The following is a 111899-nucleotide window of genomic DNA, read 5'->3' as shown; positions in this document are numbered from 1 at the left end:
AGCCCGCGCGGTTGGGCCGAATGACGACGCATGTACGGTCTCGCGCCGGACGGCGTCTGTCCTGGTGCTGGTGAACAGGGGGGAGGGTGTTGTATAACCGGCCGGATTCGCGGATCGCCGGTTGCGTGGCATCGCTCAGGGGCGGGGATGACGAAGAACGGCAGCACGACGGACATCACGTCGGACATCAGGCACCAAAAGGAAGCCGGCCTCGGAGAAGCCGGTCTTGGGGAAACCGGCCTGGGGGAAACCGGCCTGGGGGAAGTCGTCGTGCCCGAGGACCCCGACGATCCGACCGTGGTCGGCGAGGTCTCGGACCGCCGCGTGCTGGCCGCCGGTGCGGTGCTGCTCGGCATCTGCGCCGGATTCATCGCGTACGGCTTCCTCGGCGGCGACGAGCGGGAGAGCCACTCCGCCCCCACCGCCCCGGTGACCTGCCGCGTCACCGACACGGGTGCCGTCAAGGCCGGCCGCCCCCTCGTGATCCGTGGCGAGCCGTCCGCGCAGCGCGAGTGACGAGGCGGCCCCGTCAGCCACACCCCCGCGCCCGCCGCGACACCACCGCCCGCAGCACCCGCCGCCCCTCCAGCGAGATGTCCAGCGCCTGCCGCAGGCCGCCCACCGGCCCCGCACCCTTGTTGGCCAGGAGCTCCAGGATCTGGATCTGGCGCCGCAGTTCGGCCTCGACCAGCGGCGTCATGCCGTCCGTGCGGCCCTCGCGGCGCGCCGACACCGGGCGGCCCCCGCCCCACGGCGCGGTGGCGGTGGCGGTATCCATGAGTCGGTGCACCTGAAGGGCCGCGACGGAGCAGCCGTCCGCCCACTCCCGCACCGCGGGGCCCGTGTGCGCGGCGGGAACGGCGTCGAGCATGCGCCGGGTCAGCACCGTGGCCTCGTCCGGCGGCGCACCGGCGTCCGGCGGCGCACCGGCGTTTGCCGGGGGCGCGAGCGCCGACCGGGCCTCGGCCAGCGCCTCGCCCCAGTCACCGCCCTCCGCGAGCCGCGCCCACAGGGGCCGCAACAGGTCGTCGCCGCCGCCGAGCACCGGCACGCAGCGGTCGAGGCAGGCAAGCCCACTGGCCGCGAGACCCCGGTCGTCGGCCTGTGCGATCAGCTCCACCAGGCTCATGCTGTACGTCTCCCGTCACGGACCCTGCGCTTCACCTGTACTGCGTGCGCTGCGCCGGGAACGTCACTGCCGTCACTGCGGCACGACACCGAGCCGGTCGAGGAAACGGAAGAAGAGCTGCTCGGCCGAGGGCTCGGCGTCGGCTTTCAGTACGTCGAGGAGGGCCGCCGCCCGCACCGTACGGCCCGCCTCGGCGGCCCAGGCGACCGCGCGTGCGGCGGCGTCGGGCGGCTCCAGGAAGTAGTCGTCGACGGTCAGCCCGCCGTCGCCGAGGTAGCCGGCCATCGCGCGCCGCGCCAGGCAGGTCGTCCACGCCCCGCTCTGGGGGGCCGCCGCCTCGACGACCACGCAGTCGCTGGCCATCACGTACCCGAAGAGCGCGGGCGCGCCCGTCTCCAGGGCCAGCGTGTTCATGTTGCCGACGTCGCGTGTGCCGTCGCCGCCCGGCACCTCCCACACCTGCCAGCCGTCGGCCCGCCGTTCGAGCAGGGACAGCTCGTCCCGCACACCCGCGACCGCCGGGAAGTGTGCGAGGGGCCGCTCGCTCCTGCCCACGACGTAGTACCCCCAGTAGCCCATGGCTCGTCCCCCGTCGTACTCCGTGGCGCGTTCGAGCCGTCGGCCGTTCCGGCTCTTGGGACCGTTCTGCCCCGTCCCGGCCGAATACACCACAGAAGCGGGCGAGTCCGCCACCGGATGGGGGACATCACGGGGCGGGGAAGGGCACCGCCTGCTGTGCGGGGGCCGGGCCCGTGCGGGCCTTGGTGTCCTGCATGCGCGTGAGCCGCAGCACGAAGACGATGGCGAGGACGGCGGCCGCGATGTCGAGGGCGTCCACGAACATCATGTTGGCGACCGCCGCCTTGATCTCGTCGGCCTCCTCGGCCCGCGTGTACGACCGGGCCGCCCACCGCCCGGCGAAGGTGTTCGCCACCCACAGCGTCCACCAGACATTGACGAGCCGGTGCGGGCCGCGCTCCGCCGCCGGGTCCAGTGGCATCATGCCGTCGGGTGTCGCGGTCCGGGTGCCGCTCGCGTCCCAGATGTCGATGGCGATCCGCCGCGGGAACCAGAGGTTCACGACCGGCACGAACCAGCCCCACACCGTCCAGCCGCGCTTCTTGCGGTGGCCGTGCGGCTCGAACACCTCGGCGTTCACGCGCGCCCGGTGGAACCAGACGAGGAAGACGACGCAGGTGGCGAACAGCGCGACCGTCTGCACGGTGCCGGCGTTCGCGTACAGCGTGTCGGCGTTGTCCGCCTCCCGCTCGATGTCCGCCCCGTACCGCCCGATGATGAGGTCGTTCAGGACGTCCTGCATCTCGGTGCCGGCCCACAGCGCGTACACGTCGGTGGCGATGACGACGCCGAGCAGCGCCGCGGCGGCCCGGCCCAGCCCGACGGGCGAGCGCAGCCGGGCGGGGCGTCCGTCGACCATGGCGTGACCGGGCGGCGGCGGGGCCGCGGCGGCGGCCTGGACGCAGACGCCGCAGTACCCCTCCGACGTCATCGCCGTATTGAACTGACATGCCTTGCACAGCATCGCTGAGCGCCCCCCCACGGGTTCACGTACTTGGTAGGACGTATCCAGAAAAAAGCCGCCCGTCCGTGTCCCTCCCCAGGGCGCCGGGCGGCGGCTAACGGACCGTATCAGCGAGTTTCACGAATTCGCTCCAGGAAATCGTGGGCGTGCGCGGGTCCCAGAGCTTCTGGACGGTGGCCCGCAGCGGCATGCGGATGCCCCGCGCGACCTGCTCCTGGGTCTGCGAGCGGGCCAGGTCGCACCAGACCGCGAAGGACCCGCCGAGGATCTGGTCGTCGTACTCCGCGCTCACCGGCCGCGTGCCGCGGATCACCCGGGGCGTCCAGCTCTCGTAGATCCGCTGCCCGGTGGGATAGCGGAACGTCTGCGGTTCTCCGAGGACGTAGTAGAGGTACTCGTCGTTGTAGTTGACCAGCTCGCGCCCGGCCTTCAGGTACTCCACGGGGTCGCGGGCGCCGATCTCCTTGCCCGTCCAGTACGCGACCTCCAGGTCGTCGGCGGCCTCGGCCCGCCCGCCCCGGAAGAAGCCGTCGTTCCACGCCTTGAGCTTCTTCTCGAACGGGCGCACCGTGTCGGCCCGGTCGTTGAGCCACCCCGTCGCCAGGTCCTGCACGCGGCCCCTCGGTCCGTACCGCTCACGGGCCGCGGCGGCCAGTCGCGGGAAGGACGCCTCGGGGTTCTCGACCGTCAGGGCGCTGTACTCGTCGGCGCCGAGGTGCCAGTAGCGGCCGGGGAAGAGCTCGGCGTACTCCTTCAGGAGGTCGTCGACGATCCGCGCGGCCCGCGGCTCGGAGATGTCGACCGCGCCGCGCGCGACGGCGCCCCGCGCGTCACGGAGCTGGAGCGAGGGGTGCGCGCGGATGACGGCGCCGAGGTGGCCCGGTGAGTCGATCTCCGGCACGACGGTGATGTGCCGGCTCGCGGCGAGCTTCAGGATGCGGCGGACCCGGTCTTTGGTGAGGTGGTCGGCGGAGACGATCTCGGGGTGCGAGTCGGACTCGATGCGGAAGGCCTGGTCGTCGGAGAAGTGCAGGCCGAGCTGGTTGAACTTCAGGTCGCCCAGCTCGCGGACGCGGTCCTCGATCCACTCCGCGTCGAAGTGCTTGCGGGCGATGTCCAGCATGAAGCCCCGCTGCGGCTTGGCGGGCCGGTCCCGCACGACGCCCTCGGGGGCCGTCCGGCCGGCCGCCACCTCCTGCTTGAGCGTGCGGGTCCCGTAGAACACACCGGCCTGGTCGGGCGCGGTGATCCGCACCGTTCCCGCCTTCACGGAGAGGGTGTACGACTCCGGGCCGCCGTCCGCCCCGGACGCGAGCGCCAGTTCGACGTCGCCCGCGCGGGCGCGCCCTCCCCCGCCGTACCGGAGCTTCAGCTCACCGGCGAGGAGGCGGGCCTCGTCGGCCAGGCCCTCGTCGCGCACGACCACGCGGCCCTTGCCCTCGGCGGGGCGCCAGCCGGGCCCGCGGGCGGCGGTGTGCTCCCGCACGGCGGGGATGGTCGCCGGGGCCTTCGACAGCGGGTAGCTCCTGCTGGGGCTCGGCGCGCGCGAGGCGGCGGCCGACTTCCCGTCCGACGGGAGCGAGGGCGGGTCCGCGGCGCCGCTCCCGTCACCGCCGGGCCAGAGCGTGACGGTCAGCGCGACGGCTCCCGCGACGACGGCGCCGCCCGCGGCGAGGACGGGCCCGCGCCTCACCGCCGCCCCCGGGCCCCGGGCGCGCCCCCCGTCCTCGCGGGATCACCGCCCGGCCCTGTGGCGGGTCGCTCCCGCACCGCACCTGAAGCACCAGAAGCACCCATAGCAGCAGTAGCAGCACCAGAAGTCAGAGCCATGACGCCACGCTACGACGGGCCCCCGGCAGGCATCCGTCCACACCACGGGGCGAAACTCTCCCGTCCGGATGAAATTCGCTCATCCATCGGACGGCCCCTCGCCCGCCTCGCTACCGTTACGTCCCACCCCACGCCCACACCACCTGTACCACCGGCGCCGCTCCCACCACCGGCGCCACCAGCACCGTCCTCCCCCACCTGTTCCCGCCCGTCCCAGCCGCCCCCTGCCCAGGAGCGCCCGCTGTCCCCGCACCGTTCCTCCCGACTCCCCGGCGCCGGCGCCCCCGCCGCCGCCCCTGTCGTCACGCCGGAACAGCTGAACTCCGCCACGCCGCACGCGGCCGAAGCCGCCCTCCTGACCTGCTGCGGAAGCCTGAGCTGGGCCCGCCGCGTCGCCGCCCACCGCCCGTATCCGGACCTCGACGCGCTGCTCGCCGCCTGCGACGAGGCGGCGTACGACCTCTCGCCCGCCGATCTCGCCGAGGCCCTGGCCCACGAGCCCCTCGACCCGCCGGTCAGCCGCCCGGAGGCACCCCAGGTCACGTACGGCGCCGCGCACACCGCCCTGCGCGCCGCGCACGCCGCGTACGAGAGCCGCTTCGGTCACACGTTCGTGATCTGCCTCGATGAGGTGGCCCCGGACGAGGCCCTGGACCAGCTGCTCTCCGCTCTTCGGTCACGCCTCGGCAACGATCCGGAGGAGGAGCGCGCCATCGCCGCCGACGAACTGCGGCGCCTGGCCCGCGGCCGGCTGACCCGCCTGACCCTGCGCCACGCCGCCGAAGACAGTGCTGACGCCGCCGCCGGGCGCATTCGTCCCGCCGCACGCCCTGATAGCCCGTACGTGCCTGTTTGACTGCCTGTTTGATCACACCTGAGGACCCGGGGCAGGCCCACCGACAACTCGTCGATACGATGACGGGCGGCCGGTGGACCGTACCCGGCCGGGCTCGTCCGACACCGAAGCCGGCCGGCCCCAACCCCCGCTCCCGGAGGAACTTCCGTGCCGGCTGGAACGCTGTACCGCGGCCGGGAAGGAATGTGGTCCTGGGTGGCTCATCGAGTCACCGGCGTCCTCATCTTCTTCTTCCTGTTCGTGCATGTGCTGGACACCGCTCTCGTCCGCGTCTCCCCGGAGGCGTACGACGACGTCGTCAGCACCTACAAGACGCCCCTCGTCGCACTCCTCGAGTACGGCCTGGTCGCCGCCATCCTCTTCCACGCGCTCAACGGCCTGCGCGTCATCGCCGTCGACTTCTGGTCGAAGGGACCCCGCTACCAGAAGCAGATGCTCTGGACCGTCGTCAGCATCTGGATCGTCCTGATGATCGGGGCGCTCTACCCGGTCCTCGGCCACGCCGTCCGCGAAGTCTTCGGGAGCTGACGCCAGACATGTCTGCTGACACCACGCTCGATAAGTCCGGTACGTCCGGCGTGAGCCCCGTCGAGGGTGCCTCGCTCTACGACGTGGACCACCCGGCCCCCCTCATCGAGGCGCCGCGCAAGCGCACCTCCAAGACCCCGCGCTCGACCCGCGGCAACTTCGAGATGGCCGCATGGCTCTTCATGCGCCTGTCCGGTGTCGTCCTGGTCGTCCTCGTCCTCGGCCACCTGCTGATCCAGCTGGTGCTCGACGGCGGCGTCTCGAAGATCGGCTTCGCGTTCGTCGCGGGCCGCTGGGCCTCGCCGTTCTGGCAGGTCTGGGATCTGCTGATGCTGTGGCTCGCGATGCTGCACGGCGCCAACGGCCTGCGCACGGTCATCAACGACTACGCCGAGCGCCCGAACACGCGTCTGTGGCTCAAGGGCCTGCTGTACACCGCCACGGTGTTCACCATCCTTCTGGGCACGCTGGTGATCTTCACCTTCGACCCGAACATCCGCTAAAGCCGAGGCGACCCCAGTGAAGATTCACAAGTACGACACCGTCATCGTCGGCGCGGGCGGCGCCGGCATGCGCGCCGCCATCGAGGCGACGAAGCGCAGCCGCACCGCCGTGCTCACCAAGCTGTACCCCACCCGCTCCCACACGGGCGCCGCGCAGGGCGGCATGGCCGCCGCGCTCGCCAACGTGGAGGAGGACAACTGGGAGTGGCACACCTTCGACACGATCAAGGGCGGCGACTACCTGGTCGACCAGGACGCCGCCGAGATCCTCGCGAAGGAGGCCATCGACGCGGTCCTCGACCTGGAGAAGATGGGCCTGCCGTTCAACCGCACGCCGGACGGCACCATCGACCAGCGCCGCTTCGGCGGTCACACCCGTAACCACGGCGAGGCCGCCGTGCGCCGGTCCTGCTACGCGGCCGACCGCACCGGCCACATGATCCTCCAGACCCTCTACCAGAACTGCGTCAAGGAGGGTGTGGAGTTCTTCAACGAGTTCTACGTCCTCGACCAGCTCATCGTCGAGGTGGACGGGGTCAAGAAGAGCGCGGGCGTCGTCGCGTACGAGCTGGCGACCGGCGAGATCCACGTCTTCCAGGCGAAGTCCGTGATCTACGCGTCCGGCGGCACCGGCAAGTTCTTCAAGGTGACCTCGAACGCGCACACGCTCACCGGTGACGGCCAGGCGGCCTGCTACCGGCGCGGGCTGCCGCTGGAGGACATGGAGTTCTTCCAGTTCCACCCGACCGGCATCTGGCGCATGGGCATCCTGCTGACGGAGGGCGCCCGCGGTGAGGGCGGCATCCTGCGCAACAAGGACGGCGAGCGCTTCATGGAGAAGTACGCGCCGGTCATGAAGGACCTCGCGTCCCGTGACGTCGTCTCGCGCTCCATCTACACGGAGATCCGTGAGGGCCGCGGCTGCGGCCCCGAGGGCGACCACGTCTACCTCGACCTCACGCACCTCCCGCCGGAGCAGCTGGACGCCAAGCTCCCGGACATCACGGAGTTCGCGCGTACGTACCTCGGCATCGAGCCCTACACGGACCCGATCCCGATCCAGCCGACCGCGCACTACGCCATGGGCGGCATCCCGACGAACGTCGAGGGTGAGGTCCTGGCGGACAACACCACGGTCGTCCCGGGCCTGTACGCGGCGGGCGAGGTGGCCTGCGTGTCGGTGCACGGCGCCAACCGCCTCGGCACCAACTCGCTCCTGGACATCAACGTCTTCGGCAAGCGCGCGGGCATCGCCGCGGCCGAGTACGCGGCGAAGGCCGACTTCGTCGAGCTGCCGGAGAACCCGGAGGAGCTGGTCGTCTCCCAGGTCGAGCGCCTGCGCGACGCCACGGGCAACGAGCGGGTCGCCGAGCTGCGCAAGGAGCTCCAGGAGACCATGGACGCCAACGTCATGGTGTTCCGCACGGAGCAGACGATCAAGACGGCGGTGGAGAAGATCGCGGAGCTCCGCGAGCGCTACCTCAACGTCTCGATCCAGGACAAGGGCAAGCGGTTCAACACCGACCTCCTGGAGGCCATCGAGCTGGGCAACCTGCTCGACCTGGCCGAGGTCATGGCGCAGTCCGCGCTGGCCCGCAAGGAGTCGCGCGGCGGTCACTACCGCGAGGACTACCCGAACCGCGACGACGTCAACTTCATGCGCCACACCATGGCGTACCGCGAGGTCGGCGACGACGGCACGGAGACGATCCGTCTCGACTACAAGCCGGTCGTCCAGACCCGCTACCAGCCGATGGAGCGTAAGTACTGATGGCTACCCCGACCCTTGAGAAGGAAGACGCCAAGCCCGAGGCTGGCTTCGCCGACTCCCCCTACATCACGATCACCCTGCGTGTGCGCCGCTTCAACCCCGAGGTCTCGGCGGACGCCACGTGGGAGGACTTCCAGCTGGAGATCGACCCCAAGGAGCGTGTCCTCGACGCCCTCCACAAGGTCAAGTGGGACATGGACGGCACGCTGACGTTCCGTCGCTCCTGCGCGCACGGCATCTGCGGCTCGGACGCCATGCGGATCAACGGCAAGAACCGTCTGGCCTGCAAGACCCTGATCAAGGACATCAACCCGGGCAAGCCGATCACGGTCGAGCCCATCAAGGGTCTGACGGTCCTGAAGGACCTGGTCGTCGACATGGACCCGTTCTTCCAGGCGTACCGCGACGTGATGCCGTTCCTCGTCACGAAGGGCAACGAGCCGACGCGCGAGCGTCTGCAGTCCGCCGAGGACCGCGAGCGCTTCGACGACACGACGAAGTGCATCCTGTGCGCCGCGTGCACGTCCTCGTGCCCGGTGTTCTGGAACGACGGCCAGTACTTCGGCCCGGCCGCGATCGTGAACGCGCACCGCTTCATCTTCGACAGCCGTGACGAGGCGGGCGAGCAGCGCCTGGAGATCCTCAACGACAAGGACGGCGTGTGGCGTTGCCGCACGACGTTCAACTGCACGGACGCGTGCCCGCGTGGCATCGAGGTCACAAAGGCGATCCAGGAGGTCAAGCGCGCGCTGATCACGCGCCGCTTCTGATCCTCCCGCGTCCCCGTACGCGTACGCCGTCATGGGCCCCGCTCCTGCGAAGGAGCGGGGCCCGGTGCGTGACCGCGACCCTGTCGTCAACGACCGCCGTCGGTTCCCCGATGCGGGCCAGATGGGGGCCCTCGCGGCGGCGCGCTCGCGCGTCTGCGCTCCTGGCGCCGCCGCCGTCCTACGCTGACGGAATGTCAGACAACCAGTCGGTCGGCCTGTCCGTTGACCAGTTCACCGGCCCGGCCACAGGCCGCGGCGCCGACCCCGCCGCGGAGCTCCTCGGCTTCGACAACGTCCTGCTTCCCGTGGGCGACCTCGGCGAGGCCGTCGGCTTCTACGAGCGGGCCGGCTTCCCGGTCGCCCACCGTATCGACGAGATCGGGCTCGCCATCCTGAAGGTGGGCAAGGAGACCCCGGGCGTCCTGCTGCGCGTGGAGGACGGCATCGTGGCGCGTACGCCGCCGTGGCCCTCGCCGCGCGTGTGGCTGGAGGTCCCGGATGCCCGCGCCAAGGGCCGGGCCCTCGCCGACGCGGGGATCGTGCTGCTCGCCGAGCCGTTCTCCGTCGCCACCGGATGGACCGTGGAGATCGCCGACCCGTGGGGCAACGTCATCGGCTTCACGGACTACCTCAAGCGCCCTGAGCTGGCCCGCAGTTCCTGAGGCGCGGGCAAGCGGCAGCGGGCGGTCAGCGCCACCCCGCTCCCCCGTCCCGCTCCGCCACCAGCATGATCCGGCGCAGCATGTCGGACAGGAGCGCCCGCTCCCGCGCGGGGAGCGCGCCGAGCAGGCGCTCCTCCTCGTGACCGACGACGGCCATCGCGCCGCGCCACGTGGACCGGCCCGCCTCCGTCAGCTCCACGTCGACCCGGCGGCGGTCCTTGCGTGAGGGCGTACGGCGGACCAGCCCGCGGCGCTCCAAGCCGTCCAGGCGGCCGGTGACGGAGGCCGGGGCGAGGTCCAGGTCCGCGGCCAGCTCCGAGGGGCTCGCGGCGCCCCCGCGGCCCGCCAGCTTGTGCAGGGTGTCGAACTCCTGGCGGTCCAGTTCGAAGTCGGCGAGGGACTGTTCGCGTACGCGGCGCAGGTGGACGGTGAGCTTGCTCATGCGGGTGACCGCGCCCTCGATGTCCGGGTCGAGGGTGGGCAGCACCGGCAGCCACCGCTCGACGTGACCGTCGGTCCAGTCCCGGTCCTGCTCGTTGCGCTTCTCCGCCATGGACCGACCCTAACCGTCCTCACTCGGGGCCATGTCTTTCGTTACCGAATATTTCGTTGACGGATAGTTCGGGAGCGAAATACTGTCCCCGCATGCCGCTGCCGCTGCCCCGCCCGCCGTCCGCTCCCCTCCTGCGCGACCGCCCCTTCCGGCTGCTCTTCCTCGGCCGCACGCTCTCCCTCATCGGCGACGCCGTCATTCCCGCGGCCCTCACCCTCGCCGTGCTCCGCGCCACCGGATCCAGCTCCGCCCTCGCCCTCGTCCTCGGCTGCGCGATGGGGCCCCGGCTGCTCCTGCTGCCGCTCGGCGGAGTCGTCGCGGACCGCTTCGACGCCCGGACCGTCGCCCTCGTCACCGACCTGGTGCGCTGCGGCACCCAGCTCTTCGTGGGCGTCGAACTGCTGGGCGGCGATCCGCGGTTGTGGCACATCGCCGCCGCGGAGGCCGTCGGCGGCGCCGCCTCCGCCTTCGCCATGCCGACCCTGCCGCGGCTGATCACCGGCACGGTCACCGAGAAGGACCGGCACGGCGCCAACTCCCTGTTCGGTGTCGTCAGGAGCGCCACCGCGCTCGCGGGGCCCGCCCTCGCCGGACTGCTGATCGCCTCGGCGGGCCCCGGCTGGGCCTTCGTCCTGGACGCCGTCACCTTCGCCGTCAGCGCCTGCCTGCTCTCGGCCGTCCGCATCCGCCACGAGGCGCCCGCGGGACCACACCGCTCGCTGCGCAAGGACCTCATCGAGGGCTGGCAGGAGGTCCGCCGCCGGGACTGGTACTGGACGAGCCTGGTCGCCCACGCCGCCTGGAACGGCGCCGCCGCGGTGCTCATGACCCTCGGCAGGCCCTCGCCGTCGCGGAGCTGGGCGGCGAGGAGGTCTGGATCGGCATGCTCCAGGCGGGCGCGGTCGGGCTGCTGCTCGGCTCGCTGCTCGCCGGGCGGGCCCGGCCCAGGCGGCCCGTCCTGACGGCCAACCTGGGCCTGGCGACGTACGCCCTGCCGCTCGCGCTGCTCGCCGCCGAGGCCCCCGCGCCCGCCGTCATGGCCGCCTACGGCCTCGCGCAGGCCGGGCTCGGCTTCCTCAGCCCCGTCTGGGAGACGTCGGTACAGGCGGCGATACCGCCCGGGGTGCTGGCCCGCGTCACGTCGTACGACTGGCTGCTGTCGATGGCCGCGATGCCTCTCGGCTACGTCCTGGCGCCGCTCATGGCGAGCGCCTGGGGCACCGGCCCGCCGCTGTGGATCGCCGCCGCCCTGGTGGGCGTGGTCTGCGCGGGGACGGCGGCGGTGCCGGGTGTCCGCCGGTTCACCCTGCCCGTCCGCCCGGCCCGGCCCGCCGTTTCACGCGCCGCGTGACGCCAGTTCCACCACCGTGATGTCCGACGGCGCCCCGACCCGTACCGGCGGCCCCCACGCGCCCGCGCCCCGGCTCACGTACAACTGCGTGTCGCCGTAGCGCTCCAGGCCCGCGAGCGTGGGGTTCGCCAGGTCCGCGACGAGGTTGCCCGGCCACAGCTGACCGCCGTGGGTGTGGCCGGAGAGTTGCAGGTCGACGCCGTGCCGCACGGCGTCGTGGATGACGACCGGCTGGTGCGCGAGGAGCACCGAGGCCCGTGAGCGGTCCCGGTCGCCGAGGGCCCTGGCGAAGTCGGGGCCCTCACCCTCGTCCTCGCCCGCCACGTCGTCGACACCGGCGAGGTCGAAGCCCGGCAGTTCCGTACGTGCGTTCCGCAACGGGTGCAGCCCGAGTTCGCGTACGTGGTCGACCCACTGCTCGGCTCCGGAGAAGTACTCGTGGTTGCCCGTGACGAAGTACGCGCCGTGCCGCGACCGCAGCCCGGCGAGCGGGGCGGCGGCCGGGCCGAGGTCCTCGACGCTGCCGTCCACCAAGTCGCCCACCACGGCGATCAGATCGGGCTGCGTGGCGTTGACGGTGTCGACCACGCGCTGCGTGAAGCCGCGCCCGAGGATCGGCCCGAGGTGGACGTCGCTGACGACGGCTATCCGGAATCCGTGCGCCCCGCGCGGCAGTTTGGCCAGCGGCACGGTGACCCGCTTCACCTTGGGCCCGCTGAGCACGCCGTACGCCCCGTACCCGACGGTCCCCACAGCGGCGGCGGCGACGCCACCTCCGACGATCCGGGACACGAAGAGACGGCGGGAGGGGGAGGGAGCGGGAGTGGTTGTACGGGTCGGGGTGACCGTCGGGGCGGGGGTGGCCTCTACGGAGCCGGGGCCTTCGGAAGCAGCCTCTACGGAGGAGGCGCTCTCGCCCAAGTCACCCTCTACGGAGTGCGCCGCTTCCTCACCGGACCGCCTCCGTCCGAGCCACCATCCCAGCAGCGGCCGCACCAACTCCCCCACCAGCAACGCCAGCAGCAGGTAGAGCGAGAGGGCCAGCCACAGGTAGCCGGGCCAGGCGAGGATCCGCTGGAGCGGGAAGGGCACGCCGGCGCGTCCGCCCACGAGCGCGGCGAACGTCAGCAGCGGCCCGGCCACGAAGACGACCGTGCCGGCACGTCGCGCACGCCCCGGTCCGGCCGTCGTGTCGCGCACGAGGCGGCGCCACGCGTACCAGTGGAGGGCGGCGAAGACCGCGAGCACGGCCAGGCCCACGAGGACCCCGAGAACGGCCACGGCTATGACGTACGGCGCAGAGCGCGAATTCCACGGAACCCGATGGTCCCTACCACCGTCCCCAAGACAAAGGAGACAACGGCGAGCGTCAGGTGCACCCAGAAGTACCCGGTCGGGTCGCCCGCGTCATCGAAGGCGAGCCCGCTGCCGTCCTTCCACAGGTTCTTGACGAAAGTGATCCAGATGAACCAGCTCCACACCCCGAAGGCGAGCAGGAACCAGGAGACTGGGCGGCTGAGCTTCATGCGTTCAGTATCGCGAGGTCTTCCCGCGGGCCGCCGCCGGGGTGGGGCCGACGGGACGCGGCGCACCTCGGCGGCGGCCGCCACAGCCCCGCCCTGTACGTTCTCGTCCGTGTGTGCCACCAGAAGAGCCGCTGTGCTGCTCGCCTCCGCGACCGTGCTGACCCTTTCGGCCACCGCCCCCGCCTTGGCGGACGGCAAGCCGGGTGACGACCAGCCGAAGCCGCCCGCTTCGATGTCGACCGTCGGCGGCGCCCTGCTCGGCAAGCCCGGCACCCAGGCGAAGCTCAAGCCGGGCGTCCCGGTGCTGCCCAAGGACCTCACGGCGCGCTCCTGGATCGTCTCCGACGCGGAGACCGGTGAGGTCCTCGCCGCGCACAACGCGCACTGGCGGCTGCCCCCGGCGAGCACCCTCAAGATGCTGTTCGCGGACACGGTCCTGCCGAAGTTCCCCAAGACGCAGAAGCGCACGGTCAAGCTCTCCGACATGGAGGGCATCGGCGCGGGCAGCAGCATGGTCGGCATCAAGGAGAACGAGACGTACACCGTCCACGACCTGTGGCTCGGCGTCTTCCTGAAGTCCGGCAACGACGCGGTGCGCGTCCTGTCCGCGATGAACGACGGCGTCGAGAACACCGTCAAGGACATGCAGAAGCACGCCGAGGACCTTCAGGCCCTGGACACCCACGTGGTCTCGCCGGACGGGTACGACGCCAAGGGGCAGGTGTCCTCCGCGTACGACCTGACGCTGATCGCCCGCTCCGGACTGCAGAAGAAGGACTTCCGGGAGTACTGCGCGACGGCCGTCGCCCAGTTCCCCGGCGAGACCAAGAAGATCAAGAAGGGCAAGGACAAGGGCAAGACGAAGCGCGGGACCTTCGAGATCCAGAACACCAACAAGCTGCTCACCGGTGCGCCCGGCATCAGCCCCTACAAGGGCATCGCCGGCGTCAAGAACGGCTACACCTCGAACGCGGGGAACACGTTCACCGGTGTCGCCGAGCGCGACGGCAAGGTCCTCCTTGTCACCGTCATGAATCCCTCCTCCGGAGAGACGCACGCCGTCTACAAGGAGACCGAGCGGCTGTTCGACTGGGGCTTCAAGGCCGCGGGCAAGGTCGACCCGGTGGGTGAGCTGGTCGCGCCGAAGGGTGCCACGGGCGCCGGCAAGGGCGCGCCGGGTGGTGACGGCAAGAACGGCGCCGCCGCCGCGAACATGTCGCACTCCTCCGACGGGGGGTCGGGCGGCATGGGCACCGCGCTGGCCATCACGGGCGGCGTGGTCGTGGTGCTCGCCGCGGGGGTGTTCCTCGTCAGGCGCCGGCTGCCGCTGCCCGGTCAGTCCGGCCGGGGGCCGCGTCAGGGCTGACGTCGGGGCCGTCCGCTGCTCGTGACGTTCGTGACGCCTTCCGCGTCGCCGTCCAGGCGGCGCAGAACAGCAGCAGCTTTGCCGTGAAGTTGATCCACAGGAGCAGCGCGACGGGCACGCCGAAGGCGCCGTACATGCTCTTCGCGGCGACGCCCTTCATGTAGCCGCCGAGCAGCACCTTGAGCAGTTCGAAGCCGGCCGCGCCGATCAGTCCCGCGGTGATGAGGTCGCGGCGGTGCGGCTGGACGCCGGGCAGCAAGGTGAGGACGTACAGGAGCAGCAGGAAGTCCGCGAGGACGGCGATCGCGAAGGCGGCCGCCTGGAGCAGGACCGCGCCCCAGCCCGTCTCGTCGATGCCGAAAAGGTCGGCGGTCCAGCCGACGGCGGTCGAGGCGAGCGCGGAGGCGGCGAACGAGGCGAGGCCCGCGCCGCCGAGACCGATGAGCACCCCGGCGTCCTTGGCCTTGCGCAGGACGGGGTTCCCCTCCTCGTCCGGCAGCTCCCAGACGGCCCGCAGGCACTCCCTCATGGAGCCGACCCAGCCGATGCCGGTGAAGAGCAGCAGGGCGCCCGCGACGATGCCGACGGTGCCCGCGTTGGTGACGAGGGCGTCCAGGTTCAGCTGGTCGGAGATGCCCGGGACCTGCTCGGCGAGCTTGTCCTCCAGGGTGTTCTGCTGCTTCTTGGAGAGGGTCGCCGCGGCGACCGCGGCGGCGACGGTGATCAGCGGGAAGAGCGCCAGGAAGCTGATGAACGTCATCGCGGCCGCGAGGCGCGTCCAGTGGACCTGGTCGAGCCGTTCGTACGCGCGCCACGCGTGCGTCCCCATGCCCTTCTCGACGAGCGGCCCGATCCCGGGCAGTTTCTTCAGCCAGTCCATGTCGCCTCCGTCGCCTCCCTGCCTGCCGTCCTCTCCGAAGACGTGCCCGAAGTCCCGCCCGACACGCGGAATACCAGAGTCCGGGTTCCCCAGAACCGTAGGACGGTGGCGAGAACCATGCCGACCCCGGCGCCCGACACGGTGTCCGCGCGCTGCGAGGTGAGACCGAGCCCGTAGTGCGACACGGCGATGCACAGCAACTGCACGAGGGCGCCGGCGATGTTGACGACGAAGAACACCGCGTACTGGCGCAGCCGCGAGACACCCGCCGCCTTGCGCCGGTAGGTGCCGAGCGCGTTGCCCGCGTACGCCACGGAGCAGCCCGCCACGAAGGAGAGCGACTTGGCGGTCAGCGGGTCGAGTCCCACCGGTCCGCGCAGCCAGATGAAGAGGCCGAGGTCGGCGGCGTAGGCGCAGATCCCGGCGGCGGCGAAGCCGAGCAGTTCGGGCCCGAGCGACCGCAGACGCGCGCGTAGGGAATCGCGACTCACCAGTTCGCGACCGCGAGTCCGTACATGGCCAGCCACACCAGGCCGATCACGGCGAGCGCCCTGTCCCGCAGGACGACGTCCTCGGGCTCACCGGCGGTGCCACGGTCGGCGAAGACGGCGTAGCGCAGGATCGCGAGGATGAAGGCCGTCATGGAGAGCTGACGCCACGGCAGAAGGCTGCCGCCGGTCGTGCTGCCGCCCGCTTCCATGGCCCACAGGCAGTACGCGAGGACCGCGACCCCGGCGGCCAGCTGCCATACGAAGCGCAGGTAGCCGGTGGTGTATTCGGTGAGCAACGCGCGCGTGGCGCCCAACTTGCCGGAGCTCCCGGACATCTGGACGGCTTCGGAGTAGCGCTTGGCGGAGACCATGAAGAGGGCGCCGAAGCCGGTGGTGATCAGGAACCAGCGGGAGAGCGGGATGTCGAGCGCGATGCCGCCGATCATGGCGCGCATCAGGAAGCCGGTCGTGACGATCGTGAGGTCGACGACGAGGACGTGCTTGAGGGAGACGCAGTAGGCGAGTTGCATGCCGACGTAGGCGGCCAGGAGCGCGGCCGTGAGCGGGGTGCACAGGACCGCTGCGGCCGCGGGCGCGAGGACCGCGAGGAGGCCTCCCACGGCGTAGGCGACGGGCACCGGCACCTGCCCGGCCGCGACCGGTCTGCGGCACTTGGTGGGGTGGGCGCGGTCGGCGTCCGCGTCCCGCGCGTCGTTGATCAGATAGACGGCGGAGGCGGCGGCCGTGAACAGCCCGAAGACGATGGCGAGTTGCGCGGCGGCGTGGCGCGAGAACAGCTCACCCGCCGCCGCGGGGGCGGCGACGACCAGGACGTTCTTCACCCACTGGCGCGGGCGCGCGGTCTTCAGGAGGCCGAGCGGCAGGCCGAGGGCGCCCGGGCGTGACGACTGGGGCGGCTGGGGCCGCTCCAGGACGCTGGAGATACGTTCAGGCATCGGCGCGGCCGCCCTTCATCCAGGCGGCTCCCGCGCGCGCGGTGAGCGCGCCGAGGGCCGCGCCCGCGGCGACGTCCGAGGGGTAGTGGACGCCGACGACCATCCGGGAGACGCACATCGCGGCGGCCAGCGGCGGCACGAGACGGGCCCCTGCGGGGCGCAGCGCGCCGTACGCGACGGTGGCGGCGGCGGCCGACGTGGCGTGCGAGCTGGGGAAGGAGTGGCGTCCCACGGTCCGTACGAGCGGTTCGGCGCCGCAGGGGCGCGGGCGACGGACGATCCGCTTGACACCCATGCTGGCCAGATGGGCGGCGGCGGTCAGCGCGGTGCCGCGCAGCCAGGCGCCGCGCCGCTCCCGGTCGGCGGCGGCGCCCACGAGCCCCGCCGCGATCCACAGAGCGCCGTGTTCACCGCTCCAGGAGAGGGCGCGCGCGGTGGCCGCCACGCGGGGGTCGGTGCCGCAGTCGCGCAGGGCCGACAGCAACCTGTGGTCCATGTCGTGCATGTGGCCTCATTTTCGAAGACATTCGAAGACGTTCGACATTCGACGTTCGAGAGCTGGGCACCTCGACCCTTCTAGCCAACCTGTCAACCTGCCAATAATTCCGGCAATGTTGAATGACACTCCCTCAATCACCCATTTCGGTGAGAGTACGGATGATTTATGCCTAACCGCCCTTCTCGGAGCGTTACGGTCGTTGCCATGCCTGTCGACACCCCCGCCCCGCCCCCGGCCGAAGCCGTGTCCGTCTCCGGCTGGGGCCGCACCGCCCCGACCACCGCCTTGCTGGTGAGGCCCCGCACACCGGAGGAGGCCGCGGCGGCCGTGCGCGACTGCGGCGAGCGCGGCGGCATCGCCAGAGGCCTCGGCCGGGCGTACGGCGACGCGGCGCAGAACGCGGGCGGCGCCGTCATCGACATGACGGGCATGGACCGGGTGCGCACCATCGACGCCGAGGCGGGCGTGGTCGTCTGCGACGCGGGCGTCTCCCTGCACCGTCTGATGGAAGTCCTGCTTCCCCTCGGCTGGTTCGTGCCGGTGACTCCCGGGACCCGCTATGTCACGGTCGGCGGGGCCATCGGCGCCGACATCCACGGCAAGAACCACCACGTCTCGGGGTCCTTCTCCCGCCATGTGCTCGCGATGGACCTGCTGACCGCCGACGGCACGATCCACACCGTCGTCCCCGGTACCCCGCTGTTCGACGCCACGGCGGGCGGCATGGGGCTGACCGGCGTCATCCTGTCGGCGACGGTCCAACTGCAACCGGTCGAGACGTCCTTGATGAGCGTCGACACCGAACGCGCCACTGATCTCGACGACTTGATGGCCCGCCTGACCGCCACCGACCACCGCTATCGCTACTCGGTGGCCTGGATCGACCTTCTCGCCCGCGGCACCTCCATGGGCCGCTCGGTCCTGACCCGCGGCGACCACGCCCCCCTGGACGCGCTTCCGGCACGGGCACGCGCGCGTAGAGCCCCGCTCGCGTTCCGCCCCGGACAGCTCCCCGCGGCTCCCTCCTTCCTGCCGGAGGGCCTGCTCGGCAAGACCTCGGTGGGCCTCTTCAACGAGCTCTGGTACCGCAAGGCGCCCCGCTCGCGCACCGGTGAGCTCCAGAAGATCTCCACCTTCTTCCACCCCCTGGACGGCGTCCCGCACTGGAACCGCGTCTACGGCCGCAGCGGCTTCGTGCAGTACCAATTCGTCGTCGGGTACGGCAAGGAGGAAGCCCTGCGCCGCGTCGTGGGCCGCATCTCCGAGCGCGGCTGCCCGTCCTTCCTCGCCGTACTGAAGCGCTTCGGAGAGGGCGATCCGGGCTGGCTGTCGTTCCCGATGCCCGGCTGGACACTGGCCCTCGACATCCCGGCCAACCTGCCGGGGCTCAGCGCCTTCCTCGACGAACTCGACGAGGAGGTGGCCGCCGCCGACGGGCGCGTCTACCTCGCCAAGGACTCGCGGCTGCGGCCGGAGATGCTCGCCGCCATGTACCCGCGGCTGGGCGACTTCCGCGCGCTGCGAGCCGATCTCGACCCGCGCGGCGTGTTCCGCTCGGACCTCTCGCGCCGCCTCGCCCTCTAGGAGACCGGACCTCATGAAAGACGCCTTCGGCACCCCCCAGTCCCTGCTCGTCCTCGGCGGCACCTCCGAGATCGGACTCGCCACCGCACGCCGCCTCGTCGCCCGCCGCACCCGCACGGTGTGGCTGGCCGGACGGCTCTCCCCCACCCTGGAGAAGGCCGCCTCCGGACTGCGCGAGCTGGGTGCGGACGTGCGCACCGTGGCCTTCGACGCGCTCGACCCCGAGGCCCACGAGGAGAGCCTCGGCAAGGTCTTCGCCGAGGGCGACATCGACATGGTGCTGCTCGCCTTCGGCGTCCTCGGCGACCAGGCGCGCGACGAGGACGACCCCCTCGCCGCGGTCCGCGTCGCCCAGACCAACTACACCGGGGCGGTCTCCGCGGGCCTGATCTGCGCCCGTGCGCTCCAGTCCCAGGGGCACGGCTCCCTGGTGGTGCTCTCCTCGGTGGCCGGCGAGCGGGCACGCCGCTCGAACTTCATCTACGGCTCCAGCAAGGCCGGCCTGGACGCCTTCTCCCAGGGCCTCGGCGACGCGCTCTACGGCACCGGGGTGCACGTGATGGTCGTCCGCCCCGGCTTCGTGCGCTCGAAGATGACGGCGGGCCTGGAGGAGGCCCCCATGGCGACCACTCCGGAGGCGGTGGCGGAGGCCATCGAGACCGGCCTGCGGCGCCGCTCGGAGACGGTGTGGGTGCCCGGAGCACTGCGGGTGGTCATGTCGGCGCTGCGGCACGTGCCGCGGCAGGTGTTCCGGCGCCTGCCGCTCTGAGCGGCCCGCAGCCGGGGGCGTGAGCGGCTGCCGCGGCGCCCCCGGTCTCAGCGAGCGGGCAGCGTGCCCCGGGCGGCCGGGGAGGGCGTCTGAGGGGGCACCACCGGGCCGCCGCCGAAGACGAAGTCGCGCAGCTTGCGCCAGACGCCGTCGGAACCCTGCTCGTACAGGGCGAAGCCGGTGCAGGGCCACTCGGCCTCGTACTCCGAAAGCTCCTCGTACGCCCGGTCCATGGCCTCCTCGGCGATGCCGTGCGCCACGGTGACATGCGGGTGGTAGGGGAACTGCAGTTCGCGCGCCATCGGCCCCGACGCGTCCCGCACCTGCTCCTGCAACCAGGAGCAGGCCGCCGCGCCCGACACCACCTGTACGTAGACGACAGGTGACAGCGGGCGGAAGGTGCCCGTCCCCGAAAGACGCATCGGGAAGGGACGGCCGGCCGCCGCGACCGAGAGGAGGTGCGCCTCGACCGCGGGCAGCGCGGAGGCCTCCACTTCAGTGGGAGGCAGCAGGGTCACGTGCGTGGGGATGCCGTGCGCCGCGGGGTCCCCGAAGCCCGCGCGCCGCTCCTGGAGCAGGCTGCCGTGTGGCTCCGGGACCGCGATCGAGACGCCGATCATTACGGTCCCCACGTCGTACTCCTGTTCGTCGTGTCGATGGGCAGGGTGCGCGGCCTTCTGGGCAGCGCGGTGCGCTTGTCGTGCTCGGTCCGGTGAGGCTCAGTGCTTGGCGGGCAGGAAGCCCACCTTGTCGTACGCCTGCGCGAGGGTCTCGGCGGCGACGGCACGCGCCTTCTCCGCGCCCTTGGCCAGGATCGAGTCGAGCGTCTCCGGGTCGTCCAGATACGCCTGGGTGCGGTCCCGGAACGGGGTCACGAACTCGACCATGACCTCGGCGAGGTCGGTCTTCAGCGCACCGTAGCCCTTGCCGGTGTACTTCTGCTCCAGTTCCGCGATACCGGTGCCGGTGAGCGTGGAGTAGATGCTCAGGAGATTGCTGACGCCGGGCTTCTCGGCCACGTCGTAGCGGATGACCGTGTCCGTGTCGGTGACGGCGCTCTTGACCTTCTTGGCGGTCGCCTTGGGCTCGTCGAGGAGGTTGATGAGCCCCTTCGGCGTGGACGCCGACTTGCTCATCTTGATCGACGGGTCCTGGAGGTCGTAGATCTTCGCCGTCTCCTTGAGGATGTACGGCGCCGGCACCGTGAACGTCTCCCCGAACCGGCCGTTGAAACGCTCGGCGAGGTCACGGGTGAGCTCGATGTGCTGGCGCTGGTCCTCGCCGACCGGGACCTCGTGGGCCTGGTACAGCAGGATGTCCGCGACCTGGAGGACGGGGTACGTGAACAGGCCGACCGAGGCGCGGTCGGCACCCTGCTTGGCGGACTTGTCCTTGAACTGCGTCATGCGGGAGGCCTCGCCGAAGCCGGTGAGGCAGTTCATGACCCAGGCCAGCTGGGCGTGCTCGGGCACGTGGCTCTGGACGAAGAGCGTGCAGCGCTCCGGGTCGAGACCGGCGGCGAGCAGCTGGGCGGCGGCGAGGCGGGTGTTGGCGCGCAGCTCGGCGGGATCCTGGGGGACGGTGATCGCGTGCAGGTCGACCACCATGTAGAAGGCGTCGTGGGTCTCCTGCAAAGCCACCCACTGGCGGACGGCGCCGAGGTAGTTGCCGAGGTGGAACGATCCGGCGGTGGGCTGGATCCCGGAGAGCACACGTCGTTCAGAGGCCATGGGGCCCATTCTCTCAGGTGACTCTCATAGCTCGGAAACAGGCTGGGAACGGGTGGGAACCGATCACACCCGTCCGGTGTATCAAGAGTGTGAGGGCACAGGGGGAGGTCCTGGAGGGGGGCCGCGTCGTCGACGAGGGTGCGGTGATCGCCCGCGTGCGCGCCGGAGAAGCGGAGGCGTACGCGGAGTTGGTGCGCGCGTTCACCGGCATCGCACTCAGGGCGGCGGCGGCACTCGGCGCGGGACCGGACGCGGAAGACGTGGTGCAGCAGGCGTTCTTCAAGGCGTACTGCTCACTGGGGCGCTTTCGCGACGGCTCGGCGTTCAAGCCGTGGCTGCTCGCGATCGTGGCCAATGAGACGAGGAACACAGTGCGTTCGGCCGTCCGGCAGCGGTCGGTCGCCGGCCGCGAGGCCGCGCTGGCGGAGGCGGAGCCGCTGATACCGGAATCGGCCGACCCGGCGGTGGCGGCCCTGCGGGACGAGCGCAGGTCGGCGCTGCTCGCTGCCCTGGACCAGCTCGGCGACGATCACCGCATGGTCGTCACGTACCGCTATCTGCTGGAGATGGACGAGGCGGAGACGGCGCAGGCGCTCGGCTGGCCGCGGGGCACGGTGAAGTCCCGGCTGAACCGCGCCCTGCGCAAGCTGGGCCTGCTGCTGCCCGGGGAAGGAGGTGAGGGGCGACATGACTGAGCGGCACGGCGAGACCGAGGCGCGGGAGCGGGCACGGCTCCTCGCGGAGCTGCGGGCGCTCGGCCGCTCGATGGGCGGGGCGGACGCGGGCGGCGCGACGATGGCCGAGCGGGTCATCGCGCAGATCGTCGCGGAGCGCATACCGCCCCCGGCGCCCGAGCCGGCCGGTCCCACAGAGCGGCTGCGCCGACTGCGGCGCGCGCTGACCCGCGGGGTGCGGGCGCGGTGGCGGGCGGTGACAGCCACGCTGTGCGGGGTGCTCACGGTGCTCGCGCTCACGCCTCCGGTGCGGGCGGCGGTCTTCGAGTGGTTCGACTTCGGCGGCGTCGAGGTGCGGTACGACCCGTCGGCGTCCCCGTCGGCCGGGCGCGGCGTGCCCGGCTGCGGTGATCCGGTGACGCCGGCGCAGGCGCGGAGCCGGGCCGGGTTCACCCCGGTGGTGCCGGGGGTGCTCGGCGCGCCGGACGCGGTGTCGGTGGCCCGTCAGGGGGCGGCCGGGTCCTGGTCAGCCTCTGCTGGCACGAGGGCGGCGGGACGATACGGCTCGATGAGTTCAGGGCCGTCCTCGACCCGGGCTTCGGCAAGACGGTGCGGGAGCCGCCGGACTTCGTCGATGTCGGGCGGGATCACGGTTTGTGGTTCGGGCGGGCGCACCGGCTGACGTTCTGGATGCGGGACGAGGACGGCGGGCGGTGGACGCGTTCGGAGCGGACGGCGGGCCCGACGCTGCTGTGGACGCACGGCCATGAGCTGACGCTGCGGCTCGAAGGGGTGGCGTCCCGGGAGCGGGCGCTGGACATCGCGGAATCCGTTCCGACCGGTTCGCCCGGATCGGGAACCTGAACGGCTCGGGCGGTGTACCAGAAGTGAATCGGCGCGCAGGGGCCGCGCCGACGGGCGGCTGGGGGATCGGACATGCGGATGGTGAGGCGGCTGGCGGCGCTCGCGGCGGGTGCGGCCATGGTCCTGGTGTGCGCACCGCAGGCAGCGGCGGGCGGGGTGACGAGCGTGGTGGTGGCCTCGCCCGAGACCAGCCAGATCAAGGCGCTCCACGGCACCGACGAGGAGTACGGCAAGCTCCAGACCCTGCTCGGCCCACCCGGCCTCGGCCGGGACGACATGCCACCGGGCCTGGAGGTGGGGGACGGGGCCCGGCAGATCAGCGTCACCTGGCTGATTCACGACGTGCGGCCGGGCCGGGTGGACCGGGTGTATCCGAGGACGGAGCCGGCGAGGGGCGCCGGTGCCGATGCCGAGGACATATGGATCCACACGTCGACGGACGTGGCGACGATGGACGGCTCCTGGCACAAGGCCGATGACCCGGCCGCGCTGCGCGCACTGCTGAAGAAGATCGGTGTGCTCGGCAAGGCGTCGGCCGACGGCAGGGCCGGGGTACCGCCGCCGACGTGGTCCCGGCCCGATGCGCGGCCCGCTCCGACGCGCGCGGCCGACCGGGTGGAAGACGTGGCGGAGGGTTCGGCGGATGGCCCGGCGGGTGGCTCGGCGGCCGACGGCGGCATGGGCTGGCGGTGGGCGATACCGGGCGCGGCCGGCGGCGCGGTGGCGGGGGCCGCGGGGGTGCTGCTGCTCCGGCGCCGGGAGCCTGGGGCGGCGGCCCCGGGCTCCCGGCAGGAGGTCATAGACGTCCATGAGGTCGGGGACGTCCAGGAGGTCTCCTGGCGCCGGGAGTGAGGGGCGGGCGTCAGTCCGTCGGCAGACCCGGGGCCGGGTAGGCGGACATCAGGTCGGCGACCTCGGCCCTGATCTTCGCCAGGGCGATCTCGTCGCCGGCGCGCGCGGCGGCGACACCGCGGTCGATCCAGTCGGCGACGGTCGCCATGTGCTCGGTGCCCAGGCCGCGGGAGGTGAGGGACGGGGTGCCGATGCGGACGCCCGAGGGGTCGAACGGCTTCCTCGGGTCGAACGGCACGGTGTTGTAGTTGACGACGATCCCGGCCCGGTCGAGGGCCTTGGCGGCGACCTTGCCCGGGACGTCCTTGGGGGTGAGGTCCATCAGGATGAGGTGGTTGTCGGTGCCGCCCGAGACGAGGTCGAAGCCGCGGGCGAGAAGGGCCTCGGCGAGGGCCTTGGCGTTGTCGACGACCGCGTGGGCGTAGTCGCGGAAGGAGGGCCGGGACGCCTCGTGGAGGGCGACCGCGATGGCCGCGGTGGTCTGGTTGTGCGGGCCGCCCTGGAGGCCGGGGAAGACCGCCTTGTCGATGGCCTTGGCGTGTTCCTCGCGGGACATGAGCATGGCGCCGCGCGGGCCGCGCAGGGTCTTGTGGGTGGTCGTGGAGATCACGTCGGCGTGCGGCACCGGTGACGGGTGGGCGCCGCCCGCGATCAGGCCGGCGATGTGCGCGATGTCGGCGACCAGGACGGACCCGGCCTCGCGGGCGATCTCGGCGAAGCCGGCGAAGTCGATGGTGCGAGGAAGGGCGGTGCCACCGCAGAAGATCAGCCTGGGGCGTTCCTTCAGGGCGAGGTCGCGGACCTCGTCGAGGTCGATGAGCCCGGTGTCCTGGCGGACGCCGTACTGCACGCCGCGGAACCACTTGCCGGTGGCGGAGACGCCCCAGCCGTGGGTGAGGTGGCCGCCCATGGGCAGGGCCATGCCCATCACGGTGTCGCCGGGCTCGGCGAAGGCGAGGTAGACGGCGAGGTTGGCCGGGGAGCCGGAGTAGGGCTGGACGTTGGCGTGCTCGACACCGAAGACGGCCATGGCGCGGGCGACGGCCAGGCGTTCGACAGGGTCGATGTTCTGCTGGCCCTCGTAGTAGCGGCGGCCCGGGTAGCCCTCGCTGTACTTGTTCTGCAGGACGGTGCCGGAGGCTTCGAGGACCGCGGAGGAGACGTAGTTCTCGCTGGGGATGAGCCGCAGCGTGTCGGCCTGGAGCTGTTCCTCGGCGTCGACGAGTGCGGCGAGTTCCGGGTCCTCGGCGGCGAGGGCGGGGTGGTGCTGAGCGGAAGCAGAAGGGAGAGTCATGGCGTCCTCCGGGGCGAGCGGTGAGTGTCCGGTCGTGGTCCCGGGGTGCCCAGGCGGGCGGCACCTCGAAGGTTCTGCCTCGCACGGCTTCCTCGGGGTTCATTCCCCGTGCGCCAGTCGCCGTGCTGTTGGATCCACCATAGCTGGCACGCCGTTACGGCAGGTTTCTTCGTCCGCGATGCGAGCGACGATAGAAGTGGGAACGCGCACCACTTGTCAGAACTTGCACCATCCGGCAGACCATCGGTCACCCTACGGAACATCGGACCACCCGGCCGCGACCCTCGCGCCACGCCGCAGGACGAACGGAGAACCCGTGTCGACTATGCCAACCCCCTCTGCGTCATCCGCGTCAGCCGCTTCACCTGCGTCATCCGCGTCATCAACCTCAGCGGGGGCGGTCGGCGGTCCGGCGACCGAGAAGTTCATCGCGTCGGCCGAGGCGCACAGCGCGCACAACTACCATCCGCTGCCCATCGTGGTCGCCTCGGCCGAGGGTGCGTGGATGACCGATGTCGAAGGGCGTCGCTACCTCGACATGCTCGCCGGGTACTCCGCGCTCAACTTCGGGCACGGCAACCGCCGCCTGATCGAGGCCGCCAAGGCGCAGCTGGAGCGCGTGACGCTGACGTCGCGGGCGTTCCACCACGACCGTTTCGCCGAGTTCTGTACGCGCCTGGCCGAGCTGTGCGGCAAGGAGATGGTGCTGCCGATGAACACGGGCGCGGAGGCCGTCGAGACGGCCGTGAAGACCGCGCGGAAGTGGGGGTATCAGGTCAAGGGCGTGCCGGACGGGCGGGCGAAGATCGTCGTCGCCGCCGGCAACTTCCACGGCCGGACCACGACCATCGTCAGCTTCTCCACGGACGAGGAGGCCCGGGCGGACTTCGGTCCGTACACGCCCGGGTTCGAGATCGTGCCGTACGGCGACCTGTCGGCGCTGCGGGCCGCGGTCACCGACGAGACGGTGGCGGTGCTCCTTGAGCCGATCCAGGGCGAGGCCGGGGTGCTGGTGCCGCCTCCCGGGTACCTGGCGGGCGTCAGGGAGTTGACCCGTGAGCGCCGGGTGCTCTTCATGGCGGACGAGATCCAGTCGGGGCTCGGCCGGACGGGACGAACGTTCGCGTGTGAGCACGAAGGCGTGGTGCCGGACGTGTATCTGCTGGGCAAGGCGCTCGGGGGCGGCGTCGTGCCCGTGTCGGCGGTGGTCGCGGACGCCGATGTCCTCGGGGTGTTCAAGCCGGGTGAGCACGGGTCGACGTTCGGCGGCAACCCTCTTGCCTGTGCCGTGGGTCTTGCGGTGATCGACATGCTCTCGACGGGCGAGTTCCAGGAGCGGGCCACGGAGCTGGGCGATCATCTGCACGCCGAGCTGGGCCTGCTGAGCGGGACCGGCAAGGTGACGGAGGTACGCGGACGCGGGCTGTGGGCGGGCGTCGACATCGCCCCGTCGCACGGCACGGGCCGGGAGGTCTCCGAGAAGCTGATGGAGCGCGGGGTGCTGGTCAAAGACACGCACGGCGCGACGATCCGTATCGCTCCCCCGCTGGTGATCAGCAAGGAGGATCTGGACTGGGGGTTGGATCAGCTGCGGGCGGTGCTGAGCCTTGGCCAGGGGCCGGTTGCCGGGGTTTGCCGCTAGGCCGTGGCCGGGCCTGGTGCTCAGCTGTGGCCGGGCTTGGGCCTTTGTGACTGCGTGCCCGTTGCTCCGTACCGGGGGCCTCGCAGCCGGGCCCCCGGGGCGGGGACGCGTGGTGCGTGCTCCGCTGTCGCGTTACTTGCGGGCCACTCCGGCGAACATTGCCACCTCGTCCGGGGCATCGGACGTCTCCGGTCGCCAGCGGTTGCAGGACACCACGCCCGGCTCAAGGAGGTCCAGGCCGTGGAAGAACTGGGCGACTTCGGCCGGGGTGCGCTGGGTGAGTTTTGGGGTTCCGTGCTCGTTCCAGAAGGCCACGGCCGCGTCCACGTCGGGCATCGCCGGGCTGGTGACGGTGTGGCTGAGCACCAGGTGGCTGCCGGGCGGCAGGCCGTCGAGGAGGCGCCGCACGATGTCATACGCCTCGGCGTCGTCGTCGATGAAGATGACGACGCCGAGCAGCATCAGGGCGACGGGCTCGTTGAAGTCGAGGGTGTGGGCGGCGTGTTCGAGGATGGTGTCGACGTCACGCATGTCCGCGTCGAGGTAGTCGGTGCGGCCCTCAGGGGTGCTGGTGAGCAGGGCGCGGGCGTGGGCGAGCACCAGCGGGTCGTTGTCGACGTAGACGATGCGGGATTCGGGGGCGAGGACCTGGGCCACCTCGTGGGTGTTGTCCGCGGTGGGCAGGCCGGTGCCGATGTCGAGGAACTGCCGCATACCTTCGTTCGCCACGAGGTGACGGACCGCGCGGCCCAGGAAGAGGCGGTCGGCGCGGGCGTATTCGCCGATGCCGGGGTGCAGGTCGCGGATGCGGTCGCCTGCCTCCTGGTCGACCTCGTAGTTGTCCTTGCCGCCGAGCCAGTAGTTCCAGATGCGGGCCGTGTGGGGCCGGGAGGTGTCGACCCTGCTGATCGCCGACGTGGAGGTGGACGTGGACACAGAGGCGGAGGCGGGCTCAGGTACGGGCACGGTGGGCTCCTGGGGCGGGGGACGGTGGCACGGCACGCGAGGGCGCGGAGGGCAACAGGCAGCTTAGCCGGGGAAGTTGAGCCGAGCGCTCACTGAATCACATGGGGGATGAATCGCGCGTACTCGTCCGTGATCAGGCCGCTGGACTCCCGGATGCCGAGGCCCGCCGCCTCGTCCTCGACGACCCAGGCGCCGAGGACGACGCGGTTGCCGTCGAAGTCCGGCAGGGGGGACAGCTCCTGGTAGCAGCAGGGTTCTTCGCGCAGGGCCGGGGCGGTGCCCGGCTCGTGGACCGTGACGCCGGCGCCCTCGCGGCCGAGGAGGGGCTTGGCGACGTAGCCGCGTTCCCGGGTCAGTTCGCGGGGGCCGTCCAGGTAGGCGGGGAGCAGGTTCGGGTGGCCGGGGTAGAGCTCCCAGAGGATGGCGAGGAGCGCCTTGTTGGAGAGGAGCATCTTCCAGGCGGGTTCGATCCACAGCGTGGAGCCGGTGCCGCCGCCGTTGTCGAGGGTCTTTAGGACGTGCGGCGCGAAGCGGTCCGTGGTCAGCCACTCCCACGGGTAGAGCTTGAAGCAGGAGCGGATGAAGCGGAGCTTCTTGTCGACGAAGCGGCGTGAGAGGCGGTCCCAGCCGATGTCCTCCATGGCGATGGAGTCCGTGGCGAGGCCGGCCTGTTGAGCCGTCTCGCGCAGGTACGCGACGGTCATCAGGTCCTCGCCGAGTTCGTCGGCGGCGGAGTGCGCGAAGTAGAGGGGGCTGCCGGGCGGGAGCAGGGCGGCTTGTTTCTTCCAGGCGTCGACGAGGCGTTCGTGGAGGGAGTTCCACTGGTCGGCGCCGGGGAAGCGGTCCTCCATCCAGAACCACTGAGGGCTCGCGGCCTCGACGAGGGAGGTGGGGGTGTCGGCGTTGTACTCCAGCATCTTGGCCGGGCCCGTGCCGTCGTAGCGCAGGTCGAAGCGGCCGTAGAGGGAGGGGAGTTCGGCGCGGCGGTGCCAGGCCTCGGTGACGGCGTCCGCCACCCGTGGGTCCGTGACGCCGAGGTCGGCGAGGCGGTCGTGGTCGACGATGTGCGCGGCGGCGGCCAGGCACATCGCGTGGAGTTCCTCGACGACCTCCTCCAGCGCCTCGACTTCGGGGAGCGAGAAGACGTAGTAGGCGCTCTCGTCCCAGTAGGGGCGCAGGGTGTCGTCGGGGTAGCGGGTCAAAGGGTAGATGAGGCCCTGGTCCTCGACGGTCTGCTGCCAGCCCGGGCGGGGTTCGATGGTGCGGCGTTCCATGGTGTGCGTTTCGTGGTGCGCGTTTTGTGGTGGGCGTTTTGTGGTGTGGGGCCCTGTCTGTCAGCCGCCGCTGCTGCCGCCGCTGCCGCCCGAGCAGCCGAAGCCGTCGCGGTCCACGGCCTCGCTGCGGCTGAAGGTGCCGTCGTCGGCGTAGCGGCCGTCGACCTCGGCGTCGTAGTACCAGGCGGGGTCGGTGCGGCCCGAGGTTTTTCCGGTGCCGTAGGAGCCGGTGCCGTACGAGCCGGAGCCGTGGGAGCCGGTGCTCGGCTGGCGGCCCTTGCCCGTGGAGGAGCCGGCGGTCGTCTTGCAGTTCTTGTCGCTGACGATCTTGTAACCGAGGAAGCCGTCGTAGCTGTCGCGGTCCACGCAGCGCCGGTCCGGTTCCGAGCCGCAGGAGGTCAGGGCCGCCGCGAGGACGCCCATGCCGCCGAGTACGACCGTGCTGGACCGCAGGCGCCGCGGCTTCTGCTGCCGGTCGGCCTGCTTGGCCACCGTCTGTTGCTGGGTCATCCGCTCTGCCACTCCCCCGTGGACGTTCGTGCGTGTGATCGACGGTCAGCGTAGTGGTCGGCGCCTCTGTGGCCTCTTTGACCTCCCTTGACTCGCCTTCCTCTACAGTCACTTCGTGTCTCTTGGGATGATTTGCGCGCTCGGTTCAGCGGTCTGCTTCGGCACGGCCTCGGTCCTCCAGGCGGTCGCCGCGCGCGCCACCGCGCCGGGAACCGGCTCCGGGGTCGACCCGGCGCTGCTGCTCCGGGTCCTGCGTCAGTGGCGTTACCTGGCGGGGCTCGCGTTCGACGGGCTGGGCTTCTTGTTGCAGGTCGTGGCGTTGCGCTCCCTTCCCATCTACGCCGTGGGGGCGGCGCTCGCCGCGAGCCTCGCCGTCACCGCGGTGGTCGCCGCCCGGCTGCTGCGGGTGCGGCTCAGCGGCGTCGAGTGGGCTGCGGTGGCCGTGGTCTGCGCGGGCCTCGCGATGCTGGGGCTGGCGGCGGGCGACGAGGGGCACCACGGCGGGTCCACGGCCCTGCGGTTCGTGATGCTGGGCGTCGCGGTGGCCGTGCTGCTGCTCGGGGCGGTGGCGGGCCGGCTGCCGGACCGCACGCGGGCGCTGGCGCTGGGCCTCGGCGCGGGGTGCGGGTTCGGGGTGGTCGAGGTGACCGTACGGCTCGTCGACTCCGTCACGCCGGAGGCGCTGCTGACGAACCCGGCGACGTATGCCCTGCTCGTGGGTGGCGGGGCGGCGTTCCTGTTGCTGACCTCGGCGCTCCAGCGGGGGTCGGTGACGGCCGCCACCGCCGGGATGGTGATCGGGGAGACGATCGGGCCCGCACTGGTGGGCGTGGTGTGGCTGGGCGACCGGACACGGGAGGGGTTCGGGTGGCTGGCGGTGCTGGGCTTCGCGGTGGCGGTCGCGGGGGCGTTGGCGCTGGCGCGGTTCGGGGAGGCGCCGGTGGAGGTGGCGGAAGAGTCGTCGGCGGAGTTGACGGAGTTGGCGGAGGAGGCCGGGGAGGGGGAGCGGAGGGCGGCCACCGCCGAGGCGGTGCGAAACGCGACGCCCTAGGCCCGTGGCACCCCGCGGCACCCCGCGGTGCCCCGCGGTCGGGGCGTCCGTCCTCTGGTCCTCTGCGGACGCGTCGTGGCTGAGCGCGCAGTTCCCCGCGCCCCATAGGGGCGCTCGCCCCCGCCCGGCCAAAACCGCCCCGCCCCCCTACAGCCCGGGGTGCCCGACCCCCGTACAGGCACCTCGTGGCTGAGCGCGCAGTTCCCCGCGCCCCATAGGGGCGCTCGCCCCCGCCCGGCCAAAACCGCCCTGCCCCCCTACAGCCCAGGACGCCCGACCCCCGTACAGGCACCTCGTGGCTGAGCGCGCAGTTCCCCGCGCCCCCAAAGGGCTCCGTCCTCACTTCCCCAGCAGTTCGAACAGGCTGGAGAAGCCCTGGTCGCCGTGGCCGGTGGCTATGCGCTCGTCCATGAGTTTCTTGACCTCCCGCATCCGTACCGACTCCACGCCGACGGATTCCCGGTGGCTGATCAGGTCGTCCATCAGGGCGGCCTGGACGTCGAGCGAGCCGAGGTCCGGCCCGTACTCGCCGCTCTTGACCGCCTGGGCCATCGAGGTCAGCAGGGGCGGGTAGGCGGCGACCGAACCCGCGAGGCGGTCGGTGAACTCGGCGACGTCGACGCCCTCCGCCTGGACCAGCTTGAGCGTGTGCAGGAAGCCGATGAGCAGTTCGAAGCCCATCGCGACCTGGGCCATGAACTCCACGGCGGCCGCCCCGGCGTCCTCGCCGTGGTACGCGACGCCGCCCAGCACCTGGAGCGTCGGCTCGTAGGCCTCATAGGCGGCGCGGGAGCCGCTGAACGGGAACACGATGTGCGGCTTGCCCACGTCCGGCGGGTCTCCCATGACCTTGCCGTCGATGTACTCCGCGCCCCGCTCGGCCGCCCAGCGCGCGTACGTCCGTGCCTGGGCGGGAGAGCCGCTCGTGACGTTCACCAGGACCTTGCCCGCGACCGCCGTGTCGACGGAGGCCAGCACCGCGTCGACCGCCGTGCCGTCGAGCAGGCAGACCACGACGAGCGGGCTCGCCGCCACCGCCTCCGCCGCCGTCGCCGCGGCCGTGGCCCCGGCGTCGACCAGGGGCGCGGCCTTGGAGGCGGTCCGGTTCCAGACCGTGGTCCGGAAACCGCGCTCCACGAAGGTCCTGGCGATCGCCGAGCCCATGTCGCCGAGCCCGAGCACGGTGACCTTCCCCGCGGCCGCCGTCGCCGCTGCCGCTTCCGTCGCTGCTCCCGCTTCCGTCGCCGTCGACGCTGATGCTGACGTTGCCGTCATGGTGTCCCCCTTCTCCGTCGGCCGGGCCAGGAGCCCGATCCGCTTGTGGAGGACGCTAATCGGGAGACTTGAGGGGCCGTATCGGCCGTAAGGCCGAGGGGCCCTACGGCTTTGGACGCGGGGCGGACGGCCGAGGACGCCCCCGCCCACACGGCGTCACGGCAGCACCCGGCACAGCGCCTCCAGCGCCCCCGCCCACGCGTGCTCCGCGGGCGTCCCGTACCCCACGACCAGCGCGTCCCGCCGCCGCACCTCCGCGAACGGATGGCGGAAGCGGGAGAGCCCCTGGACCGCGAGGCACTCCCAGTTGGCGGCCTGGACGACGGACTGTTCGGTACCCGGCGGGAGTTCGAGGACCGCGTGGAGGCCCGCCGCGATGCCCGTGGCGCGCGTCTCGGGGGACCGTTCGGCGAGGGCGGCCACGAGCTGGTCGCGGCGGCGCCGGTAGCGCAGGCGGGCGCCGCGGACGTGACGGTCGTACGCGCCCGAGTTCAGGAACTCCGCGAGGGTCAGCTGGTCGAGGGCGCTGCCCGACCACCCGGCGGCGTCCTTCTCGCCGAGGACCTCGTCGCGCAGCCCCGAGGGCACCACCATCCAGCCCAGGCGCAGGCCGGGGGCGAGGGACTTGCTGGCCGTGCCGAGGTAGACCACGCGTTCGGGGTCGAGGCCCTGGAGCGCGCCGACCGGCTGGCGGTCGTAGCGGAACTCGCCGTCGTAGTCGTCCTCCAGGATCAGCCCGCCCTCGCGCCGCGCCCACTCCACGACCGCCGCGCGCCGGTCGGGGTGCAGCGGCGAGCCCATCGGGAACTGGTGCGCGGGGGTGAGCAGCACCACCTTCGCCCGGCCCCGCGCCAGCCCGGCGACGTCCGTGCCGAGTTCGTCGAGGGCGAGCGGCGCCGTGCGCAGGCCCGCGCGGTGCAGCAGGTTCCAGTGGATGTCCAGGCCGTACGACTCCACGGCCGCCTCCCGCAGCCCGCGCGCCCGCAGGACCCGGCCGAGGAGCGACAGGCCGTGCACGAACCCCGAGGTGATGACGGTCCGGTCGGGGTCCGCCGACACGCCCCGGGCCCGCGCGAGGTCAGCCGGCGAGGGCCTCGCGCAGTTCGATCCGACCGCGCGGATCGCCGTACCCGAGGGCGGCGTCGGGCGCCGCCGCGAGCGCGCGGCGGGCCGCCTTGAGCCACTCCGCGCGCGGGAAGGAGGAGAGGTCGGGCGTGCCGGGGTGCAGGTCGTACGTCGGCGCTCCGGCGGGCCTGCGGGCCGGCGCGGGCCGCACCGGCGGCGCGACAGAACGCTCGGCCACGCGCGTCCCCGAGCCCTGGCGTGCGGTGAGCCAGCCCTCGGCGACCAGGTCGGCGTAGGCGTCGGCGACGGTGTTGCGCGCGATGCCGAGGTCGACTGCGAGGGAGCGGGACGAGGGCAGCCGGGTGCCGGGGGCGAGGCGCCCGCCGCGCACCGCCTCGCGCAGGGCGTCGGTCAGGCCCTTGCGCACGCCGCTGCGTGCGGCTGTGTCGCCGCCCGTTTCCAGGTGCAGGTCGACGCCCAGAGTGGCCCACGATTCTTCCATGGAAATGGACCATACCGGTGGGCTACCCCGACCGTAGGGTCGTGGACATGACGACGAATGAGAACCCCGCCGCCACCACCGCCACCACGGACGCCAAGGAGTACGTCCACGAGCACACCCCCCGCCTGGCCTGGGCCCAGCACGCGCCCGAGGTCTTCAAGGCGATGATCAAACTCGACGCGGCGGCCCGTAAGGGGCTCGACCCGGTGATCTACGAACTCGTCAAGATCCGCGCGTCGCAGATCAACCGCTGCGCCCTCTGCCTGGACATGCACACCAAGGACGCCCTCGCGGCGGGCGAGAGCGTCGAGCGGATCGTCCAGCTCAGCGCGTGGGAGGAGTCGCGGCACTTCTACACGGCCAAGGAGGTCGCCGCGATCGAGCTGACCGAGGCGGTCACCGTCCTGACCGACGGCTTCGTGCCGGACGAGGTGTACGAGCGGGCCGCCCAGCACTTCGACGAGGCGGAGCTGACCCAGCTGATCGCCGCGATCACCGTCATCAACGCCTGGAACCGCTTCGGCGTCTCGACGCGCCAGGTGCCGGGCCACTACAAGGCCGGGGACATCAAGTGACCGCTCGTACCGCCGCCCACTTGGAGCCTCGTACCACCTATTTGGACAAGGGTGTCGCCTCCGCGATGTCCGCGCTGAGCGCCGCCGCCAAGCGGGGCCTCGGCGACCCGGACCTCGCCGAGCTGGTGATGGTGCGGGCCTCGCAGATCAACGCCTGCGCGTTCTGCCTCGACATGCATGTGGACATCGCCCTCAAGAACGGCGAGAGCCCGAAGCGTATAGCGCTGCTCAACGCCTGGGTGGAGGCCGGTGAGCTGTTCGACGAGCGGGAGCGCGCGGCCCTCGCCCTGACCGAGGCCGTCACCGTCCTCACCGAAGGCTTCGTACCGGACGCGGTGTACGAGCGGGCCGCCCAGCACTTCGACGAGGCCGAACTCGCCCATATGCTCGGCCTGATCGCCGTCATCAACAGCTGGAACCGGCTGATGGTCAGCCGCCGCATCGAACCTGGGGGGACCTTCTCATGAACGCTGCCGACACCGCTGCCGACAACGCCGTCGACATACTGCGCGCCCTGCACCACGACCGTGCGCCCGGCGACCCGCTGATCCTGCCCGGGCCGTGGGACGCCGCGAGCGCCCGGGTCTTCGAGGAGGCCGGCAGCCCCGCGCTCGCCACGCCGAGCGCGGGGATCGCACTCTCCCTCGGGTACGAGGACGGGCAGGTGCCGCCCGACGAGATGTTCGCGGCGGTCAGCCGCGTCGTGCGGTCCGTCTCCGTACCCGTGAGCGCGGACATCGAGGGCGGCTACGGCCTGCCCCCGAAGGAGCTGGTGGAGCGGCTCCTGGAGACCGGGGCGGTCGGCTGCAACCTGGAGGACTCCATCAAGGGGGAGGACGGGACGAGCACGCTCAAGGACCCCGCCGAGCACGCCGACTTCCTCGCGGAGGTCCGTGCCGCCGCGGGGGACCGGCTCTTCGTCAACGCGCGCGTGGACACGTTCCTCAGGGGTGTCCCCGAGCCGGAGGCCGCGATCGAGCGGGCCCGCCTGTACGTGACCGCCGGCGCGGACTGCGTGTACCCGATCCTGGCCCCCGCCGAGGCGATCCCCGCACTGCGGGCGGGCATCGAAGGCCCCCTCAACATGGTGGCGGAGCCGGTCGGCCCGTCCCCGCGGAAGCTGGGGGAGCTGGGCGCCACGCGGATCACGTTCGGGCCCGGCCTGCTGCACCGGAGCCTGACGGCACTGCGGGACATCGCTGACGAGCTGGCCTAGACGAGGCTGTGCCGGGCGCCTCGCTCAAGAAGCGCCCGGCACAACACAACCGGCACAACCGGCACAACCGGCATAACCGGCACAAAAAAGGGGGGGACGGGCCTACGTGGACGTCTATTCAGGAATCCACGCCCGCCACTTCGCCTCGTTCTTCTCGACCCACTTCTTCGCCGCCGCGTCCGGCGACATCTTCTGGTCCGCGATCATCAGGGAGACCTCGTTCTGGTCCTCCTCCGACCACTTGAAGTTCTTCAGGAACTTCGCGGCGTCGCCGCCCTTCTTGGCGAAGTCCGCGTTGAAGTACTTCTGGAGCGGCGTGTGCGGATACGCGCACTTGATCTTGGCGGGGTCGGCGTCGCAGCCCTCCTTGTACTCGGGCAGCTTCACCTCCGTCATCGGCACCTTCTCGAACAGCCACTGCGGCTTGTACCAGTACGTCAGGAACGGCTTCCGCTGCTTGGCGAACTGCTCGATCTGGGTGATCTGCGCCGCCTCGGAGCCCGCGAAGACGACCTCGTAGTCCAGGCCGAGGTTCTTGACGAGGGCCTTGTCGTTCGTCACGTACGACGGGGAGCCGTCCATGAGCTGGCCCTTGTCGCCGCTCTCGGAGGTGCGGAACCGGTCGGCGTACTTGTTGAGGTTCTTCCAGTCGGTGACGTCCGGGTGCTTCTTGGCGAAGTACGTGGGGACGTACCAGCCGATGTGGCCCGTCACGCCGATGTCGCCGCCGGGGACGATCGTCTTCTTGTCCTTGACGTAGCGCTGTTCCTGCTCGGGGTGGCCCCAGTCCTCCATGATCGCGTCGACGCGGCCCTGGCTGAGGGCGTCCCAGGCGGGCACCTCGTCGATCTGGACCTTGTCGACGCGGTAGCCCAGCTCGTTCTTGAGCAGGTACTCGGCGACGGCGACGTCCGCCTGCGCGCCGACCCAGGACTGGACCGAGAGGGTCACCGTCTTGGCCCCGGCGGCGTTCGCGTACGGCGACGCCTGCTTGGTCATGTCGGCGGCGCCGCAGCCGGAGAGCGCGAGCAGCGCCGCGCCCGCCGTGACGGCGCTCAGGACACGCGTACGCATCACATGTGTACGGACCCGCATGTCACGCTCCCTTCTTCACACGGCGCTCGGTGGGCTGCGTCACCCGGTCGAGCATCAGGCCGAGGCAGACGATCGCGGCACCGGCCACCAGGCCGGTCGCCAGGTCGCCCTGGGCGATGCCGAACACCACGTCGTAGCCGAGCGCGCCACCGCCGACCAGGCCGCCGATGACGACGACGGCCAGGACCAGGACGACGCCCTGGTTGAGGGCGAGCAGGAGTGCCGGGCGGGCCAGCGGCAGCTGGACCTTGCGCAGCTGCTGCCAGCTGGTGGCGCCCAGCGAGCGCGAGGACTCCATCGCGGCGCCGTCGACCTGGCTCAGGCCCTGCGTGGTGATGCGGACGACGGCGGGCAGCGCGTAGACGACGGCCGCGGCGACCGCGGGGGCGCGGCCGATGCCGAAGAGGGCGACGACCGGGATCAGGTAGACGAACTGCGGCATCGTCTGGAAGACGTCGAGCACCGGGCGGAGCATGCGTTCGAACCGCTGACTGCGGGAGGCGAGGACGCCGATCGCGAAGCCGAGGACCAGCGTCACGGCGACACCGGCGAGGACCTGCGAGAGCGTGTCGAGGGACTTGTTCCAGACGCCGAGCACGCCGATCGCGGCCATCGCGGCGACGGCGGTGAGCGCCGTCTGCCAGGTGCCGATCAACCAGGCGAGCGCGGCGACGATGAGCAGCACGGACCACCACGGCAGGCCTTGGAGCCCGTCGCGGACGGGGTTGAGAATCCAGGTGGTGAAGTGGGCCGCCCAGTCCGCGGTGCCGCCGACGACGGGCACGTCGGTGTACAGGTGGTCGACCATCCAGTCCTTGGCGGTGTTGACCGACGGGGCGATGTTGACGACCCAGCCGGTCGGCCAGTCCACGCGGTCCGCGAAGCGGGCGGCGAGCGCGGCGACGACCGTCACGGCGGCCACCAGCGACCAGCCGCGCCAGCCGCGCAGCGGCGACGCGTCGGCCTCGGCGGTCTGCGTGCCCATGCGCTCACCGGCGGCTCCGGTCACCCGGTCCAGGACCACGGCGAGCAGCACGATCGGGATGCCGGCGGCGAGCGCCTGGCCGACGTCGACGGTGGAGAGCGCCTGGTAGACGCGGTCACCGAGGCCGCCCGCACCGATCACGGAGGCGATGACGGCCATGGAGAGCGCCATCATGATCGTCTGGTTGACGCCGAGCAGGAGTTCCTTGAGGGCCAGCGGCAGACGCGCGGAGAACAGCCGCTGGCGCGCGGTCGCGCCGAGCGAGCTGACCGCCTCCATGACGCCGCTGTCGGCGCCCCGCAGGCCGAGCGCGGTGAGCCGGGCCATGGGCGGCGCCGCGTACACGACGGTCGCGAGGACGGCCGCCGGGACGCCCATGCCGAAGACGAGGGCGAACGGCAGCAGGTACGCGTACGCGGGCAGCACCTGCATGGTGTCGAGGACCGGCCGCAGGATGCGGAAGACGCGGTCGCTGAGTCCGCCCGCGAGGCCGAGGAGCAGGCCGACCACGACCGAGGCGAGGACCGCCACGATCATCAGGGCGAGGGTCTGCATGGTCGGCACCCACATGCCGAGCAGCCCGCACACGGCGAATGACACCGACGCCATGACGGCCAGTCTGACGCCCGCGACGCGCCAGGCGATGAGCCCGGCGGCGACGGTCACGCCGGCCCAGCCGGCGCCGAGCAGCAGCAGGTAGACACCGCGCACGGAGAGCACGATGGCGTTGCTGATGTACCCGAAGAAGTAGGTGAACAGCGGGTGGCTGTCGCGGTTGTCGATGATCCAGTCGGTGGTCCTGCCGAGCGGCTCGGTCAGGTCGACGGTCAGCGCGTCGGGCCAGGCGCCGGAGGCCCACCTGGCGTTGAGGACCGGCACGATCACGGCCGCGGCGACGGCGAGGAGCAGGACCTTGCCGACGGCACGGTGGCGGAGCAGGGCGCCGATGCCCGTGTCCCTGACGGGCCCGGAGGCGGTGGCGGTGGCCATCAGGCGACCACCTCGCCCTGGCCGGGGACGTTTGGCGCCGGGGCGGCGGTGGTACCCGCGACCACGGCGAGCAGACCGGCGTGGTCCACCACGCCGAGGCAGCGCGCGCCGTCCATGACGCGCACCGGGGCGCCGGTGCGGGCGACGGCCTCGATGGCCTCGGTGACCTTGGCGTCGGGGGCGAGGGCGGCGCCCGTGGTCTCCTCGGCGGCCTCGGCTGGGCGCATGGCGCTGCGTACGCTGATCACGTCGGCGCGCGCCACGTCGCGCACGAAGTCGCGGACGTAGTCGTCGGCCGGGGAGCCGACGATCTCCTCGGGCGTGCCGAGCTGGACGACGCGGCCGTCGCGCATCAGGGCGATGCGGTCGCCGAGCTTGAGGGCCTCGCTGAGGTCGTGGGTGATGAAGACCATCGTGCGGCCCTCTTCACGGTGCAGGCGGACGACCTCCTCCTGCATGTCGCGGCGGATCAGCGGGTCGAGGGCGCTGAACGGCTCGTCGAACAGGAGGACTTCGGGGTCGACGGCGAGGGCGCGGGCCAGGCCCACGCGCTGCTGCTGGCCGCCGGAGAGCTGGCCGGGCTTGCGCTGTTCGAGCCCTTCGAGGCCGACCTTCGCGACGACTTCGAGGGCCTTGGCGCGCCGCTCGGCCTTGCCGACGCCCTGGATCTCCAGGCCGTACGCGACGTTGTCGAGGACCGAGCGGTGCGGCAGCAGGCCGAAGTGCTGGAAGACCATGGCGGCGCGGTGGCGGCGCAGTTCGCGCAGGCGGGCCTTGTCCATGGCGAGGACGTCCTCGCCGTCGATGGACAGCTCGCCGGAGGTGGGCTCGATGAGCCGGGTCAGGCAGCGTACGAGGGTGGACTTGCCGGAGCCCGACAGGCCCATGACGACGAAGACCTCGCCCTTGTTGACCTCGAAGGACACATCGCGCACGGCGGCGGTGCAGCCGGTCCGCTCACGCAGCTCGGCGGGGCTCAGGCCGTGCAGCTCCGTGTCGCCGGGTATCCGCTCGGCCTTGGGGCCGAAGACCTTCCAGAGGTTCTTGACGGCGAAGACGGGACCCTCGGCGGGCGCCTTCTCCGTGTCCGCGATCACCGCGGTGGCCTCGCTCATCGGCCGTCACCACCCAGCATCTCGGCACATTTCTCCCCGACCATGAGCACTCCGATCATCGGGTTCACGGCGGGCATCGTCGGGAAGACGGATGCGTCCGCGATACGGATTCTTGCCAGGCCCCGGATCTTCAGCTCCGGGTCCACCACGGCGAGTTCATCACCGGAAGCACCCATTCGGCAGGTGCCGGCGGGGTGGTAGACGGTGTGCGCGGCCTTGCGCACCAGTTCGCTGATCTCGGCGTCGTCGGTGACGTCGGGGCCGGGGAAGACCTCGCGCTTGAGCCACTTCTTGAACGGCTCGGCCTGCGCGACCTTGCGCGCCAGCTTGATGCCGTCGACAAGGGTCTGCCCGTCGTAGTCGACCCCGTTCTCGTCGTACTCGAAGTACTTGAAGTCGAGGGCGGGCTTGACCTCGGGGTCCGCCGACGTCAGGTAGAGGCGGCCGCGGGCGCGGGACTTGGGGATGTTCGGCGTCATGGACACGCCGTGCTCCGGGCGCTCGTACCCGAGCCGCTCCGGGTTGTCCGTGAACGGGATCTGGTAGAAGTGGAACATCAGGTCCGGGCCCTTGTGGTCCGGGTCCCGCTTCACGAACAGACCGGCGTCGGAGTCCATCGCGGAGTTGCCGGGGATCGGCCCGTTGGTCTCCCAGACGATGACCGACTCCGGGTGGTCGATGAGGTTCTCGCCGACGCCCGGCAGGTCGTGCACGACCGGGATGCCGAGGGCTTCGAGGTCCTTCTTCGGGCCGATGCCGGAGTGCATGAGCAGGCGCGGGGTGTCGACGGCGCCGGCGCAGACCAGCACCTCGCGGCGGGCGGTGAGCAGCGCCTCCTCGCCGTCCTTCATCCGCACGTGGACGCCGCGCGCGGTCTTGCCGTCCAGCTCCAGCCTGGTCGCCCAGGTCTCCAGGAACAGGTGGAGGTTCGGGCGGTCACCGGCCTCCATGTGGGGGTGGAGGTAGGCGACCGAGGCGGAGGAGCGCTTGTTGTTCTCCGGGTGGTACGCGAGGTCGAAGAAGCCGACGCCCTCGTCGAAGGGCTTGTCGTTGAAGCCGACGACCTCGGGCACGCCGAGAGCGGTCTTGGTCGCCTCGACCCAGTCGGTGGCGATCTGGTTCTGGTCCTTCTTGGCGACGCGCACGATGTTGTTGCGCAGCTTGCCGAAGTAGGGGTCCATGGCCTTGGCGTTCCAGCCGGTGGCCCCGGCCTCCTCCCACTCGTCCCAGTCGGACGGCAGCGGCTTGAAGGAGATCAGGGTGTTGTGCGAGGAGCAGCCGCCCAGCACCTTGGCACGGCTGTGCAGGATGTGGGAGTTACCCCGTGGCTGTTCCGTGGTCGTGTAGCCGTAGTCGAGCTCGCCGCCGAGCAGGCCGAGCCAGCGGCGGAGCGTGAGGACGTCCTCACGGTCGAGGTCGCTCGGGCCGCCCTCGATGACGGCGACGGTGACGTCCGGGTTCTCGGTGAGGCGGGAGGCGATCACCGATCCTGCGGTGCCGCCGCCGACGATGACGTAGTCGAACTCGGTGGCGGGCTGGGGGGTTTCGGCCATGGGGTGGCTACTCCTCTTCCTGCGAGGTCGTGCAAGGTGCTTGCGCGTAATGGGGTGGGTGGCCTCAGCCCGCGAACCAGCGGACGGGGCGCGGCGCCAGGTTCTGGTAGATGTGCTTGGACTCGCGGTACTCGGCGAGTCCGGCGGGGCCGAGCTCGCGCCCGACGCCGCTCTTGCCGAAGCCGCCCCACTCCGCCTGCGGCAGGTAGGGGTGGAAGTCGTTGATCCAGATGGTGCCGTGGCGCATCCGGCGGGCCATGCGGCGGCCGCGGCCCGGGTCGGCGGTCCACACGGCGCCCGCGAGGCCGTACTCGGTGTCGTTGGCGAGCGCGACGGCCTCGTCCTCGGTACGGAATGTCTCAACAGTGAGAACCGGCCCGAAGACCTCTTCCCGTACGACCTTCATCTCGCGGTGGCACTGGTCGAGCACGGTCGGCTCGTAGAAGTAGCCGGTGGCGGGCCGGACATCGCTCGGCTCGGGGCGCTTGCCGCCGCAGCGGAGCACGGCGCCCTCCTCCAGCGCGGAGGCGACGTACATCTCGGTCTTCTCGCGCTGCTGCTGGGAGACGAGGGGGCCGCACTCGACGCCGTCCTCGGTGCCGCGCCCGAGCTTGATCTGCTGAGCCCTGCGGGCGAGTTCGGCGACGAAGCGCTCGCGGACGGACTCCTCGACGATGAGGCGGCCACCGGCGGAGCAGACCTGCCCGCTGTGGATGAAGGCGGCGTTGAGCGCCTGGTCGACGGCGGTGTCGAAGCCCTCTTCGGTGGCGCAGGCGTCGGCGAAGACGACGTTGGGGTTCTTCCCGCCGAGCTCCAGGGCGACCTTCTTCACGCCGAGCGCGGCGGCCTGGGCGACCTTGGTGCCGGAGGCGAGGCCGCCGGTGAAGGAGACCAGGTCGACGTCGGGGTGGTCGGCGAGGCGGGCGCCGACGGTGTGGCCGGGGCCGGTCACGAGGTTGGCGACACCGGCGGGCAGCCCGGCCTCGACGAGCAGCTCGACGAGCGCGACCGTCGTCAGCGGGGTGATCTCGCTGGGCTTGATGACGAAGGTGTTGCCGGCGGCGAGCGCCGGGGCGATCTTCCAGCTGGCCTGAAGGAGCGGGTAGTTCCAGGGCGTGATCATCGAGCAGACGCCGACGGGCTCGTGCACGACGACGCTGTGGATGTCGTCGCTGCCCGCGTCGACGACGCGCCCGGCGCCCTCTCCGATGACGAGGTCGGCGAAGTAGCGGAAGGCGTCGGCGACGCAGTCCACGTCGACGCGCCCCTCTTCGAGGGTCTTGCCCGCGTCGCGGCTCTCCAGGAGGCCGATCTCCTCCCGGTCGCGTACGAGGAGGTCGGCGACCTTGCGCAGGAGGGCGGCACGCTCGGCGACGGGCGTGGCGGGCCACGGCCCCTCGTCGAAGGCCTTGCGCGCGGCGGCTATGGCCGCGTCGGCGTCCTCGGTCCCGCCCTCGGCGATCAGCGCGAACGGCTTGGCATCCGCCGGGTCGAGGATCTCGCGAGTGGCGCCGGAGGCGGCGCTCAGCCACTCTCCGCCCACATGGATGGTCTGTTGTGCGGACACGTCCCGTTCGCCTTCCGTTCCTGTCATATGCCCCGCCTGTCACTCACGGCAGCCGGGGGCACCTGCCCGGGCGCGGGCAAAGCATGCGCTCCGGTGGCTGAAAGTGCGCTGTGTCACTGCGCGGGTGGGCACTCGGTACGAAACGTACGGTCGGCGCACGGTCGATGCACGGCCGGTACACGTTCTGTCACCGGAGGTGGGTACGCGATGAGTCGAATGTCCCGTAAGCGCGTCTGGAGCGGTGCGGTGTGCTGCGCGGTCGCCCTGCTGGCCGCACCCGCGTGTTCGTCGAACGGCGGCGACGGTGATGGCGGCGACGGCGACAAGGCCGGAGGCGGGAGCGGCAACGGCGTCGCGGACATGAGCGCCCGGAAGATCTCCGACAAGGCGAAGCAGGAGTTGCTGGACGCGAAGTCGGTGCACCTCTCGATGAAACGGACGGGCGGGGACAGCGCGGCGAAGGGCGCCGGCCGCGAGGCGGACTCGGACGACCCGACGTCCCTCGAACTGACCCTCGACCGCGACGGCAACTGCGCCGGCACCATGAAGGAGGCCGGCGGCGCCTCCCTGGAGCTGGTCAAGCGCGGCGACAAGGTGTGGATGAAGCCGGACGCGACCTTCTGGAGGACCCAGGTCCCCGGCGGCGACGGCAAGGCCGCCGCCGAGCTCTTCAAGGGCCGCTACATCCACGGCACGACCGGGGACGCGATGCTCAAGGACGTCGCCGAAGTCTGTGACCTCACGGAATTCCAGCGGGAGATCCAGGATGCCGACGCCGCCGAGGACGCCGACGACACGAAGTCGCTGAAGAAGGGCGATCCCACGACGGTCGACGGCATCGACGTCATCCCGTTGACCGAGACGGAGGACGGCAAGAAGAACACGATGTACATCGCCACCGAGGGCAAGCCGTACCTGGTCAAGTCGGTGGAGCGGGACGACGGCGACGAGCGGACGACGACGGGCTTCACCGACTACGGCGACCCGGTGCCCGCCGGGACACCGTCGCCGAAGGAGTCGGTGGACGTGGCGAAACTGAAGGAACGCCTGCGGAAGGCGTGACTCAGGCGGCTCCGGTGGGCCCCCAGGCCTCGACGACGGCGTCATCGTCGTCGTCGAGGTCCGGTTCGTCACGTGCCGTGAGGCCCGCCACCCAGAGCGGCATCAGCCAGTGCACGACGAAGACGCTGAAGAGGGCGGGGAAGACGAGGCCCTTGATCTGCGGACCGGCGACCGCGGCGCCGCCCGCGCCGATGGTCGCCGCGAGCAGCACCCACAGCATGGCGCGGTGAGCGAGGGCCGCCACCCGGATCCTCTCGGCGCGCTGACGCTCGTCCAGCGCACGCACCCGCAGTTCGAGCAGGCCGCGCGTCGAACTGTTGATGACGCCGGTCGCGAAGCACCACGGCAGCAGCAGACCGAGCATGGTCCACGTGGCCCAGCGCTGATCGCCGACGACGGCGCACAGCCAGGCCACGACACTCACGGCGGTCAGGACGATGTGCACGACGACCCAGGTGCGCCTGCGGGCAGCCGTGGCGTGGAACGGCGCCGCCTCCCGCCGGTTCATCAGCCGGTACATCCGCCGGTCGTAGTTCGTCAGAGGGCGGTGGTCGCTGGTCGTCATCACTGGTTCCTCCCGTAAACCTGATCCGTGAGCGGGCGAAACGGTTCGAGGGAGAACAGGGCCTCGACCGGCAGCTCGAAGAACTTCGCGATCTTCAGCGCGAGGTCGAGGCTCGGGTTGTACTGCCCCCGTTCGATATAGCCGATGGTCTGGTAGTGGGCTCCCACTGCCTCGGCCAGGCTCTGACGCGACACCTTCCGCTCGGCGCGCACCATCGCCAATCTGTTGTGCACTTGCTCGCTCATGTATAAGAAGTACTACATTCATGAGCAGGTCAGCAAGAGCGGTCGACGCCGGACACCTTCAGACGTCGGACGCCTTCAGGAGGGAAGCCAGTCCCGGGACGCGTCGCACTCCAACCAGCGATGCTTCTCGGCCAACTCCGCGCATACGGACAGGAGTTCTGCCAGCGGCTCCGGCTCCCGGTCCTTCGGCCAGACAAGTGACCAGGCGTAAAGGGGAGTCGGGTCCGTCAGCGGGACGACGCGGACGCCCGGCACGGCGGGCAGCGGCAGATCCGCCGGGAGCAGCGTGAAGTGGGTGGGTGTCGCGGCGAGGCGGGCCAGGAGCGGGGACAGGCCGAGGTTCGGGCCGCCGGCACGGTGCTCGACGCCGAAGCGGTCGGCGAAGCGCGTGAGGAAGTCCAGGCGGGCCGCGTCCGCCGGGTAGCGCAGGACGCTGTCCCGCAGGTCGGCCGGGCGCAGCGCGGGGGCGGCGGCGAGCGGGTGCGCGTCGCTCAGGAGCACGTCGACCGGTTCAAGGCGGACCGGGCGGTGGGCCAGATCCGGGGCATCTTCGCAGGCGGAGGCGGGGAGACGTCCGAAGCCCGCGTCCGCGTCCCCGCGCCGCAGCGCCTGAACCACGGAGGCGAGATCGCGGGCCGCGCCGGGCTCCACGACGAGGGCCCCGGCTCCCGTGGCGCTCGCCTCGATGACCGCCGCGAGGGTACGCATCGGCTCGTACAGATGCCCCCACGTATCGATCCGCAAGGGGCGGCGCGTGGCCGTCCTCGCCGCGTCGACCGCCGCGCGGCCCGCGGTCAGGGCCCGCCGGGCCGGTTCGAGGAAGCGGTGCCCCTCGGCGGTGAGGGTGACGCCGCGGCCGGTACGGGTGAAGAGGCGTACGCCCAGGGTGGTTTCGAGGCGGGCCACCCGCTTGGAGAGGGCCTGTTGGCTGAGGCCCAGCCGCCGCGCCGCCCGCCCGAAGTGCGGCCCACCGCTCTCGGCCGCCGCCTCGACGAAGGCGCGGACCTGGGCGAGGTCGAGGTCGAGGTCCTGGCCCTGGCCCTGGCCCTGGCCCTGGCCCTGGCCCTGGCCCTGGCCCTGGTCAGGATCTTCCGGCGCTGCTTCCATGGGCCGCAGCGTAGTGGGACAGAGCATGCCACCTGCGCTGACAACCAATAGATGTCGATCTGCCGGAACGGCTGTTGGACCTCCCTGGGCCGCCCGCGATGTGCTGTCCCGATGACCGACCCCCAGCAAGGCAACGCCCCCGCCGGCCACCTTCTCACCACCCCCGGCCTCCTCTGCGACTTCATCGCGCAGAACCGCTCCCGGGCCTTCGGGGCCGGGCTCGACCCCTTCGCGTACGAGCGGGTCACCGGCACCCTGCGCGATCTGCTGGAGTGGCCCGCCGCCTTCCGCGCCGAGGGACAGCGGCTGGTGGCCGCCGCCGAGGCGTACGCGGGAGACGGCGCCGGTGTCTCCGCGGGCGAGACCTTCCGGGCCGCCGCCCGCTGGTTCCACTACGCGGTGCTGCTCCCTCACCCCGACCGCGCCCTGGCCGCACGGGCCGCCGCCGAGGCCGACGCGGCGATGGGGCGCGCCTTGGCACTGCTCGACCCCGGGCACATACGGGTCGAGGAGGAGTCGTACGCCGGGTGGCTGCGCACAGCGGACGGCGGGGATGGCAGGGACGGTGGGGACGGCGGCCGCAGCCCGTCCTCGCTGGTGATCGTCGTCCCGGGGCTCGACTCGTCCAAAGAGGAGTTCCACGACGTGACCGAGGCGCTGCTGCGGCGCGGCACCGCCGTCTTCACGATGGACGGCCCCGGCCAGGGCGTGCGCGCCGCCACGACCGTCTTCGAGGCGGACTACCAGCGGGTTCTGTCACGCGTGGTCGACGCCTTGGAGGAGCGGCTCGGCCCCGTGCCGGTGGGCGTGCTCGGGCTCAGCCTCGGCGGGTACTTCGCGGCGACGGGCGCCGCGCACGAGCCCCGCGTCCGCGCGGCGGCCACGGTCAGCGGCCCCTACCGCCTCACGGGATGGGACGACACGGTGCCGTTCGTCCGCGCGACACTCGCCCAGCGGGCCGGATCGCCGGACGCGGCACGGGAGTTCGTACGCCGCGTCGACCTGCGCGGCACCGCGGCCCGCATCGCCTGCCCGCTGCTCGTGGTCGACGGCGGCGAGGACGTCATCCCGGGCGTCGTGAACGGCGCGCCGCTCGCCGCCGAGGCCCCGCGCGGCGCGTACCTCCTCGTCCCGCACGGCGACCACCTCCTCGGCAACGCCCGCGCCGACTGGCTCCCGCGCACGGCCGACTGGCTCACCGCCCGCCTCAGGTGAGCAGCTCCCGCGCGCATCCCCGCAGCCACGCGTGCGCCGGGTCCGCGTCGTGCCGGGGGTGCCAGGCCATGCCGAGCGGGAGCGGCGGCAGGTCGAGGGGGATCTCGAAGGTGACGAGGCCCAGCGTGTCCGTCAGGGGGCGGGCCCACGACGTGACCAGGCCGACCAGGTCCGTGCGCAGCAGCATGAAGGCGGACGCGGCGAACGTCCCCACGCTGCCCACCACCCTTCTGCTCAGGCCGTGTTCGGCGAGTGCGGCGTCCAGCGGCCCGGCCAGCCGCCCCCTGCGCGAGACGGTCACATGGTCGGCCCCGGCGAAGCGACGTACCGTCAACTCGCCCTCCAGCAACGGATGCCCAGGTCGTACGACACCCAGCATCCGGTCGTCACGGAAGTGCTCCACGCGCACCTCGGGCGCGGTCGCACCGATCACGCCCAGTTCCAGGTCGGCGGTGCCCTGCCGCAGCAGAGGCGCGTCCTCGTGGCTCTCGCCGAGGAAGCGGAGCCGGACGCCCGGTGCCTCCCGCGCGGCGCGGGCGAAGAGCGCGGGGCCGTAGGCGGCGGCGAGCGCGTCGTTGCTGAGGATCGTCAGGGTGCGGGAGACCGTGCGCAGGTCGACCGCGCCGGGCCCGGCGAAGAGCGCGCGGGCCCGCTCCACCACGGCGCCGACCTCGGCCTGGACGGCCAGCGCGTGCGGCGTCGGCACCATCCGCCGCCCGGCCCGTACGAGGACGGGGTCGCCGAGGGCCTTGCGGATGCGGCCGAGCGTGCGGCTCATCGCGGGCTCCGAGAGGTGCAGGCGGCGGGCCGCGCCGGACACGCTCTGCTCGTCGAGGAGGACGTCGAGGGCGAGGAGCAGATTGAGGTCGAGCCCCGCTCCGCCCGGACCGGGTCCGCCGATGGATTGCGTCACACGCATTCATTCCTTGCGAAAGTTGCACTGGAAAGCAGGTAGGTGCCGAGCCTACGGTGGCGGCACATCCCACGTCACGACGCTCCCAGGAGGAGCCTTGCCTTCGCCTGCCCGCACCACGCCCCGGCCGCCCGCACCCACACCCGAACCCACTCCAGCACCCACTCTGCGGCGCCCGGCCCTGCTCACCCTCTGCGCCTGCGTCCTCGTCGCGCAGGGCATGGTCGCCGCCGTCAACCTCCTCGTCCCCCAGCTGACTTCGTCCGCCCTGCACCCGTCGTCCACCGAACTGCTGTGGACGGTCGACGCGTACGTCATCGTCTTCGCCGGGCTCCTCATCCCGGCGGGCGCGCTCGGCGACCGGTACGGCCGCAAGGGCGCGCTGCTCTGCGGGCTCGGGCTGTTCGCGGCCGGGGCCACGCTCAGCGCGCTCGCCGCCACCCCGGCGGTGCTGATCGCCGGGCGCGGTGTGTCCGGCGCGGGGGCCGCGCTGGTCCTGCCCGCGACGCTGTCGATCCTGCTGCGCGTCACCCCGCCCGAGCACCGCCCGCGCGCCCTCGCCGCCTGGACGCTCGCCGCCGGACTCGGCGGCCTCGCCGGCAACGTCGGCGGCGGACTCGCCGGCCAGTATCTGTCCTGGCGCGCCCTGTTCTGGGCGGTGGTGCCGCTCGCCGCCCTGCTCGCCCTGGCGGCGGCCCGCACCACACCGCGCACGGACAAGGACGCCGCGGCACCCTCGCCGGACCCCGTGGGCACACTCCTGCTGACCGGCGGGCTCTTCGCCCTCCTCTTCGGCATCATCGAGAGCCCGCTGTACGGCTGGGCGTCCGCCCGCGTCCTGGCCGCCTTCACGGTGGGCGCCGCCCTCGTCGCCCTGTTCGCGGTCCATGCCGTGCGCTCGCGCGCCCCGCTCTTCGACCCCCGGGTCTTCCGCTCCCGTCAACTGCGCGCGGCGACGCTCGGCACGGCCGTGTGCTTCTTCGGGCTCTTCTCGCTCTTCTACGTCAACTCGCAGTACCTGCAGTACGTGAAGGGGTACGGCGCCGCCCGCGCGGGCCTCGCCATCGTTCCCCTCACGGTCGGCATGGCCCTGGTCCCGCGCCTCTCGGCCCGCTGGTCGGACCGGCCCCGGCCCGTGGTGGGCGGCGGGCTGCTCCTGATCGGCCTCGGTCTGCTCGGCACGTCCACCGCGGGGGCGTCGACCCCCTACGCGGTGTACGCCTGCTGGCTGCTGGTCATCTCGGCGGGCACCGGACTGTGCATGCCCGCGCTGACGCTCAGCGTCGTCAGCTCGCTCCCGGCGCGCCAGGCGGGGCTCGGCTCCGGTCTCAGCACCTCGGCCCGTGAGGTCGGCGCCGCGCTCGGCGTGGCCGTCACCGGAACGACGCTCGCCGCGCACACCTCGGGCGGCTTCGCGGACGGCATGGCGGCGGCGCTGCGCGTGGTGGCGCTGGTAGTGGTCGCCGCGGCGGCGGTGGTGACGGCGGGGTACGGCAAGCCCGGGTCAGGCGCGGGACAGAAGTCGCAGGGCGGGCAGAACCACTCCGGCGCGGTGGTCGATGGGTCCCCCGATCCCGCGAACCGGTGATCGCCCGACAACGCGACCGCCCCCGGCGGCCGGTGAACGGCTGCCGGGGGCGGAGCACCCCGCGGGGTGTCGTCAGATGAGGCCGAGACCGCGCACGGCCTCGCGCTCCTCGGTGAGCTCCTTGACGGACGCGTCGATGCGCGCACGCGAGAACTCGTTGATCTCCAGGCCCTGGACGATCGAGTACGCGCCGTCCTTGACCGTCACGGGGAAGGAGGAGATGAGCCCCTCCGGAACGCCGTACGAACCGTCGGACGGGATGCCCATGGAGGTCCAGTCGCCCTCGGCCGTGCCGTTGACCCAGGTGTGGACGTGGTCGATGGCGGCGTTGGCGGCGGAGGCGGCCGACGAGGCGCCACGGGCCTCGATGATGGCGGCGCCGCGCTTGGCGACGGTCGGGATGAACTCGTCGGCGAGCCAGGCCTGGTCGTTCACGACCTCCGCGGCGTTCTTGCCGGCGATCTCCGCGTGGAAGATGTCGGGGTACTGCGTGGCGGAGTGGTTGCCCCAGATGGTGAGCCGCTTGATGTCGGAGACCGACGAGCCGGTCTTCTTCGCGAGCTGCGACAGGGCGCGGTTGTGGTCGAGCCGGGTCATCGCGGTGAAGCGCTCGGCCGGTACGTCCGGGGCGGCGGCCTGCGCGATGAGCGCGTTGGTGTTGGCCGGGTTGCCGACGACGAGCACCTTGATGTCGTCGGCGGCGTGGTCGTTGATGGCCTTGCCCTGCGGCTTGAAGATGCCGCCGTTGGCCTCCAGGAGGTCACCGCGCTCCATGCCCTTGGTGCGGGGGCGGGCGCCGACGAGCAGCGCGACGTTGGCGCCGTCGAAGGCGACGTTCGGGTCGTCGCTGATCTCGATGCCCTTGAGCAGCGGGAAGGCGCAGTCGTCGAGCTCCATGGCGGTGCCCTCGGCGGCCTTCAGCGCCGGCGTGATCTCAAGAAGGCGCAGGTTGACCGGCACGTCAGCGCCGAGCAGGTGGCCGGAGGCGATGCGGAAGAGCAGCGCGTAGCCGATCTGGCCGGCCGCGCCGGTGACGGTGACATTCACGGGAGTGCGGGTCATGGCGATCTCCGTAAGACAGCTGGCGGTGGGGGTCCCTGATCCTCGTACAGATGTTTCGGATCCCCTATTTCCTGGATCCCCGCCGACGCCTCGTCGAGTCCTCGATCGCCTCTCGATGATCGATCTCTTGGCATCAAGAGAGATCCGCCGTCAGGCTATCGCGCCCCGTCCACCCCTGACCCCCGGGCCGGTGTGGCCCCGCCCACAGCGTCACCCCAAGGGGCGGCCGCCACCTCGGGGGAGGGAGCGTGGCGGCCGCCGTGGGGGTGTCGACCACTCCCGTGGGGGTACGGTGCGTCTGCCCCGGCACCTCGTTCCCATGCGCGAGCCCCCCAACTTTCTCCCCCACCGAACGAGCCGCCCACGCACAAAGGGGACGACCCGCCCACCCGCAGAGGCCCACGCACCCCGGAGGGAACACCCCACCCACCCGCACGCGCGTACGCACCGAAGGGGCCGCGGGGGTATGTGCGCGCGGAGCACAGTGGTGGTGCTCCTCGGGCCGATGAGCACCCGGGGTCCAGGGCCAAGATGGCGAGCACGTACATACCCCCGCGGCCCCGCCCCCGAAAGACGACCCACGGCGACGACGGCACCCAAGGCACCGCCCCGGCGTCGCCTACTCCGTGCAGCCGGTCTCCCCGGAGGCCAACACCGCGCAGGCCTTGGCCTTGCCCCCCGCCTTGACCGCCACCATCGGCGTATACGCGTCGAAGTCCTCGTCCACCGTGCCGTTCTGCTCGGCGGACGCACCCCGGCCCGACCCCGTGATCGTGACCTCGTCCCCGGGCGACGCCCGGGTGATCCGCGCCCACGCCGCCCCGCACGTCTTGCTGTACCGCACCTCGATCAGCGTGCGGCCCACCGTGGCCCGTGAGGCCGTCTTCGCCAACTCCCCGCCGCAGCCCATGTTCTCGGGGTCCTTGCCCGCGCAGTCCGCCCCCCGGCACTCCACCCCGTCCGGCAGCTTCGCCTCACCCGTACCGCTCGGCGTCACAGACGACTCGGCCGCGTCGCCACCGCTCTTGCCGTCGTCCCCGAACCCGGGGAGGAAGACGGCGACCGCGATGACGACGAGCGCACCGACCACGCCCGCGAGGAACATCGCCACCTTCCGCCGCCGCTGCCCGTCGGGCGAGCCCTCGGCCCGCACGGGCCCGGCGGCCGAACCCTCGAAGGGCGACGCGGAGGCATCACCGTACGAAGAGGACGAGACCTGCGGCGGCACGGTGGGCGACACTCCCGCCGGCCCGGCGACTCCGGTCAGCCCCCCGAAACCCGCGGAGCCGTTGCGCGCGGGCCGCCCGGCCTTCTTGCCACCCCCCGCGCCCGAACCGGAACCAGAACCAGGACGCGCACCCGCACCCGCACCAGAACTCGCACCCCCACCCCCACCCCCGGACGCATCACCGCCCAACTCCCCCAACGCCGCCCGCGCCTGGGAGATCCGTATCGCCTGCATGGTCATGTCGTGCCGCATCTCGGAACGGCTCCAGGCCCGCTCCGCGAGCTCCCACAGGGTGATGAGATGCACCGGCTGCGTGCCCGTGACCTCGGCCAGCGCGACGACCGCGCCCTTCGGCGCGAGCAGCCGCCCGTTCAGATAGCGCTCCCACGACGTCTTGCTGTAACCGGTCCGGTCCGAGACCGCCGCGACGCTCAGACCGCTGTGGTCGACGAGCGCGCGCAGCCGGTCGGCGAACTCCCGTACTTCTGGGTCGAGTTCATCCGGTAGCGCCTTCCATCGAGGCATTGCTCCCCCTCTTCCCCCGAGTGCGTACCTGTCCTCAGGGATGCGCAGAGCCAGGATGGCAGTTCCCGCCGCGCGGGCGCATGGGTTCGTTATGGGCCACTGGTTCGCACACACATCGGATCAAGGTCGTTGCACACCGAGAACACCGTTGCGGAATGGTCACCTCCGTGCCACAGGGACCAGGCATCCCTTGAACGAGATTGGCGCGTCCATGACTCTGGATCTCAAGCGGAACGCACCGCTTACATCGGGAGATTCCAGCAGGAAACACACCTCCCCGAACGGCGGCGCCCGTCCTCCCACGGGGGAGAGGACGGGCGCCGTCTCCCTTCGCGCCACCCCTGAGCCGCCGGTGTACCCGAAAGGACGTACTCCGGCCGAGTGGGTGGCACCGCACCCGAGAGCGTCGGCACAGTCGTGAGGCGGCACCCGCAGCAGCGGACCGCGCCTCCTCACGAAGGGAACCCGGACCCATGCACTACGGCAAACGCCTGGCCGGCGGCCTCATCACCGCGGCCGCCCTCCTCGGCACCGCCTTCGCCACCTCCCCCGCGGCCACGGCGGCCCCCACCGCGTCGGCCACGACCACGGCCGCGATCACTACCACGGCCACGGCCGCCCACGCGATCCGCGGGACGGCCCCGGCCTGCGTCAAGCGGGACGTCATCAAGCACCGCAAGTACGTGAAGGTGACCAACCTCTGCGGCCGGGCCATGCACCTGAAGGTCGTCATCGACTGGGGCCCCGACTCGCGGTGCCTCACCTACCAGCACAGGGAGCAGTGGGAGTGGCACTGGGGCCGCGGCTCCTACGGCAAGGTCGTCACCTGCTGATCAGCCGCCCGCCCCGCCCGTACGGGGCGTGACGAGCCCCGTCTCGTACGCCACCACGACCGCCTGCGCCCGGCTGTCCAGGTCGAGCTTGCTCATCGTGCGGTTGAGGTGCGTCTTGACGGTGGCCTCGCTGATGTAGAGCCGCTCGGCGATGTCCGCGTTGGTCAGGCCGCGCGCGATCAGCTTCAGGACCTCGACCTCCCGCAGGGTCAGGGCCGCGAGATCCGGCGGCGGCGGGCACTCGTCGCCGCCGGGCCCCGCGGTCTGCCGCGAGAACGCCTCGACGAGCCGCCGCGTCACGCTCGGCGCGAAGAGCGCGTCACCGCCGCCGACCGCGGCCACCGCGGCCAGCAGCCGTTCGGGGCCGGAGTCCTTGAGCAGGAACCCGGAGGCGCCCGCGCGCAGCGCCCCGTACACGTACTCGTCGAGGTCGAAGGTGGTCAGGACCAGGACGCGCGGCGCCGGTTCGGCCGCCTGGGCGAGGATCTTCGCGGTGGCCGTGATGCCGTTCATGCCGGGCATCCGGATGTCCATGAGGACGACGTCGGGCCGGGTCCGCCTGGCGAGTTCGACGGCCTCGTCGCCGTCGCCCGCCTCGCCGACGACCTCGATGCCGGGCGCGGCGCGCAGCAGGCCGACCAGCCCCGCGCGGATGAGGAACTGGTCGTCGACCACAAGTACCCTGATGGAGCCGGTCATCCGGTCATTCCGCCCCCGTTGCTCCCGGCGTCACCCTGAGCCGCGGCCTGCGCCGAGGTCGGCAGGGTGAGCCGTACGGCGAATCCCCCCTCGCTCAGCGGGCCGATGCTGATCGTCCCGCCGTAGAGCTTGGCCCGCTCCCGCATCCCAATCAAGCCGTGTCCGCTGCCGGTTCGCATTCTGTCCTGAATCACCCCCTTCCCGTCGTCGATGACCGAGACCTCTATGTGCCGTGCGCGGTAAGCGAGTTCGACGGTCGCGCCCGCTCCGCGCGCGTGCTTCATCACGTTGGTCAGCGCCTCCTGCACCACCCGGTACGCGCACAGTTCGACACCGGGGGCCACCGGCCGCGGGGTCCCGGTGACGCGCAGGGTGACGGGGACGCCGCCGGCGCGGACCCGCTCGACCATGTCGTCCAGGCGGGCGAGCCCCGGCATCGGCGCCTCGGGCGCCGCGTCGCCGCCGCCCGGCTCGCCGCCCTCGGCGCGCAGCACCCGCAGCATGCGGCGCAGCTCTTCGAGGGCCTCGCCGCTGGTCCCCGAGATGGTGCCGAGCGCGGCGCGCGCCGTGGCCGGGTCCGAGCCGAAGACGAACGTGGCGAGGCCCGCCTGCACGGATATCACCGACATGTGATGGGCGACCACGTCGTGCAGTTCGCGGGCGATGCGGCCCCGCTCCTCGGCGACCTCGCGGCGAGCCCGCTCGTCCTGCTCCAGCTTCAGCTGCCGGGCCAGTTCGGCGGTGCGGCGGGCCGCGTACCCGAAGCGCCAGATCACCAGCGGGAATCCGATGGCCTGGGCGGCGACGGCCCCCATGTTCGAGCCGGCGGTCACCACACCGGCGTAGATCCACACCGAGCCCATCAGCGCCGCGCAAGGCAGGGACACACGGGCAGGCCGCAGGGAGGCGACCGTGTAGACGGTGAGCATGGGCGCGAAGGTGTTGAGGACGGGCCAGTAGCCCGCCCTGACGTACACGATCCACACCACGAGGACGAAGAGGAGCACGGCGACCGGCGCCTTGCCGCGCAGCACCGCCGGAGCGTTGGCCAGTACCACCAACGCGTACCCGCTGGCATCGAGTTCGGGCCAGCCCTGCCGTACGGACTCCTGGCCGAGCAGCACGGCCACCGTGGTCAGGGCGACCGCGATGAGCGCGTCGACGACGAGGGGGCGGATCCGCATCGCCGCAGCGTAACCCCGGTGCGGGCGGTGGAACGTCAACCATGCGCGGTACCGCGGAAGTTGCAGGAACCGCGCGGCTACGGCGTGGGGTGCAGCCGAATGTCAACCGAGTGCGGGACGACGTCCACCCGGCGGCTCCGTAACTTCTTGTTCAGCACCAACGGCACCGGCCAACCGCCGGCGCCACCACTTCGGACCGCGGGCCGTCGGGGGACCCAACGGGGGACCCGGCCCGCGGACACGGGAAGGAAGTCATGATCGTTCGCAAGCGCATCGCTCTCGCCGTCGCGACCGCGGCCCTCGGCTCGGGGCTGGCCCTCGCACCGGCGGCCACCGCCGCGCCCGCCCCGCAGGAGGTCGGCGCCGCGTACTCCTGTGGGTACTACAACGGGACCGCGCTGACCAAGTCGGGGCAGACGGGCAGCGCCGCGGTGAAGCGGATCAAGGAAGTCCAGTGCCTGATCAACCGGAACACGAGCTACCCGACCATCCTCGGCGTGGACGGGAAGTTCGGCACCAAGACGTACAACGCGGTGAAGACAGTCCAGAAGAAGGCCAGGATCAGCGTCGACGGGCAGGTCGGCAAGAACACCTGGGCCAAGCTCCGCGCGGGCGTCTGGTGGTGACCCTCACCTGCGGCCGGTGAAACGACGGCGGCCCGTCCCTCGGGGGGAGGACGGGCCGCCGTCACGCCATGCGCGCCGCACGCGGGGCCGGTGTCGCCCTAGCTGTCGATCGTGAAGTGCAGGGTGTCGTCCAGGAACGGGATCTCCAGCCACGGCTCGGGCTGCGCCATCATCGCGAGCAGCACGATGGCGACGCCGAGCGCCCCGTACGTGACCATGTCCGTGAACCGGGAGCGCACCGCCAGCATGCCGACGTCCGGCACCGCCCACCGCAGCACGGCACCGGCGACGAGCGCGAGGCCGACCAGCATCGTGCCGACGCGGAACACGTCGAGCGCGGTGAGCAGCAGCCCGAGCCCCACCAGGGCACACACGCCGAGCAGCGGCCACTGGCGCGCGGGGGCGGGCGCGTCCCCGGAGGCCGCGCGACCGCCGCCCTCGGGCCGCGCGGTGTCCCGCGTGAACAACGGAAACCGCCGAGACACCTTCCGCGGCTGCCCATCGGGCCCGGGGGCACTGACGGCGCCTTTGGCTTCGACGGTTTCGGGGGTCTCCGGCGTTTCGGGGGCCCTGGTGGACCCGGTCGGCCCGGTGAACCCGGTCGCCCCGCTGGGGGTTTCCGGGGTTTCCCGGGATTCCGGGGCCTTGGTGGACCCGGCGACCCGGGTGGGCCCGGTGACCTCGGCGGCCCCGAGGGTCTCCGCTGTCTCCCGCGCTCCGGCGTTCTCGGCGGCCTCAGCCGTCCCAGCCGCCTCAGCCGTCCCAGCCGCCTCAGCCGTCCCAGCCGCCTCAGCCGCCTCAGCCGCCTCAGCCGCCACGGTAAGCCCCGGCGCCCCGGGGATCTCTCCCGCTTCCAGCGCCTCGGGCACTCCCCGGGCCTCTGATGCCTCGGGCATCCCCCGCTCCTCCGATACCTCGGGCACCTCCCGCTCCTCCGATGCCTCAGGGCTTCCCTGCGGCTCCAGGGCCTCCGGTGCCTGCGATGCCTCCGGTGCCGCAGAGACGCCCCGCGCCTCCGAGCCCGTCCGACCGCCAGGCGTCGACCGGCCCTCCGGAGTCGATGGGCCCCCAGGCGTCGACCGGCCCTCCGGAGTCGCCCGACCCCCCGGCTCGGGTTCTGCGTTCATGAGCTCGTCCCTCTTCCGGGTCAGCTCGCGGCAGCGATTCGCTCGGCGGCCTCGACGACGTTCACCAGGAGCTGGGCGCGGGTCATCGGGCCGACGCCGCCCGGGTTCGGGGAGATCCACCCGGCGACCTCGGCGACGCCCGGGTGGACGTCACCGACGATCTTGCCGCTCTCGTCGCGCGAGACGCCGACGTCCAGGACGGCCGCGCCCGGCTTCACGTCCTCGGGCTTGATGAGGTGCGGGACGCCCGCCGCGGCCACGATGATGTCGGCCCGCTTCAGGTGCGCGGCCAGGTCACGCGTACCGGTGTGGCACTGCGTGACCGTCGCGTTCTCCGACTTGCGGGTGAGGAGGAGCGGCATGGGCCGGCCGATGGTCACGCCGCGTCCCACGACCACGACCTCGGCGCCCTTGATCTCCACGTCATGCTGCCGCAGCAACCGGATGATGCCGTACGGGGTGCACGGCAGCGGCGCCGGCTCGTTCAGGACGAGGCGGCCGAGGTTCATCGGGTGCAGCCCGTCGGCGTCCTTGTCCGGGTCCATGAGCTCCAGGACGCGGTTCTCGTCGATGCCCTTGGGCAGCGGCAGCTGGACGATGTAACCGGTGCAGGCGGGGTCTTCGTTCAGCTCGCGGACGACCGCCTCGATCTCCTCCTGGGAGGCGGTGGCGGGCAGTTCGCGCTGGATGGAGGCGATGCCGACCTGCGCGCAGTCGCGGTGCTTGCCGGCGACGTACTTCTGGCTGCCCGGGTCGTCGCCGACCAGGACGGTCCCGAGTCCGGGCGTGACGCCCTTCTCCTTCAGAGCCGCCACGCGGGCGGTCAGTTCGGACTTGATCGCGGCTGCGGTGGCCTTGCCATCGAGAATCTGGGCGGTCATGACCCCATCTTCCCGGATGAGGCCCGCCCGGTACCAATCAGGGCGCTCCTCCGGCCTCACGGCGGCCCCCGGCTGATCAACGAGGTTGCACTTGCACAACACATACCGCATGCGGCTGGACAAATAAGCCGCGCCTAAAGAACGATAAGCGCACAGTGCCGCGGGCAGTGTCGGGGGGACGGACCGCATCTGTAAGACCTACCTCCGTGATGTGCCGCGTCGTCCCCGCATTGACCCACGGAGGATCTGCGCCATGAGCTTTGGCGACCCCAACAACCCGTACGGCCAGCAGCCGCCGCAGGGCCAGCCTGGTTACGGCCACCCCCAACAGACACCGCAGGGTGTCCCGCCGCAGGGTTACGGCTACCCGCAGCAGCCCGCCCAGCCCTATGGTGCCTACCCGGAGCAGGGCGCGCAGCCCTACGGCGCGTACCCGCAGCAGCCTTCCGGATACGGCTTCCCGGGCGGTGGCCCCACGGTGGCATCCATGGGCCGCCGCTTCGGCGCCCGTGTGATCGACGGTGTGGCCTTCACGGTCATCTACATCGTCCTCGGCCTCATAGGAGTGGCCGGTTCCTTCAGCGCGGCCAGCGACTGCGACCCGGGTTCCACCACCTACGACTCCTGCATGAACGACGCCACTTCCGACATGATGGGCTCCGTCGGCGCGGTGTTCGGCGTCCTCGCCGTCGTGGGCCTGCTCTACGAGTGGCTGATGACGGCCCTGGTCGGCGGCACGCTCGGCAAGCTCGCCGTCGGCATCCGCGTCATCGACGCCGAGACCGGCCAGAAGCCCGGCATCGGCGGGGCGTTCATCCGCTGGATCATCCCGATGGTGGGCGCCCTGGCCTGCGGCATCGGCCAGCTGCTCGTCTACCTGTCGCCGTTCTGGGACAAGTCGGGCCGCCAGCAGGGCTGGCACGACAAGGCCGGCAAGACCATGGTCATCCAGCGGTCCAACAACTGACCGCAACGGGCCATGCCTGACCGCGCCTGGTCGCCTCTGATCGCGCGCGAATGCCTGAACACCTGAACATGCGCATACCCCACGGGCCGTGCCCCTCCGGATGGAGGGGCACGGCCCGTGGGGTATGCGCATGTTCAGGTGGTCGGCTCAGTGGAAGAAGTGCCGCGTCCCCGTGAAGTACATCGTGACGCCCGCCTTCTTCGCCGCCTCCACCACCAGCTCGTCACGGACCGAACCGCCGGGCTGGACCACGGCCTTGACGCCCGCTGCGGTCAGGATCTCCAGGCCGTCCGGGAAGGGGAAGAACGCGTCGGACGCGGCGTACGAGCCGCGCGCCCGCTCCTCGCCCGCCCGCTCGACGGCGAGCTTCGCGGAGTCGACGCGGTTGACCTGGCCCATGCCGACGCCGACCGAGGCGCCGTCCTTGGCGAGCAGGATCGCGTTGGACTTGACCGCGCGGCACGCCTTCCAGGCGAACGCCAGCTCGGCCAGCTCGCCCGCGTTCAGGGCGTCGCCCGTGGCCAGCGTCCAGTTGGCGGGGTCGTCGCCGTCGGCCTGGAGACGGTCGGTGACCTGGAGCAGCGCGCCGCCGTCGATCTGCTTGACCTCGACCGGGTTCGCCGGTGCCCGGTGGGCGCGCAGCACGCGGATGTTCTTCTTCTTGGTGAGGGCTTCGAGCGCGCCGTCCTCGTACTCGGGCGCGACGATGACCTCGGTGAAGATGTCGGCGACCTGCTCCGCCATCTCCTTGCTCACCGGGCGGTTGACTGCGATGACGCCCCCGAACGCCGAGAGCGGGTCGCAGGCGTGCGCCTTGCGGTGCGCATCGGCGACGTTCGCGCCGATCGCGATGCCGCACGGGTTGGCGTGCTTGATGATGGCGACACAGGGCTCGTCGTGGTCGTACGCGGCACGGCGCGCGGCGTCCGTGTCCGTGTAGTTGTTGTACGACATCTCCTTGCCGTGCAGCTGCTCGGCCTCGGCGAGGCCGCCCGTGCCGTCGACGTAGAGGGCGGCGCCCTGGTGCGGGTTCTCGCCGTAACGCAGGACGTTCTTGCGCTCGTACGTCGAACCGAGGAACCCGGGGTGGCCCGAGTCGTCCGCGGCGGCGTACCCCTCGGCGAACCAGCCGGCGACCGCCACGTCGTACGCGGCCGTGTGCTGGAACGCTTCTCCCGCGAGCCGCTTGCGCGCGGCCAGGTCGAAGCCGCCGGTCTTGACCGCCGCGAGGACGTCGGCGTAGCGCTTCGGGTCGGTGACGACCGCGACGGAGGGGTGGTTCTTGGCGGCGGCGCGGACCATCGAGGGGCCGCCGATGTCGATCTGCTCCACGCACTCGTCGGGAGTGGCGCCCGAGGCGACGGTCTCCTTGAAGGGGTAGAGGTTCACGACGACGAGCTGGAAGGGCTCGACGCCCAGCTCGGCGAGCTGGTTGCGGTGGTCCTCCAGGCGCAGGTCGGCGAGGATGCCCGCGTGCACCTTGGGGTGCAGGGTCTTGACCCGGCCGTCCAGGCACTCGGGGAAGCCGGTGAGCTCCTCGACCTTGGTGACGGGCACCCCGGCGGCGGCGATCCTCGCGGCCGTCGAGCCGGTGGAGACGAGCTCGACGCCCGCCTCGTGCAGCCCGCGCGCGAGGTCTTCGAGGCCGGTCTTGTCGTAGACGCTGACGAGCGCGCGCTTGATGGGGCGCGGCGCGGCGTTCGCGTTCGTAGCTTCGGCGTTTGCGACTTCGGCGTTCGTAGCTTCGGCGTTCGTAGCTTCGGCGGTCACGGGATAAGAACCTTTCGTCCCTCAATGCGGTAGCCGTGCCGGGCCAGACGCCCCACGACATCGACGAGCAGCGTGCGCTCGACTTCCTTGATGCGCTCGTGCAGAGCGCTCTCGTCGTCCTCGTCCCGGACCTCGACCACGCCCTGGGCGATGATCGGGCCGGTGTCGACGCCGTCGTCGACGAAGTGGACGGTGCAGCCGGTGACCTTCACGCCGTACGCGAGTGCGTCGCGCGCGCCGTGGGCCCCCGGAAAACTGGGCAGCAGAGCGGGGTGTGTGTTCACGAACCGCCCGCCGAAGCGCGCGAGGAACTCCTTCCCCACGATCTTCATGAACCCGGCGGAGACCACCAGGTCCGGTCCGTGCGCGGCCGTCGCCTCGGCCAGGGCCAGGTCCCACTCGCCGCGGGTCCCGTGGTCCTTCACCCGGCAGACGAAGGTCGGGATCCCGGCGCGCTCGGCGCGCTCCAGGCCCGCGATGCCGTCGCGGTCCGCGCCGACGGCGACGACCTCGGCGCCGTAGGCCCGTGCGCCTTGGGTGCGGATGGTGTCGAGCAGGGCCTGGAGATTCGTCCCCGACCCGGAGACGAGCACGACGAGCCGCTTGGGGCGCGGGTCCACGACGCTCTCACCCACAGCGCTCTCGCCCACGGCGCTCTCGGCGGCGGCGCTCTCGGCGGCGCTTTCGGCCACAGCGGGGCCCTTTCTCGGAAGGTGCGTCTTTGTGCGGTCGTACGAAGGCTTCGAGCCCCGCGATACGGGGAACTCTACGAAGCGGCCGACCGTCAGCAACGATACCGGCACACGGAACCGCCCCTCACGGGACGTGGGCGCGCGCGGAAGGTAGCGTCTGCGGAAAAGGCGCCAATACCGACGATCGCCGGGTGGCCGAGCCGCACGCGGTGCCGCATGCGGGCTCCACGGCTCTCCACCACGGCTCTACCAAGGGGAAGACGCACACCTGATGCCGGACCGTAGCCGCCCTTCGTCTCCACCGCAGGACCCCGACTCCCAGGGGCCGGAGTCCCGGGGCTCGGGCTCCCAGGGCGCGGGCAAGGACGACGACAACCCCTTCGCGCCGCCACCGGAGGGGACGCCGGACCGCCCGTGGCAGCCGCGTCGCCCCTCCCACAGCCCTGACGGCGCCGACGGCCCTGCCGGCTCCCCGCCCGAGGGCTCCGGTGACGGCCACGGCTGGGGCAGCCAGTGGAGCGACCGCCAGCCCGGCCGTTCGCCGGGCGGCTTCGGCGAGCGCCCCGGTCAGCAGGGCGGCCCCGGCAAGGAAGGCCCCTCCGGTAACGGCGGCCTGCGCTGGGACCCGACGGACCCGGCCCAGCGCCGCGCGCGTTACGCCCTGCTCTCGGGCATGTGGGCCTTCTTCTTCGCACTGTTCGGCTGGCGGTACGTCGCACTGCTGCTCGGCGCCCTCGCGGCGATGTGGGCCGTCCAGTCGCTGCGGGCGAAGCCGCGTACGCCGGACCCGACGCGGCCCGCGGCCGCGACCGGTGCGGGCGCCCCGGGCGGCGCGGCACGCGGCGGAGCACAGGGTGGGCCGCAGTCGACGCGGCCGCAGACGACGGCCGCGATCAGTGGCCTGGTCACGGGCGCGCTGGCGCTGGTCATGGTGGCGGGGACGTTCACGGCGCAGCTGGTGTACCGCGACTACTACACGTGCGTGGACGACGCGCTCACCACGACGTCGAAGCAGTCCTGCGAGGACCTCCTGCCCGAGCAGCTGCGTCCGCTCCTGGGCGAGCAGGACGACTGACCCACCTGCCGGCTGCCCCTCCCGGCCTCCCGTCTCACGGCTCACGTCTCGGTGTCACGGCTCGGTCTCACGTCTCGGTCTCACGTCTTAGTCTCACGTCTCGCAAGGCCGCTCCTCGGCGGCCTCCTCGGCGGCCAGCACCCGCCGACGGGCCTCCAGAGCCGCCTCCTCGCGCCGGACGGCCGCGTCATAGGGAGTCTCCGGGGCCGAAGCGGGGCCGGGGGCCGAAGCGGGCCCCGGGACCGAGCCTGGCCCCGGAGCAGCGGTCGGCACTGAGGTCTGGACTGCGGCCGGGGCTGCGGCCGGGGCTGCGGCAGCAGCGGAGGGTGTCGCGTCGGCCGGGGGGCCGCCCCGCCACGGCAGCGTGACGCGAGTGAGTCCTCCGTGGGAGCGCCCGAGGCCGGGCCTTCCCCAGCGCGGCAGCCGAGGCCGCGGAAGCCGAGGCCGCGGCAGCCGCAGCCCTCGCGGAGACGGCAGCGTGAACCCCGGCCGCACGAGCCCCGGCAACGTGAACCGCGACAACGTGAACCGCGGCATCCACGCCCGGTGTCCGGCGCCGGAGCCCTCCGCGCCCTCGGCCGACACCGCCTCGCGCACACCCCCCGCCCCGCTTGTCGCTCTCCCGCTCCCGCTCCCGCTCCCGGCCACCTTCCCCGCCCCGTGCGCCACAGCCTCGCCCCCGCTCCCCGCCCCCACCGCATGCCCGGCGGCGCCCGAACGCCGCCGGAGGCGCCACGCGCGGAGGAGCAGTGCCGTCGGCAGCCCGATCAGCAGGGTCCAACCGAGCGCCGCCGCTCCCGTCCGCCACCACACCGGGCCGAACTCCGCGAGCACCGCCACGCCCAACGGCCCGCCCGCCAGAGCCGCGAGCACCGCCGTGGCCGCCCCGCACAGCACCGCCGCGCCCGTCGCCCCCAAGGCCGTGCGCCCCAGTGACCAGGCCTCGTCCCGCTCGCCGAAGGCAGGCGCCGCCGACTGGACCGTGCACCACGCCACCACGAGCCCCGCCACCACCGGCACCACCCCTACCCCCCACCCGAGCGGCGTCCCCGGCCCCGCCTCAGGCACCGCCTCCAGGAGCGGAAACCGCGGCAGCTCCGGACCCGCGTCCACGGCGGCGGGCGTCGCGAAGCTCCCCGCGCCGAGCGCGAAGCCGGGGCCGAGGCCGTACGCCGCCGCCCACACCGCCGCGTTCGGCACCAGCGCGAGGGCCAGCATCAGTACCGCGAACTGCCCCGACCTCACCTCCGTGATCTTCGCGAACGACTCCGTCACCGGTCCCGCGTGCAGCACGAGCGCCACCGCGACCAGCAGCGCGCCACCGCCGACGAGCGCCACCGCCCCCGCCGCCCCGGCCCGCGCCACGGCCAGCGTTCTGCCGCGTACGAAGAACCCGCGCAGGAGATGGGCCCGCAGCGCGCCGGGAAGCACGCCGAGCGCGGGCCGCAGGGGCGCCGGGAGCGGGCCGCGCGGGCAGCCGTGCGCCGCCCACACGCCGCACGCCGCCGCGCCCGCCGCGAGCACCGGCAGGTGCAGCACCGCGTCGAGAAGGTCGGGCCGCAGCTCGCCGCCCGCCGCGTACAGCATCGCGGCGACGCCGACCAGCAGATAGCCGCTGACCACCCCGTAGAACGCCGTGCCCGCCGGGTGCCCCCAATCCTCGGGATCCGTCGCGTCCCGCGCCGCCCGGTACACAAGCCAGCCCGGCAGGGCGGCGAGGAGCAGCGGTGTCACACCGACCGGCGCGGACGCCCCCGACAGCGTGTCCGCCCTGACCAGCTCCGTGCCGTGGGCGAGCAGCCACAGGCTCGCCGCGATGTGCAGCGCCCCGTCGGGGCCGCTGTCCGGGTACGGCGAGCTGATCCACAGGGCGATCACCAGCACGGCGAGCGAGCCGAGACCGAGGCCCGCCGCGACGGCCCCGCCCGCCAGACAGGTGGCCAGGCCGGAGGAACGGTCCCGGGACCGTTCGCTCAGCAGTTTCACGAGGGGCGGCGGGTCGCTGTGATCGGTCGTCTGAGTCACCCGGCCATGCTCCCAACGACACGCGCTTTCTCCTCGTAACAGGCGAATACCGGATGTGTCGCCCAATATATATTTATGTACTTTTTCGTTCGGCGGCTCGGCTGCGCCCGGCAGTCCGCCGCACGTCGGCCCACGGTGCGGAGAGTCCGACATGCCCCAGAGCCCTGCCACGTCTCTGCCGTCCCCCAAGGAACGCCGCAGGCTGCGCGAGGCGAAGTCGCTGAGCCAGGCCGCCCTCGCCGCGAAGCTGGGCGTCTCGCGCGAAACGGTCCGCTCCTGGGAAAGGGGCCGCACGAACCCCCGGGGCCGCATCCATGAGGCGTACGCGAGATTCCTGAACGCGGCCGCCGAGGAACAGAGCGAAAAGGTCTCCCCCTCCAAGGCCTCACCTCCTAAGACCTCACCCTCCGATACCGCACCCCCCAAGACCGCACCGTCCAAGACGGCACTGCCCTCGTCGCCCAAGGCCACACCCGCCTCTCCCGCCCGGCGCACGCCACGGACGCAGCCGGCCGAGAGCGCCAGGTCCACGACGCGGCCCGAGCCCCCGGCGAAGCGCGCGGCCAAGCCCCATACGCCGACCGCGGTGGCCGCCGCCCCGGCCGCGGTGACCGGCCACCCCCACCGCCTGCCCGCCCCCGCGCGCCGGGCGGACCACACCCCGGCCCACGCCTTCGACGCCCTCTGCCAGGACACCGCCCCCGCCCTGGTCCGCCAGACCTATCTGCTCACCGGGCGCCGCACCCTCGCCCAGGAAGCCGTCGAACGCGCCTTCCAGCAGGCCTGGCAGCGCTGGCCCGAGGTGGCCGTGGACCGCGACCCCGCCGGCTGGGTCCGCGCCGCCGCGCACGAGTACGCGATCTCGTCCTGGCACCGCTTCCGGCCGGGCCTGCACTTCCCGGACGCCCCGCCCGCCGAACTGGCCGACCGTGTCCTCTTCGGCGTACTCCTGAGCCTGTCGCCCGCCCAGCGCCGCGCCCTGCTGCTCTACGACGGCATCGGCCTCGACCTGCCCGACACGGCGGCCGAGACCGAGGCGAGCACGCCCGCCACCGCCAACCGTCTGCTGTACGCGCGCGAGGCGATCGCCGAGCGGCTGCCCGACCTGGCCGATCCCGCGACCCTGCACCGGCGCCTCGGCGAACTGGGTGCCGCGGAGAAGCTGGGGGTACCGAACCCGGAACGCGTGCGGGTCACCGGTGAGCGCCGCGCCCGCCTCTGGACCCGCGCGGCCATCGCGCTCACGACCTTGATCGTCGGGGCGACGGCCCTGACCCTGCGCACGGCCCCGACCCACTACGAGCCGCCGCAGTCACCGGGCAGGGCCGTCAGCGGCGTACCGGCCCGGATGGGCCCGGGCCCCCTCACGTACGAGGACACGGAACTGCGCGAAAAGCTTCGCGCGGAACTGACGACGGGACCGCACCGTCTGACCCCGCGGCCGCAGTAGCGCCCCTGCAACGGCCTCTGAAGGGGCGCGGGGAACTGCGCGACCGGCCCCCACCGACCCGCACGTGAAAAACAAGAAGCGGGCCCGCACCTCGACAGAGATGCGGGCCCGCGACACAGCGGCCGGGGGTCAGCCCGCCAGGATGGCTCGCGCCAGCTTCGCCGTCTCGGTCGGCGTCTTGCCGACCTTGACGCCCGCGGCCTCAAGGGCCTCCTTCTTGGCCTGCGCGGTGCCGGAGGAGCCGGAGACAATGGCGCCGGCGTGGCCCATGGTCTTGCCCTCGGGCGCCGTGAAGCCCGCGACGTAGCCGACGACCGGCTTGGTCACGTGGGCCTTGATGTAGTCCGCCGCACGCTCCTCGGCGTCGCCGCCGATCTCGCCGATCATGACGATCAGGTCGGTGTCGGGGTCGGCCTCGAACGCCTCCAGGGCGTCGATGTGCGTCGTACCGATGACCGGGTCGCCACCGATGCCGACGGCCGACGAGAAGCCGATGTCACGGAGCTCGTACATCATCTGGTACGTCAGCGTGCCGGACTTCGAGACCAGGCCGATGCGGCCCGGCTTCGTGATGTCGCCCGGGATGATGCCGGCGTTCGACTGGCCCGGGGTGATGAGACCGGGGCAGTTCGGGCCGATGATGCGGGTCTTGTTGCCCTTCGACTTCGCGTACGCCCAGAAGGCGGCGGAGTCGTGGACGGCGATGCCTTCGGTGATGACGACGGCGAGGGGGATCTCGGCGTCGATCGCCTCGACGACGGCGGCCTTGGAGAAGGCCGGCGGCACGAAGAGGACGGAGACGTTGGCGCCCGTCTTCTCCATGGCCTCCTTGACCGTGCCGAAGACCGGTACCTCGGTGCCGTCGAAGTCGACGGACGTGCCGGCCTTGCGCGGGTTCACGCCGCCGACGATGTTGGTGCCGTCACCCAGCATGAGCTTGGTGTGCTTCATGCCCGTGGCACCGGTCATGCCCTGGACGATGACCTTGCTGTCCTTGTTGAGGAAGATAGCCATGGTGGTGTCTTAACCTCTTCCCTTACTTCGCAGCCGCGAGCTCGGCGGCCTTGTCGGCCGCGCCGTCCATGGTGTCCACGCGCTGCACCAGCGGGTGGTTGGCGTCGCTCAGGATCTTGCGACCCAGCTCCGCGTTGTTGCCGTCGAGGCGCACGACCAGCGGCTTCTCGACCTTCTCGCCCTTGGAGGCGAGCAGCTCCAGGGCCTGCACGATGCCGTTGGCGACCTCGTCGCACGCGGTGATGCCACCGAAGACGTTGACGAAGACGGACTTGACGTCCGAGTCGCCGAGGATGATCTCCAGGCCGTTCGCCATGACCTCGGCGGAGGCGCCGCCACCGATGTCGAGGAAGTTGGCGGGCTTCACGCCGCCGTGCGCCTCACCGGCGTACGCGACGACGTCGAGGGTGCTCATGACGAGACCCGCGCCGTTGCCGATGATGCCGACCTCGCCGTCGAGCTTCACGTAGTTGAGGCCCTTGGCCTTGGCAGCAGCCTCGAGCGGGTTGGCTGCGTCCTTGTCCTCAAGAGCCTCGTGCTCGGGCTGGCGGAAGTCGGCGTTGGCGTCCAGGGACACCTTGCCGTCCAGGGCCAGGATGCGGCCGTCCTTGGTCTTCACCAGCGGGTTGACCTCGACGAGGAGCGCGTCCTCGGCGACGAAGGTCTCCCACAGGGTCACCATCGCCTCGGCGACGCCCTCGGCCACCTCGGCCGGGAACTTCGCCTGGGCCACGATCTCGCGGGCCTTCTCGATGGTCACGCCCTCGACGGCGTTGACCGGGACCTTCGCGAGGGCCTCGGGGGTCTTCTCCGCGACCTCCTCGATGTCCATGCCGCCCTGCACCGAGGCCATGGCCAGGAAGGTGCGGTTGGTGCGGTCGAGGAGGTACGAGACGTAGTACTCCGCCTCGATCTCCGGAGACAGCTCGGCGATCATCACCTTGTGGACCGTGTGGCCCTTGATGTCCATGCCGAGGATGTCCGTCGCGCGAGCGACGGCCTCGTCCGGGTTCGCCGCCAGCTTCACGCCGCCGGCCTTGCCGCGGCCACCGACCTTCACCTGCGCCTTGACGACCGACTTGCCGCCAAGCCGCTCGGTGGCCTCGCGCGCCGCCTCAGGCGTGTCGATGACTTCACCGGCCAGCACCGGTACACCGTGCTTGGCGAAGAGGTCCCTCGCCTGGTACTCGAACAGGTCCACGCGCGTCCGTCCCTAATCCGTGATCTCGCTGCGATCTCGCTGCTTTGGTGTCAGCTGTCTGCGTGGGCGTGCCGCGAAGGGCAACGTGACTGCGCTGTCACAAGGGAGGCGTAGGACGGAGTCCGATACGCGGCATGTCCGTCTCGCAGGTTATCGCCGTGGGCCGTGGGTCCCTAAATCGCAGGTCACATTTGGGCGGTGATGACGGTCACAGAGCCGCCCCCCTTGGGCGCGCCGGCCGCGACGGTCGCCACAGTGGCGACGGTCGCCACGGCAAACGTGCGGCCCCTGCCGCGTCAGGAGCCGCGTCAGGAGCCGCGTCAGGGGCCGCACGTTTGCTTCAGTTGCTCCCGCGATCAGGCGGTGTACGGGGCGTGGGGGGCCTGCGGAGTGTTCGGTGTGCGCGGGGCGTGCGGGGTGTACGACGCGATCGAGTCGTACGTCGGCAGATAGTCCGGCGTGACGTCGGCGCCCACGCCCTGGACGCCGGTGAGGGCATTGTCCGCGAGCGCCCGGGCGTCGGGGGCGACGGTGCCGGTCAGGTCCTGCGCGAAGGGCTGGACCTGCGAGGCGACGCCGCCGGCGAAGGGCCGCACGTCGCCCGTGACGCCCTGCGCCAGGTCGTCCGCGCTGCCGCCGACGCCCCGCACGACGGGGTTCACCTGGTCCACGACGGTCCGCACGAGCGGCGTGACCGAGCCGACGACGCCGCCCGCGAACGGCCGCACGTCCTCGTCCACGACCGCCTGCGCGAACGGCGGCACCTGCCCGACGACCCCGCCCGCGAACGGCTGCACATCCCGCACATCCCCGACCACACCCTGCGCCAGGTACGACACGTCCCCGACGGCCTGACCGGCGACGGGCAGGAGCCCCTCGACGGCGGTCGCGGCGATGGGCGGCAGCACGGCGGCCGCGATCTCGTCGACGATCGGCGAGGCGGCGGTCGCGGCGGCGGCTGCGGCGCCCTGGGCGTGGGCGACGGTGTCCGCGGCGTAGGCCGGGACGTGAGCGGCGGTGCCCTGCGCGTAGGCGACGGTGTCGTGGCCGTAGACGACCGTGGTGTCGCCGTAGGCGAGGGCGCCGTGGGCGTGAGCGTGGGCGTGGGCGTGGGCGTGAGCCTGAGTGACGGCCTCGGCGGAAGCCTGGGTGAGGTCCGGGGCGAAGGCGGCGAGGGGACCGAACAGGTAGTCGACCTCGGCCGCCACGTCGGCCTGCGGGAGCTCGGCCTGGTCCTGGAGGTGGTTCGGCAGCTGGACCTGGGCCGCGACCTTCTTGGCCTGCGGCGCGGTCTTCTGGGCCTGCGGCGCGGTCTTCTGGGCCTGGGTCACGGTCTTCTGGGGCTGGGTCACGGTCTTCTGGGCCTGAGCCAGGGTCTTCTGGGCCGGGGCCGCGGTGGAGCCGCCGGTGGCCTTGGAGACCTCGCCCTGGACGCCGGGCACCTTGGCCTCGGAGACCTTGTCCGTGACGTCGGAGACCGCGTCGGACGCCTGGTCCGGGAGCGCGACGGAGTGCTGGGGCAGCTCGTCGGCGCTGGCGACGGCGGAACCGAGCGCCCAGGCACCGGTGACACCGGCGGCTATGACGATGGAACGGCGGATGTTCTTGTTCATGCTTGCGTGATCCTTCGAATTCTTGCTCTGGCTGTGGATCCGGTCGGCGGGATTCCTTCGCAGGAGTCCAGCGACCGGCGGGCAGACCTGTCCCGCCCCCGCGCGGCAGGTCATCGCGGGGAAAGGGCTGCCCTAGCCAGGGAATTCGGGGACGTCGCGGTGCCGGTCGCGGAGCGGCGCGGAGTCCGCGGGGCACCCGGGCCCCGCGAGAAGCCGGACCGGCGCGCGGCTGTCGAGCGCGGCGGCGTGCGGATCGCCGTGGCGCGACGCGTTGCCGTCCACGGCCGTGGCGTTGCCGAGGCTGCCTCCGGGAGCGGCGGGCGCGGGCAAGGGCGCCTGGCCCGCGCCGTTCTCGGCCACGGCCTTGCCGGCGCCGCTGTGTGCGCCGACGCGGTGGCCCGGGAGCCCGCCCCCGGCGGCATGCGGCGACTCCGCCCGCGGCCCGGCCGACCGCTCGGCCAGGTGCTCGCGCCCGGAAACGGAACCGTCCTCGCCCCGTGCCCCGCCCTCGGCAGCGGTGCCGGGCACGGGCGTGGGCGTAGGCATAGGCGTGGGCATGGCTCCGGGGGCGGGTGCGGGGTCGGCGTCGCGGCCGGGCCCCTCCCCGTCGCCGGAGCCCGGCAGCCCCGGCTCCGGGATCCACCGCGCCGGAGGCGGCGTACGGCGCAGGGCGTCAGTGACGTCATCCACGGCGACGTCCACGGCGTCGTCCACGGCCTTGTCGACCGGGAGTTCGGCTCGCGGCACCTCGGGCTTCCCGACCGGCACGGCGCCTGCGCCCGGTCCCACCACCGGTTCGGCGATGTGCCGCGGGGCGGCGGCCTGGGGCACCGGGGTGGCGACGGGGTCGGCTGCGGCTCCAGGCCGGGATTCGGCCCGCTGAGCGACCGGGACGGGCTCGGCGGCCCGTGCCGACTGGACCCGCTCCAAGGGACGCGACGGAACGCCCTCCGCCGCCTGCGCGCGCTCCCCGAAGAGGAACCCGAGGACGAGCAGGACGAGCAACCCACCCAGCACCAGTGCCACACGCAGCCCACGTCGTCGTCCGGTCACCGTGCGCGCGAAGCGCACGGCGGCTCCGGACGGAGCGGCTGCGGAAGCGGGAGTCAAGGCGGGGAAAGTCCTCTGCTGAGGGGAGGGTCCGGCTCACGGCGCGGCGGAACGCATCGCTCCGCGGGTGAGGCGCGTCGATCCTCGCACGCGCCGCCCACCGTCGCGCAAGCCCCCTGCCACCGATGGGCAGTCATGTCCGGTTCCCTGCCCCGCTGTCCGGTATGGGAAGCGGGCGCCTCTCGATCGCCGCGGCCATCACCTCCGGGAAGAGGTCCGGCGTACACGCGAAGGCCGGCGCGTCCAGCGCGGCGAGCGCCGCCGCGTGCTCGCGGTCGTACGCGGGTGTCCCTTCGTCGGAGAGCGCGAGCAGCGTCACGAACTGCACACCGGAGGCCTTCATCGCCGTGACGCGCTTCAGCATCCCGTCGCGTATGCCTCCTTCGTAGAGGTCGCTGATGAGGACGACGACCGTGTCGGCGGGCCGGGTGATCTGCGACTGGCAGTACGCCAGGGCGCGGTTGATGTCCGTCCCGCCGCCCAGCTGTGTGCCGAACAGGACGTCCACCGGGTCGTCGAGCTGCTCGGTGAGGTCGACGACGCTGGTGTCGAAGACGACCAGCCGTGTCTTCAGCGAGCGCATGGAGCCGAGGACCGCGCCGAACACCGAGGCGTAGACGACGGAGGCCGCCATCGAGCCCGACTGGTCGATGCAGAGGATGACTTCCTTCTTCACGGACTGCGACGCCCGCCCGTACCCGATGAGCCGTTCGGGAACGACCGTCCGGTACTCCGGCAGGTAGTTCCTGAGGTTGGCCGCGATGGTGCGGTTCCAGTCGATGTCGTGATGGCGGGGCCTGCTGACCCGCGCGCTGCGGTCGAGCGCGCCGGTGAGCGTGGAACGGGTCCGCGTCGCGAGCCGCTTCTCCAGGTCCTCGACGACCTTGCGTACGACGGCCCGCGCGGTCTCCTTGGTCGTCTCCGGCATGGCTTTGCCGAGGGACAGCAGCGTGCCGACGAGGTGCACGTCCGCCTCGACGGCCTCCAGCATCTCGGGCTCCAGGAGCAGCGTGGAGAGCCCGAGCCGGTCGATGGCGTCGCGCTGCATGACCTGGACGACGGACGCGGGGAAGTACGTACGGATGTCGCCGAGCCAGCGCGCGACGGACGGCGCGGACCCGCCGAGCCCAGCCGAACGGTCCCGCCCCCGGCCCTCCTTCTCACCCCCCGCTCCGTACAGCGCGGCGAGCGCGCCGTCCATCGCCGCGTCCTGCCCGTCGAGCGCGCACCCCGTCCCGTCGGCGCTCTTCCCACCGAGCACGAGACGCCACCGCCGCAGCCGCTCATCCGTCATGGGCCGCTCGTCCGTCACAGCCCGCTCAACCTTCCTGCCGGTCATCCCGCCACCCCCACCAGGCCGCCGTTTCCCGCGTCCGTATCCGCGTCCGCTTCCGCCATGCCGAGCAGCAGCCGCACGGTCGGCACGACGGCGTTCGCGCGCGCGGCGTCGATCTCGTCGGCGAAGCCGGGCACGCCGCCCCCGCCGAGCGCGGGCCCGGCCCCCGGCGTCCCACGCCGCACCAGTTCCCCCAACGTCCGACGCACCCCCGGCTCGTACGCCGAGAACGTGCGCCGCAGCAACGGCAGTACGTCGATGAAGGCCTCGTCCGACACACCGCTCAGCCAGTCGTCGATCAGGCCGAGCAGCCGCGCGTCGTGCACGAGGAGCATCCCGCCCCCGGATCCGCCTCCGGACCCGCCCCCGACGAAGCCCTCGATCCAGGCGGCGCCTTCGGCCGGTTCGCTCCCCCGGGACAAGGCGAGCCCCATGAGTCGGGCGACCTCTTCGTCCGCCAATTCCCCGCCGTCCAGCAGCAACCGCACGCACCGCCCCCGCACGACCCCGGCGACCGCCTCCCGCCGCGCGAGCACGCGCAGGACGGAGAACCACCGCGCCCGTATCCCGCGCGCGCCGTCCCCGCCGGGGGCGGCCGGGGACTCCTCCGCAGGGCCCGCGCGGAACTCCCCGAGCAGCCCCACCGCCCGGTGGACGGCGTCCACATGCCCCCGCATCTCCAGCGCCGCGTCCGCATCGAGCCCTACGCAGGCACCCGGCAGCCCCACGAAGACCCGCTCCGCGAGCCCGAGAGCGACCTCGCCGAGAGCTCCGGTGTCCGTCCCCCGCACGTCCCCGTAGCGGAGCGAACGCACGAGGGCGGGCAGGGCCTGCGCGAGATGCCCGACGTCCGCGTCCAGCGCCGCCCGGTCGGCGAGGACCCGCATCACCACGGGCAGCGCGTCCGGCAGCTCCGCCAGCAGACACCGCTCGGCGAGCGCGGTGACATCGGCGAGACCCGCCGCCCCGGCCGCGTCGGCCGACGCCTTGCCCGTGGCCGCTCCGATGACGGTGGTGCCCCACACCCCGGCCTCCGCGACCCGTACGGACAGCTCCGGCTCCCACCGCAGCCGCCAGGTCTCCCGGAACGTCCCCGTGCTCCCCCGGGAGCGCGCCGGCCGGCCCCAGTCGACACCGAGGAGCCGCAGGCGGTGCAGGAGGGTGCTGCGCGCCGCGTCCGTCTCCTTGCGGAGGTCCAGCTCGACCTCCCGCTCCAGCGCCTCAGGTTTGAGCCGCAGCTTGCGCTGCGCGCGCGTGAGGTCGCGCTGGAGCGGCACGGCGGGCGCCGACTCGGGGACCTCTCCCAGCACGTCCCCGACGACGAGCTTGTCGTGGACGAGGGCGAGCGGTACGTCCGAGCCTTCGCACATCACCGCCCGCACGGCGTCGGTCGTCTCGCTGAGTCCGGCCAGCGGCCGCCCCCGCATCGCGGCCAGCGTGTCGGCGAGCCGGACCGCCTCGATGACGTGCGCGGACGAGACGAGCCGGTCCTCGTCGCGCAGCAGCCCCGCGACCTTCGTCATCCACCGCTCGACGGGCCGGTCGACGGCGGCGAACAGGTGGCCGTACCAGCCGGGGGAGGCGATCCCCGCGCCGTACCCACTGGCGCGGGAGAGCCGGCGGTGGGTCCAGGGGACCCACGTCATCTCGGCCTTCACCTTGGGGAGCCCCTTCAGCAGCGCCCGGTCGGCGGCCACGGTGACGTCGCGCCGCAACGCGGGCACGTGCCACGCGCCGCACACCACCGCCACGCGGTCAGGGCCGAACTCCTTCTGGACGGCCCGCAGCTGGAGCCGCATGTGGGCCTCGCGGACCAGGTCGCGGCTGTGCCCACCGTCTCCGTAGACCTCGCGCAGCGCCTCCATCGCGTCGCTCACCGCCTCGAACGGCGCGAACGCGTCGCCGCCCGCCCCCCGGTGCTCGACGACGTCCTCCCACCAGCGCTCGGGGTCGTCGTACCCGGCGGTCTCGGCGAGCACGGCGATGGGGTCGATCCGTACGGCGTCCTCCCTTGCGCCCCCTTCGTTGAGCTCGTCGTGCTCGTCAGGCTTGTCGGGCTCGTCGGGCGCCCCCTTCGCCCGCGCCAGCGAATGCGCCGCCGGGAGGTCGATGAAGCGGACCGGCACCTCCCGCTCCACGGCCCACCGGATGGCGACCCACTCCGGGGAGAACTCGGCGAGCGGCCAGAACGCCGAGCGGCCCGGCTCGTCCGCCACGTGCGCGAGCAGCGCGACTGGCGGCCGCATCCCCTCATCGGCGGCCAGCGGCACCAAGGGGTCGGCCTCCGGCGGCCCCTCGACGAGGACGACGTCGGGCCGTGCCTCGTCGAGCGCGGCCTGCACCGCGCGGGCCGACCCCGGCCCGTGGTGCCGCACCCCGAGCAGCAGCGTCCCGCCCGCCCCCGTCGCACCCCGCGTCTTCACTCCAACCCCCGTCATGCGCTCACCTCACGGCACGCGCGGTAGAAGTCCTTCCAGCCGTCCCGCTCCCGCACGACCGTCTCCAGGTACTCCTGCCAGATCACGCGGTCCGCCGCCGGGTCGCGCACCACGGCACCGAGGATGCCGGCCGCGACGTCACCGGGGCGCAGGACGCCGTCCCCGAAGTGGGCCGCCAGGGCGAGGCCGTTGGTGACGACGGAGATCGCCTCGGCCGTCGACAAGGTGCCGCTGGGCGACTTCACCTTCGTACGGCCGTCGACCGTGACGCCGGCACGCAACTCGCGGAAGACGGTGACGACACGGCGTATCTCGTCGATGCCCTCGGGGCCCGCGGGCAGGTCGAGCGAGCGGCCGATCTGGTCGACACGGCGCGAGACGATGTCGACCTCGGCGTCGGCGCTCTCCGGCAGGGGCAGGACGACGGTGTTGAACCGGCGGCGCAGGGCACTCGACAGGTCGTTGACCCCGCGGTCGCGGTCGTTGGCGGTGGCGATGAGGTTGAAGCCCCCTACGGCTTGCACCTCTTGGCCCAGCTCAGGGATGGGCAGGGTCTTCTCCGACAGGATCGTGATGAGCGTGTCCTGTACGTCGGCGGGGATGCGGGTCAGCTCCTCGACGCGTGCCGTCATCCCCTCGGCCATCGCCCGCATGACGGGGCTGGGCACGAGCGCGTCGCGGCTCGGGCCGTGCGCGAGGAGCTGGGCGTAGTTCCACCCGTACCGGATGGCCTCTTCCGGGGTGCCCGCCGTGCCCTGCACGAGCAGCGTCGAGTCGCCGCTGACCGCGGCCGCGAGATGCTCGGACACCCAGGTCTTGGCGGTGCCGGGCACGCCGAGCAGCAGCAGGGCGCGGTCGGTGGCGAGTGTGGTCACGGCGACCTCGACGATGCGGCGCGGCCCCACGTACTTCGGTGTGATCACGGTGCCGTCGGGCAGCGTGCCGCCGAGCAGGTATGTCGCCACGGCCCACGGGGAGAGCTGCCACCGCCGCGGCCTCGGCCGCTCGTCCTGCGCGGCGAGCGCGGCCAGCTCGGCGGCGAAGGCGTGCTCCGCGTGCGGCCTCAGAACCGTGTCCTGATTCGCGGGCGCGCACGTCGTCGAGTCGACGGAAACGGTCATGGAGCGATCCCCCTCCAGCTCGTCCGGACACGTCTGGCCCGGATGTGTCTCCACCGTGCACCACGCCACTGACAATCGACCCTCACGCGGCTCTGGCCTGGGAAAACAGCCGGGCCCGGGTCGATTGTCAGTGGCGGGACCTACCTTCGAGACATGACTCAGCAGGGGGTGCGCTGGACGGCGGATCAGGTGCTGGCGCTGGCGCCTGACGCCTCGTCACGCAAGGCGGGAAGCAGACTCGGCGTCGTCGGCCCATGGTCGGAGGCGGGCAGTTCGGGCGAGGGGGCGGTGTGGGGGCTGTGCGAGGGGAGCGGCAGCAAGCCGTATCGGACATGCGTCGACATCGCGGCCATGAGGGCCGTCACGGGCAGCGGCGACGCGGCGGGCCCTGCGTACACATGCAGTTGTCCGAGCCGCAAGTTCCCGTGCAAGCACGCGCTGGGACTGCTGTTGGTCTGGGCGGCCGCGGACGGCACCGTGCCGGACGGGGAGCCTCCGGCGTGGGCCGGGAAATGGCTGGCGTCCCGCCGCAAGAGAGCGGAGGACGAGCGGAGTTCGACCGCGACACCCGACGCTTCGCCCGGCGCGTCGGCCGACCCTGAGGCGGCGCGGAGAAGAGCGGAGAGGCGGGCCGAGCGCATCACCGCCGGGGCGACGGAGCTGGAGCAGCGCCTGTCCGACCTGCTGCGTTCCGGCACGGCCTCCACCGAGCAGGCGGGGTACGGCCTGTGGGAGGAGACAGCGGCCCGCATGGTCGACGCGCAGGCGCCCGGACTGGCGGCGCGCGTGCGGGAGTTGGCGGCCATACCCTCCTCGGGACCCGGCTGGCCGGTGCGCTTTTTGGAGGAGTGCGCCCTGCTGCACCTCCTCGACCAGGGCTGGCTCCACCGTGACGCGTTGCCGTCAGGGCTGGCCGCCACGGTCCGCTCCCGCGTCGGCCTGCCCGCCCAGCCGGAGGGGCCGCAGCTGCGGGACCGCTGGCTGGTCCTCGCGCAGTGCGACACCGCCGACAGCAAGCTCACCACGCGCCGCGTCTGGCTGTACGGCACGGACTCCGGCCGCACCGCCCTGCTCCTCTCCTACGGGGCGGCGGGCCGCGCCCCCGCGCTCGCCCTGCCGGTGGGCCTCGCGCTCGACGCGGAGCTGGCGGGATATCCGGGCGCGCGGCAGCTGCGGGCGGACCTGGGCGAACAGTTCGCGGCCCCGGCGCCCACGGCGGAGCGGCCACCGGGCGTCCGGACGGACGAGGCCGCCGCGCGGTACGGAGAGGCGCTGCGCGACGACCCCTGGCTGGAGTCGTGGCCGGTGACGCTCTCCGAGGTCATACCGGCCCAGGCCGACGGCAGGTGGCAACTGGCCGACGCGGGCGGCGACTCCGCGCTGCCCATGGCGCCGACCGCCGCGTCCGGTCCAGGTCTGTGGCGGCTGGTCGCCCTGTCCGGAGGAGCACCGCTGACGGTGTTCGGCGAGTGCGGCCACCGGGGCTTCACTCCCTTGGCGGCCTGGCCGCGGGACGCGGGAGAGACGGTGCCGCTGTGCTGACGAACGAACGCCAGGAGGAACAGATGGCCACCACGCCTACGGCGTCCACCAAAGCTACGGCGCCCGAGGCACCCTCGGCACCCGGGGCGCCCCCGGCACCCGAGGCCTCGCAGGCACCCCGCTCCGACTCCGCGCCCCCGCACGCGGCCTGGGAGGAGCTGGTCACGTCTGCGCTGCTCGGCACCGACCGCCGCGCCCTGCCGGCCCCTTTCCACACCCCCGGCAAGGAGGCACCGCTCGCCCTCCTCGACGAGGCGGCGGTGCAGACGGTCCGCCGCAGGGCCGGCCTGCGCCCGGCACCGGCCGCCACCCCGCCCGAGCCCGCGGCGCGGGACCCCAGGCCACCGGTGCCGCCCGCGGCCCGGCGCAGGCTCGCCACGCTGCTCGCCGACCAGCCGGGCCTCGGGAGCGGCGGCAGACGGGGCGCGACACCGGACCTGATGGAGCTGCTCCCCCAGTGGCTGGCCCTGGCCAACGCCCGGGGGTACGGCGCGCCGCCCGAGCTGCTGCCCGCCCTCCTGAACGCGGCGCGCGGCCGTACGGACCTGCGTCCCCAGGCGCTCGCCTTCGCCGGCCCCAGGGCGCTGTGGCTGGCCCGCCTCAACCCTGACTGGAAGTTCGCACTCCGGGCCACCCCGGGAGGCGGCGTGGCCCTGCCCTCCACGGACGACGCACCGAAGGTCCGGCAGTTGTGGGAAGAGGGCCTCTTCGCCGAACGGGTCGCCCTCCTGACCACGCTCCGCGCCCACGACACCCGAGCCGCGCGGGAGCTGCTCGCGACGACCTGGCAGACGGAGCGCGCGGAGGACCGCCTGATGTTCCTCGATTCGCTCCGCACGGGCCTGTCCGCCGCGGACGAGCCGTTCCTGGAGCAGGCCCTCACCGACCGCAGCCGCAATGTCCGCTCCACCGCGGCGGAGCTGCTCTCCGCGCTCCCCGACTCGGCGCTGGCCGGGAGGATGGCGGCCCGGGCGGCCTCCTGCGTGGCCGTGGACCATGTGTCGAGCACACCGACCCTCGCGGTCGAGGCCCCGCACGAGTGCGACGCGGGCATGGAGCGGGACGGCGTCGTCGCCAAACCCCCGGCCGGCCGGGGCGAGCGCTCCTGGTGGCTGGGTCAGCTGGTGGAGGCCGCCCCGCTCGCCACCTGGCGGACCCGGCTCGGCAACCGCACGCCGGCCGAGATAGTGGCGCTCCCGGTCGCCGACGACTGGCGCGGCGAGCTGCACGGCGCGTGGTGCCGCGCGGCCGTGCGGCAGCGGGACGCGACCTGGTCCAGGGCCCTGCTCGGTGCGCCCGCCTCCCCGGACGCCGCGGGCCCCGGAGCCGTGTCGCTCGCCGAGCGCGCCAAGCTCCTGGCCGCGCTGCCCGCGGCGGACCGGGCGGAGTGGGTCGCCGGTTTCATCGCCGCGCACGGCCTGTCCGAGGCGTTTCAGCTGCTCGGCGTGTGCGCGGTGCCCTGGGCCGAGCCGCTGGGGCGCGCGGTCGTGGACGCGTTGAACATCGCGCGGGACGCGGGCAGCTATCCCTGGAGCTTCAGCGGGGTCATGGGCCTCGCGGAGCGCTGCCTGGACCCCGCCGAAGCGGTCCGCCTGGAGGCGCTCACCGCGATCCCGGACGAACCGGAGGACGCGTCGCCGGGCGCGGGCAGCTACTGGTCGGAGGCGTTTCAACGCCTGGTCACCACACTGCGCCTGCGCGCGGCGATACGCGACGAACTCCCGCCACTGCCGCGGCCCCGCACGGAGCGCGGGCGGGCGTGAGGGGACCACCGCCGTTCAGCCCCCGGCGTACAGGCCCGGGCCTCGGGCCTTCGGGCTCCGAACTCCGGCCTCCAAGCTCCGGGCCTCGGGCCTTCGGGCTCCGGGCTCCAAGCTCCAGGCCTCGGGCCTTCGGGCTCCGGGCTCCGGGCTCCGAACTCCGGCCTCCGGGCTCGGTTCTCCGGCGTACAGGCTTCGGGGCCAGGCGTCGGCTCGGCGTACAGGCCTCGGGAATCAGGCCCCGGCAGGCTGCTGTACGTTGGCCCGCACCCACTCCACGATCGAGGTCGTGGTGGCCCCAGGGGTGAAGATCTCCGCGACGCCCTTCTCCTTCAGCGGCGCGATGTCCGCCTCCGGGATGATGCCGCCGCCGAAGACCAGGATGTCCTGCGCGTCCCGCTCCTTCAGAAGCTCCAGCACCCGTGCGAACAGCGTGTTGTGCGCCCCGGACAGGATGGAGAGGCCGATCGCGTCGGCGTCCTCCTGGATCGCGGTGTCCACCACCTGCTCGGGCGTCTGATGCAGCCCGGTGTAGATGACCTCCATACCGGCGTCACGCAACGCCCGCGCGATCACCTTGGCCCCGCGATCGTGCCCGTCGAGCCCCGGCTTGGCGACCACCACGCGGATCGGCCCGGCTGCCACACCCATCACTGCCTCCATGTACCGATATCCGTACCGACAACCATCTGTCCAAGCACAGATACCCCGCACCACACCGGCCGGGGAAGTGAACGAACGTTATCCACAGCATCCCGCAAGCGGCAGTTTCGCGGTGGAGAGGGAGGGGGAAATCACACGTTGGGACACGTTCGCTGCGCGCCGTCCTCCGACCAGGGGTTCACGCTCCGCATCCGGACCCGGCGCGAGGGGAGCCGCAACGAGAACGCCGCACCACCATGCCGTCAGCCGCACGGCGTGGTGGTCCGGTGCACCGGCGACGTCACGGGGGGCACCGAGCCGCCGCACCACCGGGCGGCAGTCACGCCCTTGCAGAGCCGACTCATCGCCCACGACTCCCCCTAGGGCACATGGGGGACGAAGACGCCCTCCCGTGCGCCGTCGGGAGGTCGACCATGCCGCTCACAGGGGCCCGCCCCTTTCGCCTTCGCAGCTTCGCGCTGCCCAAACCGACCGGGCGGCCGGCGAAACCGCCCGGCCTTCCGGCACCGCCCCCGCCGCCTCCCCTGGCCGCCCCGCGCTCCAAAGCGGCGGGCCGCATCTCCCTGGCCCTCCTGAAGGCGACCGCCCTGGAAGCGGCAATCCTCGCGGGCCACCTCGTCCTCTACCCCTCCGGCATCACCCAGGAGCGCCGGGCGGCCCCCGTCCAGCCGCCCCCCGACGCCCCACGCCTCCCGCCGGACGGCAGGCCTCCGGTTCTTCTCCTGCACGGCTTCATAGACAACCGCTCCGTCTTCGTCCTGCTCCGCCGTGCCCTGGCCCAGGACGGCGGACGCCGCGTGGAGTCCCTCAACTACTCCCCGCTGACCTGTGACATCCGTACCGCCGCCGAACTGCTCGGCCGCCACGTCGAGGAACTCTGCGAGCGCACGGGCCACCGCCGGGTGGACATCGTCGGGCACAGCCTCGGCGGCCTGATCGCCCGCTATTACGCGCAGCGCCTCGGCGGGGACATCCGCGTACGCACGCTGGTCACGCTCGGCACCCCGCACGCGGGCACGCGGGTCGCGCCGCTCGCGGACGCGCACCCCATCGTGCGGCAGATGCGCCCCGGTTCCGCCGTGATCGAGGAGCTGAAGGAACCGGCACCGGACTGCCGCACCCAGTTCGTGTGCTTCTGGAGTGATCTGGACCAGATCATGGATCCGCTGGAAACGGCGTGCGTCGACCACCCCGACCTGCTGGCGCAGAACATCCAGGTAACCGGAATCGGCCATCTCGCATTGCCGGTGCACCCGGCGGTCGCGAACGGCATACGCCAGGCGCTCGACCTGACGAATCCAGGAGCCGACGCGAGGGAAAAATCGGGCGGGCTCACGGTCGCCTGACCACGCCCGGGCATCGGCCACGGACCCGATTCGCACTCCCGAACCTCGAACGCAACTCGAACGCAGAGCCAAGGCTGTGCCCGCCGTCCCCCGAAAGACGGCCGAATGCCCGTTTCCTGAGAGGGTGAAACCTGCCGAAGATTGTCGCGCCCGTATACCGCCGGGTACAGTCGCCGCACTGCTCTGCCCCTGCTGCCGAGGCGAAAGAGAAGTTGGTGAACGACCGTCACCCGTCGGGGAGCTCGACTTCCCAGCCCTCGGCACCTGGCGCCGACTACGCGCACTACGCGACGTACGAACCGCCAAGCGTCCAGCCCGGCGGTTACGGCTACGACGCCTACTCCACCGGCAGTTTCGACACCGGCAGCCTCAGCACCGGCAGTTTCGACACCGGTACCTTCGCCGCCGATCCGCTCTTCGGTGACATGCCCGGTGCCGAGTACGAGACGGGTCAGTGGGCGACCGCCCCGGACGCCCAGCAGCAGCCGGCCGCCTATGACACGTACGCCGGGCAGCAGCACGCCGCCGCGTACGACACCGGCAGCTTCGACACCACCTCCGCCTGGCCGACCGGCGGTTACCAGCAGCTCGCCGACATCCCCGCCCAGGCAGGCCCGGACAACTCGGGCCAGTGGGACGCGACCGCCTGGAACCAGGGCCCGTCGACCGGCCAGTGGGAAGCGCAAGCCTTCGAGACGGCCACGTTCGACACCGGCGCATTCGACGCCACGGCGTGGAACTCCCCCGACGAAACACCCGGGGCGCACGAGGGACACGAGGCGAACGGAGCGCACGAGGCGAACGGGGCGCACGCGGACAGTGGGGCGCACGACTCGTCACACGAACCGCACGAACCGCACGACGCGCCCCACCCGTACGAGCCCGCGGAGTCCGAGGATCCGCAGCCGTACGAACTCACCGAGCAGTACGAGATCGCCGCCGACGCCCCGTACACCGCCACGGAGCCCGAAGTGACCCCGGAAGGCCCGGCCCCCGGCTCCCGCGCCGCCGCCCGCGGCAAGAACGGCGGATCCGGTGCGGGCCGCTCGCGGACCCGCCGCCGCACTCCCGCCAAGCGCTCCGCCCTGTTCACCGTCGCTGTGCCCTCGGCCTGCGTGATGGGCGTCGCCGGTGTGGCCGCCGCATCCGTGGGCAGCTTCGGCGGGGACGAGCGCAAGGACACGACGGCCTCGGCCCCGGACTCCGCGCCGGTGAAGCCCTCCACCGCCAACAGCAAGCTGGACACCCAGCTGGCGAACCTCTCCGCGGACGCAGGTGACTTCGCGGACCGCGCGAGCCGCACGCAGGAACGTATCGATCTGAAGGCCGAGAAGGTCGCCGCCCAGAAGAAGGCGGCCGCGGAAGCGGCGCGCAAGGAGCGGCTCCGCCCGAAATTCGCGCTGCCGGTGAAGCAGCACGGTCTGAGCGCGCAGTACGGCCAGGCCGGCGTCAACTGGATGTCGGCGCACTCCGGCATCGACTTCCCCGTGTCGTACGGCACGGAGGTCTTCGCGGCGACGGACGGCACTGTGACCACGAAGTGGAACAGCGCCTACGGCAACATGGCGATCGTGACCGCCAAGGACGGCACGGAGACGTGGTACTGCCACCTCTCCTCGCACAAGATCTCCAGCGGTCCCGTGAAGGCGGGCGAGACGATCGCCTTCTCCGGCAACTCCGGCAACTCCACGGGGCCGCACCTGCACTTCGAGGTGCGCCCCAGCGGCGGCTCGGCGATCGACCCGCTGCCGTGGCTGCGCAGCCACGACCTCGACCCGACGTAACTCCAGATTCCGGCCGCCGGGCTCCGGCCGCCGGGCTCCGGATCCCTGCCGCCGCCCCGGGCGTTACAGCTTCTCGACCGGTGCGTACCGCAGCAGGAGCCGCTTCGGCTTGGGCTCGCCGAAGTCCACCGTCGCCTCGGCGTTCGCACCCGTGCCCTTCACCCCGACCACGGTCCCGAGGCCGAACTGGTCATGCGTGACCCGGTCCCCGACCGCCAGCGCGACCACCGGCTTCTCCGAGGCGCGGCGCGTGGCGAAGCCCTGCGCGCCGCCCGTGCGCGACCGCGAGGAGGACAGCGACGAGGCGATGCCCGCGGCCGGACCCGACGACGCGAGAGCGCCGACGGAACCCTTCCGCTTCCAGTCCAGATGCGTATCCGGAATCTCTTCGAGGAAGCGCGACGGCGGGTTGTACGAGGGCTGGCCCCAAGCGCTGCGCATCGAGGACCGCGTCAGGTAGAGCCGCTCACGCGCGCGCGTGATGCCCACGTAGGCGAGGCGGCGCTCTTCCTCCAACTCCTTGACCTGCCCGAGGGAGCGCATGTGCGGGAAGACGCCGTCCTCCATGCCGGTCAGGAACACCACGGGGAATTCGAGGCCCTTGGCGGTGTGCAGCGTCATGAGGGTGATGACTCCGGAGCCGTCGTCCTCCTCATCCGGAATTTGGTCGGAGTCGGCGACGAGTGCGACGCGCTCCAGGAAGTCGGAGAGCGTGCCGGCCGGGGCGGCGGCCCCCTCGCCGTCTTCCGCCTGACCGTTCTCCTGGGCACCGGCCGCCTGGGCGTTTTCCTGCTCGAACTCCAGCGCGACGGCGGCGAGTTCCTGGAGGTTCTCGATACGGGTCTCGTCCTGCGGGTCGGTCGAGGCCTGCAACTCGGCGAGGTAGCCGGTCCGTTCGAGCACGGCCTCCAGGACGACGGCCGGGCCCGCGCCGGACTCGACGACGGTCCGCAGCTCCTCCATGAGCGTGTTGAACCGCTTGACGGCGTTGGTCGAACGGGCCGCCATTCCGTACGCCTCGTCGACGCGGCGCAGCGCCTGCGGGAAGGAGATCTTCTCGCGCTGCGCGAGCGCGTCGATCATCGCCTCGGCACGGTCGCCGATGCCCCTCTTCGGGACGTTCAGGATGCGGCGCAGCGGGACCGCGTCCTCGGGGTTGGCGAGCACGCGCAAGTAGGCCAGCACATCGCGGACCTCCTTGCGCTCGTAGAAGCGGACGCCGCCGACGACCTTGTAGGGCAGGCCGACGCGGATGAAGATCTCTTCGAAGACACGGGACTGGGCGTTCGTGCGGTAGAAGATCGCGACGTCGCCGGCCTTCGCATCGCCCGCGTCCGTGAGCCGGTCGATCTCGTCGGCGACGAACTGCGCCTCGTCGTGCTCGGTGTCGGCCACATAGCCGGTGATGCGGGCGCCCGCGCCCTGGTTGGTCCAGAGGTTCTTCGGGCGACGGCTTTCGTTCCGCTCGATGACCGCGTTCGCAGCGCTCAGGATCGTCTGCGTGGAGCGGTAGTTCTGCTCCAGGAGGATCGTGGTGGCGTCGGTGTAGTCCTCCTCGAACTGGAGGATGTTGCGAATGGTGGCGCCGCGGAAGGCGTAGATCGACTGGTCCGCGTCACCCACCACGCACAGCTCGGCCGGTTCGCCGGGTTCGCCGGAATCACGGCCCTCGCCTCCGGAGGGGCCGACCAGCTCGCGCACCAGGGCGTACTGCGCGTGGTTCGTGTCCTGGTACTCGTCGACCATGACGTGCCGAAAACGGCGGCGGTAGTGCTCGGCGACGTCCGGGAAGGCGCGCAGGAGGTGGACCGTCGTCATGATCAGGTCGTCGAAGTCCAGGGCGTTCGCCTCGCGCAGGCGCGACTGGTACATGGCGTAGGCCTGGGCGAGGGTCTTCTCGAAACCGTCCGCCGCCTGACCGGCGAAGTCCTCCTCGTCGATCAGCTCGTTCTTCAGGTTGGAGATCTTGGCGCTGAAGGACTTCGGCGGGAACTTCTTCGGGTCGAGGTCCAGGTCGCGGCAGACCAGGGCCATCAGACGCTTGGAGTCCGCGGCGTCGTAGATCGAGAAGGAGGACGTGAAGCCCAGCTTCTTGTACTCGCGGCGCAGGATGCGGACGCAGGCGCTGTGGAAGGTCGAGACCCACATCGCGTTGGCCCGGGGGCCGACGAGCTGCTCGACGCGCTCCTTCATCTCGCCCGCGGCCTTGTTCGTGAAGGTGATCGCGAGGATCTGGCCGGGGTGCACACCGCGCTCAGCGAGGAGGTACGCGATGCGGTGGGTCAGCACGCGGGTCTTGCCGGAACCGGCGCCGGCGACGATGAGCAGCGGGGAGCCGGCGTGCACGACCGCCGCACGCTGGTTCTCGTTCAGCCCCTCCAGGAGCGTCGCCGGGTCGATGACCGGGCGCGGGGCTCCGTCGCGGTAGTGCGTGTCCCGGGTCATGGGCACGTCGAACTTCCCGCTGAACAGGTCGTCCGGAATCGGTTCCGGAGCACTGTCCTCGGGCGGCGGCGGGGGCTCTTCGCCCGCGGCCCGGGAAGGCTGCAGGTCCGCCAGGAAGCTGTCATCAAAGAGGCTGCTCATCGCCTCCCGAGTCTAGGCGGCCCCACTGACAACCCGCCCCGGGTTCCGGCCACCTTCCTCCGGAACCCGCCCCGCCTACGCCCCGCCCGCGTCCGGTCACGCCCTGCCACGCGACCGCCCGCCCCGGCCAGGAGCCCCGCGACGTAACGAAAATGTATCGGGCATATCGAACATCAACCTTCACACGCGTCACACAAGTTGGCTAGCGTGCCCCGCGGGCCGCTCGTCCCCCCACCGGCGAATCCCGCCGGGAACGGGCTGCCTCCGCCGAGTCCGACATGTTCGGAGCCGGGGACCCACCGAAAACTTGGGGTGAATCGGTCCCGTACGAAGTACGGGACTGTAGGGCAGCCTTCCGGACCACTCGCCCGAACCCGACAGCTAACCCGGTAGGCGGTCTACGGAAGGAGTCGCCTCCCTTGGCGTCGCACCGCAAACCGCGGACCCGGACAACCGGAACAGCAGGAATAACCGGAATGGCCGGGATGGCCGGGATGCCTGGAGTACGCACTGCTCCCGCCGTCGGCATCACGACGGCCGCCCTCACCTCCGTGGCACTCCTGTCACAGAGCGCGCAGGCGGCGCCCTCCATACCGGCGAAGCCCAGTCTCGAAGAGGTGCGGCAGAAGGTCGACGACCTGTACCACCAAGCGGGCATGGCCACCCAGAAGTACAACGCGGCCAAGGAGAAGACCGGGAAGCAGCGCAAGAAGGCCGACCGGCTGCTCGACGACGTGGCCAGGCGCGCGGGCAGGCTGAACGAGGCACGCCAGGAGCTCGGCTCCTTCGCCGCCGCGCAGTACCGCACCGGGGCCGTCTCCCGCACCGCCACGCTGATGCTCGCCGAGGACCCGCAGGGTTACGTCGACCAGAACCACCTGATGGACCGGCTGACCAAGCGGCAGAAGAAGGCCGTCGACGACTACCGGACGCAGCAGGCGTCGGCGACGAAGCAGCGCACGAAGGCCGCACGGAACCTGGAGACGCTGAGCGACTCGCGGGACGACCTCAGGACGAGCAAGCAGACCGTCCAGAGGAAGTTGGGCGAGGCGCGCGAGCTGCTCTCGGAGCTGACCGCCGAGGAGAGGGCCCGGCTCACCGCGATCGAGCGGAAAAAGGAGCGGGAGGCCAAGCGCAAGGCCGAGGAACTGGCCCGCAAGGAGGCCGCCGAGGCGGAGCACAAGCGCAAGGCGGAGGAGGCGGTCCCAAAGTCTGACTCTGGCCGTGACTCCGACACGGACACCCGTTCGGGTTCGGACTCCGGTACCGGCTCCGGCTCCGGCTCCGGACGCACCGACGGCACTTACGCCACCAAGGCCGCGAAGGTCATCACGTTCGCCGAGGCGCAGATCGGCAAGCCGTACGTCTGGGGCGCGACCGGGCCCGACTCCTACGACTGCTCCGGGCTCACCCAGGACGCGTGGAAGGCCGCAGGGATCACTCTGCCGCGCACCACATGGGACCAGGCGAAGGCGGGCACGACCGTGAAAACCGCCGACGCCGAACCGGGTGACCTGGCCTTCTTCCACGACGACATCAGCCACGTGGGGATCTGCATCGGCGGCGGCAAGATGATCCACGCCCCGAAGCCGGGTGCGAAGATCCGCGTCGAGTCGATCTGCTCCATGCCGATCCACAGCGTGGTGCGCCCGGCGTAGCCGCGGAAAACGGCCCTCTACGCGCGCGTGGCCCGCGCTCCGTCGGGAGCGCGGGCCACGCGCGCGTAGAGGGCCGTTCGCACGTCCGCAGGATCAGGTCCACAGCGCGGCGATGAAGATGTTCGCCGTGGTCAGCAGCCCCACCGCGCCGAACACGCCCTTGTCGGTCTTCTCCTCGTCCCGCTTCACGTAGACCAGCGCGAGGATCACGATCAGCACGGCCATCTTGATGCCGATCTTGACGTTGTTGACCGGGTTGTCGTCAGCCTGGTTGAGGCCCACGAGAGCCACACCGGTGACAAGCATGACCAGCGCGCCGTGCAGCATCGCGGGACTGAAGCGGGCGGTGCCCTGGCCCATCTGCTTCATCTGAGTCAGGAAGCCGCCCAGGAGTGAAGCGATACCGATGATGTGCAGGCCGACGAAGAGATGGATGAGTACGTCCATGAGGCCGGAGCCTAGCCCGGACCCGTGCCGCCCCTCACAGGCGGGCCCATAGCACCTTCCGTCGGACCGACAGGGCACAAACTGCCACATTGGTCACGGCTGTCCGCGAAGGCGCCCCTGACCCGTCAGCGGCGCGAACAGGCGTGGTCACGATTCCGACATTCCCCGGCAGTTGCGCACAATCCGCCTCCAGACCGTGACGCCCCGGTTTAGCGTCCTCCCCCAGGTGACCGGCTCCCCACCGCCGCCCCGCTCAGGGCGGCAGTCGGCCACCACCGCCGAGAAACCCGGCGGTGGCCCGCTCCCCCTGTGCGGGCCGCCGCCGGCCAGCTAAGGAGCCCTTTCGTGGCAGCGCACCGTAAGCCCAGGCAGCGCTCGCTCAGCGGCCACACGGCCCGCACCGCCGCCACCCTCGCTCTCGCGGGAGCCGCCTCGATGGCCGCGTTCGACGGCTCCGGGCACGCGGACCCCCGGCTCAGCCCCGCCGAGGTGAAGTCCCGGGTCGACACGCTCTACCGTGAGGCGGAGATCGCCACCGAGAAGTACAACGGCGCGAAGGAGAAGGCCGAAAAGGTCGAGAAGTCGCTAGACGAGCTGCGCGACGAGGCGGCCCGCAAGGTGGAGAAACTCAACGCCGCCCGCAACGACCTGGGTGCGTACGCCACAGCGCAGTACCGCGCGGGCGGCATCGACCCCTCCGTGCAGCTCGCGCTCTCCTCCGACCCCGACCAGTTCCTGGACCGTGCCTCGCTCGCCGACCGGGCGGGCAGCCGCCAGGCAGCGGCCCTCAGCGGCGTACGCAAGAGGCTCCAGGAGCTGGACCAGCTGCGTACCGAGGCCGATGGCCGCCTGGCCACCCTCCGCGCGCGCCAGGCGGACCTGAGGAAACACAAGAAGACCGTCACCGGCAAGCTCGGTGAGGCCAGACGGCTGCTGGCCCGGCTCACCGAGGAGCAGCGCGTGGAGTACGGGAAGCCGGCGGGCGATGACCAAGGCGGCAACAGCGGCCGGGCCACCCGTACGCAGGCCCGTGACACCCCCCTGAGCGGCACCTCCAAGGCTCCCAACGCCCGCGCGGCAGCCGCTGTTTCCTACGCGTACAAAGCCATTGGCAGTCCCTACGTGTGGGGGGCGACGGGCCCGAGCGCCTTCGACTGCTCAGGGCTGGTCCAGGCCGCGTACCGCTCGGCGGGTGTCTCGCTGCCTCGCACCACCTACGCCCAGATCGCGGCGGGCGAGCGCATCCCGCGCTCCGCGCTGCGCCCCGGTGACCTGGTGTTCTTCTATTCGGGCATCAGTCACGTCGGCATGTACGTGGGCAACGGCCAGATGATCCACGCCCCCAACCCGAGCGCTTCGGTCCGGCTCGCCCCGATCGACGAGATGCCGTACGCCGGTGCCACCCGGGTGGTGTGAGAGGAGAAGGACGCCACAGGGTTCATTCTCGGCCCGGTCCTCGCGCTCCTCGCCCTCGCGGCGCCGGCTCCCGCTGCGGTCGGCGTCGTCCTCAGCATCCGCCGCGACCGGCGGCTACGAGAACTCACCGACGCATGGCTCTCTCTTGACCGCTCCCCCGGCCTCCGACGCCCGGCTCCGCTCCCCCGGCCTCAGCCTCCTCTGGCTCCTGTCCTCCCTCGCTGAGTGCACGCTCGGCCTGCGGGCGTCCTTCGCGTCGGCCGCCTACGCCGGACCGGGCCGCGAGACCTACGCCGACGGCGCCCTCGGCAGGGGCGCCGGCCTGATCCTGTGGCTGACGGAGCTGCTGGGCGCCGCCAAGGCCCTCACCCACTACCGCTGGGCCTTGCGGAGGCTCAGCAGGCCCAGACAGGTCCCGTAGGTCCCGTAGGCCCTCGGCAGGTCTCGTAGATCCGGCAGGCTCCGGTAGGCCCAGCGGGCTCCGGATCCTTAGACCAGCCTTCGCGCCGTCGCCCACCGCGTCAGCTCATGACGGTTGGACAACTGGAGCTTCCTCAGGACCGCCGAGACATGTGACTCGACCGTCTTCACGGAGATGTAGAGCTGCTTGGCGATCTCCTTGTACGCGTACCCGCGCGCGATGAGCCGCAGGACCTCCCGCTCGCGCTGCGTGAGCCGGTCCAGGTCCTCGTCGACCGGAGGCGCGTCGGTGGAGGCGAAGGCGTCCAGCACGAAACCGGCCAGCCGCGGCGAGAACACCGCGTCGCCGTCCTGCACACGGAAGATGGAGTCCACCAGGTCCGTGCCGGTGATGGTCTTGGTGACGTAGCCACGGGCACCGCCCCGGATGACACCGATGACGTCCTCGGCGGCGTCGGACACCGAGAGTGCAAGGAAGCGCACCGGATTCTCCGCGTCGGACATCAACGGCGAGCACCGGCGCAGCACTTCCACCCCACCGCCACCGGGAAGGTGCACGTCCAGCAGGACGACCTCGGGGCGCGCGGCCGTGATGACCGTGACCGCCTGGTCGACGTCGGCGGCCTCGCCGACCACCTCGACGCCCGTGATGTCGGTCCGGCCGATCTCCGCCTGCACGCCGGTGCGGAACATCCGGTGGTCGTCGACCAGGACGACCCGCACGCGACGCCCGCCCGCGCCGCCCTCGTCCGACCCGGTCGGCTCCGCGGGTTCGCCCGCCTCGGTCGCGTCGCTCATGTCGTCGCCGTCCTCTCCATCTCCAGCTCGACTTCCGTGCCGCCGCCCGGCACCGCGCGCAACCGCGCCGTGCCGCCGTTGCGCTGCATGCGGCCGATGATCGATTCTCGTACGCCCATGCGGTCGTCCGGTACCGAATCCAGGTCGAACCCGGGGCCGCGGTCTCGGACGGACACGAACACCGTCTCCGCCTCGACTTCGGCGAAGACCTGCACCGCGCCGCCCTCGCCACCGTACTTGGCGGCATTCACCATGGCTTCCCTCGCGGCCTGCATCTGCGCGGTGAGCCGCTCGTCGAGCGGGCAGTCACCGACCACGACGACCTCGATCGGGACGCCGTGCTTGTCCTCGACCTCCGCCGCGCTCTGGCGGACCGCCTCGGCGAGGGTGTCGGGCTCCTCGTCCTCGTCCTTGCCGTTGCCCTCGGGTTTGTAGAGCCAGGCCCGCAGGTCGCGCTCCTGGGCCCGGGCGAGGCGGCGCACCTCGCCCGGGCTCTCCGCGTTGCGCTGGATCAAGGTGAGGGTGTGCAGCACGGAGTCGTGCACATGGGCGGCGACCTCGGCTCTCTCCTGGGCGCGAATGCGCATCAGCCGCTCCTCGGAGAGGTCCTGTGCCATGCGGACGAGGTAGGGGCCGGCGAGGAGCGCGATGCCGACGAGCACGGCGAGGGCTGCCTGGAGCACGGCGCCCAGGTGGGCGGCGGAGCCCTGGAGGACGAAGATGCCGGTCACCCCGGCGCCGACCAGGAGGACACCGGCGGCCGACCGGGCGAGCGTGAGGGTGCGCCTTCGCCGGCCGACGGCCATCCAGCGGGCCCGGCGGGCGTTGTCGGCCTGCCGCCAGACCAGGGCGACGCCCGCGGCGACGAGCAGGGTCGGGACGACATACGCCTGGGTCGAACCGTCCAGGTCCACATTGCCGACGAAGACCATGGAGACGACGACCATCGCGAGGAGCGCGACGATCTGCCCCTTGTCCGGCTTGCGGGCCACGAGTCTGCGGCGGCCGTCCGGCGACGTCTCGGTCGTCACGGCCGCGGGTGGCCGCTCGGCGTCGACGCCGCCGACGCCGAGCGGGACGAAGAACCAGAACGCCGCGTACAGCAGAGCGCCGAGGCCGTCCGCCGTGAACAGGCCGACGAAGATGAGCCGGACCCAGATCACGGGCAGCCCGAGATGTCCCGCGAGGCCGCGTGCGACACCGCCGAGCCAACGCCCGTCACCGCTGCGGTAGAGCTTGCGCAGCGGTCGGGCGTCGTCAATGGGAGGTGCAGCGGCTTCCGGCATGCCTCGATATTCACACGCGGGCGCGGGCCCGGACATCAGGGTCAATCCCCGAGACTTCCCTGATCTCGACCCCCAGCCCGCCCCTGTCAGGGTCGAGGCCCGAGGAGTCTCAGGGGAGAGATCAGGGTCGGGCCAGGGTCTTCCCGACTGCCGCGGCGGGCCCACGGCGGTCACCATGGACACATGACAGATCAGCAGCCCGCCGAGACGGAGACCGAGGCCGCCATCCGCGACGCCCTGCGCGACGCGTACGGCGAGCCGGGCGGTCCCGCGGGCGGTCATGAGCCGGGCCTGCCCGAGGAGGAGCGGAAGTTCCACCGCGACCGTCGGCACAGAAAGCTCGGCGGTGTGTGCGCAGGGCTCGGGCGGCACTGCGACATGGACCCCGTGATCTTCCGCATCGGCGTCGCGGTCCTCGCCATCACGAGCGGCCTCGGCCTGGTCTTCTACGGCTTCGCCTGGCTCTTCGTGCCCTACGAGGACGAGGAGGAGAACGAGGCGCGCAGGCTCCTCTCCGGCCGGGTCGACGGCCAGGCGCTGACGGCCGTGCTCTTCGCGCTCGTCGGCTGCGGCGTCTTCCTCACCTTGTTGAACAACGGCGGGGCGCTCACCTTCGCCGCCGTCCTGACCCTCCTCCTCGCGGGCGCGGGGTATTGGTCGCGGCAGCGCGGGACCCCTGACTCGGACCAGGTCGCCGCGCAGGCCGCGGCGGACGCCCCGCCCGAGGCGAAGGCGCCGCCCGTCGCCGGGAGTCCCTCCTGGTGGCGTGACCCCATCGTCAAGGACGGCACGCACGACGGGATATCCGGCTACTTCTGGGGCCCCGAAGGCCTCGACATCGCCTATCAGCCGACGGGCCACCACGGTGTGCCCCGCGCCGAGGCCGCGGCCGCCCCGCCGCCCAAGCCGCGCGGGCCGCGGCGGATCGGCGGCTGGGTGTTCCTGCTCGCCTTGGTCGCGGGCGGCCTCGGCACCGGTCTGACCTGGGAGAGCCAACCGCTCGGCACCACGCTGCAGACCGGCCTGGCCTGCGCGCTCGCGGTGTTCGGTCTCGGTATCGCGATCAGTGCCTTCCTGGGGCGCACAGGAGCGGGTTCGATCGTGCTCGCCGTGCTGACCGCCGGACTCCTCGCGGCCGCGGCGGCCCTGCCGAAGGACATCACGACGCACTACGCCCGCACCGACTGGATACCGGCGACGGCAGCGGACGTCCGCTCCCAGTACGAGCTGGACCTGGGCACGGGAACGCTCGACCTGAGCAAGATCGACGTCGCCAAGGGCCGGACGCTTAAAACCAGTGCCGAGGCCGGCGTGGGTGACCTCAGAGTGATCGTGCCGAAGGACGTGACCGTGCGGCTGCACGCGGAAGTGGGCGTCGGCGACATCGTGTTGCCGGACGACAAGGGCAAGGACCTGGACATCGCTCCGGGCCGGGAGGAGAAGGTGACGCTGAAGCCGCCCGCCGGCGGCGCGGACGGCGGCACCATCGATCTGCGGCTCGAAGTGGGCGTCGGACAAGCGAAGGTGACCCGTGCTACGTCATGAACTTCATCCCGGCAAGCTGGTGGCGGGCCTCTTCCTGCTGGCGGTCGCCGTCGTGTACGCGGGCGACGCCGGCGGCGCGTGGGAAGCGCCGTGGTTCGTGGCGCTCCCGCTGGTGATGGTGGGGCTGCTGGTCGCGGGCGTGGCGGCGGCGATCCATGGGATACGCCCGCGCGGCGCGGCCCGTCGCAGCGGCCGCACCCGGTGCTCCGAAGAGCCGCGCGAGTAGGCCCGGGATATCGGCGGCGACGGGTCTGAAGCGTGGTGCGCGAGCGGGTACCACTGGTCTGACCCGACGACATAGGTTCCGGTTACTTCAGGAGCCGGAAGCCCGGTTGTCGGACCCAGGCTCTGAGGAATTCCGCCGAGCCGTACGCGGCAGGCCACGGATCGGTCATCGTGACGACAAGGCCGGGAAGGCGCGTGACGATCGGCACCTGGTCTTCCAGCAGTTCGATGTTGGCAACGCCGCCGATCAGGTCCATGACGGCGGCTGTCAGCAGGGCTGTGACGACGTGATCGACTGGACAGTGGCAGAAGGCGCTGACGTCGACGGCGTGGGTCGGGGTGAAGCCGATGAGGGGTTCCTGGTCGACTTCATCCGCGTGTTCGGCCTCGAAGACGGCCTCGTCGCCGATACCGGGCCCCATGAGAGAGACCAGCACGGGCCGAGGCCCGTCGACACCCCCGGTGTCCTCGATGCCGAGGCTCTCCGCGTGGATGTGCAGGTCGTATTCGCCGAGCCTTTTTCCTCGCAACGGGCCGAGGAACGCGCCAGAAACTCGTGCAGTCGCAGAATCGCGGCGCGAGGGACCGCCTCCGCCAGCTCAATCACCAACACCGGTCCGCTCATGGCCTCGGAGCCGAAGTCGCCCTCGCCGGGCGCTCGTTCGGCGGCTTCACCTCCAGCCTCCTGCTCGGCGCCCAGGTCACCGGGCCCGACGAGGCGGAAGCGGTGAGCCTTTTCGACCCCCTGATCAAGGCGGGCGTGCTGCTCGCCGCACCCGGCAGGGGCGACTCCTGAACGGGCCGATGGCTGACGCGCTGCCGGCCGTCCGGACCATCGGCTTGTCCACGATGACCACACCCGCGCTGGTCGTCGTCGGCGACAAGGATGACTCCCAGCACTTCACGGACATGGGACCCGACTGGCACGCCGACCCTACGCCCTCGCCCCGCGCCCGCCCTCGCCCCCGCGCCCGCGCCCGCGCCCAAGACCCTGCTCACTGTTCGACGCGGAGCACGGACTCGGCAGCGTCGCCGGATACGACGCCGCGGAGACCACCGACGAGAACCCCGAACGAGTCGCCGCCCTCGCCCGGCTCACCGCCGCCTACCTCCGCACCCCGCTTCGCCCCGGTGACCCCATGCGGCAGGCCGCGTGCGAGGCACTGGCGAGCGACCCCGATCCGATAGGGCGAGTCGAAACCGAGTAAGCCCGCCACACGACCACGGCCCTCAGGGCTTGGCGGTGCCCCATGAGTGCCCCCGACGGGCGGCGAGCAGGGCGTCCAGGGAGAGGACGGAGGCTCCGGCGAGCACCAGCGGCAGCGGCAGCCAAGCCATCAGATACGCCAGGTTACTTGCGTATCGCCATTGTAGGGTCACGATCCATGAAGCCTGTGCGGGTACTGATCGCCCTCAGGATCAGCAACGAGACCGATGCATCTACGTCGTTGGAGCGGCAGCTCCAGGACTGCACGGCCTACGTGAACGAGAGGCAGCACCTCGGCTGGCAGGTGGTAGGCGTGGCCAGAGACGCTCACATCTCCGCCACCAAGTCACACCCCTTCGAGAGACCGGAACTCGGAGAGTGGCTGAACAACCGAGCCCCAGAGTTCGACCTGTTGCTGTTCTGGAAGATGGACCGGTTCGTCCGCAAGGTCGTCGACATGCAGGACATGATCAAGTGGGCGACCGCACATGGTGGCAAAGCCTTGGTTTCGGTCAAGGAACCCGTGCTCGACATGGTCGGCCCTTTCCGGCACGTCATCATCGACCTGTTCGCGGCTATCGCCGAAACCGAAGCGCAGAACATCTCCATGCGCGTCAAGTCATTCCAGAGTTACGCCAAATCGAAGAACGTCTGGGCCAAGGGAAACCCGCCCTACGGCTACGAGTCGTTCCGTGACACCGACGGCGCAATGAGGCTTCGCGTCCGGGAGAATCAAAAGCAAGCCATTCGAGAGATGTACAAGCGAGTAGTCGAGGACGGAGAACCTTACTCGACTATCTGTGATGACTTCAATTCCAGAGGGGTCCCCTCTCCTGCGGGCGAGAGGATGTCGGAGCGCCGAAAGAAGAACGGCACATCCATGCCTGTGTGGCGGAGTCGCACCATCACCAACATCCTGAGGTCGGAAACCATCCTCGGTTGGAAGTGCGAAGAGGTGAAGGTCCCCGGAAAGAAGTACGGGGTATCGCAAGCCATCCTCACATCTGAAGGGAAGATTCGGATGGCAGACCCCATTCTTACAGACGAAGAATGGGCGAAGCTCCAGCAGGAGATGAACGGGCGCCCCGGTTCCGCCCGCCGCTCCACAAAGAACACAACCGCCTATCGCGGAGTTGTCCTCTGCGGCGGCTGCGGGAGGAACCTATACCTCTTCAACCCGGAAAGACAGCAAGGCAAGCCGGTGTACCGGTGCAACAAGTCAGCAAATCGGGAGTCCTGCGGCAAGGGGTACGCCTTCCGGGCCGAGAAGGTGGAGGAGCTTGTCGAGACGATGATCCTCGGAACCATCGGGGACTTCCGTATGCATGAGCGCCATTACGTCAAAGGGTCGAACAACTCTCAGAGGCTTCAGGAGATCGAAGAGTACGTAACGGAACTCCAGAGATCCATCCGCCCCGGCGGCAAGAACTCATCGGGATTCGCGAAGAAGGCCACGGAAGAAGAGATTGCAGCCCTCTACGAGGAACATGATTCCCTGGCGGCCGAGGGAGACAAGCCGGACCGGTACGAGTACCGGGACACCGGGGAGACCTTCCGCCACATGTGGGAGAGGAACAAGGGAAATGAAGCCGAGAGGACACGTCACCTGCTGAAGGCAGGGATCACCATCCGGCTACACCCACTCACCAAGGGAGTCTCCAATACCACCGACTTCGGTGGAGAGGTGGACCTAGGAAACCGAAGCGAGCCATTCACTATTCACTGACTCTGCGGGCATCCTCCTCGAAGGGGGTACCCACTAGCACCAGTGGTCCCTAGAGACTCTTTTCGTGGGGGGTATACACAACCCCCACATTAAATATGCACGTGTCCTTCACTGAAGTCCGGGACAGAACTCGCAAAAAGTGAGAGCGGGGTCACACAATGACCGACAGGGACCCGGGAGCTTCCTCAAGGAGCCTTTCAAGATCCTTTATTCCGCAACCGGAATAGTTCAGAGTCGGCATGGACGAGGGACAACGGCCTGCGTAGCGTCGATCAGCGAAGGTTCCAACAGGGGCCGTAGACAAGGGGACACCATGGCACGTGAGGATCTGATCCGTCTCACCGGCAAGTTCGACGGGCCCAACTGCGATGACGACGACTGCCCGAACCTCTACCGCACGGCCAACGGCTCCATCGTGGTCCAGGGAGACGTCTCCACAGTCTTCCAACCGCCGGAGGGCGAGGCCCTGGTGGAGATCCCCGAAGCAGTGCTCAGGGAGGCCGTACGTGCTCTTGGATGGTAATGAATGGCGCAGGACGTTCGACGCCTTCCAGCGCGAAGCCTGGCGGTTCGAGGCTCAGCCCACGTACACCATGCCCAAGGAGACCGAGAATGTTGCTCGGTTCCTTCGGGATGAGCCCAAGCCCGCCGACCACAACTCACGCTGGCATGAGCGCGTTCACGGCTACGTGACCTCGGGCCGGAGCATAGGGCGAGTGCGGGTCGTACGGCAGCCATTGACGGACTATCAGCGATACCAGTTCGCTTGGGGAATCCCTGGCAACATCCAAGCCGGGGAGGATATCCGCGTCCTGGATGTCACGCACGATGACTACGGTCTGCCGCTCTCGGGAACCGACTGGTGGTTGTTCGACGAGACACAAGTGGTCCACCTCAACTTCCGGCCAGACGGGACACAGATCAACCGTGAACTGTTCACTGGAGAGATCTCCCCATATCTGGAATGGAAGCGCATAGCCCTGGCTCACTCCGTACCGTTCTCCGAGTACGTGAAAGAATTCGAGTGACGAGTGACGTTCGAGCCTGAGCAGCTGGCGCAGTCAAGGACTGATCTGGCAGAAACGCTCCGCGAGTTGCGCAAGCGGGCCGGTCTCACAGGTGATCGTCTCGCACGGCGCTGCAACATGTCCCAGAGTCAGATCAGCAAGTTCGAGACCGGTAAGAAGACGCCGAAGCTGGTCGACGTCGAGCGCATTCTTCGCGCCCTGGACGCTCCCCCTGAGCTGGTCACGGAGATTACCGCCCTCGCTCGAATCGCCAACACCGAGTGGCAGGACAAGCGCTCTTCCTGGCGCAGGGGGATGGAGAAGCGCCAGGCAGAGTTGGCCTCACTGGAGTCCGAAGCAACAGAGCTGCGATACTTTCTGCCAGCGATGATCACCGGACTGTTGGCGACACCGGAATACATCCGTGCCAGCCTGAGCCACACACCGGGCGACCCTTCCAAGACCGTTGCCAAGAAGCTGGAGCGTCAAGCCATCCTCTACGACACGGCGAAAACGTTCACGTTTCTCCTCACGGAACAGGCAGTCAGGTGGGCGATCGCCCCACACTCCGCCCTGGCCGTTCAGATAGGCCGCCTCACGTCGATCTCTCACCTTCCCAATATCCGTATGGGAGTCATCCCATTGGGCACGGTGATACCGCGAGGGCCGATGAACACCTTCACGGTCTATGACCACAGATTGGCTACGGTGGAGAACTTCACCGGCCGCATGGCCTTTCGTGATCCCCGTGACGTCTCTGAGTACATCGCCGTCTTCACCTCGTTTGAGCGTTACGCTCTATTCGGAGGTGAAGCAAGGGAGTTGCTTGAACAGTGTGCAGGGCACTATCGATGATCTTTAGTCAGGAAGAGGAATAATGATCGGCGCCATTCGTCAACCGGTGGACCATGAATGGGTCACGAAACCCGGGAGGACTGATGGCGAGTGCACAGCAACCTCAGAGCTACGGGCTCACCGAACTGCCGCCAGAACCAAGAGCGGTATCAGGATGCACCACCTGTCTCGGCATCTGCGTACGGCGGAGGAATTCCCGGTCGAGAGGCGACTACAGCGCCGTCTCCGATGCGAACGTCGAGTTGCGCCAGCACCACACCGAGGCGCACAACTCATGAGCGCCGACAGGACAGTTGAACTCCTCGACGACCGCCCTTGATGACCCTGCGCGTCTCTCGTGACTCGGGGAAGACATGGGAGCAGGAGCAAGTCGTATCCACGGCGGACGACCTTCAGCCCCTTGCCACGCTCGCCTGGCCTCCCTGCCAGTGCACGAGGTGCGCGGAGCGCGGCAAGCACTGAAACCCGTACAGCGTCGCAGGAACCTGCCCCTGCGGTCCCTGCGGCGAACCCCACCCTCCATTACCCCCCGGTCCCGCCTCAAGGCTCACCGAAGAGCGTCTCAGAAACCTTGGTTTACGAGACGGCAGACAGAGGAGCGCGCAGGACCCGCCCAAGGCGTTCAAAACTCGTCTCGGAACCCTCACCGAGCCCTTGATATTTTGAGACGAGTTATGAGACGTTGACGGCGTGACGACACCCACCACCCACCTCATCGGCTATGCCCGGGTCTCAACTGACGACCAGGAGGCGCAGCTCCAGCGGGACGCCCTCACCGCAGCGGGATGTTCTCGGATCTTCGAGGACAAGGCATCCGGCAAGAACACCGACCGCCCCGAGCTGAGCGCAGCACTCGGCTACCTCAGAGAGGGGGATGTCCTGGTCGTCTGGAAGCTGGACAGGCTCGGAAGGTCCCTCATCGACCTTGTGGGCATCGTGGACGGCCTGAGGGAGCGCGGGATCGGCTTCAAGGTGCTCACGGGGGCCCTCAGCGCCGTAGACACCACCTCTGCGGACGGTCGGCTCTTCTTCCAAATCATCGCCGCCATGGCCGAGTTCGAGCGCTCTCTGATCAAGGACAGGACCAAGGCCGGACTAGAGGCAGCCAAGGCGCAAGGGCGCACCGGAGGACGCCCCACGGTCGTCAACGACGATCTACTGGCCGTTGCCAGGGCGAGGAAGGGCAAGGGCGAGAGCATCAGCGCCATCGCCCGGGCTCTAGGAGTGTCCAGGGCGACGCTGTACAGGCATCTGTCGGACTACCAGGCGGACTCTGACCGCTGATGTCGTCGGCCCCTGATCAGGGCGTCCAGTGACCAGTACGGCGCCCCGGCCAGCACCAGCGGCACCCAGCAAAACATGTACGGGAGATCGTTGCCGTAGTAGTAGGGCTCAGTCGACCAGCTGACGGTCAGCCACAGGCTGAGCGAGATCAGCGCACCGCCGAGAGCGGCGATCCGGGCGAACAGGCCGAGCAGGGTGCCGATGCCGACGACCAGTTCACCGAGGGCGATGGCGTAGCCGAAGCCGACGGGGTTCTTCAGGGAGAGGTCGACCAGAGCGGGGATCGCGGAGATGTCGCGGACGCCCTCCATCGTCGCGCCGATCGAGTCGGCTCCGTCGGCGCGCATGAAGGTGCTGTCCGTGAGTTTGTCCAGGCCGGCGTAGATGAAGGTGACGCCGAGGAAGATCCGGAGTGGGAGCAGGGCGTAGCGGGTGGCGGACTGCCGCCAGTCGTCCCGCCGGGAGGATCTGGTGTGGCTGTCCGTCCGCATGCCGTGAGCCATGGCTGTGCCGCCTCTCCCGTATTCCCCCTTCAGCCCCCGCCTTCTGACCATACGTACGAGGAGGGTCCGCTGCTCAACCCACCGTCCGGCGGGAATTTCACGACACCGGACACGAAGCCCCAGGGGAGCCTCTGCCGCCAGTCAACCCGCCGAGCCTGCCGGGGCCGTGTCAGCCCGCCGGGGCTGTCGGGTCGGCCGAGCCTGCCAAGGCCGCGTCAGCCCGCCGGAGCTCTCGGGTCGGCCGAGCCTGCCAAGGCCGCGTCAGCCCGCCGGGGCCGTCGGGTCTGTTGGGGCTGTCGGGTCTGCCGGGGGCTACCGAGGCTGTCGGCTCAGTCCGTGACGTCGATCGTGACGCGGTTCGTCTCCACGCCGGCGGCGGTGACGACCTGCACGTCGATACGGCCAGGCTCGACGTCGACCGGGACGGGCACGGTCAGCGTCGCGTCGGCCGGATTGCTGAAGCCGCCGGGCACCGGCACGAGCGGGACGTGGACGTGCACGGCGCCGATCCGGACGACCATGCGGGCAAGCCGGTCCGCGTCGCCCGCACCGGGTGGCACGAAGCCCGCGCCGCGGATCTCGATGTCGTCGCCCGTGCGGATCGGGGCGTCGAGGTCACCGGCCTCCCGCGCCCGGACCACGGAGAGGATCACGGGGCGGCCGCCTTCGGAGTACTTCCCCGCGAGGTATGTCGCGGCCGACACCAGGACCAGGACGGCGAGCCCCCACGGCAGATCGGGGAGCTGCTCGGGCCGCCGCGCGAGACGTACGGCGGCGAAGACCACGGCGACGGCGCTGACCAGGACATACTGCGCGTCGGTGAAGCTGCCGCGTCCCGCGTCGTCGGTGAGCGGGTCGGCGGCCCGGGGCCGGTCCGCGGGCACCTTCTGCAGCCGCTGGCCCAGCACGCGCAGGCCGACGACCCTGCGGACGAGGACGGCGACCCCGCACACCACGGCGAGGACGGTCACGACCCCCGCGGCGCGGCCGAGCTCCAGCCCGGCGATCAGCTCGTCGCGCTGCCGGTGCCCCGATGCCGCGGCCAACTGCCCCGCGAGGACCAGCACCGCGAAGACGACGAGGAGCACCCAGCAGGCGGCCACGGCACGCGAGGTGGAGAGCCGGTTGTCCTCACCGATGACCGGTGCGAGGACGCCGCCGTGCTGCCGGTGGACGTATGCCGCGCCGGTCAGCAACCCGCCCACGGCCAGACCGGCGAGAAGACCCGCCGTGCGCGCCGCCGACCAGCCGTTGCCGATCGCGGTGAGCGCCTGGACCAGGAGGAGGACACCGAAGGAGCCCCAGACGACGCCGAGCGTGCGTGTCCACAGGCGCCGCAGCCAGGCCTGGCCCTCTGCCCTGCCGCGCTCGGCGACGGTCCGCGCGGACTGCGTCAACTCGTCCGACACCCACTGGCGCGACGCTCCCGCCGAGTGCGCGACGGCCACGGGCAGCCCCTGCCCGGCCGCCAGTTCGTCGCGCTTGGTGAGGAACGCGGCCACGGCGCGCCGGTGCCCCTCGCGCGCGCCGTGCGGGCAGCCGCCACACGTGCAGCCGCCCCCGTGCACACCCTGTCTCGCCTCCTGCACCGCCACCGCGTACGCCGCCTTCCCCACCCTCGAAGCCTTTGAGGCTGCCGTGAACTACCTTGCACTGCCTTGGACTGCCGTGCACTGCCGTGCACTGCCGTGCACTGCCGTGAACTACCTTGCGAACTACCTTGCAGAGGAAGGGAATTGTGCCGCACCGAGGGGCGTACGACTCCCACGGGTCAGGTCAGCGGGGGTGAATGGGCCACACGCGCGTTGACATGGCGGTCACGGGAGGGGGCGGCCGGTGCCTCAGGCCAGCAGGTCCGGTTCGCTGCGGCTGATGTCCTGCCACAGGGACTGGTAGTTGATCCAGGCGACCAGGTCGCTGCCGAGTTGCTCGCGCGTCTGCACCGCCTGCTTGTGGCCGATCATCACCGGGCGACCCGCGGCGCGTGCGCTCAGCTGGACCTGGCAGGAGCGTTCCATGGAGAGGAACCACCAGGCCGCGGCGTCGACGGAGTCCCCCACGGTGAGCAGGCCGTGGTTGCGCAGGATCACCGCCTTGTGATCGCCGAGCGCGGTCGCGATCCTGCGCCCCTCCTCGGCGTCCACGACGACGCCGGTATAGCCGTCATACAGCGCGTGGCTCTCGTAGAACGCGCAGGCCTCCTGGGTGATGGGGTCGAGGAGTTCGCCGAGTGTGGACAGGGCGCGGCCGTGCAGCGAATGGCAGTGGGCGACGGCGACGACATCGGGCCTGGCCAGGTGCGCCTGGGCGTGCACGGTGAAGGCGGCCTGGTTGACGTGGTACCGCCCTTCGACCACCTGCCCGTCGGCGTTGGCGAGGACGAGGTCGCTGACGGTGATGTGCTTGAAGGGCATCCCGAAGGGGTTCACCCAGAAGCAGTCGGTGTACTCCGGGTCGCGGGCGGTGATGTGCCCGGAGACCCCGTCCTCGTACCCGAGCCGCCCGAAGATCCGCAGCGCCCCGGCGAGGCGCTCCTTCCGATACCGCCGTTCGTCCGCCGGCGAGGCGTGCACGGGTGGCATCGCGAACTGCAGCCGTTCGACGGGTATCGGTGTGGGAGCCTGCATCTGTCCTCCATCCCTGGCCGTACGAGGCGGAAGGTACCGGCGGTACGTGCAGGAGAACAGGGGCGCCGCTCCGCGGGAGGGACGGGAGCGGGGGAAGGCGGAGAGGCAGGAGAGTCGGGCGGCCAAAGACGACAGGAGATGTCTGCTATCGGCGACAGACTCCAAGCCATGTCGTACAACATGTCGGGCAAGACGTCGTACAACTGGGAAGCCTTCGCCGCGGCACAGCCCGGTCTCGCCGAGATCGTCGAGAAGCGCTTCGGCGCGTTCACCCACCATGTCCTCGCCACCCTGCGCAAGGACGGGTCGCCGCGTACCACCGGGCTCGAAGTCCGTTTCCTGTCCGGGGAGTTGTGGCTGGGCATGATGCCGAGCTCTCTCAAGGCGCTCGACCTGCGCCGGGACCCGCGCTTCGCGCTCCAGGCGAATCCCGGATCCGGTACCGGGATGGCGGGCGGCGACGTCCGTATCGCGGGCCGGGCGGTCGAGGTGCGGGACCCGCAGGTCGCCGCGCGCTATGTGGACGCGGTCAGTCTGCCGGACCCGGCGGCGTTCCATCTCTTCCGCGCCGAACTGACGGAGGTGGTCCGTACGTACATCGAGGACGGGACGTACCTGGCAGTGCAGCTGTGGAAGCCGGGCACACCGCTACGGACGACGCGTCGGACGTGACCCAGCGGCCCACCCTCCGGGCCAGCGCCCCACCCGCACCCACACCCACGCCCATACCCACGCCCACGCCCACGCCCGCACCCGCACCCGCACCCGCACCCGCACCCGCACCCGCACCCGCACCCGCACAGCGAACGGACGAACGGACGAACGGCGCCGCCCGCCTTGAAGGAGGCGACGCCCGCCTTGAAGGAGGCGGACGGCGCCGTTCAGGGGCGTGGGCGCCAGTCAGGGCGTGGGCGCCGGTCAGGGCGTGGGCGCCAGTCAGGGCGTGGGCGCCAGTCAGGGCGTGGGCGCCAGTCAGGGCGTGGGCGCCAGTCAGGGCGTGGGCGCCGGTCAGGGCGTGCGGGAGGTCACTCCCACTCGATGGTCCCCGGCGGCTTCGACGTGACGTCGAGGACCACGCGGTTCACATCGGCGACCTCGTTCGTGATGCGGGTCGAGATCTTGGCGAGGACGTCGTACGGCATGCGCGTCCAGTCGGCCGTCATGGCGTCCTCGGACGAGACGGGGCGCAGCACGATCGGGTGGCCGTAGGTGCGGCCGTCGCCCTGGACGCCGACGCTGCGGACGTCCGCGAGCAGCACGACCGGGCACTGCCAGATGTCCCGGTCGAGACCGGCCTTCGTCAGTTCCTCGCGGGCGATGGCGTCGGCCTCGCGCAGCAGGTCGAGGCGTTCCTTGGTGACCTCGCCGACGATGCGGATGCCGAGGCCGGGGCCCGGGAACGGCTGGCGCTGGACGATCTCGTCCGGCAGGCCGAGCTCGGCGCCGACCATCCTGACCTCGTCCTTGAACAGCTTGCGCAGCGGCTCGATGAGCTTGAACTCAAGGTCCTCGGGGAGGCCGCCCACGTTGTGGTGGGACTTGATGTTCGCCGTGCCGGTGCCGCCGCCGGACTCGACCACGTCGGGGTAGAGCGTGCCCTGGACCAGGAACTCGACCGGCTGGTTGCCGGGCGCCTCGGCGACGATCTCCGCCTGGGCCTGCTCGAAGACGCGGATGAACTCGCGGCCGATGATCTTCCGCTTCTCCTCGGGGTCGGAGACGCCGGCGAGCGCGGTCAGGAACCGCTCCTGGGCGTCGACGACCTTCAGCTGTACGCCGGTCGCGGCGACGAAATCCTTCTCGACCTGCTCGGTCTCGTCCTTGCGCATCAGGCCGTGGTCGACGTACACGCAGGTGAGCTGCGAGCCGATGGCCTTCTGGACGAGGGCGGCGGCGACGGCGGAGTCCACGCCGCCGGAGAGCCCGCAGATGGCGCGCTTGGTGCCGACCTGCTCGCGGATCGCGGCGACCTGCTCCTCGATGACGTTGCCGGTCGTCCAGTCCGGCTTGAGGCCGGCGCCGCGGTAGAGGAAGTGCTCCAGGACCTGCTGGCCGTGCGTGGAGTGCATCACCTCGGGGTGGTACTGCACGCCGTACAGCTTCTTCTCGTCGTCCTCGAAGGCGGCGACCGGCACGACGTCCGTGGACGCGGTGACCGTGAAGCCTTCGGGCGCCGCGCTGCACGCGTCGCCGTGCGACATCCAGACGGACTGCTCGGTGGGCGTTCCCTCGAAGAGGGTGGAGTCGGCCTTGGCGACGGCGAGGGGCGTACGGCCGTACTCACGCGCGCCGGTGTTGTCGACGGTGCCGCCGAGGGTCGCCGCCATCAGCTGGAAGCCGTAGCACATGCCGAAGACGGGGACGCCCGCCTCGAAGAGGGTGCGGTCGAGGGCGGGCGCGTGCTCCGCGTACACCGACGAGGGGCCGCCGGAGAGGATGATCGCCGCGGGCTGCTTGGCGAGCATCTCGGAGACGGGCATCGTGCTCGGCACGATCTCGCTGTAGACCCGCGCCTCACGGACGCGACGGGCGATGAGCTGGGCGTACTGCGCTCCGAAGTCGACGACCAGAACGGTGTCGGGAACGGCGGCAGCGTGGGGCGCTGATGGCACGGCGGCGGCCTTCCGGCGTTGAGCGTTGAGCGAGAGGCTCAGTGCGTGTGCAGGGGGTCTGTTCTGTCGATTCTACCGGGCGCGCCGGGGCCTTCTTCGTCTCATCCGACGGACCCCGCCGCAGGCGGACGCCGTCCGGACAGCCGTCTCAGCATCCGAGCCGCCCGCCGGACCGGATTGACCCGGCCCGCGCGTTTGGGGGCATACTGGCTCCGTGAACAAGCACCTCGCCTTCCTCTTTACCTATGGCAACCGGCCCGCCGGCTGCCATGGTCGAGCTGCTTGATCCACTGACAAGCGACTTCCCAGGCGCCCCGGGCCGACAAGGCCCGGGGCGTTCTGTCATTTCCGGGCCTTGTCGCTCCGGGGCACCTCCCGCACCAAACGGGAACCGCGGTCATCTCAGGACCGCGGCTCCCCACACACCACGAGGAGCCCCGCATGACCGCCACCGCCACCACCGCCACCGCCCCCGCCGCCACGGCCGTCACCTCCGCCGAGAAGACCGGTGCCCGTACCCCCGAAGCCGCCGGTGTGATCGAGAACGCCCGGGAGCGGATCGACGCGCTCGACGACCGCATCATCGGTCTCGTCCAGGAACGGATGGCCGTCTCGGCCGTGATCCAGGAGGCCCGGATCACCTCCGGCGGGCGCCGTGTGAACCTCTCCCGCGAGATGGAGATCCTCGCCCACTACAGGGACGCGCTCGGCAAGCCCGGCACGACGCTCGCGATGACGCTCCTGGAGCTGAGCCGGGGGCGCGTCTGAGCCCCGCCGCGGGGGGTCTGCGGACTGCGGACTGCGGTCCGCGGACCTGAGTTCGGATCATTCTCACCCGTACGGCGCGTGACCGGTTCCCGCCGGGCTTCGTTGGTCCCGATGTCCGTGCCAGCCAGGGGCGGGCCCGTAAGAACCACGCGTGGCTCCGCTGGGGCGATGAGGTGTACGGATCCGCATGGATCATGTCGTACGCCGTGGGACCTCGCTCCAGTGATGTGACCGGACGGCAGGGGACAGCAGCCCGGTCACCCAAGAGAACGGTCGGCTCCGGGGACGCCCGGGGCCGACCGGCCTCCGTCCAAACCAACCGGCCTCCGTCCAAACCAACCGGTTCCCCTTTCCGCGCCCCCCGCCGCCGCACATCCTGTCCCCCGTGCCGCCGCCCCCCCGTGCCGCCTTTTCCCCATAGATGCGGTCGAAACGGTTGCGTCCCCGACAACCCATCGAGCACGATGCCTCAGAGGGCGGGCCCTCAGACCCCCGTCCACCACCTCATTGCCATTGGTCGATACCACGTGGGCGCTCTCAGTGCGCCGGGTCGGCCACCGGCGCACGAACGGCGGCGCACACCCCCCTGGCGCCGCCCCCGAGGTACCGACGCCGCCCTGACGTCGGTGCCGACAGCGAAGGGCCCCGCGGATCCGTCCCGCGGGGCCCTTCGGTCGGCCTACAGCTTTTCGAGCTTGGCGATCTGCGCGTCCACGATCTCCTCCGACACGCCGAACTCCTTCGGCTTGAGCAGGTTGATCGAGTAGAAGGCCGCGAGCGTCGACCCGCTGCGCACCACCGTGAAGCTCATCGGCGTCTTCTGGCCCTCGATGAGACCCACGACCTTGTACGAGACCGCCTCGTCGCCCGTCTTCGGGGCGGACAGGGCGCCGACGTCGCGGTACTTGGAGCCGGCGTGCTCGTACGCCTTGCACTTCTGCGTGGCCGTACGGAGACCGTCCATGACCTTCTCCGCGTCGTCCCGCTCATGGGCGAGCAGCGCGAGCGTGGTGATCGTGGCGTCCAGTTCGTCGGGACCGGTCATGGTCCGGCCGACGCGGGCCTTCGACGCCGGGTCGGAGGCGAACATGAACATGTCCGCGAGCGGCTGGCAGGCGACCGGGTCGGAGGCCACGGTCTGCGCGGGCATGTCCGCCGCCGACAGCTTCTCGATCTTGTAACCCTTGAGGTCGCCCTTGGCGAGCACCGCCTTCTCCAGCTCGGCGGCGGACAGCACGGCCGGCTTCTTGGCGGACGGCTTCGAGTCCTGAGTGGACTTGGCCGGTTCCGACGGGTTCTTGCCGTCGTCGTCGCTGCCGCACGCTGCGGTCAGACCCAGCGCGACCGTGACGGACGCGGCCACGAGGGCCCGAGACACAGATGACTTCACGTTTCCTACCTTCATTCGCACGGCGCGGGTGACACACCCGCGCCGAGGCGAAATGAAAGCGGCAAACTCGCCGGCTTTGCCAGCGATTTGCATAACGATCAGAAACCGCCGAAAAGGTTGTACGGACCTCGCGGGAAACTCACGGGAAGCCGGCGGGAAGCCCGCGGGAGATCAGAGCTTGCCGAGCTGCGCGTCGACGATCGCAGCCGCCACCTTCGGGTCCTCGTCCGCCTTGGGTGTGCCGACGCCCTCCATGCCGTTCCGCTCGGCCTCCCTGTCCTGCTGGACGCCCTCGGGGTCGTACAGGTTCGAGGCGTCGAAGACCGCGAGGGTGCCACCGTTACGGACGACCGTGACCGCCCGCCGCGCCACGTACTCACCCTTGGGGTGGGCGAGCTTGTACGAGACCACCTCGTCGCCCGTGACCGGGTTGCGCGGCTTACTCGACTTGCCCGGCTTACTCGACTTGCCCGGCGCGGGCAGCGGCCTGACGCCGACGTAGCGGTGGTCGCCGACGTGGAAGGTGGCGCACTCCTTCGACGTCGACGCCGCGCGCAGGTCCGCCATGAGGCGCTCCGCGTCGGCCTCGGCGTAGGCGGACAGCCCGACGTGAGTCGTCGTGCGGTCCTTGTCGTCGGTGCCGGTCAGGATGCGGCTGACGTGGGCCTTCAGTTTCGGCGAGGTGGCGGGTTTGGAGCCGGGGCCGAAGCCGGGGCCGGGGCCGGAGCCGGCGCTGAGGAGGGAGGCGAGCGGGGCGCACGCTGCGGGGGCGGCCTTCCCGTTCCCAGCCGAGGGAGCTGATTCGCCGGAGGCGTCGCGCTTCTGCGGCTTCTCCACCTTGTAGCCCTCGACGTCACCCGTGGCGAGGGCCGCCTTCTCCAGCCGGCCGGCCGCGGCGCCGCCCTTCGCGGAGCCCGCGCCCGGCTTCGCCGACTTCTTGCCGTCGTCGCCGCTTCCGCCGCAGGCCGCGGTCGCACCGAGAGCGGCCACGATCGACACGGCCACCACGACACGCGACACAGCTGACTTCACGAACTTTCCCCCATGCGTTTCCCGACATGCGCTTCCCGACATGCGCTTCCCGACCTGGTCCAGTCGGTCACTCGCGCCTCTTCTACGACGGGAGAAGATCGCTTCCGGTTCCACGCCGGCACCGCCCCGGCCACCGCCCCGGGTGCCGGACCCCCCGATCAGTCGAAGGACCGCCGTTCACCAACCCCAGATCCAGAACCGGAACGGGCTGAGCAGCGCGATCGCCAGAGCCATGCCGCCGATCACGATCACCACGCTCAGCACCCGGCGGCGGCGCTCGGAGCGTGGGTCGCGGCGCGGCCCCGTGGGCGTCGCGCGCCAGTCGTCGGGCCGCCATCGCACGGGCTCGGCGTCACGCTTGGCGCGCCGACGGCGCAACCGCCCCATGCGATCGGCCTCTTGGCGCGCGGCCTCCTCGTCGAGGCGTCGCAGCCTTTCGGCCACCATGCGGGCCCGCGCGGACGGTTCCTTCGGTGCCGTCGAGCGGATGTCCCGCTCGCTGTCCTTCTCGAACTGCTCCCACACCTCGTCGGGTATGGCCAACGCTGTTCCCTCCCCATGTCTGCCTGCGGCTCCCGGTCCCCCCATCGCCCCCTGGGGCGGGGGCAGTTCTACGGCACCCCACCGCTACGACACAAGCCAGGACACAAGCCAGCGCACAAACCAGGCGCACAGGTCATGTGATGCACGCCACATGAGAATTCCCTGAAGCCGAGAACAACCATTTACAGGGATCGCGGGTCATGCATGCAGTAACAACAGCCACATCCGCGCTCCCGCCGCGGAGAAACGTTCCCTTCCGCGCTGCCGACCGGGCGGCGCGCCGGACTTTATGAGGTCTTCATGAAGCTTCGCCGTGCCATGGCAGCAGCGGCCGCCACGGCTGTCGTAGCGCCGCTGGCGCTCCTGTCCGCACCGGCCGCGTTCGCGACCGGGGGGTCCGCTTCCTCGGCGGCCGCGTTGTCAGACGCGTCGGCCGGGGAGGGTGAGACGCAGAGGGAGGCCCCCGCTCCCACGAAGACGACCACCGACGAGCCCAAGCAGACTCCGGCCCCGACGCAGGACCCCTCGCAGGACCCGTCGCGCGAGCCGACCAAGAAGCCTTCCCCGCAGAAGCCTTCCCCGCAGAAGCCGACATCGAAGCCGAAGCTTCCGGTCGAGAAGCCGACGAAGCCGACTGAGCGAACGAAGCCGGGGGAGCCGGGCGGGGCCGCGGAGGGCGAGAACGAGGACGAGGGCGCGACGAAGCCGGCCGAGTGCGAGGTCCACGGCAGCGGCGTGGAGGACCCCGACTCCGTGCTGGAGATCGAGCTCTCCGGCCTGCCCGACAAGATCGTCCCGGGCAGCGGCTGGCACCCGTTCGAGCTGTCCGCCACCAACCCCACCGACGAGCCGCTCGGCGAGGTCGAGTGGACCGTGTTGGTGAACAGCACCTCGAAGCCCGCCGGTGACGTGAAGTCCGCCGACAAGCGCCACTGGCTGCGCAAGTACGCCACCCTTCAGTACTTCGACGCCGAGGCCAAGGCCTGGAAGTCGATCAAGGGTGACGGCAAGGGCGGCCTCGCCTTCGACGTCATCGAGCTCGACGCCGAGGAGACGGCCGACATCAAGCTGCGGCTCGACGTCAACGCCAAGGCCCCGGCCGGCCAGGGCTACGCCATCGGCCTCGGCGACTACGTGGACTCCGAGCTGGACTGCACGCGCAACTCCTTCGCGAGACAGACGCTGACGATCCGCAGGCCCGGTGACCAGGCCGAGCACCCGGGCACGCCGAAGCCGAAGCCGACGCTGACGCCGACCGCGCAGCCCTCAGCGACGCCGACCGCCACCCCGCAGCCGCAGGGAACCGCCGACGGACCGGTGAACGGCAGCCTCGCCGACACCGGTTCCAGCTCGGCGCTGCCGACCCTCGGCCTCGTCGGCGGCGCCGCCGTGGTCGTCGGTGCGGGCGCGGTGTTCGTCGTACGTCGCCGCAAGAGCGACACCGCCGCGTAAGCACAGCGGCACCTGAGCACGCGGAAGGACCTGCGCTCGGAGGGGGGCGCAGGTCCTTACGTGTATTCCCTGGCCCCCTCAGCCCCCTGACAGGGATCCCCGGGTGCCCTTACGTGTATCCCCGGTGCTCGGCAGGCGCGTACGCCTACTGCTTCGGCGGCACCGCCGGCATGCCCAGGAACGGCAGCCTCAGCGCGCCGAAGGCGTCCGCCGGGACCGCCGGGGTCTTCGGTTCCACGGCCGCGACGCGCTCGTACGGCCGGCCCTGCGCCGGACGCGGGTCCTCGCCCCCCTTGTTGGGCCAGAACGACATCGCCCGCTCGGCCTGCGCGGTGATCGTCAGGGACGGGTTCACGCCGAGGTTCGCGGAGACCGCGGCGCCGTCGACCACCGAGATCCCCGGGTGGCCGTAGAGCCGGTGGTAGGGGTCGATGACGCCGCTGTCCGCCGAGTCGCCGATGGGGCAGCCGCCGAGGAAGTGGGCGGTCAGCGGAGTGCCCATCAGTTCGCCGATGTTCGACCCCGCGAAGCCGTTGATCTCCTGGGCCAGGAGCGTCGCCGCGCGCGTGGCCTCGGGGATCTGTTCGGGGTTCGGCGCGCCATGGCCCTGGCGGGCGGTGAGCAGGCCCTTCCCGAGGCCCTTCTCCTTGCGGTACGTCGTCAGGGAGTTGTCGAGCGACTGCATGACCAGACCGATGATGGTCCGCTCCGACCAGCGCCGGTTGGAGAGCGAACGCATCAGGAGCGAGGGGTGGCGCACCACGTTGCCGAGCCAGCCGGCGACCCGCGCCTTGCCGCCCTTCACGCTGTACGGGACCTGGAGCACCGTCAGGCTGCCCATCGCGTTGGACTTCTTGCCGTACCGGACGGGCTCGATGTGCGTGTTCGCGTTCGGGTGGATCGACGAGGTGATGGCGACGCCCTTGGTGAAGTCCACCCGCTTCGCGCCGTGCCGCTTGCTGTAGCGGCGGTCGGTGGTCTGGGCGCCCACCAGGGCCTCGGAGTTGGTGCGGGTCAGCGTGCCGAGGCGCGGGGAGACGCGCGGCAGCAGGCCGCTGTCCTTCATGCGGTGCAGGAGGGTCTGCGTGCCGTACGTACCGGCGGCGACGACGACCTTGCGGGCCTTGAACAGCCGTCCCTTGCCCTTGCGCTTGTCGTCGGTGGGCAGGGTCGCGACGGCGAAACCGCCCCGTGAGTCCTCGGTGACGGCGACGACCGACGTCATCGGGTGGATGACCGCGCCGGCCTTCTCGGCCAGGTAGAGGTAGTTCTCGTTGAGGGTGTTCTTCGCGCCGTGCCGGCAGCCGGTCATGCACTCGCCGCACTCGGTGCAGGCCCGCCGCGAGGGCCCCGCGCCACCGAAGTAGGGGTCGGGGACCTCCCCGCCGGGCCGCGTCGTCGACGTACCGTCCGCGTCCTCCTCGTCGCCGAAGAAGACACCGACGGGCGCCATGTGGAAGCTGTCCCCGACGCCCATCGCCTCGGCGGTCGCCTTCAGATGGACGTCGGAGGGCGTCGTCGTCGGGTTGAGCCGCACGCCCAGCATGCGCTTGGCCTGCTCGTAGTAGGGGCGCAGCTCGTCCTGCCAGTCCGTGATGTCCTTCCACTGCGGGTCGTGGAAGAACGGGGCGGGCGGTATGTAGAGCGTGTTGGCGTAGTTCAGTGAGCCGCCGCCGACTCCGGCGCCCGCGAGGACCATGACGTTGCCGAGCAGGTGGATGCGCTGGATGCCGAAGAGGCCGAGGGCCGGGGCCCAGAGGTAGTTCTTCAGGTCCCAGGAGTTCTTGGGCAGCGTCGCGCGCGTGAAGCGCCGCCCGGCTTCGAGCACGCCGACGCGGTACCCCTTCTCCGTCAGGCGCAGTGCGGACACCGCGCCGCCGAAGCCGCTGCCGACGACCACTACGTCGTAGTCGTACACGTCGTCGCCCACCTGGTTCCGGGCAGAGCTCTCCTGTGACATCGACTCTCCTCGTCAAATCGCCCGCGGGCCGTCTGTGCTTGCTCGCGCAGTTCCCCGCGCCCCTTGCGGGGCGCCGCTAACGCAGTCGGAACGCCTTCATGACCTTGAGGCTCGTGCTCATGAACGCCGCGTACTTCTCGTCGTCGAGGCCGAAGGACGGCGCCAGCGGCATGAGCCGCTGCTGGGCGACGGTCTGCGCCTCGGTGTACTTGAGGATGCCCTCGGAGCCGTGCCGGCGGCCGAGGCCCGAGTCCTTCATGCCGCCCATCGGGGACTGCACGCTGCCGTAGGCGGGCGCGTAGCCCTCGTTGACGTTGACGGTGCCGGTGCGCAGGCGGGCGGCGATCTCGCGGCCGCGGCGGCCGTTCTTCGTCCAGACCGAGGAATTGAGGCCGTACGCCGTGGCGTTGGCCAGCTCGACCG

General features: G+C 71.4%; 99 protein-coding genes, 5 pseudogenes and 2 riboswitches (1 of these 106 running past the window's edge). Of the genes and pseudogenes, 45 read left to right on the top strand and 59 right to left on the bottom strand.

Annotation, left to right across the window (positions count from 1 at the left end; genetic code table 11):
* Positions 1-147: 147 nt before the first annotated feature.
* Positions 148-516 carry a hypothetical protein gene (locus tag ACOBQB_RS32985; protein ID WP_423596964.1) on the top strand — a complete coding sequence of 123 codons (369 nt, stop codon included), beginning with the start codon at positions 148-150 and terminating at the stop codon, positions 514-516.
* Between the two features lie 13 nt (positions 517-529).
* On the opposite strand, the gene ACOBQB_RS32980 is transcribed toward ACOBQB_RS32985, so the two are convergent.
* From ACOBQB_RS32980 to ACOBQB_RS32965, 4 genes are all read right to left on the bottom strand, one after another.
* On the bottom strand, positions 530-1129 hold the full coding sequence (locus ACOBQB_RS32980) for a hypothetical protein (RefSeq protein WP_423596963.1): 600 nt from the start codon (positions 1127-1129) through the stop codon (positions 530-532).
* Positions 1130-1201: 72 nt separating this feature from the next.
* The gene (locus tag ACOBQB_RS32975) at positions 1202-1708 is read right to left on the bottom strand and encodes a hypothetical protein (RefSeq protein WP_423596961.1); all 507 of its coding nucleotides are present in this window, start codon (positions 1706-1708) and stop codon (positions 1202-1204) included.
* A gap of 127 nt (positions 1709-1835) precedes the next feature.
* Entirely contained in the window at positions 1836-2639 is an 804-nt protein-coding gene (locus ACOBQB_RS32970; RefSeq protein WP_423596959.1) for a DUF4328 domain-containing protein, read from the bottom strand.
* A 127-nt stretch (positions 2640-2766) separates the two neighbouring features.
* The gene (locus ACOBQB_RS32965) at positions 2767-4365 is read right to left on the bottom strand and encodes a beta-N-acetylhexosaminidase (protein ID WP_423596957.1); all 1599 of its coding nucleotides are present in this window, start codon (positions 4363-4365) and stop codon (positions 2767-2769) included.
* Between the two features lie 135 nt (positions 4366-4500).
* Between ACOBQB_RS32965 and ACOBQB_RS32960 the strand changes: the two genes are divergently transcribed.
* The 6 genes from ACOBQB_RS32960 (at position 4501) to ACOBQB_RS32935 (ending at position 9592) form a co-directional block, all read left to right on the top strand.
* Entirely contained in the window at positions 4501-5358 is an 858-nt protein-coding gene (locus tag ACOBQB_RS32960; protein ID WP_423596955.1) for a 2-oxo-4-hydroxy-4-carboxy-5-ureidoimidazoline decarboxylase, read from the top strand.
* 147 nt (positions 5359-5505) lie between these two features.
* Positions 5506-5886 carry a succinate dehydrogenase, cytochrome b556 subunit gene (gene sdhC / locus ACOBQB_RS32955; RefSeq protein ID WP_423596953.1) on the top strand — a complete coding sequence of 127 codons (381 nt, stop codon included), beginning with the start codon at positions 5506-5508 and terminating at the stop codon, positions 5884-5886.
* A gap of 8 nt (positions 5887-5894) precedes the next feature.
* The gene (locus tag ACOBQB_RS32950; RefSeq protein ID WP_423596951.1) at positions 5895-6389 is read left to right on the top strand and encodes a succinate dehydrogenase hydrophobic membrane anchor subunit; all 495 of its coding nucleotides are present in this window, start codon (positions 5895-5897) and stop codon (positions 6387-6389) included.
* 16 nt (positions 6390-6405) lie between these two features.
* The gene (sdhA, locus tag ACOBQB_RS32945; RefSeq protein ID WP_423596949.1) at positions 6406-8160 is read left to right on the top strand and encodes a succinate dehydrogenase flavoprotein subunit; all 1755 of its coding nucleotides are present in this window, start codon (positions 6406-6408) and stop codon (positions 8158-8160) included.
* Positions 8160-8930: a succinate dehydrogenase iron-sulfur subunit gene (locus ACOBQB_RS32940; protein WP_423596947.1), complete on the top strand. Its 771-nt coding sequence runs from the start codon at positions 8160-8162 to the stop codon at positions 8928-8930. The genes sdhA and ACOBQB_RS32940 overlap by 1 nt, the downstream gene beginning before the upstream one ends.
* A 191-nt stretch (positions 8931-9121) precedes the next feature.
* Complete coding sequence (locus ACOBQB_RS32935) at positions 9122-9592, top strand: VOC family protein (RefSeq protein WP_423596945.1); 471 nt, start codon at positions 9122-9124, stop codon at positions 9590-9592.
* 25 nt (positions 9593-9617) lie between these two features.
* Here the strand turns inward: ACOBQB_RS32935 and ACOBQB_RS32930 are convergent, their stop codons facing one another.
* Complete coding sequence (locus ACOBQB_RS32930) at positions 9618-10145, bottom strand: MarR family winged helix-turn-helix transcriptional regulator (protein WP_423596943.1); 528 nt, start codon at positions 10143-10145, stop codon at positions 9618-9620.
* Between the two features lie 92 nt (positions 10146-10237).
* On the opposite strand from ACOBQB_RS32930, the pseudogene ACOBQB_RS32925 reads away from it, so the two are divergent.
* Positions 10238-11496 (top strand): annotated as a pseudogene (locus ACOBQB_RS32925) (MFS transporter).
* On the opposite strand, the gene ACOBQB_RS32920 reads toward ACOBQB_RS32925, so the two are convergent.
* Both ACOBQB_RS32920 and ACOBQB_RS32915 read right to left on the bottom strand, forming a co-directional pair.
* Complete coding sequence (locus ACOBQB_RS32920; RefSeq protein ID WP_423596941.1) at positions 11482-12777, bottom strand: metallophosphoesterase; 1296 nt, start codon at positions 12775-12777, stop codon at positions 11482-11484. The pseudogene ACOBQB_RS32925 and the gene ACOBQB_RS32920 overlap by 15 nt on opposite strands.
* A 2-nt stretch (positions 12778-12779) precedes the next feature.
* The gene (locus tag ACOBQB_RS32915) at positions 12780-13022 is read right to left on the bottom strand and encodes an SCO4848 family membrane protein (RefSeq protein WP_125514575.1); all 243 of its coding nucleotides are present in this window, start codon (positions 13020-13022) and stop codon (positions 12780-12782) included.
* On the opposite strand from ACOBQB_RS32915, the gene ACOBQB_RS32910 reads away from it, so the two are divergent.
* On the top strand, positions 13021-14388 hold the full coding sequence (locus tag ACOBQB_RS32910) for a D-alanyl-D-alanine carboxypeptidase family protein (protein ID WP_423596938.1): 1368 nt from the start codon (positions 13021-13023) through the stop codon (positions 14386-14388). The genes ACOBQB_RS32915 and ACOBQB_RS32910 overlap by 2 nt on opposite strands.
* On the opposite strand, the gene ACOBQB_RS32905 is transcribed toward ACOBQB_RS32910, so the two are convergent.
* The 4 genes from ACOBQB_RS32905 to ACOBQB_RS32890 are packed head-to-tail and all read right to left on the bottom strand — an operon-like array spanning position 14333 to position 17220.
* Positions 14333-15268, bottom strand: coding sequence for a YihY/virulence factor BrkB family protein (locus ACOBQB_RS32905; RefSeq protein ID WP_423596936.1), 936 nt, complete (start codon positions 15266-15268; stop codon positions 14333-14335). The genes ACOBQB_RS32910 and ACOBQB_RS32905 overlap by 56 nt on opposite strands.
* On the bottom strand, positions 15256-15759 hold the full coding sequence (locus ACOBQB_RS32900) for a GtrA family protein (RefSeq protein WP_423596934.1): 504 nt from the start codon (positions 15757-15759) through the stop codon (positions 15256-15258). The genes ACOBQB_RS32905 and ACOBQB_RS32900 overlap by 13 nt, the downstream gene beginning before the upstream one ends.
* On the bottom strand, positions 15756-16715 hold the full coding sequence (locus ACOBQB_RS32895) for a decaprenyl-phosphate phosphoribosyltransferase (protein ID WP_423596932.1): 960 nt from the start codon (positions 16713-16715) through the stop codon (positions 15756-15758). The genes ACOBQB_RS32900 and ACOBQB_RS32895 overlap by 4 nt, the downstream gene beginning before the upstream one ends.
* Entirely contained in the window at positions 16708-17220 is a 513-nt protein-coding gene (locus tag ACOBQB_RS32890; protein ID WP_423596930.1) for a phosphatase PAP2 family protein, read from the bottom strand. The genes ACOBQB_RS32895 and ACOBQB_RS32890 overlap by 8 nt, the downstream gene beginning before the upstream one ends.
* 198 nt (positions 17221-17418) lie before the next feature.
* Between ACOBQB_RS32890 and ACOBQB_RS32885 the strand changes: the two genes are divergently transcribed.
* Together ACOBQB_RS32885 and ACOBQB_RS32880 are read left to right on the top strand one after the other, a co-directional pair.
* Positions 17419-18798, top strand: coding sequence for an FAD-binding protein (locus ACOBQB_RS32885; protein WP_423596928.1), 1380 nt, complete (start codon positions 17419-17421; stop codon positions 18796-18798).
* Positions 18799-18811: 13 nt separating this feature from the next.
* A complete protein-coding gene (locus ACOBQB_RS32880) occupies positions 18812-19567 on the top strand; it encodes a decaprenylphospho-beta-D-erythro-pentofuranosid-2-ulose 2-reductase (protein WP_423596926.1) in 756 nt (251 codons plus the stop codon).
* A 47-nt stretch (positions 19568-19614) separates the two neighbouring features.
* On the opposite strand, the gene ACOBQB_RS32875 is transcribed toward ACOBQB_RS32880, so the two are convergent.
* Together ACOBQB_RS32875 and trpS are read right to left on the bottom strand one after the other, a co-directional pair.
* On the bottom strand, positions 19615-20199 hold the full coding sequence (locus tag ACOBQB_RS32875; protein ID WP_423596924.1) for a 2'-5' RNA ligase family protein: 585 nt from the start codon (positions 20197-20199) through the stop codon (positions 19615-19617).
* Between the two features lie 87 nt (positions 20200-20286).
* Complete coding sequence (gene trpS / locus ACOBQB_RS32870) at positions 20287-21297, bottom strand: tryptophan--tRNA ligase (RefSeq protein WP_423596922.1); 1011 nt, start codon at positions 21295-21297, stop codon at positions 20287-20289.
* A gap of 89 nt (positions 21298-21386) precedes the next feature.
* On the opposite strand from trpS, the gene ACOBQB_RS32865 reads away from it, so the two are divergent.
* The 3 genes and pseudogenes from ACOBQB_RS32865 (at position 21387) to ACOBQB_RS32855 (ending at position 23687) form a co-directional block, all read left to right on the top strand.
* Entirely contained in the window at positions 21387-21992 is a 606-nt protein-coding gene (locus tag ACOBQB_RS32865; protein WP_423596920.1) for an RNA polymerase sigma factor, read from the top strand.
* Positions 21985-22835: pseudogene (locus tag ACOBQB_RS32860) on the top strand (hypothetical protein). The gene ACOBQB_RS32865 and the pseudogene ACOBQB_RS32860 overlap by 8 nt, the downstream one beginning before the upstream one ends.
* Positions 22836-22907: 72 nt before the next feature.
* Positions 22908-23687 (top strand): hypothetical protein, encoded by a 780-nt coding sequence (locus ACOBQB_RS32855; protein WP_423596918.1) that lies wholly within the window; start codon positions 22908-22910, stop codon positions 23685-23687.
* Between the two features lie 10 nt (positions 23688-23697).
* On the opposite strand, the gene glyA is transcribed toward ACOBQB_RS32855, so the two are convergent.
* Positions 23698-24981 (bottom strand): serine hydroxymethyltransferase, encoded by a 1284-nt coding sequence (gene glyA / locus ACOBQB_RS32850; protein ID WP_423596916.1) that lies wholly within the window; start codon positions 24979-24981, stop codon positions 23698-23700.
* Positions 24982-25021: 40 nt separating this feature from the next.
* A riboswitch (ZMP/ZTP riboswitch) is annotated at positions 25022-25112 on the bottom strand.
* A gap of 194 nt (positions 25113-25306) precedes the next feature.
* On the opposite strand from glyA, the gene rocD reads away from it, so the two are divergent.
* Positions 25307-26623 (top strand): ornithine--oxo-acid transaminase, encoded by a 1317-nt coding sequence (gene rocD / locus ACOBQB_RS32845; protein WP_423598923.1) that lies wholly within the window; start codon positions 25307-25309, stop codon positions 26621-26623.
* Positions 26624-26755: 132 nt separating this feature from the next.
* Here the strand turns inward: rocD and ACOBQB_RS32840 are convergent, their stop codons facing one another.
* The 3 genes from ACOBQB_RS32840 to ACOBQB_RS32830 form a co-directional block, all read right to left on the bottom strand.
* Entirely contained in the window at positions 26756-27559 is an 804-nt protein-coding gene (locus ACOBQB_RS32840) for an SAM-dependent methyltransferase (protein WP_423598921.1), read from the bottom strand.
* A 119-nt stretch (positions 27560-27678) separates the two neighbouring features.
* A complete protein-coding gene (locus ACOBQB_RS32835; RefSeq protein ID WP_423596914.1) occupies positions 27679-28863 on the bottom strand; it encodes a glutathionylspermidine synthase family protein in 1185 nt (394 codons plus the stop codon).
* Positions 28864-28923: 60 nt separating this feature from the next.
* Positions 28924-29373 carry a hypothetical protein gene (locus ACOBQB_RS32830; RefSeq protein ID WP_423596912.1) on the bottom strand — a complete coding sequence of 150 codons (450 nt, stop codon included), beginning with the start codon at positions 29371-29373 and terminating at the stop codon, positions 28924-28926.
* A 127-nt stretch (positions 29374-29500) separates the two neighbouring features.
* Here ACOBQB_RS32830 and ACOBQB_RS32825 point away from each other — a divergent pair, with 127 nt between their 5' ends.
* Positions 29501-30424: a hypothetical protein gene (locus tag ACOBQB_RS32825; protein WP_423598919.1), complete on the top strand. Its 924-nt coding sequence runs from the start codon at positions 29501-29503 to the stop codon at positions 30422-30424.
* Positions 30425-30763: 339 nt separating this feature from the next.
* Here the strand turns inward: ACOBQB_RS32825 and ACOBQB_RS32820 are convergent, their stop codons facing one another.
* Positions 30764-31699 carry an NAD(P)-dependent oxidoreductase gene (locus ACOBQB_RS32820; RefSeq protein ID WP_423596910.1) on the bottom strand — a complete coding sequence of 312 codons (936 nt, stop codon included), beginning with the start codon at positions 31697-31699 and terminating at the stop codon, positions 30764-30766.
* 156 nt (positions 31700-31855) lie between these two features.
* Positions 31856-33266, bottom strand: a pseudogene (locus ACOBQB_RS32815) (PLP-dependent aminotransferase family protein).
* A 47-nt stretch (positions 33267-33313) separates the two neighbouring features.
* Here ACOBQB_RS32815 and ACOBQB_RS32810 point away from each other — a divergent pair.
* The 3 genes from ACOBQB_RS32810 to ACOBQB_RS32800 all read left to right on the top strand — a co-directional run bounded on the left by ACOBQB_RS32810 (position 33314) and on the right by ACOBQB_RS32800 (position 35057).
* On the top strand, positions 33314-33841 hold the full coding sequence (locus tag ACOBQB_RS32810; RefSeq protein ID WP_423596908.1) for a carboxymuconolactone decarboxylase family protein: 528 nt from the start codon (positions 33314-33316) through the stop codon (positions 33839-33841).
* Positions 33842-33906: 65 nt separating this feature from the next.
* On the top strand, positions 33907-34308 hold the full coding sequence (locus tag ACOBQB_RS32805) for a carboxymuconolactone decarboxylase family protein (protein ID WP_423598917.1): 402 nt from the start codon (positions 33907-33909) through the stop codon (positions 34306-34308).
* Complete coding sequence (locus tag ACOBQB_RS32800; RefSeq protein WP_423596906.1) at positions 34305-35057, top strand: isocitrate lyase/PEP mutase family protein; 753 nt, start codon at positions 34305-34307, stop codon at positions 35055-35057. Before ACOBQB_RS32805 ends, ACOBQB_RS32800 begins: the two co-directional genes overlap by 4 nt.
* A 114-nt stretch (positions 35058-35171) precedes the next feature.
* Here ACOBQB_RS32800 and ACOBQB_RS32795 read toward each other — a convergent pair whose 3' ends face one another.
* The 5 genes from ACOBQB_RS32795 to ACOBQB_RS32775 all read right to left on the bottom strand — a co-directional run bounded on the left by ACOBQB_RS32795 (position 35172) and on the right by ACOBQB_RS32775 (position 42389).
* Positions 35172-36131: an ABC transporter substrate-binding protein gene (locus tag ACOBQB_RS32795; protein WP_423598915.1), complete on the bottom strand. Its 960-nt coding sequence runs from the start codon at positions 36129-36131 to the stop codon at positions 35172-35174.
* Positions 36132-36153: 22 nt separating this feature from the next.
* Positions 36154-38127, bottom strand: a complete 1974-nt coding sequence (locus ACOBQB_RS32790) for an ABC transporter permease (RefSeq protein ID WP_423596904.1) — start codon at positions 38125-38127, stop codon at positions 36154-36156.
* A complete protein-coding gene (locus ACOBQB_RS32785) occupies positions 38127-39242 on the bottom strand; it encodes a quaternary amine ABC transporter ATP-binding protein (protein ID WP_423596902.1) in 1116 nt (371 codons plus the stop codon). The genes ACOBQB_RS32790 and ACOBQB_RS32785 overlap by 1 nt, the downstream gene beginning before the upstream one ends.
* Positions 39239-40795, bottom strand: coding sequence for a GMC family oxidoreductase (locus tag ACOBQB_RS32780; RefSeq protein WP_423596900.1), 1557 nt, complete (start codon positions 40793-40795; stop codon positions 39239-39241). Before ACOBQB_RS32780 ends, ACOBQB_RS32785 begins: the two co-directional genes overlap by 4 nt.
* A 64-nt stretch (positions 40796-40859) precedes the next feature.
* Positions 40860-42389 (bottom strand): aldehyde dehydrogenase family protein, encoded by a 1530-nt coding sequence (locus ACOBQB_RS32775; protein ID WP_423596898.1) that lies wholly within the window; start codon positions 42387-42389, stop codon positions 40860-40862.
* Between the two features lie 180 nt (positions 42390-42569).
* On the opposite strand from ACOBQB_RS32775, the gene ACOBQB_RS32770 reads away from it, so the two are divergent.
* Entirely contained in the window at positions 42570-43424 is an 855-nt protein-coding gene (locus tag ACOBQB_RS32770; protein ID WP_423596896.1) for a hypothetical protein, read from the top strand.
* Between the two features lies 1 nt (position 43425).
* On the opposite strand, the gene ACOBQB_RS32765 is transcribed toward ACOBQB_RS32770, so the two are convergent.
* From ACOBQB_RS32765 to ACOBQB_RS32755, 3 genes are all read right to left on the bottom strand, one after another.
* Positions 43426-43989: a hypothetical protein gene (locus tag ACOBQB_RS32765; RefSeq protein WP_423596894.1), complete on the bottom strand. Its 564-nt coding sequence runs from the start codon at positions 43987-43989 to the stop codon at positions 43426-43428.
* Positions 43989-44234 carry a helix-turn-helix transcriptional regulator gene (locus ACOBQB_RS32760; protein ID WP_423596892.1) on the bottom strand — a complete coding sequence of 82 codons (246 nt, stop codon included), beginning with the start codon at positions 44232-44234 and terminating at the stop codon, positions 43989-43991. Before ACOBQB_RS32760 ends, ACOBQB_RS32765 begins: the two co-directional genes overlap by 1 nt.
* 75 nt (positions 44235-44309) lie before the next feature.
* The gene (locus tag ACOBQB_RS32755; protein WP_423596890.1) at positions 44310-45341 is read right to left on the bottom strand and encodes a LysR family transcriptional regulator; all 1032 of its coding nucleotides are present in this window, start codon (positions 45339-45341) and stop codon (positions 44310-44312) included.
* A gap of 111 nt (positions 45342-45452) precedes the next feature.
* On the opposite strand from ACOBQB_RS32755, the gene ACOBQB_RS32750 reads away from it, so the two are divergent.
* Positions 45453-46556: an alpha/beta hydrolase family protein gene (locus ACOBQB_RS32750; protein ID WP_423596888.1), complete on the top strand. Its 1104-nt coding sequence runs from the start codon at positions 45453-45455 to the stop codon at positions 46554-46556.
* Here the strand turns inward: ACOBQB_RS32750 and ACOBQB_RS32745 are convergent.
* The gene (locus tag ACOBQB_RS32745; RefSeq protein ID WP_423596886.1) at positions 46549-47475 is read right to left on the bottom strand and encodes a LysR family transcriptional regulator; all 927 of its coding nucleotides are present in this window, start codon (positions 47473-47475) and stop codon (positions 46549-46551) included. The genes ACOBQB_RS32750 and ACOBQB_RS32745 overlap by 8 nt on opposite strands.
* On the opposite strand from ACOBQB_RS32745, the gene ACOBQB_RS32740 reads away from it, so the two are divergent.
* Positions 47456-49057, top strand: coding sequence for an MFS transporter (locus ACOBQB_RS32740; RefSeq protein ID WP_423596884.1), 1602 nt, complete (start codon positions 47456-47458; stop codon positions 49055-49057). The two genes, ACOBQB_RS32745 and ACOBQB_RS32740, sit on opposite strands and share 20 nt — an antisense overlap.
* Before the next feature lie 72 nt (positions 49058-49129).
* Here the strand turns inward: ACOBQB_RS32740 and ACOBQB_RS32735 are convergent, their stop codons facing one another.
* Positions 49130-50119 carry a malate dehydrogenase gene (locus tag ACOBQB_RS32735; RefSeq protein WP_423596882.1) on the bottom strand — a complete coding sequence of 330 codons (990 nt, stop codon included), beginning with the start codon at positions 50117-50119 and terminating at the stop codon, positions 49130-49132.
* A 619-nt stretch (positions 50120-50738) separates the two neighbouring features.
* On the bottom strand, positions 50739-51872 hold the full coding sequence (locus ACOBQB_RS32730; RefSeq protein WP_423596880.1) for a DUF2690 domain-containing protein: 1134 nt from the start codon (positions 51870-51872) through the stop codon (positions 50739-50741).
* A gap of 473 nt (positions 51873-52345) precedes the next feature.
* Between ACOBQB_RS32730 and ACOBQB_RS32725 the strand changes: the two genes are divergently transcribed.
* Positions 52346-52705: a hypothetical protein gene (locus ACOBQB_RS32725; RefSeq protein WP_423596878.1), complete on the top strand. Its 360-nt coding sequence runs from the start codon at positions 52346-52348 to the stop codon at positions 52703-52705.
* Here ACOBQB_RS32725 and ACOBQB_RS32720 read toward each other — a convergent pair whose 3' ends face one another.
* Positions 52706-53404, bottom strand: a complete 699-nt coding sequence (locus tag ACOBQB_RS32720; RefSeq protein WP_423596876.1) for a response regulator — start codon at positions 53402-53404, stop codon at positions 52706-52708. It lies immediately after the preceding gene.
* Complete coding sequence (locus tag ACOBQB_RS32715; RefSeq protein WP_423596874.1) at positions 53401-54588, bottom strand: sensor histidine kinase; 1188 nt, start codon at positions 54586-54588, stop codon at positions 53401-53403. Before ACOBQB_RS32715 ends, ACOBQB_RS32720 begins: the two co-directional genes overlap by 4 nt.
* 254 nt (positions 54589-54842) lie before the next feature.
* Between ACOBQB_RS32715 and ACOBQB_RS32710 the strand changes: the two genes are divergently transcribed.
* A complete protein-coding gene (locus tag ACOBQB_RS32710) occupies positions 54843-55214 on the top strand; it encodes a peptidoglycan-binding domain-containing protein (RefSeq protein ID WP_423596872.1) in 372 nt (123 codons plus the stop codon).
* Positions 55215-55312: 98 nt separating this feature from the next.
* Here ACOBQB_RS32710 and ACOBQB_RS32705 read toward each other — a convergent pair whose 3' ends face one another.
* Together ACOBQB_RS32705 and ACOBQB_RS32700 are read right to left on the bottom strand one after the other, a co-directional pair.
* Positions 55313-56032, bottom strand: coding sequence for a DUF3017 domain-containing protein (locus tag ACOBQB_RS32705; protein WP_423598913.1), 720 nt, complete (start codon positions 56030-56032; stop codon positions 55313-55315).
* Between the two features lie 329 nt (positions 56033-56361).
* On the bottom strand, positions 56362-57222 hold the full coding sequence (locus tag ACOBQB_RS32700) for a bifunctional methylenetetrahydrofolate dehydrogenase/methenyltetrahydrofolate cyclohydrolase (RefSeq protein WP_219690951.1): 861 nt from the start codon (positions 57220-57222) through the stop codon (positions 56362-56364).
* Between the two features lie 253 nt (positions 57223-57475).
* Between ACOBQB_RS32700 and ACOBQB_RS32695 the strand changes: the two genes are divergently transcribed.
* Complete coding sequence (locus tag ACOBQB_RS32695; protein ID WP_423596869.1) at positions 57476-58189, top strand: RDD family protein; 714 nt, start codon at positions 57476-57478, stop codon at positions 58187-58189.
* A 147-nt stretch (positions 58190-58336) separates the two neighbouring features.
* Here the strand turns inward: ACOBQB_RS32695 and purH are convergent, their stop codons facing one another.
* Positions 58337-59872 (bottom strand): bifunctional phosphoribosylaminoimidazolecarboxamide formyltransferase/IMP cyclohydrolase, encoded by a 1536-nt coding sequence (gene purH / locus ACOBQB_RS32690; protein WP_423598911.1) that lies wholly within the window; start codon positions 59870-59872, stop codon positions 58337-58339.
* Positions 59873-59955: 83 nt separating this feature from the next.
* Positions 59956-60579 (bottom strand): phosphoribosylglycinamide formyltransferase, encoded by a 624-nt coding sequence (gene purN, locus ACOBQB_RS32685; RefSeq protein WP_423598909.1) that lies wholly within the window; start codon positions 60577-60579, stop codon positions 59956-59958.
* A gap of 343 nt (positions 60580-60922) precedes the next feature.
* Between purN and ACOBQB_RS32680 the strand changes: the two genes are divergently transcribed.
* Positions 60923-61726, top strand: coding sequence for a hypothetical protein (locus ACOBQB_RS32680; protein ID WP_423596867.1), 804 nt, complete (start codon positions 60923-60925; stop codon positions 61724-61726).
* A 93-nt stretch (positions 61727-61819) separates the two neighbouring features.
* On the opposite strand, the gene ACOBQB_RS32675 is transcribed toward ACOBQB_RS32680, so the two are convergent.
* Entirely contained in the window at positions 61820-63751 is a 1932-nt protein-coding gene (locus ACOBQB_RS32675) for a DUF6350 family protein (RefSeq protein ID WP_423596865.1), read from the bottom strand.
* A gap of 151 nt (positions 63752-63902) precedes the next feature.
* Between ACOBQB_RS32675 and ACOBQB_RS32670 the strand changes: the two genes are divergently transcribed.
* Positions 63903-65201 carry a helix-turn-helix domain-containing protein gene (locus ACOBQB_RS32670; protein ID WP_423596863.1) on the top strand — a complete coding sequence of 433 codons (1299 nt, stop codon included), beginning with the start codon at positions 63903-63905 and terminating at the stop codon, positions 65199-65201.
* A 129-nt stretch (positions 65202-65330) separates the two neighbouring features.
* Here the strand turns inward: ACOBQB_RS32670 and sucD are convergent, their stop codons facing one another.
* From sucD to ACOBQB_RS32635, 7 genes are all read right to left on the bottom strand, one after another.
* Positions 65331-66215 (bottom strand): succinate--CoA ligase subunit alpha, encoded by an 885-nt coding sequence (sucD, locus tag ACOBQB_RS32665; protein ID WP_205036191.1) that lies wholly within the window; start codon positions 66213-66215, stop codon positions 65331-65333.
* A gap of 22 nt (positions 66216-66237) precedes the next feature.
* Positions 66238-67416, bottom strand: a complete 1179-nt coding sequence (gene sucC / locus ACOBQB_RS32660) for an ADP-forming succinate--CoA ligase subunit beta (protein ID WP_423596861.1) — start codon at positions 67414-67416, stop codon at positions 66238-66240.
* A 356-nt stretch (positions 67417-67772) separates the two neighbouring features.
* Positions 67773-69029 (bottom strand): hypothetical protein, encoded by a 1257-nt coding sequence (locus tag ACOBQB_RS32655; RefSeq protein WP_423596859.1) that lies wholly within the window; start codon positions 69027-69029, stop codon positions 67773-67775.
* Between the two features lie 132 nt (positions 69030-69161).
* Entirely contained in the window at positions 69162-70055 is an 894-nt protein-coding gene (locus ACOBQB_RS32650; RefSeq protein WP_423596857.1) for a hypothetical protein, read from the bottom strand.
* Between the two features lie 217 nt (positions 70056-70272).
* A complete protein-coding gene (locus ACOBQB_RS32645) occupies positions 70273-71478 on the bottom strand; it encodes a VWA domain-containing protein (RefSeq protein ID WP_423596855.1) in 1206 nt (401 codons plus the stop codon).
* Positions 71475-73913, bottom strand: coding sequence for a DUF5682 family protein (locus ACOBQB_RS32640; protein WP_423596853.1), 2439 nt, complete (start codon positions 73911-73913; stop codon positions 71475-71477). Before ACOBQB_RS32640 ends, ACOBQB_RS32645 begins: the two co-directional genes overlap by 4 nt.
* The gene (locus ACOBQB_RS32635) at positions 73910-75034 is read right to left on the bottom strand and encodes an ATP-binding protein (protein WP_423596851.1); all 1125 of its coding nucleotides are present in this window, start codon (positions 75032-75034) and stop codon (positions 73910-73912) included. The genes ACOBQB_RS32640 and ACOBQB_RS32635 overlap by 4 nt, the downstream gene beginning before the upstream one ends.
* Before the next feature lie 153 nt (positions 75035-75187).
* Between ACOBQB_RS32635 and ACOBQB_RS32630 the strand changes: the two genes are divergently transcribed.
* Together ACOBQB_RS32630 and ACOBQB_RS32625 are read left to right on the top strand one after the other, a co-directional pair.
* Positions 75188-76576 carry an SWIM zinc finger family protein gene (locus ACOBQB_RS32630; protein WP_423596849.1) on the top strand — a complete coding sequence of 463 codons (1389 nt, stop codon included), beginning with the start codon at positions 75188-75190 and terminating at the stop codon, positions 76574-76576.
* A 23-nt stretch (positions 76577-76599) separates the two neighbouring features.
* A complete protein-coding gene (locus ACOBQB_RS32625) occupies positions 76600-78339 on the top strand; it encodes a DUF5691 domain-containing protein (RefSeq protein ID WP_423596847.1) in 1740 nt (579 codons plus the stop codon).
* 231 nt (positions 78340-78570) lie between these two features.
* On the opposite strand, the gene ACOBQB_RS32620 is transcribed toward ACOBQB_RS32625, so the two are convergent.
* On the bottom strand, positions 78571-78987 hold the full coding sequence (locus tag ACOBQB_RS32620; protein WP_205036198.1) for a cobalamin B12-binding domain-containing protein: 417 nt from the start codon (positions 78985-78987) through the stop codon (positions 78571-78573).
* A 425-nt stretch (positions 78988-79412) separates the two neighbouring features.
* On the opposite strand from ACOBQB_RS32620, the gene ACOBQB_RS32615 reads away from it, so the two are divergent.
* Both ACOBQB_RS32615 and ACOBQB_RS32610 read left to right on the top strand, forming a co-directional pair.
* Positions 79413-80345, top strand: a complete 933-nt coding sequence (locus tag ACOBQB_RS32615; protein WP_423596844.1) for an esterase/lipase family protein — start codon at positions 79413-79415, stop codon at positions 80343-80345.
* Between the two features lie 215 nt (positions 80346-80560).
* On the top strand, positions 80561-82129 hold the full coding sequence (locus ACOBQB_RS32610) for a peptidoglycan DD-metalloendopeptidase family protein (protein ID WP_423596842.1): 1569 nt from the start codon (positions 80561-80563) through the stop codon (positions 82127-82129).
* Between the two features lie 63 nt (positions 82130-82192).
* Here the strand turns inward: ACOBQB_RS32610 and pcrA are convergent, their stop codons facing one another.
* Positions 82193-84715 carry a DNA helicase PcrA gene (gene pcrA, locus ACOBQB_RS32605; RefSeq protein WP_423596840.1) on the bottom strand — a complete coding sequence of 841 codons (2523 nt, stop codon included), beginning with the start codon at positions 84713-84715 and terminating at the stop codon, positions 82193-82195.
* A 255-nt stretch (positions 84716-84970) separates the two neighbouring features.
* Positions 84971-85126: riboswitch (cyclic di-AMP (ydaO/yuaA leader) on the top strand.
* Between the two features lie 8 nt (positions 85127-85134).
* Between pcrA and ACOBQB_RS32600 the strand changes: the two genes are divergently transcribed.
* Positions 85135-86373, top strand: coding sequence for an NlpC/P60 family protein (locus ACOBQB_RS32600; protein WP_423596838.1), 1239 nt, complete (start codon positions 85135-85137; stop codon positions 86371-86373).
* A gap of 93 nt (positions 86374-86466) precedes the next feature.
* Here ACOBQB_RS32600 and ACOBQB_RS32595 read toward each other — a convergent pair whose 3' ends face one another.
* Positions 86467-86820, bottom strand: coding sequence for a hypothetical protein (locus ACOBQB_RS32595; protein ID WP_423596836.1), 354 nt, complete (start codon positions 86818-86820; stop codon positions 86467-86469).
* 345 nt (positions 86821-87165) lie between these two features.
* On the opposite strand from ACOBQB_RS32595, the gene ACOBQB_RS32590 reads away from it, so the two are divergent.
* Both ACOBQB_RS32590 and ACOBQB_RS32585 read left to right on the top strand, forming a co-directional pair.
* Positions 87166-88236, top strand: coding sequence for an NlpC/P60 family protein (locus tag ACOBQB_RS32590; RefSeq protein ID WP_423596834.1), 1071 nt, complete (start codon positions 87166-87168; stop codon positions 88234-88236).
* A 145-nt stretch (positions 88237-88381) separates the two neighbouring features.
* The gene (locus ACOBQB_RS32585; RefSeq protein ID WP_423596832.1) at positions 88382-88657 is read left to right on the top strand and encodes a hypothetical protein; all 276 of its coding nucleotides are present in this window, start codon (positions 88382-88384) and stop codon (positions 88655-88657) included.
* 68 nt (positions 88658-88725) lie between these two features.
* On the opposite strand, the gene ACOBQB_RS32580 is transcribed toward ACOBQB_RS32585, so the two are convergent.
* Together ACOBQB_RS32580 and ACOBQB_RS32575 are read right to left on the bottom strand one after the other, a co-directional pair.
* Positions 88726-89454 carry a LuxR C-terminal-related transcriptional regulator gene (locus ACOBQB_RS32580; protein WP_423596830.1) on the bottom strand — a complete coding sequence of 243 codons (729 nt, stop codon included), beginning with the start codon at positions 89452-89454 and terminating at the stop codon, positions 88726-88728.
* A complete protein-coding gene (locus ACOBQB_RS32575; RefSeq protein WP_423596828.1) occupies positions 89451-90740 on the bottom strand; it encodes a PspC domain-containing protein in 1290 nt (429 codons plus the stop codon). Before ACOBQB_RS32575 ends, ACOBQB_RS32580 begins: the two co-directional genes overlap by 4 nt.
* Positions 90741-90923: 183 nt before the next feature.
* On the opposite strand from ACOBQB_RS32575, the gene ACOBQB_RS32570 reads away from it, so the two are divergent.
* Positions 90924-92285, top strand: coding sequence for a PspC domain-containing protein (locus tag ACOBQB_RS32570; RefSeq protein ID WP_423596826.1), 1362 nt, complete (start codon positions 90924-90926; stop codon positions 92283-92285).
* Entirely contained in the window at positions 92272-92511 is a 240-nt protein-coding gene (locus ACOBQB_RS32565; RefSeq protein ID WP_423596824.1) for a hypothetical protein, read from the top strand. Before ACOBQB_RS32570 ends, ACOBQB_RS32565 begins: the two co-directional genes overlap by 14 nt.
* Positions 92512-92593: 82 nt before the next feature.
* Here ACOBQB_RS32565 and ACOBQB_RS32560 read toward each other — a convergent pair whose 3' ends face one another.
* On the bottom strand, positions 92594-93040 hold the full coding sequence (locus ACOBQB_RS32560) for a DUF6368 family protein (RefSeq protein ID WP_423596822.1): 447 nt from the start codon (positions 93038-93040) through the stop codon (positions 92594-92596).
* A 110-nt stretch (positions 93041-93150) separates the two neighbouring features.
* Here ACOBQB_RS32560 and ACOBQB_RS32555 point away from each other — a divergent pair.
* The 6 genes and pseudogenes from ACOBQB_RS32555 to ACOBQB_RS32530 all read left to right on the top strand — a co-directional run.
* Positions 93151-93718 (top strand): annotated as a pseudogene (locus ACOBQB_RS32555) (chlorophyllase); the annotation flags it as partial.
* Between the two features lie 177 nt (positions 93719-93895).
* Entirely contained in the window at positions 93896-95443 is a 1548-nt protein-coding gene (locus tag ACOBQB_RS32550; RefSeq protein WP_423596820.1) for a recombinase family protein, read from the top strand.
* Between the two features lie 313 nt (positions 95444-95756).
* Positions 95757-95966 (top strand): hypothetical protein, encoded by a 210-nt coding sequence (locus tag ACOBQB_RS32545; protein ID WP_423596818.1) that lies wholly within the window; start codon positions 95757-95759, stop codon positions 95964-95966.
* Complete coding sequence (locus ACOBQB_RS32540) at positions 95950-96471, top strand: DUF6879 family protein (protein WP_423596816.1); 522 nt, start codon at positions 95950-95952, stop codon at positions 96469-96471. Before ACOBQB_RS32545 ends, ACOBQB_RS32540 begins: the two co-directional genes overlap by 17 nt.
* 3 nt (positions 96472-96474) lie before the next feature.
* The gene (locus tag ACOBQB_RS32535) at positions 96475-97305 is read left to right on the top strand and encodes a helix-turn-helix domain-containing protein (protein ID WP_423596814.1); all 831 of its coding nucleotides are present in this window, start codon (positions 96475-96477) and stop codon (positions 97303-97305) included.
* Between the two features lie 690 nt (positions 97306-97995).
* Positions 97996-98589 (top strand): recombinase family protein, encoded by a 594-nt coding sequence (locus ACOBQB_RS32530; RefSeq protein WP_423596812.1) that lies wholly within the window; start codon positions 97996-97998, stop codon positions 98587-98589.
* Here the strand turns inward: ACOBQB_RS32530 and ACOBQB_RS32525 are convergent.
* From ACOBQB_RS32525 to ACOBQB_RS32515, 3 genes are all read right to left on the bottom strand, one after another.
* Entirely contained in the window at positions 98565-99092 is a 528-nt protein-coding gene (locus ACOBQB_RS32525) for a DoxX family protein (protein ID WP_423596810.1), read from the bottom strand. The genes ACOBQB_RS32530 and ACOBQB_RS32525 overlap by 25 nt on opposite strands.
* 329 nt (positions 99093-99421) lie before the next feature.
* Positions 99422-100687 carry a hypothetical protein gene (locus ACOBQB_RS32520; protein ID WP_423598907.1) on the bottom strand — a complete coding sequence of 422 codons (1266 nt, stop codon included), beginning with the start codon at positions 100685-100687 and terminating at the stop codon, positions 99422-99424.
* A 246-nt stretch (positions 100688-100933) separates the two neighbouring features.
* A complete protein-coding gene (locus ACOBQB_RS32515) occupies positions 100934-101719 on the bottom strand; it encodes a class II aldolase/adducin family protein (RefSeq protein WP_423596808.1) in 786 nt (261 codons plus the stop codon).
* A gap of 168 nt (positions 101720-101887) precedes the next feature.
* On the opposite strand from ACOBQB_RS32515, the gene ACOBQB_RS32510 reads away from it, so the two are divergent.
* Positions 101888-102391, top strand: a complete 504-nt coding sequence (locus ACOBQB_RS32510) for a pyridoxamine 5'-phosphate oxidase family protein (protein WP_423596806.1) — start codon at positions 101888-101890, stop codon at positions 102389-102391.
* 353 nt (positions 102392-102744) lie between these two features.
* On the opposite strand, the gene guaA is transcribed toward ACOBQB_RS32510, so the two are convergent.
* Positions 102745-104331, bottom strand: coding sequence for a glutamine-hydrolyzing GMP synthase (gene guaA, locus ACOBQB_RS32505; protein WP_423596804.1), 1587 nt, complete (start codon positions 104329-104331; stop codon positions 102745-102747).
* A 441-nt stretch (positions 104332-104772) separates the two neighbouring features.
* Between guaA and ACOBQB_RS32500 the strand changes: the two genes are divergently transcribed.
* A complete protein-coding gene (locus tag ACOBQB_RS32500) occupies positions 104773-105099 on the top strand; it encodes a chorismate mutase (protein ID WP_423596802.1) in 327 nt (108 codons plus the stop codon).
* 679 nt (positions 105100-105778) lie between these two features.
* Here the strand turns inward: ACOBQB_RS32500 and ACOBQB_RS32495 are convergent.
* The 3 genes from ACOBQB_RS32495 to ACOBQB_RS32485 all read right to left on the bottom strand — a co-directional run bounded on the left by ACOBQB_RS32495 (position 105779) and on the right by ACOBQB_RS32485 (position 108064).
* Positions 105779-106489: a hypothetical protein gene (locus ACOBQB_RS32495; protein WP_423596800.1), complete on the bottom strand. Its 711-nt coding sequence runs from the start codon at positions 106487-106489 to the stop codon at positions 105779-105781.
* Positions 106490-106660: 171 nt separating this feature from the next.
* Positions 106661-107521, bottom strand: coding sequence for a hypothetical protein (locus ACOBQB_RS32490; protein ID WP_423596798.1), 861 nt, complete (start codon positions 107519-107521; stop codon positions 106661-106663).
* Between the two features lie 177 nt (positions 107522-107698).
* Complete coding sequence (locus ACOBQB_RS32485; protein ID WP_423596796.1) at positions 107699-108064, bottom strand: hypothetical protein; 366 nt, start codon at positions 108062-108064, stop codon at positions 107699-107701.
* A gap of 300 nt (positions 108065-108364) precedes the next feature.
* On the opposite strand from ACOBQB_RS32485, the gene ACOBQB_RS32480 reads away from it, so the two are divergent.
* Positions 108365-109516, top strand: coding sequence for an LPXTG cell wall anchor domain-containing protein (locus ACOBQB_RS32480; protein WP_423596794.1), 1152 nt, complete (start codon positions 108365-108367; stop codon positions 109514-109516).
* 145 nt (positions 109517-109661) lie between these two features.
* Here ACOBQB_RS32480 and ACOBQB_RS32475 read toward each other — a convergent pair whose 3' ends face one another.
* Positions 109662-111476 (bottom strand): GMC family oxidoreductase N-terminal domain-containing protein, encoded by a 1815-nt coding sequence (locus tag ACOBQB_RS32475; RefSeq protein WP_423596792.1) that lies wholly within the window; start codon positions 111474-111476, stop codon positions 109662-109664.
* 76 nt (positions 111477-111552) lie between these two features.
* Positions 111553-111899 (bottom strand): annotated as a pseudogene (locus ACOBQB_RS32470) (succinic semialdehyde dehydrogenase) (it continues 1269 nt past the right edge of the window).

The organism is Streptomyces sp. G5(2025) (assembly GCF_049542075.1).
Classification (GTDB): domain Bacteria; phylum Actinomycetota; class Actinomycetes; order Streptomycetales; family Streptomycetaceae; genus Streptomyces.
This window is presented reverse-complemented; position numbering and strand designations above follow the sequence as displayed.

What these genes read in the sequence shown, in the direction of transcription:
- glyA (WP_423596916.1), bottom strand. Translation starts at nt 24,981, where the DNA reads ATGACTCTCCCTTCTGCTTCCGCTCAGCACCACCCCGCCCTCGCCGCC.
- ACOBQB_RS32615 (WP_423596844.1), top strand. Translation starts at nt 79,413, where the DNA reads ATGCCGCTCACAGGGGCCCGCCCCTTTCGCCTTCGCAGCTTCGCGCTG.
- ACOBQB_RS32950 (WP_423596951.1), top strand. Translation starts at nt 5,895, where the DNA reads ATGTCTGCTGACACCACGCTCGATAAGTCCGGTACGTCCGGCGTGAGC.
- ACOBQB_RS32895 (WP_423596932.1), bottom strand. Translation starts at nt 16,715, where the DNA reads ATGCCTGAACGTATCTCCAGCGTCCTGGAGCGGCCCCAGCCGCCCCAG.
- ACOBQB_RS32760 (WP_423596892.1), bottom strand. Translation starts at nt 44,234, where the DNA reads ATGAGCGAGCAAGTGCACAACAGATTGGCGATGGTGCGCGCCGAGCGG.
- ACOBQB_RS32890 (WP_423596930.1), bottom strand. Translation starts at nt 17,220, where the DNA reads ATGCACGACATGGACCACAGGTTGCTGTCGGCCCTGCGCGACTGCGGC.
- ACOBQB_RS32550 (WP_423596820.1), top strand. Translation starts at nt 93,896, where the DNA reads ATGAAGCCTGTGCGGGTACTGATCGCCCTCAGGATCAGCAACGAGACC.
- ACOBQB_RS32670 (WP_423596863.1), top strand. Translation starts at nt 63,903, where the DNA reads ATGCCCCAGAGCCCTGCCACGTCTCTGCCGTCCCCCAAGGAACGCCGC.
- ACOBQB_RS32515 (WP_423596808.1), bottom strand. Translation starts at nt 101,719, where the DNA reads ATGCAGGCTCCCACACCGATACCCGTCGAACGGCTGCAGTTCGCGATG.
- ACOBQB_RS32820 (WP_423596910.1), bottom strand. Translation starts at nt 31,699, where the DNA reads ATGACGGCAACGTCAGCATCAGCGTCGACGGCGACGGAAGCGGGAGCA.
- ACOBQB_RS32980 (WP_423596963.1), bottom strand. Translation starts at nt 1,129, where the DNA reads ATGAGCCTGGTGGAGCTGATCGCACAGGCCGACGACCGGGGTCTCGCG.
- ACOBQB_RS32730 (WP_423596880.1), bottom strand. Translation starts at nt 51,872, where the DNA reads ATGCCTCGATGGAAGGCGCTACCGGATGAACTCGACCCAGAAGTACGG.
- ACOBQB_RS32725 (WP_423596878.1), top strand. Translation starts at nt 52,346, where the DNA reads ATGCACTACGGCAAACGCCTGGCCGGCGGCCTCATCACCGCGGCCGCC.
- ACOBQB_RS32680 (WP_423596867.1), top strand. Translation starts at nt 60,923, where the DNA reads ATGCCGGACCGTAGCCGCCCTTCGTCTCCACCGCAGGACCCCGACTCC.
- ACOBQB_RS32795 (WP_423598915.1), bottom strand. Translation starts at nt 36,131, where the DNA reads ATGCGTACGCGTGTCCTGAGCGCCGTCACGGCGGGCGCGGCGCTGCTC.
- ACOBQB_RS32810 (WP_423596908.1), top strand. Translation starts at nt 33,314, where the DNA reads ATGACGACGAATGAGAACCCCGCCGCCACCACCGCCACCACGGACGCC.
- trpS (WP_423596922.1), bottom strand. Translation starts at nt 21,297, where the DNA reads ATGGCCTCTGAACGACGTGTGCTCTCCGGGATCCAGCCCACCGCCGGA.
- ACOBQB_RS32915 (WP_125514575.1), bottom strand. Translation starts at nt 13,022, where the DNA reads ATGAAGCTCAGCCGCCCAGTCTCCTGGTTCCTGCTCGCCTTCGGGGTG.
- ACOBQB_RS32630 (WP_423596849.1), top strand. Translation starts at nt 75,188, where the DNA reads ATGACTCAGCAGGGGGTGCGCTGGACGGCGGATCAGGTGCTGGCGCTG.
- ACOBQB_RS32715 (WP_423596874.1), bottom strand. Translation starts at nt 54,588, where the DNA reads ATGCGGATCCGCCCCCTCGTCGTCGACGCGCTCATCGCGGTCGCCCTG.
- ACOBQB_RS32930 (WP_423596943.1), bottom strand. Translation starts at nt 10,145, where the DNA reads ATGGCGGAGAAGCGCAACGAGCAGGACCGGGACTGGACCGACGGTCAC.
- ACOBQB_RS32625 (WP_423596847.1), top strand. Translation starts at nt 76,600, where the DNA reads ATGGCCACCACGCCTACGGCGTCCACCAAAGCTACGGCGCCCGAGGCA.
- ACOBQB_RS32700 (WP_219690951.1), bottom strand. Translation starts at nt 57,222, where the DNA reads ATGACCGCCCAGATTCTCGATGGCAAGGCCACCGCAGCCGCGATCAAG.
- ACOBQB_RS32830 (WP_423596912.1), bottom strand. Translation starts at nt 29,373, where the DNA reads ATGACCCAGCAACAGACGGTGGCCAAGCAGGCCGACCGGCAGCAGAAG.
- ACOBQB_RS32885 (WP_423596928.1), top strand. Translation starts at nt 17,419, where the DNA reads ATGCCTGTCGACACCCCCGCCCCGCCCCCGGCCGAAGCCGTGTCCGTC.
- ACOBQB_RS32480 (WP_423596794.1), top strand. Translation starts at nt 108,365, where the DNA reads ATGAAGCTTCGCCGTGCCATGGCAGCAGCGGCCGCCACGGCTGTCGTA.
- ACOBQB_RS32770 (WP_423596896.1), top strand. Translation starts at nt 42,570, where the DNA reads ATGAGTCGAATGTCCCGTAAGCGCGTCTGGAGCGGTGCGGTGTGCTGC.
- ACOBQB_RS32800 (WP_423596906.1), top strand. Translation starts at nt 34,305, where the DNA reads ATGAACGCTGCCGACACCGCTGCCGACAACGCCGTCGACATACTGCGC.
- sucD (WP_205036191.1), bottom strand. Translation starts at nt 66,215, where the DNA reads ATGGCTATCTTCCTCAACAAGGACAGCAAGGTCATCGTCCAGGGCATG.
- ACOBQB_RS32500 (WP_423596802.1), top strand. Translation starts at nt 104,773, where the DNA reads ATGACCGCCACCGCCACCACCGCCACCGCCCCCGCCGCCACGGCCGTC.
- ACOBQB_RS32835 (WP_423596914.1), bottom strand. Translation starts at nt 28,863, where the DNA reads ATGGAACGCCGCACCATCGAACCCCGCCCGGGCTGGCAGCAGACCGTC.
- ACOBQB_RS32510 (WP_423596806.1), top strand. Translation starts at nt 101,888, where the DNA reads ATGTCGTACAACATGTCGGGCAAGACGTCGTACAACTGGGAAGCCTTC.
- ACOBQB_RS32790 (WP_423596904.1), bottom strand. Translation starts at nt 38,127, where the DNA reads ATGGCCACCGCCACCGCCTCCGGGCCCGTCAGGGACACGGGCATCGGC.
- ACOBQB_RS32765 (WP_423596894.1), bottom strand. Translation starts at nt 43,989, where the DNA reads ATGACGACCAGCGACCACCGCCCTCTGACGAACTACGACCGGCGGATG.
- ACOBQB_RS32710 (WP_423596872.1), top strand. Translation starts at nt 54,843, where the DNA reads ATGATCGTTCGCAAGCGCATCGCTCTCGCCGTCGCGACCGCGGCCCTC.
- ACOBQB_RS32750 (WP_423596888.1), top strand. Translation starts at nt 45,453, where the DNA reads ATGACCGACCCCCAGCAAGGCAACGCCCCCGCCGGCCACCTTCTCACC.
- ACOBQB_RS32935 (WP_423596945.1), top strand. Translation starts at nt 9,122, where the DNA reads ATGTCAGACAACCAGTCGGTCGGCCTGTCCGTTGACCAGTTCACCGGC.
- ACOBQB_RS32910 (WP_423596938.1), top strand. Translation starts at nt 13,021, where the DNA reads ATGCGTTCAGTATCGCGAGGTCTTCCCGCGGGCCGCCGCCGGGGTGGG.
- ACOBQB_RS32985 (WP_423596964.1), top strand. Translation starts at nt 148, where the DNA reads ATGACGAAGAACGGCAGCACGACGGACATCACGTCGGACATCAGGCAC.
- ACOBQB_RS32580 (WP_423596830.1), bottom strand. Translation starts at nt 89,454, where the DNA reads ATGAGCGACGCGACCGAGGCGGGCGAACCCGCGGAGCCGACCGGGTCG.
- pcrA (WP_423596840.1), bottom strand. Translation starts at nt 84,715, where the DNA reads ATGAGCAGCCTCTTTGATGACAGCTTCCTGGCGGACCTGCAGCCTTCC.
- ACOBQB_RS32905 (WP_423596936.1), bottom strand. Translation starts at nt 15,268, where the DNA reads ATGGACTGGCTGAAGAAACTGCCCGGGATCGGGCCGCTCGTCGAGAAG.
- ACOBQB_RS32475 (WP_423596792.1), bottom strand. Translation starts at nt 111,476, where the DNA reads ATGTCACAGGAGAGCTCTGCCCGGAACCAGGTGGGCGACGACGTGTAC.
- ACOBQB_RS32825 (WP_423598919.1), top strand. Translation starts at nt 29,501, where the DNA reads ATGATTTGCGCGCTCGGTTCAGCGGTCTGCTTCGGCACGGCCTCGGTC.
- ACOBQB_RS32960 (WP_423596955.1), top strand. Translation starts at nt 4,501, where the DNA reads ATGACGCCACGCTACGACGGGCCCCCGGCAGGCATCCGTCCACACCAC.
- ACOBQB_RS32745 (WP_423596886.1), bottom strand. Translation starts at nt 47,475, where the DNA reads ATGCGTGTGACGCAATCCATCGGCGGACCCGGTCCGGGCGGAGCGGGG.
- ACOBQB_RS32695 (WP_423596869.1), top strand. Translation starts at nt 57,476, where the DNA reads ATGAGCTTTGGCGACCCCAACAACCCGTACGGCCAGCAGCCGCCGCAG.
- ACOBQB_RS32780 (WP_423596900.1), bottom strand. Translation starts at nt 40,795, where the DNA reads ATGGCCGAAACCCCCCAGCCCGCCACCGAGTTCGACTACGTCATCGTC.
- ACOBQB_RS32645 (WP_423596855.1), bottom strand. Translation starts at nt 71,478, where the DNA reads ATGACCGGCAGGAAGGTTGAGCGGGCTGTGACGGACGAGCGGCCCATG.
- ACOBQB_RS32855 (WP_423596918.1), top strand. Translation starts at nt 22,908, where the DNA reads ATGCGGATGGTGAGGCGGCTGGCGGCGCTCGCGGCGGGTGCGGCCATG.
- ACOBQB_RS32635 (WP_423596851.1), bottom strand. Translation starts at nt 75,034, where the DNA reads ATGACCGTTTCCGTCGACTCGACGACGTGCGCGCCCGCGAATCAGGAC.
- ACOBQB_RS32545 (WP_423596818.1), top strand. Translation starts at nt 95,757, where the DNA reads ATGGCACGTGAGGATCTGATCCGTCTCACCGGCAAGTTCGACGGGCCC.
- ACOBQB_RS32595 (WP_423596836.1), bottom strand. Translation starts at nt 86,820, where the DNA reads ATGGACGTACTCATCCATCTCTTCGTCGGCCTGCACATCATCGGTATC.
- ACOBQB_RS32640 (WP_423596853.1), bottom strand. Translation starts at nt 73,913, where the DNA reads ATGACGGGGGTTGGAGTGAAGACGCGGGGTGCGACGGGGGCGGGCGGG.
- ACOBQB_RS32805 (WP_423598917.1), top strand. Translation starts at nt 33,907, where the DNA reads ATGTCCGCGCTGAGCGCCGCCGCCAAGCGGGGCCTCGGCGACCCGGAC.
- ACOBQB_RS32755 (WP_423596890.1), bottom strand. Translation starts at nt 45,341, where the DNA reads ATGGAAGCAGCGCCGGAAGATCCTGACCAGGGCCAGGGCCAGGGCCAG.
- ACOBQB_RS32720 (WP_423596876.1), bottom strand. Translation starts at nt 53,404, where the DNA reads ATGACCGGCTCCATCAGGGTACTTGTGGTCGACGACCAGTTCCTCATC.
- ACOBQB_RS32785 (WP_423596902.1), bottom strand. Translation starts at nt 39,242, where the DNA reads ATGAGCGAGGCCACCGCGGTGATCGCGGACACGGAGAAGGCGCCCGCC.
- ACOBQB_RS32940 (WP_423596947.1), top strand. Translation starts at nt 8,160, where the DNA reads ATGGCTACCCCGACCCTTGAGAAGGAAGACGCCAAGCCCGAGGCTGGC.
- ACOBQB_RS32880 (WP_423596926.1), top strand. Translation starts at nt 18,812, where the DNA reads ATGAAAGACGCCTTCGGCACCCCCCAGTCCCTGCTCGTCCTCGGCGGC.
- ACOBQB_RS32570 (WP_423596826.1), top strand. Translation starts at nt 90,924, where the DNA reads ATGACAGATCAGCAGCCCGCCGAGACGGAGACCGAGGCCGCCATCCGC.
- ACOBQB_RS32775 (WP_423596898.1), bottom strand. Translation starts at nt 42,389, where the DNA reads ATGACAGGAACGGAAGGCGAACGGGACGTGTCCGCACAACAGACCATC.
- ACOBQB_RS32970 (WP_423596959.1), bottom strand. Translation starts at nt 2,639, where the DNA reads ATGACGTCGGAGGGGTACTGCGGCGTCTGCGTCCAGGCCGCCGCCGCG.
- rocD (WP_423598923.1), top strand. Translation starts at nt 25,307, where the DNA reads ATGCCAACCCCCTCTGCGTCATCCGCGTCAGCCGCTTCACCTGCGTCA.
- ACOBQB_RS32655 (WP_423596859.1), bottom strand. Translation starts at nt 69,029, where the DNA reads ATGAACAAGAACATCCGCCGTTCCATCGTCATAGCCGCCGGTGTCACC.
- ACOBQB_RS32740 (WP_423596884.1), top strand. Translation starts at nt 47,456, where the DNA reads ATGGATTGCGTCACACGCATTCATTCCTTGCGAAAGTTGCACTGGAAA.
- ACOBQB_RS32735 (WP_423596882.1), bottom strand. Translation starts at nt 50,119, where the DNA reads ATGACCCGCACTCCCGTGAATGTCACCGTCACCGGCGCGGCCGGCCAG.
- ACOBQB_RS32575 (WP_423596828.1), bottom strand. Translation starts at nt 90,740, where the DNA reads ATGCCGGAAGCCGCTGCACCTCCCATTGACGACGCCCGACCGCTGCGC.
- ACOBQB_RS32620 (WP_205036198.1), bottom strand. Translation starts at nt 78,987, where the DNA reads ATGGGTGTGGCAGCCGGGCCGATCCGCGTGGTGGTCGCCAAGCCGGGG.
- ACOBQB_RS32525 (WP_423596810.1), bottom strand. Translation starts at nt 99,092, where the DNA reads ATGGCTCACGGCATGCGGACGGACAGCCACACCAGATCCTCCCGGCGG.
- ACOBQB_RS32975 (WP_423596961.1), bottom strand. Translation starts at nt 1,708, where the DNA reads ATGGGCTACTGGGGGTACTACGTCGTGGGCAGGAGCGAGCGGCCCCTC.